The organism is Mesorhizobium sp. ES1-1 (assembly GCF_020164785.1).
Lineage (GTDB): Bacteria > Pseudomonadota > Alphaproteobacteria > Rhizobiales > Rhizobiaceae > Mesorhizobium.
The window spans coordinates 342,548-457,025 of the sequence record NZ_JAIUGX010000004.1 but is presented as its reverse complement, the minus strand read 5'-3'; the positions used below and the strand labels follow the sequence as shown (position 1 = coordinate 457,025).

Below are 114,478 nucleotides of genomic sequence, written 5' to 3'. Positions count from 1 at the left end.
AAGCTCGAGGCCATCCTGCCGCTGGTCAAGAAGTACAACGTGCCCGTCGTCGCCATCTCCAATGACGAGACCGGCATTTCGATGGATCCGGACGTGCGCTTCGCCGTCGCCAAGAAGATCGTCGAGCGCTGCGCCGATTTCGGCATTCCGGCGCATGATGTCGTCGTCGACCCTCTGGTGATGCCGATCGGCGCGCTGGGCGATGCCGGCCGCCAGGTGTTCGCGCTGTTGCGCCGCCTGCGCGAAGAGCTCAAGGTCAACACCACCTGCGGCCTCTCCAACATCTCCTTCGGCCTGCCGCACCGCCATGGCATCAACGCCGCCTTCATCCCCATGGTGATCGGCGCCGGCATGACCTCGGCGATCATGAACCCGGTGCGTCCGCAGGAAATGGAAGCCGTGCGCGGCGCCAATGTGCTGAACGGCACGGACGAGAACTGCACCAACTGGATCCGAACCTACAAGGACTACAAGCCGGCCGAAGGCGGCCAGGCGGTTGCCGCGCCGACTCAGGTCAACGCGCCGGGCGACGGCGCTGCCGGTGGACGCCGCCGTGGCGGCCGAGAAGCCCGCATGAGCCGGGGATAAGCGCGCAATCGTGAATTCACCCGCCAACATCACCGATCCGCTCGTTCTGTTCATGCCCTCGGGCAAGCGCGGGCGGTTTCCCGTCGGCACGCCGGTGCTCGATGCCGCGCGCCAGCTCGGCGTCTATGTCGAAAGCGTCTGCGGCGGACGCGCCACCTGCGGGCGTTGCCAGATCGAAGTGCAGGAAGGCAATTTCGCCAAGCACAAGATCGTTTCCTCCAACGATCACATCTCGCCGAAGGGCCCGAAGGAAGAGCGCTACGAGCGCGTCCGGGGGCTGCCCGAGCGGCGACGCCTCTCCTGCTCGGCACAGATCCTCGGCGATCTCGTCATCGACGTGCCGCAGGACACGGTCATCAACGCGCAGACCATCCGCAAGGATGCCGATACCAGGGTGATCGCCCGCGATGCGGCCATCCGCATGTGTTATGTCGAGATCGAAGAGCCCGACATGCACAAGCCTCTGGGCGACCTCGATCGCCTCAAGATCGCTTTGATGAAGGACTGGAACCTCAACAGCCTGGACTTCGATTTCTACCTCCTGCCGCAGGTGCAGGGCATCTTGCGCAAGGGCAACTGGACCGCCACCGCCGCCATTCACAAGGATGCCGAGACGGAGACGGCGCGGGTGATCGCGCTGTGGCCGGGCCTCAAGAACGAAGCCTACGGGCTGGCCTGCGATATCGGCTCGACCACCATCGCCATGCATCTGGTGTCACTGCTGTCGGGCCGTGTCGCCGCCTCGTCGGGCACGTCGAACCCGCAGATCCGGTTCGGCGAGGATCTGATGAGCCGCGTCTCCTATGTGATGATGAACCCGGATGGCCGCGAGGGCATGACGGTTGCCGTGCGCGAGGCCATCTCGGGCCTCGTCGATAAGGTCTGCGCCGAAGGCAATGTCCAGCGCAACGACATCCTGGATTCCGTCTTCGTCGGCAATCCGATCATGCACCATCTGTTCCTCGGCATCGACCCGACCGAACTCGGCGGCGCGCCTTTCGCGCTGGCAGTTTCCGGTGCGGTGCATATCAAGGCCTCCGACATCGGCCTCAAGCTCAACCAGGGCGCGCGGCTCTACATGCTGCCCTGCATCGCCGGCCATGTCGGCGCCGATGCGGCGGCCGTAACGCTCTCCGAAGGCCCGCACCGCCAGGACGAGATGATGCTGATCGTCGATGTCGGCACCAATGCCGAGATCGTGCTCGGCAACCGCGCGCGCGTCGTCGCGGCCTCCTCGCCCACCGGGCCGGCCTTCGAGGGCGCCGAGATCTCGGGCGGCCAACGCGCCGCGCCGGGCGCCATCGAGCGCGTGCGCATCGATCCCGACACGCTGGAGCCGAAATACCGCGTCATCGGCTCGGAACTGTGGTCCGACGATCCAGGCTTCCTCGACAGCGTGCAGGCGACCGGCGTCACCGGCATCTGCGGCTCCGGCATCATCGAAGTGGTCGCGGAAATGTATCTCTCCGGCATCATCTCGGAGGACGGCGTCATCGATGGTGGGCTCTCCGCGCGATCGCCGCGCGTCACCGCCAACGGCCGGACCTTCTCCTACGTGCTGAAGGAAGGCTCCGACTCATTGAACGACGATGGGCCGAAGATCACCATCACCCAGACCGATGTGCGCGCCATCCAGCTCGCCAAGGCAGCGCTTTATGCCGGCACCAAGCTGTTGATGGAAAAGCAGCATACCGACCATGTCGACCGCATCCATTTCGCCGGCGCCTTCGGCTCGTTCATTGATCCGAAATACGCCATGGTCCTGGGCCTGATCCCCGATTGCGACCTCGACAAGGTCTCGGCCGTCGGCAACGCCGCCGGTGCCGGTGCCCGCATGGCGCTGCTCAATCGCGGCTATCGCCGGGAGATCGAGGAGACGGTCAGCCAGATCGAGAAGATCGAGACCGCGCTGGAGCCGAAATTCCAGGAGCATTTCGTCTACGCCATGGCGCTGCCCAACAAGGTCGATCCGTTCCCGAAATTGTCGGCTGCGGTGAAGCTGCCGCCGCGCAAGACGGTGAGCGAGGATGGCATCGCCGGTGACGCCACTCCGCGCCGACGCTCGCGCGAAGGCCACGAAGGCCGGCGGCGCGGCCGCGAATAGGGGCCGATCGCCTCAAACTCGTTTGTATGCAAATGTTTCCGGACCGTTTGATCCGGAAACCGAAACGCCGTTTTGGTGAAATCGGCCAGATACATAGCGGGCGCATTCAACCGGCATCGAATGGCAGGCGGGAAACATCTTCCTGCCGCCATAGTCCAAGGGAGACAATGATGTCGATGCTCGAAAGCCTGGGCCGCTATGGCGCGGCCATCAAGAATGCCCATGACCGCAATAAGGCCCGCCGCATTCTGAACAGCCTGCCGCCGGAGATCCAGAAGGATATCGGCTGGCCGGTGTCGCCGCGGGCCAGCGAAAAGGCCGTCCTCTTCGGTACCATCTGGACCGCCGCGCGCGGATGACCTTCGCTGACAAATGCAAGCTACTGGGCACCCGCCGGGGATATCGCACATCCTCGGTGGCTCTTAGCAACCGGCTGCGCGCCGCGCTGCTGCCGCGTCGCTGAAACGCTGGCGAGGCGGAACGGATCACACCACCGTGTGGACGCGCCGTAAATCTTGACATTTTCGGCCACGATACGATCTTCGGGAGAGGGGATTTCTCTTAGTCGGCTGCAGCCGAAGTTCGTGTACCCGCATGCCTAGTTTCAAGAGCCACCTCGTATCCTTCGTCCTCCGGCACAGCCGCAAGAAGGCGTTTTCCAGCCCGGAAAACCTGCAGCGCTGGATCGCAGCCGCGCGCAGGACGGAGGACCACCGCCCGCCAGCCGCGTTGCATCGGCGTTTCCAAATCGAGATACGGCTGGTTGATGGCTTTCCCGTCTATGAAATCGCTCCGACGGCTGGCCAGCGAAAGCGGATTCTCTACCTGCACGGCGGCGCCTATGTCTTTGAAATCACGCCCTATCATTGGCACCTGATCGCCGAGATGGCTGACCGGCTGGGGTACGGCATCACCGTGCCTATCTATCCCATAGCCCCCGAGCACGATTTCCATGCCATGTTCGGCATGGTGGGCGATGTCTATCGCGGAATGCTGGACGAGACGGACGCCGATGACATGATCTTCATGGGCGACTCCGCCGGCGGCAACATGGCCGTGGTGCTGACCATGATGGCCGCGGAAGAAGGCCTGCCCCCGCCGTCGCGTCACGTGCTGATTTCACCGGGACTCGATATGTCGCTCTCCAACCCCAAGCTGTTCGAGGCCGAACGCAACGATCCCTGGCTTGGCATTCCAGGTGGCCTGGAAGCGATCCGGCTCTACAGTGCCGGCATCGACCGCAAGGACTGGCACATCAGCCCACTCTACGGCGATCTTTCGGTGCTGCCGAAGACCCTGCTCTTGACCGGCTCGCGCGACCTCCTGACCCCCGACAATTTGATCTTCGCCGAAAAGGCCCGAGCCGCCGGCGTCGAGATCGACGTCGTACACGAGCAAGGCATGGTCCATGTCTGGCCACTGATAGATATGCCGGAGTCGCGTCGCGCCCGCCAGCACATCGTCGATTTTCTCAAAGGCGATCGCTGGCCGGTCATGCAGGACAACAGAGCAAGTGTTCAATCCGCCTCCACCTTGGCGGCGGAGTAGCGCTTCAGGTTCCGGTCCGACGTTGTCGGGGAATCAGAACTTTCCTGTTTCGCGGAACACTTCGAACGTCGCCCTTATATGATCGGCCACCGCCTTGACCGGAGCGCTGGCATCGGGCGCCACCACCATTGCCAGGCTATAGGTGCCGATGTCGGGCATCCCGTCCTTCGGGCAGAGTTCGACCATCTCGTTGCCGAGGAATGATTTCGGCAGCGGCGCCACGGCGAGATCGGACATGATCGCGGCGCGCTGGCCCGCCGTGTGGGCGCTCATATAGGCGATCCGGTAGTTGCGGCCCTCGCGACCCAGCGCATCGAGTGCGCCGGCCCGCCACGCGCAGCCCTCTTCCCACAAGGACACCGGCAGCGGTTCGCGCAGATGCGCGCAGCCGCCCTTGGCGCCCGCCCAGACGATGGGCTCGGTCAACAGAACCTCGGCACCGATGGCGCTGGTCTTATAGGAATTGGTCAGCAGCGTGATGTCGAGCGCCCGGTCGTCCATGCGCCGACGCAAATTGATGCTCTGGTCGATGGTGACGTCGACGGCAATGGACGGATGCGACTGCGCGAAGCGCTTCAGCACATGCGGCAGCACGCGCTCGCCGTAATCGTCAGGCGAGCCAAGCCGGACAACGCCGACAATGTCGGGAATGATGAACTTCGACACCACCTCGCGGTTGATTGAAAGCAGGCGTCGGGCATAGCCGAGCAGCACCTCGCCGTCGGTGGTCAGCGTCACGGAACGTGCGTCCCGCGCGAACACCGAGCGGCCAAGAATGTCTTCCAACTTCTTGATCTGCATGGAAACAGCGGACGGCGTGCGGAACACGGCATTGGCGGCCGTGGTGAAGCTGCCGGTTTCGGCGATGGCCACGAAAGTCCGCAAGACATCGAGATCGAGCAGCGGCAAGGGATGATTGAGCGGGGCGTTCATGGGAAGCGGCCTTCAATTTTTCTGATACAAAGCATCATTCCATTTCGTTTGATTGAACATCAGATCGGGAGGATAGTCAACATCATCAAGGCAGACCGCGTGGAAGTGACCAGAAAACGACTACGATCCGGACCTGCCCAAGACGTGAACTGAAGCTGAAACATACCCGATGTAACCAGGCAGGGGCCTCGCGTCCCAGCCCCACTCAAAAAGGAGATCGATATGTCCATCCTGTCGTCCATCGGTCGAATTGCGACCGAGTTCAACGCGGCCCGTGCCCGCTACCAGACCGAACGCGCAATCCGTTCCCTGCCCATCGAACTGCAGAAAGATATCGGATGGCCTGAAGCCGCCGATGCCAAGGCCGCCCTTCGCCACGGCGTTGGATCGTGGGCAGGAGCAAAGTAAACCGTGTTGGCACAAGTCTGAAGGCCTGCCGCGCTGACAGCCCGGCAGGCCTTTTCTAATTCATTCGTATTCAAATGAGTTTCTTTAGCCATGTCGGCGGCGCATGGCGCATATGAGAAAGCCGCATGACGTCGCCTCCTCGGCCAACGCCTTGTAAGCGATACAGATTTAGGCGCTCTGCCCATATATGTCGCATCGCATGTCGCTTTTCATATCAAGCGCTTCGTTTTTGTCATTTTGTTTTCCTTTGCGCGGGCCTATATCAGCGCCAGCAAACGAGCTGCCCCACTCCTTCAGCGAAGGCGACCCGTCTGAGCAACCGAATGGAGATGAATCATGAAGCTTTTTGCCCGGCTCTTTGCCCGCCGCGAAATGAACCTCACCACCGCTCTTGAGCGCCAGCGCCTGTCCAACACCATGCCCGGACAGACCGGTGCGATGGCGGCGGCGCGCCTCGGTTTCGTAGCCTGACTCATTTAGGGCAACGTTCCCTGCCCTTCACTGCAACGCCGCCCGGCTTCAGCCGAGGCGGCGTTTTCGTTTGCCTTTGCAGGCCCTGCCTGCCCATTGACCATCCGGCGCCCGGGCCTTGGGCAAGCAGACGAACAATTGCCCATTTGCGACCCATGTCGCAAATTTAATGTTCTCCAAAACTCCGGACCAATTGACACGCATGGTTTTTCCTGATGTCGCTGTGCTATTCGCGACATCCTGTTCGCGCCATGGCTGTGGGAGGTCCCCTTGAACGCCGCAAAGCATCCGATCAAGCGATCGTTTGTATTCTTCCTTATTCCCGACTTTACCATGATCGCCTTCGCGACGGCGCTGGACCCGTTGCGCTCGGCCAATCGCATGCTGGGCTACGAGGCCTATCGCTGGCGCCTCGCCAGTATCGACGGCAAGCCGGTGCGCGCTTCGAACGGGGTCGAATGCGCGGTCAATACCTCGCTGGAAGAAGAGCGCAAGAAGATGGCCGGCCCCGAACGGCCGAATATGGCCATCGTCTGCAGCGGCATCGATGTCGAGCGCTACCATAACAAGTCGGCGTTCGCCTGGCTGCGCGAGGAGTACAATCGCGGCGTCGCGGTCGGCGGCCTATGCACCGGCGCGCATATTCTTGCCGCCGCCGGGCTGCTCTCGAACAAGCGCTGCGCCATACATTGGGAAAACTTGCCCGGCTTTTCCGAGGCGTTCCCGAAGGCCAATGTCTTTGCCGATCTGTTCGAGATCGACCAGAACATCTACACCTGCGCCGGCGGCACCGCCGCGCTCGACATGATGCTGAAGCTGATCGGCGACGATTTCGACGACAATCTCGTCAACCGCGTGTGCGAGCAGGTGCTGACCGACCGCGTGCGCAGCCCAACCGACCGCCAGCGCCTGCCGCTGCGAGCCCGCCTCGGCGTCCAGAACTCGAAGGTGCTGACCATCATCGAATTGATGGAAGCAAACCTCTCCGAGCCGCTTTCGCTGATCGAGATCGCCGATCATGTCGACCTGTCGCGCCGCCAGATCGAGCGCCTGTTCCGCACCGAGATGGGACGCTCCCCTGCCCGCTATTATCTCGAGATTCGGCTCGACCGGGCTCGCCATCTGCTGATCCAGTCCTCGATGCCCGTTGTCGAGGTGGCGGTTGCCTGCGGCTTCGTCTCGGCCTCGCATTTCTCGAAATGCTACCGCGAGCTCTACGCCCGCTCGCCGCAGCAGGAGCGGGTCGACCGCAAGCAGTTGCTGGCGGCCTGATGCCGATCAGGCTTCGGCCGGCTGCCCTTGCGCGGTCCGCATTGCCTCGACGCGGATGTCTTCGGTCAGCCGCGCTTTCAGGCCGGAGAATTCCGGGCTGGTCTTCAGCGTGTAGTGGCGCGGATGCGGTAGATCGATTGCGACGTCCGATTTGACGCGCCCGGGCCGCGCCGACATCACGATCACCCTCGACGCCATGAAGATCGCCTCCTCGATGTCGTGGGTGACGAACAGCACCGTTTTCTTGCGCCGTTCCCAGATGCCCAGCAATAGTTCCTGCATCAGCCCGCGCGTCTGGTTGTCTAGCGCGCCGAAAGGCTCGTCCAGCAACAAGATTTCCGGGTCGTTGGCCAGCGCACGCGCGATCGCAGTGCGCTGCTGCATGCCGCCGGAAAGCTGCTTCGGCCAATGGTTCTCGAACCCTCTGAGCCCGACCAGATCCACGTAGGAAGCCACGATGGCGTCCCGCTCCTTTTGCGCGATGTTGCGTTCGCGCAGGCCGAAGGCAATGTTCTGCCCCACCGTGAGCCAGGGAAACAGCGTATAAGACTGGAAAACCATGCCGCGATCCGGGCCCGGCCGCGTCACCGCCTTGCCGTCGAGCAGCACGCGCCCTTCGCTCGGTGCTTCCAGGCCGGCGACGATGCGCAGGAGGGTCGACTTTCCGCAGCCGGACGGCCCCAATATGGTGATGAAATCATTGGCCGCCACCGCCAGGTCGATCGGCGTCAGCGCCTTGACCGGTTGCCCGCCCCGCACGCCGGCGAACGTGCGCGAGACGCCTTCGATGAGAAGCTTGCTCACGCCAGGCTCCATGGAAAAAGCCAGCGATTGAAGGCCTTGAACGCGAAATCGGACAACAGCCCGATCAATCCGATGACGATGATCCCGAAAATGATCTGACCCGTCGCCAGCCGCGACTGGCTGTTGATGATCATGTAGCCGATGCCGGAGGATGAGCCGATCAGTTCGGCGACGATCACATAGGTCCAGGCCCAGCCCAGCACCAGCCGCAGCGTCTCGGCGATCTCAGGCGCGTTGGCCGGCATGATCACCCGCTTGACGATGCCATTGTTGGTGGAGCCCAGCGTGTAGGCCGCCTCGACGAGGTCACGCCGCGTCGATCCGACCTTTACCGCGATGATCAAGATGATCTGGAACACCGATCCGACGAAGATGACCAGCAGCTTCTCGAGTTCGCCGATGCCGGCCCATAGGATCAGCAGTGGGATGAAGGCCGACGCCGGTAGGTATCGAGCGAAGGAGACGAACGGCTCTAGAAACGCTTCCACGGGCTTCCAGGCACCCATGGCGATGCCGAGCGGCACCGCGACCACGGACGCAAGCACGAAGCCGCCGAAGACCCGCCAGATCGTGATCAGGATGTCGAGCCAGAAACGGTCCTCGACCAGCAGCCGCCAGCCATCCCGCAGCATCGACAGTGGATCGGCAAGGAAGATGCGGTTGACGTGGCCGCCCAGCGTGATCCACGCCCAAAACGCCACGAACAGCACGAAGAAAGAGATGCCGAGCACCGTTCGAATGCCCGGCGAAACCGGATGCAAGGGGCGCATCGTCAAACCAATCCTGTTCAGGCTACCAACCTACCCGCCGAAAAGACGGCGCGCTCTGCGCGCCGCCGCATATGGTCAAGCCGGGACCGTCAGTTCGACACGGCGCTCACATCGGCCAGAGTGGCGACATCGGGTGCTTCCTTGATCAGGCCCATCTGCAGCAGCAGATCTCCGGCCGTCTTGGAGAACTCCTGGAATTCCTTGGTGAAGAATTCCTTATTGTCAGCCTTGTCGGCCCATTTGAGGTATTTCGCCGAATCCTCGAATTCCTTGGCCGACTGTTTCACATCGGCGCCCATGATCTCGTAGGATTTCTGAGGATCCTTCTTGATCAGGTCGAGCGCGTCGAAATAGCTGTCGGCGAGCGCCTTTGCGGCGTCTGGATTGGCCTTGAGGAATTCGGGCGTGCAACCGACCGTGTCGAGCACCATCGGATAGTCCAGCGTTGTCGCCAGGATGTGGCCCTGATCGGCCTTGTCGCGCACGGCCGAGATGAAGGGCTCGTAGGTGACGGCGGCGTCGTTCTGGCCGGCAAGAAATGCCTGCGCTGCCGCATCCGGTTCCAAATTCACCACCGTCATATCCTTCGTCGACATGCCGGCCTTGTTCAGCACCCAGGCCAGCATGAAATAAGGCGAGGTGCCCGGCGCCGAAGACGCAACGTTCTTGCCCTTGAGGTCCGCCACCGTCTTGATGTCGTTTCGCGCCACGATGCCGTCGGCGCCATAGGATTTGTCGAGCTGGAAGATCTGCTTGGTGGTGACGCCGCTGGCGTTCCAGACCAGCCACGTCTCCACCGTCGTGGCGGCACATTGCAGGTCGCCACTGGCGATTGCGAGCGGGCGGCTCGCCTGCGGCACCTTTTTCAGCGTGACGTCGAGCCCATGCTTTTCGAAGAGGCCAGCCTGCTTGGCAAGCGTCAGCGGCGCGAAGCCGGTCCACCCACTGATGCCGATGGTAACCGATGTGGCCGCCATAACCGGGGCAGACAGGCCGACGGAGAGCGCCAGGATCGAGGCGAAGATGGCAATTCTGTTCATATGGAGTTCCCCTTTTGTTTTATCTCCGGGGAATTGTCTCACAGACGCCTATCGGCTTGTCAATCAACAGGATGGTGAGGTGCTTGCCGGCAGGGGCGCCAACTCCTCCCTAACAAATGCGCGCCGGCCAGTTTGCGAATGGTCTTGCTCAGCGGCCGTCGAACATACCGCTGCGGTTGCGCCACATCTTCTCGCCAATCTGACAGTCGCTGGCGGGCGTGTCCCGGGCCAGGGCCAATGGCCGACGGCCCGCCTCTTCCGCCGCCCATTGTGGTGACGCCGGACCGGCCAGTTCCAGCACAAGCTTGCGGCGTATCGCTTCGGGAAACTGCGTCCAGTCATTGACCGGAATCATGAAGGCACCGGGCCCGCCGATGACGCAGTCGCTGTAATAGCGGTCGAGATTGTCGACATCGTAGCCGCCGGAAAAGCCGCCCCGGGTCATCAGCGGCAAACCGTTGATGATGATACCTTGCCTGACCAGCCCATCGCGGGCGACGGTGACCGGCACGCCTTGGTTGTTGGGGCCATCGCCAGAGATATCGATGACCCGCTTCGTTCCCTGGTGCCCGCTTTCGGCGAAGAGATCGCCGCCGAACTCCAGCGCACCGGAGATCGAGGTGCGTCGGGCGCTATTGGGCGGATGCGCAGACATTTGCGCGACCACACGCTCTGCATCGGCACGGCTGGCGACGACAGTCCATGGCACGATCACCCGCTGCCAGCTGCTCCCGGCCCATTCGACATAGGTGACGGCGATCTTGCCATAGGCTCCATCGGCGATGGCCCGCAGCACATTGTCATGAGTCAGCGCCGCCGCGTAGCCCCGCCGCTGGATGTCAAGCTCATCCGCCGACATCGACAGCGAAACATCGACGGCCAGCACCAGCTCTACATCAACCGGTTCATCCGCGCGGGAACCAGGCGCCAGCCAGAACAGCAGCACCAGCGCCGAAAGGAGACGTCTTGCACGGCAGGAAGCAGACATGCCGCAACGCTAAGCGAGAATTGCATTTCGGCAAAGAAAAAAGCCCGTCCAGCCGGGCTTTCAGTGGCGACCCAAGAGCTCAGCCACGCGGCTTCAAATTCTCTGGGTCGTAGAGCGGCTTGTAGCCGACCGCGGCCACCTCGACCGGATAGGTCTCGCCGAAATACTCCAGTTTGAGCTTGCGGCCTTCCTGGGCATAAGAGTGCGGCAGATAGGCAAGCGCGATGTTCTTGCCGATGGTCGGGCCATAGGCCACCGATGTGGTGAACGAGCGGCGGCCGAGTTCGTCGACCAGCGTCTCGCCGGTGGCGGGATCCAGCACGGGCATGATACCGACCGGATAGCGCGCGACACCTTTCGAATCGGTGTTTTCGGTCATCACCAGCGTGCAGAGCATTGCTGGCTGGTGCTCGCGGGCCCGATACTCCAGATGTTTGGCCTTGCCGCAGAAATCGTTTTCCTTGACCTTCGGGCGTGCCAGATCGGCTTCGAGCAGATTGTACTCGGTTAAAAGGTCGGCGTTCTGGAGGCGCAGGCTCTTTTCCATGCGGCGCGTGTTGGCATAGGTCTCGACGCCGAACGGCATCACGCCGGTGGAGCGCAGCGCGTCCCAGACAGCCAGGCCGTCCTCATAGCGCATGTGCAGTTCCCAGCCTTGCTCACCGACATAGGAGATGCGGAAAGCGGTGACGTCCTTGCCGCCGATGCGCACCGGCTTGATCGCCGCGAAGGGGAAGTTCTCAATCGACAGTCCGCCCGGATTCTCGACCACCTTCTGCAGCGTCGCGCGGGCATTCGGGCCCCATATGCCGATGGTGACATATTTCTCGGTCACATCGGTGATGGTGACGTCGAAGCCTTTGTCCTGGGCAGTGCGGCGCATATACTGGAAATCACGCGGACCGGCATCGGCGCCGTCGATCAAACGGCAGCGGTCGGCCATGCGGATGACCGTGAAGTCGGCGCGCACCATGCCCTCCTCATCGAGGAAATGGGTGTAGATGCCCTTGCCGATATTGTTGTCGCCGCCGATCTTGGCCGCGCACAGCCACTCCAGCAACGCGACATGGTCCGGCCCTTCAATGTCGTACATCGAAAAATGCGACAGGTTGACGATGCCGCAATCCTCGCTCATCGCGAGATGCTCGGCATTGGAGACGCGCCAGAAATGGCGGTTGTCCCATTCGTTCTCGCGCACCGGCACCCGGTTGCCGTATTTCTCCAGAAGGTGCTCGTTGGCGGCATAGCCGTGCGCCCGCTCCCAGCCGCCCAGTTCCATGAAATAGCCGCCGAGTTCCTTCTCCCGCTCCCAGAATGGCGAGCGCCTGATGTTGCGGCCCTTGGAGAACGGCTCGCGCGGATGCACCGCCGGATTGTAGACCTTCATCGCCGTTTCGGTGCAGCGATCCCAGATGAATTGCTCCTTGGTCTGGTGCGGATAGAAACGCGCATAGTCGACGGCGTGATGGTCGATCCCCGTGCGGCCGTCGGTCATCCAGTCGGCAATCAGCTTGCCCATGCCCGGGCCGTCCTTGACCCAGATCGCGACGGCGTACCAGAGTCCACGGACCTTCTGACTCTCGCCCATCGACGGGCCGCCATCGGCCGTCACCTGCAGCAGACCGTTGAAGGAATGGCTTTCATTGTAGCCCAGTCCGCCCAGGATCGGCGTCAGCTCCATGGCGCGTTCGAGCGGCGCCAGGATCTGCTCCATATCGAGGTCGCGCTGCGACGGCGACAAGCGCGCCTGGTCCTTCTCCAGTAGGTCGCGCGGGTGGCAGAGACGCGGATTGGTCTCTTCGTAATAGCCCCACTCGATCTGGCCGCCCTCGGCGGTCTTGGGATCGCCGGTATCGCGCATATAGGCCGAATTGCCCTGGTCGCGCAGCAGCGGCCAGCCGATCTCCTTGCCGGTGCCTGCGAACTCATTATAGGGGCCGAAAAAGGTCAGCGGATGGTCGATCGGCATGACCGGCAAATCCTCGCCGACCATCTCGGCGATCAGCCGGCCCCAGATGCCGGCGCAGACGATGACATAGTCCGCCTCGATGGTGCCGCGATCGGTGACAACGGCGCTGATGCGGCCGTCCTTGACGACAAGCGACTTCGCGGGGGTGTTGGCGAAGGATTTAAGCTTTCCCGACGCCTCCGCCTGGTCGACAAGCTTGCCGGCGACCGTCTGCGAGCGCGGAATGACCAGGCCGGCGTCGGGATCCCACAGGCCGCCCTGCACAACCGCCTCTTCGATCAGCGGGAATTTCTCCTTGATCTCGGCCGGTTCGATCAGGCGTGCACGTGTGCCGAACGCCTTGGCAGAGGCGATCTTGCGCTTGATCTCATCCATGCGGCCGTCATCGCCAACGCGGGCGACTTCGAGCCCACCGATGCGGGCGTAGTGGCCCATCTTTTCGTAGAAATCGATCGAGTAGAGCGTCGTCCAGCAGGACAGGAAATCATGACTGGTCGTGTAGCAGAAGTCGGACGCATGCGCGGTCGAACCGATATCGGTCGGGATGCCCGACTTGTCGATGCCGACAATGTCGTCCCAGCCTCGCTCGATCAGATGATGGGCGATCGATGCGCCGACAATCCCGCCAAGGCCGATGATGACGACCTTCGCCTTTTTCGGAAACTCTGCCATGGCCCGCTGCTCCAAATGCTGTGGCGGGCGGCGTCGGCGCCCGCTTGATCGGCGCACAATATGCAGGCGACGGCCACCGCGCCACCGCCTGTTTGCGACACGCCGCAAGTGCCCCGCGACCCGGCATGGATCAGACAAAAGTGCCTGCTCAGGCGAAGGCCCAGATGTCCTCGGCCTGGAAGCCGACTTGGTAGCCGGCGGTCTTCAGCTTGACCACAACCTGGCCGATCTCGGCGGCCGGCAGCGCGCCGACCTCGACCTTGATCATGCCGGGGCGGTAGCGCTTGAGGTCGAGCTGTTCGAAGACGATCCAGTCGGCGCCTTCGCAGTCGACGAGGAAAGCGTCGATGTGGGTGATGCCGTTACGGTCGAGCAGCGTCTGCAACGTTTCCGATTGCACCTCGATATCCCTGAGATGCGGCGCGAACTTGTTGAAGTTGGCGTCGGCCTCGCCCCAGGCATTCTTGCCCGACATCAGATTGGTGTCGGTCACCGACGAACAGCCAATGAACTCGATGGGCAGCGTGCCGGCCTCGAGCGCGGCGGCGTCGAAGGTGTGGACGGTGATCGTGCCCTTGCTCTTCGTCACCGCCACCGGCTCGATAATGAACCGGCCTGTATCGGGGTAATTGGCGCGCAGCCGTTTCTGATTGTAGGGGATCGGCTCGACCAGCATGGCTCGGGCGTGCGGAATCCGATGCAGCCAGGGTGTCACGTCATCGAACAGCGCGCCGTCGCAGGCACCGACATTGACCATCTGGAACGGCCGGCCCGCACCGCCGAATCGCGCCTTCAGTGCCGCCTTGGCCAAGAATTTCGTGCCGCGCAATGAGGGCCCGCGATCGAGCAGGCCGGCCGGAAGGCCGAGGGACAGCGCAACGCGCGCAAGGCTGGATACTGAACTCATGGCTTGTCTCCGGGAATGACGTTCGAGGTGGCGTGATGCCGCTCGCGGCCCATTGCCGACCACAGCGCCATGAAGGGCGCCGCCAGGAGCAGGAAGGGCGGGATCAGGTGGGGGAAGTAGATGCGCGTGTCGTGGATCGGGAAAACGGTGAATTTCGCCAGCGCGCCCAGTACCAGAGCCGCGAACAGGATAGCGGCCCGACGATCGAGCCGGAAGCCGGCTCGGGCGGCCGTGTACCAGCCGGCGAGCGCCAGCACCGACACGCCGACCCAGCTGTTCATGTTGAGGGCGCGCAGCAGTGACGCGGCAAACGCCCTGAGATAGGCCGCGACCGAAAACGGCGGTTCGAACCCATCCATATTGTAATGCTGCTCGATGCTGGAGAACAATAGATGCGGCCACCAGCCGGGATGATGAGCCCAGTGCGAGATGGCGAAATAAGCAATGAAGGACGCGGCAAAGCCGGCCAGCGCACCCCATGCCTTTTGCCGGAACGCGACCAGCAGCACCGCGAAAACAGCCAGGAAGACGATATTGTCGGGGCGCACCATGAAGCCGAGGAAAAGCAGGATCGCCGTTGCAGCCTCGCGGCCGCGGACATAGGCGTAGAGGCCACCCAGCAGTAGCGCCGATCCGAGCAGATCCGGCGTCGAGGCGCGCGCGGCGTCGCCAAAGTCAGCCATGATCATCACGGCGCCGATCACCGGCGCCAAAGCCAGGGCCTGCTCCGAGCGCAGCCACAGCAGCACGACAGCGCCGAACAGCAGCACGGAGAACACCGACACCAGGCGCATCGCCTCGACCGGCGACATCACCGAACTCATCGTCGACAGGATCTCGGCATAGAGAAACTTGATCCGGTACATGCCGAGCAGCGAATGGAAGTCCGCGGCATTCTCCGTCATGTGGCTGCGAAAGCCGCCGCCATCGTCCGTCAGCGCCTTATAATCGCTCGCAGACACGCCGGCCTTGACGGTACTGTAGGCGTAGTCATGCAGCGCCTGCACGTCTGGATAGGTGCCCTCTTCCGATATGGCGAGATAGGGCAGCATGTCCCAGTTGGCATCCGGCATCACCCATGCCGTGAACGCCGTCAACAGGATGTACAGCGCGAAGGACGCCGCCCCGATCGGAGCGGCCAGCCGCGCATAGGTGCCCTCGGCCCACGCCAGGCCGGTCCCCACGAGCCGGTCGAGCGGGTGTTGCGCCGCGGGAGACCTGGTCAGCATCGTTATGTCCAAAGGCCTTCTCTCAACGGACCTGACTTTTGACGAAATCCTTGACGATCGACACGATGCCCCGCGACAGAAGGCTGTCGAAGGCGTCGACGAAGCGGTCGACATGTTCGCGCTGGCAGATCAGCGGCGGTTCGAGCCGGATGACGTTGCGGTTGTATTCGGTGAAGGCGACCAGGACGTCGTAGTCGCGCAGCAGCAGCGCGCCGACGAAACCCGACAGCGAGCCCTTTAGCTTGTCGTCGAGAACGCTGACGATCGGCCGCAGCACCATCGGCAAGGTCTGCGAGAAGTCGTGGAATTCGAGGCCAACCATGAAGCCCTTGCCGCGCACGTCCTTGATGATCTTCGGATATTTCTCCTTGAGCACCTGCAGCCGCTGCAGGAGGTAGTCGCCGGTGACGGCGGCGTTGTCGATCAGCCCCTCGTCATAGAGCACGTTGATGCCCTCGATCGCGGTGACGCAGGCCTCGCCCATGCCGCCGAATGTCGCCATGGCGTGGATCATCGCCGTCTTCGGCGTTCCATAGGCCTTCATGTAGATTTCGCGGCGCGCAATCATAGCACCGACCGCCGCCTTGCCAGCGCCCAGCGACTTGGCCAGCGCCGTCACATCGGGCACGACGCCGTAATGCTCGAAGGCATAGAAGCGGCCCGAACGGCCATAGCCGCACTGGACCTCGTCGGCCACCCACAGCACGCCATATTGGTCGCACAAGGCTCGCAGCTTCTGCCAGTATTCGGCCGGCGCCTGGATGATGCCGCCACCACCCTGGATCGTTTCGAGCACAATCACACCGACTTCCGGATCGGAGCGGAACAGGCGCTCGACCGCATCGATGTCGGCGAAGGGAATGCGGACGGTGTTCTCGGCCATCTTGAAGTCGGCGCGGTAGAGCTGGCCGTCGGTGATGCCGAGCACGCCCTTCGTCTTGCCGTGGAAAGAATTCTCGGCATAGACGATTTTGGGCCGTTTCGCGCCGGCGGCGCGTTCGGCGAGTTTCACCGCGGCTTCCATCGCTTCCGAGCCGGACGAGCCCAGGAACACCATGTCGAGATCGCCGGGCGAGCACTTGGCGATGTTGTGCGCAAGCGCTGCCGCGTACTGCGACATGAAGGCGATGGCGATTTCCTGGCGCTTCTCGTCCTCGAATTTCTTCCGGGCTTCGAGAATTCGGGGGTGGTTGTGCCCGAAGGCCAGGGATCCGAAGCCGCCGAAGAAATCGAGGATCTTGCGGCCGTTCTGGTCGATGTAGAACATGCCCTCGGCGCGCTCGATCTTGATCTTGTGAAAGCCGAGTAGCTTCATGAAATGCAACTGGCCGGGGTTGAGATGCGCCTTGAACAGATCGGTCATGCGCGCGACATCCATCGACTTCGCCTGCTCGACGCTGATCAGGTCGGGCTTGGCGATGGTTGCCGGCGACCGCGCCGGCGCGCTGACCACGGCGCGCGCATTCGTCTGTTCGGGCTTGGTCATGACGGTCATCTCAATCTCCTGTCTGCGCGCATGGCCAGGGCCACGCGCAACGAAAGCCGTTTGGCGAGCCTCTTATTCGGCCGGCACATGTGCGGTGGCGGCGATCTGCCCCGTCTTCTTGGCGCGGTACTCGGTGTAGGCGGCGATCAGCATGTCCTCGTCGCGATAGTGCGGCACCCAGCCGAGCTGGCGTCCGGCCTTGGACACGTCGAGCACGCATTCCTCGTCGGCGATCAGATATTGCTCGGGATCCATGATCGGCATGTTCATGAGGTCGAGCAGGTCGAGCGTGCGCTTCACCGCCCAGCCCGGCGTTGGCACCAGGATCGATCTGGACCCGGCATGCCTGATCAGATCGCCGAGCAATTTCTTCACCGGCGGCGGGTTGAGCGAACCGAGATTATAGGCCTCGTTGGGCACGCCGGCCTTCCAGGCGGCGCGGGCAGCTTCCGCACAATCGAAAACGGAAATGAACTGATAGGGATTGCGGCCCGAGCCGATCATCGGCACCGGCAGATTCCAGTCGATGAGCTTGAACAGCTTTTCGAGAATACCGAGCCTCCCAGGCCCAATGATCAGGCGCGGGCGGAACAGCGAAATGGATATGCCGCGCTTGCGCCACTCGGCGGCCAGTTCCTCGGTCTTCTGTTTCGACCAGCCATATTCGCCGAGCGGCGCAACCGGGTGATCCTCCGTCATGGGCCGGGTGACCGTGTGGCCATAGATCATGTCGGTCGTATAGTGGACAAGCTTGGCGACGCCCGCTTTGTCCATGGCCTGCATGATGTGCTCGGTTCCGTGGAAATTGACCGGGAAGAAGAAGTCGTGCCGCTTGGCACGCACCTGGATCGGCGACAGCATCTTGGCCGACAGATTGTAGACCATGTCGTCGGCCTTGAGCCTCACCGCGGCAACGGACGCCGGGTCGGTGACATCGCACTTGATGAAGCCGACGCTGCGATAATGCGGCAGATTACTCTTGACGATGTCGGCGACCAAGACCTCTTCGCCATCGGCCACAAGCTTCGGGGCAAGGTGGCGCCCGACGAAACCGTCGCCACCGAAAATCACATGTCTCATCGAACGGTCTCGCTGTGAATCTTGTCGGACGAAAGGGATGCCGTTTCCACCCTATGCCCACGCCCGCTCTGCGCGATTAGGATCGTGCCGACGCAGATGAAGGCGATGCCGGCGATGCGCCAGCCATTGAGGTCCTCGTGAAAGACGAGGTAGGCCACGATGGCTACGGCGACGTAGGCGAGGCTGAGGAACGGATAGGCAAAGGAAAGCTCGACCTTGGACAGCACATAAAGGTGCGACGCCATCGAGATGACGAAGGTGCACAGGCCGAGGAACACCCAGGGACTGAAGACGATTTGCAGCAGTTTGACGACCGGATTGACGCCGTCGAATGAAATCGGCCCGAGCGACATCATTCCTTGCTTCAGCATAAGCTGCGCTGCGGCGTTGGTCATGACCGTAAAGAGAATGAAGACGATATATTTCATATGTTCCCAGCCAGCCCGGCACGCCTTGTACTACAAACCCGCAAACATTTCGTGAAGTCACAAATATGTTCTGGGTGAACCGCATGTTTACGATTCGCTAACCAAGAATTACTCAACTTCTATCTATTCGGCCGCCTCCGCCGAACCACGCTCCGTGTTCAGCGTCATGGCGGTCCGCGCCCAGAAGCTCGACATGAAGGCAGGATCGCGTAGCGCCTCGAGCCGAGCCCATTCGGGAAAGGACGAGGCGAAGATGTCTGCGCTCATGCGGGCGTCCTTGTAGGGATTAACCGCGCCCCCCGCGTCGACCGTGATGCGATCGAGTTCGCGCAGCAGTGCCAGCGTCGCCGGCCCGCGATTGGGGAAGTCCAATGTCAGCGTGTAGCCCGGACGCGGAAACGACAGCAGCGCCGGTGAGCGGATCGAGCCGAAACGCTTGAGCACAGTGAGGAATGATCCCTGTCCGACCCGCCTCGCGGCCGACAGCAAGGCCGGCACGGCTGTGCGCGCCATCTGCTCCGGCACCACGCTCTGGTGCTGGAAAAGCCCTTTGGGGCCGTAAAGCCTATTCCAGTCGCGAACGCCGTCGAGGGGAAAGAAGAAGCCCTGATAACCAACTTGGCCTGGCCCCGTCGATCGTCCCTTTTTCCACCGGTAGGCAGCGTTGAAGGCCGTTAGGAACGGCCAATTGAGGACGTTGAAGGCCGGCTGGAACGGGACCGAGAGGGAGCCTCCGGCACGTGAGGCCGCATGTGATCCATGTTCGGCATGATTGCCGGTAAAGAGCAGACCACGACCACTATTGCGCCCGGCGGCAAGCTGGTCGATCCAGGCGACAGCGTACTCATTAGCCTGATCGGCCGCCTCGGCCAGGCCGAAGAATTCGCCGAGGTCGCGAAACGGCGTCACCCTCTCGACGATATCGAGTGAATGCACCCGCATCAGCCGGATCGAGGCCGACAGGATCAGGCCTGTCAAACCCATGCCACCGATCGTCGCCGCGAACAGGCTAGGATTGTCCGTGGCTGAGCAGCGCCAGGTCCTGCCGTCGGACCGCAACAGCGTGAAGCTCTCCACATGACAGCCGAAACTGCCGCGCCGATGATGGTTCTTGCCATGTACGTCGTTGGCGATGGCGCCGCCGAGGGTGACGAACTGCGTGCCCGGGACGACCGCCGGGAAAAAGCCATGCGGCGCCGCATGTGCGATGATCTCGGACAACAGCACGCCGGCGTCCGCCTCCAGCACGCCCGTTTCGGCTTTGAAGGAACGGATATTGTTGAGCGGCCGCATGTCGATGACCGTGCCGGCCTCGTTCTGGCAGGAATCGCCATAGGAGCGGCCATTGCCGTAGGCAAGCAGCGATGCCGGCCTGGCCTGGCCTCGCCTTAGCAGTGCGATGCCGTCCTCGACCCCAATCGCGCGTGGCGCCGGCGGCGTGGCACGGCCAAAGCTTTGGAACTGTTCGGGGGCCATGCCTACCAGCCTCCGGCTACCAGCAGCACCGCGCCGATCAGCACCACGATTTGGCTGCGCCAGTCGCGGATGATGAAGACGACCGGATCATCATGCATTTCGTCGCGCCGCGCCAGGATCCATACTCGCATGGTGAGGTAGAGCACGATCGGCGCCAGCGGCCAGATGAGCCAGGGATGAGGATAGAGCTCGCGCACCGCGACACTGTCCATGTAAAGAGCCAGGACCAGCGCCGACGAGAAGGCCGAAGCCATGCCGGCCTGGGCGACGATCTCCTGGTCCTCGGTGCGATAGCCCCGCCCTGCGATGCGCTCGCCGGGCGGAATCGCCGTGGTGCGCAGTTCGACGAAGCGCTTCACCAACGCCAGCGACAGGAAGAAGAAGATCGAGAAGGCGAGCAGCCAGAACGATACGTCGACGCCGGTCGCGGCCGCTCCGGCCACGACGCGGATCGTGTAAAGGCCGGCGAGGGTCAGAACGTCGACCAGCAGCATGCGCTTGAACGACAATGAATAGGCCGTGGTCAGCACTATGTAGCCAGCGAGCACGCCAAGGAATTCGAACGACAGAAACAGGCTAGTGCCGATGCCGATCGCCAGCAGCACCAAGATCGCGCCAAGACCGAAAGGGATCGACAGCGCCCCGCTGGCAAACGGCCTGTTGCGCTTGGTGACATGCTTCCGGTCGAGCGCGAGATCGAAGAAATCGTTGAGAATATAGATGGCCGACGCCACAGCGCTGAACGCGATGACCGCCAGCAGGCATTGCCAGATCATGTCGGTATTGAAATATTCGTGCGACAGTACCATCGGCACCGCGATCAGCGAGTTCTTCAGCCATTGGTGGACGCGCAGCATCTTGACCAGCGTTCGGAATGTCGGCCTCGGAGCCAGCATCGTTTCCGCGCCATGCGCCGCCTGCCAGCGCGCGGCATGGCGGTCGGGTGCGACGACGATGGCGTTGCGGGCGGCATCGAAGACTTGGAGGTCATGGCGGCTGTTGCCGGCGTAGTCGAAGCCGCCGTCGCCATAGGCCGCGATCAGCGACGCGCGTTTTTTGCCCGAGGTCAGATTGTCGAGGCCGTCGGTCGCCAGGACGCGGTCGAAAACGCCGAGATGGCTGGCGATGGCATCCGCGAATTTGCGCGGCGTACCCGTTGCCAGCACGATCTTGCGGCCATCGGCATGTTCGGCGTGGATGCGTTGCAGCAACGCTTCGCGATAGGGCAGCGACGCGGGATCGATGTCTATGCGTTGGGCGATCGCCTGCTTTAGGCGGGCCGGCCCGCCGGCCGCCCACAAGGGCACGAGAAAGATATAAAGCGGGTTCTTCTTGAGAAGGATGAACAGACCCTCCCACAACAGGTCGGTCGCAATCAGCGTGCCGTCGAGGTCGACTGCAAGCGGTATTGTGTTCCTGTCCGACCGCGCGTCCATCCGTCCTGACCTGCCAGCCTGCTCCGGGCAGGCCGGAGTTCATCGCGCCGCTTTTCGGCGTCGTGGAGCGGGTATAGAGGGCAACAGGATAGCGAAGGTTAAAACGGCTGGCGCAGGGGCTATTCGGAGAGCTGTATTTCCCTCATTGTCGTTAAGCAAGAGTCACCCGGAACGATAAAAGGCCGAGCAAAGCGCCCGGCCTTTTCTGTCATGCCGTCCAAGATTACTTGATGCGGGCCACGCCGCCCGAGATCTCGATCGTTTCCGAACCGGTCAGGGCTTCCAGGTCGCCATTCGGCAAGGTGACGAAACACCCGCTGGAGCAGAACTCGACGGTTTCGCCTGCCGCCAGCGCGAGGTCCGTCTTGCTGCCGCCTTCGGTCACGACCAGCGTACGGGTCTCGGCGTCCTTGTTGACCGCGCTGGCCGCATCGGCCGAGCCGGCGGCGAGAGCCAGGGCGACGGCAGCGACAAGAGACTTCCACATGGTGCGATATCGGTGTTCCCACCGCCTCTGTTGCATTTCACAAGGCATTCTCGCCTTTGCATGGAAGCTTATATGAGTTGGAAGCTGAACCGCAACTGAATGCCGCATTCATGCCGCAATGCTTTGACGTCTTCGAGTCCGCGCCCGATCGAGAGCCTCCGCAGCAAAACCAAAGCCTAGCTAGTCGGGGTCGGGCTTGCGCGCCTTGCGCCCTGGTCTTGCAAGCCGTTTTGCCTCGGCGCCGGCCGCCAGCCTGGCTTGCTCCTGCTCGGCGAAGGCGGCCTCGATCTTGTCGTCATCGGTGGGCCAGGCTTTGGGCTTGCTCATCTCGACTACGGCGCGCGGCGTCGAGGGTATCTCGATGTGCTCGTCGGCGAACCGCTCGAGCACCGCGAACCGGATGTCGTTCTGCACGATGTTGCCGTTCATCACATCGGCCAGGAACACCCGGATCTCGAATTCGAGCGCGGCGGCGCCGAAATTGGAGAATAGGACAAACGGTTCGGGATTCTTCAGCGTCAGCGGGTGCGAGCGTGCAATGTCGAGCAGGACGGCATGGACCTGCTTGACGTCGCTGCCATAGGCGACGCCGACCCTGATGTCGATGCGACCGAGCTTGTTGCGGTGCGTCCAGTTGCCGACCGCATTGTTGATCAGGTTCGAATTGGGCAGGATCACCGACTGGCGCTGGAAGGTCTCGATCTCGGTGGCGCGCACGCTGATCTTCTTGACCGTACCGCTGACATCGCCGGCGACGATCCAGTCGCCGACCTTGAACGGCCTCTCGGCCAGCAGGATCAGACCGGAGACGAAATTCGACACCACGTTCTGCAGGCCAAAACCGATGCCGAGCGAAAGGGCGCCGGCCACCAGCGCCAGGCTGGAAAGGTCGATACCGGCGGCTGAAATGCCGACCAGCGCCGCCAGTGCGACCCCGGCATAGCCGACCGCCAGCCGGATCGAGTTGCGCACTCCGGTATCGACCTTGCCGCGCGCCATCACCGATCCGTCGAGCCAGCCCTGGAACCAGCGTGTCAGGAAATAGCCGATGACGAAGATGACGATGCCGGAGAGGATCCCGGTGACCGAGATCGTCACCGAACCGATATTGATTCCGGTTGCGAGCTTGTAGCCCCAGGCCTGGATATCGCCCGGCTGAAACCCCCACATCAACAGGATCAGGGGCAGGAAGACCAGCACGATCAAGAGGTTGATGCCGATGCTGACGACGAGGCCGAACTGGTCGAGCGCCGTGTCCTCGTAGCTCGAATTGGCCGACAGCCAGCGCCCGATCGAGGTGTTGGCGAAAGCCCCCTCCTCGCCGATCGCCCGCGCCGACAGGAAACCGATATAGGCGGTGACGAGTGCAGTGCCGGTGACGACGACCTGCAAGGACACGAAAAGGGCCAGGCCGATATAACCGAGCAAGGCGGCGACGATGGTGAACAAGCCGAGAGCCAGTGACAAATAGCGCAACCAAGCCGGCCAGGGCCGCCAGCTGCCGTCGCTCGACTTGAACGGCCGCAGCATCGACATCAGGATCAGGATGATCCCGACAACAATGGTGGCGACGAAGCTGCGGGCGATGGTCAGGGAAAGCGGCGAGCCCATCTTGTCGTTGACCACCGACAGGAAGGTGTTGAAGCTGATAACGACGGCCATGGCAGTGGCCAGGCGCACCAGCCAGCGTGCCGGCCCGGTTTCGACCGGGATCAGGCGCCAGTTCGGCAACCGAGGCGAAAGAGCCGCGTTGGTCAGGCGGTTGACGCAGAACACCACCCCGATGACCGTCGCCAAGGCGTTGAGAAACAAGCCGATGTCGCCCCTCAACACGTTGTAATAGTTGAAGAAGAAAATGGTCGAGCCGAGAAAGGCGCCGACCGCCACTGTCGGCAGCAAAGTCGACCAGAAGGCCACCGATAGGCGGCTGAGATAGGACGGATCTTCGATGGCCGGATTGGCCTCGAAGACGCGCCCGAACAACCGCCTGCCGCCCACCAGCAGAACCAGGGCCAGCCCAAGCGCCACGAAAGTCGCTGCGACGATGGCCTGGAACTTGAACCTGAACGCGAAGCTCAGCCATGACGACACGGCCTTGTAGAAATTGCCGAACTCTTCGGTGGCATCCGAAAAGACTTGCGGGCTCAGCGCATCCGACAGCACGTATCGCTTGGTCAGGAGATTGCGAAACAGCTCGCTGCGCATGTTGCCGATCTTGTCGAGGAGACCGCTGATGCGGATCGACAGGGTCTGCGCAATCGAGATGACAACGTTGATCTCCGCCTTTTCGGACACCAGCGCCTGGCGCTCGCCGCTGACTATGTCGGGCTCCGGCGGCTGTCCGGCGGCGGGCGCCGGGCCGAGCTGATCCAGCCTGGTGTTGATCTCACCGAGACGCGTGCGGAAGGCGAGCGCGCTGTTCAACGACTGCCGCGACAGTTCCTCGAGTTGAAGACGGATCTCGACAAGGCTGGCGTCGTCCTCGCCGTCCTCGTCGATCTTCTTTTCGAAATTGTCGGTCTTGGCCGTCAGATCCTGCAGGATTTTCTGCTGGTCGGCGATAAGACCCGCGGGCGCTTGACCCAGCCCCTGCGCCGACGCGTCGAGCGACAGCGGCGCCAACACGACGAGCGTCAAAAGCAGAATGAGACGTAGCAATCTCGACAGCATGATGTGTGGGCGACTCATCGACGGCAGGGCAATCTGAAACCTTTTCCCTGATAAAGACGGCCATATGATGGGGCAAGCGGCGCATCGGGCCCGCGGTTCCCGATCTCTGGCTCGCCATCGTCGCCCCATGGCTGGCCCAGTCACAGGTCACCGGTTCACGGGTCGGCCAGTCGAAAAGCCATGGCGCAATACTGGCCTTGCGGACGCCGCCTGCTCTATAGTCTGCCGCATCGCCCGAACCGGATGACAATGATGGCAGAGTATTCGGCCCTTTCGCTGCTTGCGAACGCGCTCAAGGGAAACAAGGACTGGAAACCAGCCTGGCGCAAGCCGGATCCGAAGGCGTCCTATGACGTCATCATCATCGGCGGCGGAGGGCACGGGCTGTCTACAGCTTATTATCTTGCCAAGGAACACGGCATCACCAATGTCGCCGTGCTCGAAAAGGGCTGGCTGGGCTCCGGCAATGTCGGCCGCAACACCACGGCCGTGCGCTCGAACTACCTGTTGCCTGCCAACACCCGCTTCTACGAACATTCGATGAAGCTCTGGGAGAACCTGTCGCACGATCTCAATTACAACGTCATGTTCTCGCAGCGTGGCTGCCTAAACCTGGCCCACACCCCCGCGCAATTCGATGATTATGCAAGGCGCGGCAACGCAATGCGCCATCTCGGCGTCGATGCCGAACTGATGACCACGGCGCAGATCAAGCGCCTGATCCCGGCGCTGGACGTTTCCGACAGCGCGCGTTTTCCGGTGGTCGGTGGCCTCATGCAACGGCGCGCCGGGACCGCCCGCCACGATGCCGTCGCGTGGGGCTACGCGCGCGGTGCCGACCGTCGCGGTGTCGACATCATCGAGAATTGCGAGGTCACCGGCTTCCTACGCGATGGCGACCGCATCACCGGCGTCACGACCTCGCGCGGCGACATCCGCGCCAAGAAGGTCGCCGTCTCGGTAGCCGGCAGCACCGGACGCGTCATGCGGCTGGCCGGCATCGAGACCATGCCGATCGAGAGCCATGTGCTGCAGGCCTTCGTCACCGAATCGCTGAAGCCCTTCATCGATACCGTCGTGACCTTCGGCATGGGCCATTTCTACCTGTCCCAGTCGGACAAGGGTGGCCTGGTCTATGGCGGAGACATCGACGGCTACAACAGCTACGCCCAGCGCGGCAACCTACCCGTCGTCGACGAGGTGATGAGCGAGATGCTGGCACTCTTCCCGGGCCTGGCCCGCGTGCGCATGCTGCGCTCATGGGGCGGTGTCTGCGACATGTCGATGGACGGATCGCCGATCATCACCACCGGCCCGCTGCCCGGAATGTATCTGAACTGCGGCTGGTGCTATGGCGGCTTCAAGGCCACGCCGGCCTCCGGCTGGTGCTTTGCCTGGACCATCGCCAAGGACGAGCCGCACGACCTCAACGCCTCCTTCACGCTGGACCGCTTCCACCGGGGCCTGGTCATCGACGACAAGGGCCAGGGTGCCACCCCCCGGCTTCACTGAGCAAGGCGACATTAGGAACATTCCGTGCTGATCACCTGCCCCTATTGCGGCCCGCGCGACGTCATCGAGTTCACCTATCAGGGTGACGGCAACCGGGCGCGTCCCGAACCGGCTTCGCAGAATTTCGAAGCCTGGAATGCCTATGTCTATGACAGGCTGAACCCGGCCGGCGACCACAATGAGATATGGCAGCATTCCGGCGGATGCCGGGCGCATCTGCGGGTCGTGCGCAATACCCTGACGCACGAGATCTCGAGCGTCACCTTTGTGCGCGGCCATCACGGCTCGGCTTCGCGGCCTGAGGCGGAGGACAGATCATGAGCCCGCGCCGCACCGACACCGGCGGGCGCATCGACCGGCTGAAGACCATTCGCTTCACCTTCGACGGCACGGCCTATACGGGCCATGCCGGCGACACTCTGGCCTCGGCGCTGCTGGCCAAGGGCGTCATCCTTCTCGGCCGTTCGTTCAAGTACCACCGCCCGCGCGGTCTTCTGACCGCCGGCGTCGAGGAACCGAACGCCCTGGTGACCGTGCTGAAAGGCGAGGTTCGCGAGCCCAACATTCCGGCGACGATGGTCGAGATCCATGACGGGCTGGTGGCCGTCAGTCAGAACCGGTTTCCCTCGCTGGCCTTTGACATCAACGCCGTCAACCAGCTTGGCGGCAAGCTCCTGTCGGCGGGCTTCTACTATAAGACATTCATGGGGCCTGTGGTCGGTCCGCTCAAAGGCACGCGTTTCTGGATGTTCTGCGAGCATTTCATCCGCCGCGCCGCCGGCCTCGGCAGCGCCGGATCGGCGAAGGACACCGCACGCTACGAACGCATGAACGCCTTCTGCGACGTGCTGGTGGTGGGTTCCGGCCCCGCCGGCCTCATGGCTGCCAAGGCGGCGTCCGATCAGGGTGCCCGCGTGATCCTGGCCGACCTCGAACCCCGCCTCGGCGGCTCAGCCAACTGGACCGGTGAGACCATCGACGGCGCGCCGGCCGCCGATTGGGCGCGCCGCACCGTGGCCCAGCTCGAGGGCCGGGACAATGTCAGGCTTCTGCCGCGCACCACGGTCTGGGGCTATTACGATGGCAACACGCTGGCCGCCCTGGAACGGGTCAGCGACCACAAGGACCAGCCCGGCAAGGGCGAGCCCCGCCATCGCCACTGGGCGATCCGCGCCAAATCCGTTGTGCTGGCCACCGGCGCCTTCGAACGGCCCCTCGTCTTCCCCGGCAATGACAGGCCGGGCGTGATGTTGGCGCATGCCGCCGAGCGTTTCGCCAATGAGTTCGGCGTCTTGCCAGGCCAGCGGATCGCGCTGTTCACCAACAATGACAGCGCCTATCGCGCTGCCGTTGCGCTGAAAAAAGCCGGCGCCGCCATCGCGGCCATCGTCGACGTGCGACCCGAGCCCTCGGCCGACATGCGCGAGCTGGCCACCGAAGCCGGGGCCGAGCTCCTTGCCGCTCATGCCGTGATCGCCACGGAAGGCGGCAGGGCGCTGTCCGGCCTCAAGCTGCAGCGCTTCGACATGAGCAATGGCGCCCTCAACGGTGAAGCGCGCAGCATGCACGCCGATTGCCTGCTGATGTCAGGCGGCTGGTCGCCAACCATCCATCTGGCCAGCCAGGCCGGCGCCAGGGCGGAATGGGATGCCGCCAGACAAGCATTCCTGCCGCCGAAGCCGGCCCAGGACGGACCGGTGCAGCGCTGGATCGGCGCCGGCGCCTTTACCGGCAGCTTTTCGACGGCTGCGGCAATGGCCGAAGGTCGCGCAGCCGGCATTTCCGCGGCCGGGGCGACAAACACGCCGGCGGCATTGCCGGTGGTCGACGCCGTGCCGGGCGATCCCGATCCGGCGCCGGTCTTCGAGATCAGGGCCAGCGGCAAGAGCTTTGTCGATTTCCAGCATGACGTGACGGCGGAGGACGTTAGACTGGCCCATCGCGAGGGTTTTGTCTCAGTCGAGCATCTGAAGCGCTACACCACGCTCGGCATGGCGACCGACCAAGGCAAGAGTTCCAACATTCCCGGCCTCGCCATCATGGCCGAAGCGTTGGGCAAACCCATCCCCGAGGTTGGCACGACGCGCTTCAGACCCCCCTTTGCGCCGGTGTCGATCGGCTCACTGGCGGCGGAGCGCTTCGGCGACCTGCGGCCCGAACGGCTGACGCCTATGCATGACTGGCACCTCGCCAATGGCGCGACAATGTATTCGGCCGGCCTGTGGTACCGGCCGATGATCTACGCGCTTGCGGGCGAGACGGTCGAGCAGGCCTATGTCCGCGAGGCCAGGGCGACACGTGAAAGCGCCGGCATCGTCGATGTCTCGACGCTGGGCAAGATCGCCGTGCAAGGCCCGGATGCGGCCGAGTTCCTCGACCGCGTCTACACCAACATGTTCTCGACGCTGGCCGTCGGCAAGGCGCGCTACGGACTGATGCTGCGCGAGGACGGCCTCGCATTCGACGACGGCACTACCTGGCGTCTTGGCGAACAGGATTTCTTGATGACCACCACCACCGCGAATGCCGGCAAGGTGATGCAGCATCTGGAATATTTCCTCGACGTGATCTGGCCGGACCTCAAGGTCCATGTCACCTCGGTGACCGATGAGTGGGCGGGCGCCGCCATCGGCGGACCAAAGGCGCGGCAGATCCTCGCGACCTGCGTCACCGGCACCGCCGTCGGCAACGCCACCTTGCCGTTCATGGGCATCGTGCGCGGCCGCATAGCGGATGTTCCGGTGATGATTTGCCGACTGTCCTTCTCCGGCGAGATGGCGTTCGAGGTCTATTGTGGCGCCGGTCATAGCACGCATGTCTGGGAAGCTCTGCTCGACGCCGGCAAACCGTTCGGCCTGGTCACCTACGGGCTCGAGGCGCTGGGCACGATGCGCATCGAGAAAGGCCATGTGACAGGCGCCGAGATCGACGGCCGCACGACGGCGCGCGACTTGCATCTCGACTGGATGCTGTCGAAGAAGAAGCCCTTCATCGGCTCGGCAATGATGGATCGCGAAGGGCTGATCGCGTCCGAACGGCTGGAACTGGTCGGCCTGATCGCGCTCGACAATAGGCCGCTCAATGGCGGCGCGCATATTGTCGAGGAGGTGGACGAGGCCAATCCGCATGATTCGATCGGTCACATCACCGCCTGCTGCTATTCGCCGGCGCTGGGCAAGTATATTGCGCTGGCGCTGGTCAAGGGCGGCAAGGCGCGTCGGGGCACGCGCGCCCACGTCTCCGATCCCCTGCGCGGCCGGTTCGGACCGGTCGAAATCGTCTCCAACCACTTCTACGATCCGGACGGGAACCGCATGCATGGTTGAGCGCCAATCCCCGCTTGAGCCCGATTTTCATGTCGGCTCGCATGGCAATTTCGAGCACGGCGTCGAAGTCATCCTGACCGAAACGCGACCTGACTCGATCGTGCAGCTCGCTGCCTGGCCGGGCGAGGAGAAGATGTTGATAGCCGCCATCCGCACGGTCACTGGGCTTGCACTGCCCGACGGCGCCGGCGCCGGCGTGAGCGATGGCGTGAAATCGGCGTTCGGCTTCGCTCCGGGAAAGTTCATCGTCGCCGGCGAGGCGGAAGGCCTGGCGGATGCGTTTGCCAAGGTCGTAACCCCCGTCATCGGCACCGTCACGGACATTTCCCATGGCCGAACCGCCATCCGCATCGCCGGCCCGAAGGCCGAATGGGTGCTGTCGAAGTTCTTTGCCATCGACTTCGCGCTAACCGCCTTCGCGGTCGGCGCCGGCCGGTCGACCGTCCATCACGACATTTTCGCCCAGATCCAGCGTACCGGTACCGATCAGTTCGACATCTATGTCTTTCGCTCCTTTGCCCGTTCGGTCTGGAAGGCGCTCTGCCGTGCCAGCGAGGAGGTCGGCTACGACGTACAGTGAAGACCGCAACTGGCATCAACGCCGGCCGGCTCTGCCGCTAGAGAATTCCGCCCCGCGCGCCCATCATGGCTCGATGGGTCGCCCAAATGGCTCAAGGGTTGGAACCCCATCTCAGACTGGCGCATTCGTTTGGTTCGAACAGCTTCATGACCGCAGAACTATCCGCCGGCGCTACGGATCGCGCCGATGTGCCCGCCCGCGCCTTGCTCCTGCTGCCGCTGACGGTCGCATGCGGCGTGTTCATGACCAGCCTGGACCAGAACGTGGTGGTGACCGCGCTGCCTGGTATCGGCGAAAGCCTCGCTCGGCCACCAAGCCAACTGGGCCTGCTGATCACCGTCTATGTCGCCAGCCTGATCATCTCGATGCCGCTTGGCGGCTGGGCCGCCGACCGTTTCGGCCTGCGCAATGTCTACTGCTTCGCCTTGCTGGTATTTGCGGCGTCGTCGGCGCTGTGCGGGCTGTCGAACGACATCTGGACGCTGGTCGGCGCCCGCGCGCTGCAAGGCTTTGGCGGCGCCTTGATGGGCACGCTTGGCCAGGTCGTCATCCTGTCGACCTTCCCGCGCAGCCGTACGCTTAAGATCAACATGTACATTTCGCTGGCCGGCCAGTCCGGACCGCTTGTCGGGCCTCTCGTCGGCGGCGCGCTCACCACCTACATTTCCTGGCGCTGGATCTTCTTCATCAACGTGCCGTTCGCGCTGGCAGCCGCTGTCCTTGCCGCTTCGCTGTTTCCGACGGTCACCAAACCGGTGCGGACGCCATTCGATTTTCCGGGCTTTCTGCTGGTCGGCAGCGGCATGGTGCTGTTGGTCTTCGGCATGGACTCGCTTGCTGCCAGAGATGCATCCGGCAGCGTGATCGCAGCCGAGCTCGCGCTGGCGATCGTCATCCTGACGGCCGCCTCCGTCTACTGCCTGCGCGCCCGAAACCCATTGCTAGACCTGAAGCTCCTGCGCATCCGCACATTCCGCATCTCCTTCCTCACCGGCGGCGGGCTCGACACGATCGGTTTGAGCTCTGTCGTCTTCCTGCTGCCGCTGATGTTCCAGCTCGGTTTCGGCATGAGCGCGGTGCAGGCGGGATCTTTGACCTTTGTGGCGGCAATCGGATCGCTGATCATGCGTGTCTTCATGCCGCGCCTGCTCAACCGCTTCGGCTTTCGCCGTGTGCTCGTCGTCAACACGCCGATCGTTGCGGCAGTGGTCGCCGGCTTCGCCCTGATAGAGGCCACGACGCCGGTCTGGATCGTGCTTGCCTATATCTTCGCCTTTGGCGTCCTGCGCTCGGCGCAGTGGGCGTCGACCGGCAACCTCGCCTATTCCGACATAGCCCCCGACCAGCTCGCCCGCTTCAGCGCGCTCTACTATATCCTATGGCAGCTGGCGGTGGCGATCAGCGTTGGCCTGGCGGCGGCGCTGCTGTCTTTCCTGGCCGGCGGAGGGCCTGCCGTGACCAATGATTTCCGCATCCTGTTCCTGATCGAAGGGGTAATTACGCTGTGCGCGCTGCTCGCCTATCTCAAGCTGACGCCGCAGGACGGCGCCCATGTCAGCGGCCATGGCGCGCAGATGAATATGGATTAGCCGGCAGTTGCCGGCATGCCGCGTTTCTATTCGCGGAACGTCACCCACTCTTCCAATGGCACGCGGTCGGTGCGGAAGGCGTTCTCGGGCTTAGAGGTGTCTTCGTGGCCGAGCGCCATGCCGCACACCACGATTTCCTCGTCTGGAATGTTGAGCACAGGCCTGATCTGCCGATGATAGGGGGCGAAGGCTGCCTGCGGGCAAGTGTGGAGGCCCCGCCCTCGCGCCGCCACCATGATGTTTTGCAGGAACATGCCATAGTCGATCCAGGAACCCTGGTTGAGCCGGCGGTCGATTGTGAAGATCATGCCGATTGGGGCGTCGAAGAAGACGAAGTTGCGGTCGTGCTGAGCCCTCATCTTGTCGACCTCCCGACGGCCGATGCCGAGCGCGCCATAGAGGCCGAACCCATTGGCGCGGCGACGGGTCAGATAGGGTTCGAAGAACTGGGTGGGATAATACTTGTACTCGTCCCAATCGGCCTTCTCGGCGCGAATGCCCGAGTTGAGAATGGCATCGCTTATCCGCTGCTTGGTCTCGCCCTTGGTGACATAGACATTCCAAGGCTGCATGTTGGTGCCGGAGGGAGCCCGCGCCGCAACCGCCAGGATCGCGCGGATCGTGTCGTCGTCGACCATGTCTGGCAGGAATGCCCGTACCGAGCGGCGGGACACGATTGCCTCGTCGACAATCTCGGCATCGCCCGCCATCCGGGTGTTGTTGTCCAGCATGGGTCGTCCCTTGACCGCTCTTCTTGATCGGACGTCCCCAATCGCCCTTCGCGCCCGAGCCTTTGCATGAAGCACCAAAATCGTGCAAGCAAATCTTCCGGAGCGGTGAAAATCCGCTTGATTTTTTCATGGGTCTGATCTTTCATGAAAATTGATCTATTTTTTTCATGAAGGGCCGCTTTGTCCTCAAGCCTCGCCAAGACGTCGCAAGAGCCTGACGAACGCCTCCTGGCGAGCGATATCAGGGCCTTGCGCAAGGCGCGCGGATTGACGCTGGCCGAGATCGGCTCGAAGCTTGGCCGTTCGGTCGGATGGGTCAGTCAGGTCGAGCGTGGCCTGTCCGTGCCGTCAATAGGTGACATCAGGGCCTTCGCCGAGCTGTTCGGCGTGCCGGTCAGCCTGTTCTTCAGCCATGACGTTCCAGCCGAGATCGAGCGCGGCGTGGTCGTGCGCGTGGGCAGCCGCCGCAGGCTTGGCACAAGCGAGTCCGGCCTGGTGGAGGAGCTTCTGTCGCCCGACCTCGGCGGCAGTTTCGAGATGCTGCGTTCTGTCTTCGCGCCCGGCGCTGCCCTCAGAACCGAGGCTCGCCGGCCGACCGAGGAAGCCGGCTTCGTGGTCTCCGGCGCCTTCGACATCGAGATCGCAGGGGTCTGGCATCGGCTCGGCGAAGGCGACTCTTTCCGGTTCGACGGCAAGCCGTTCCGCTGGCGGAATCCCGGCACTGAGCCGGCTGTTGTCATCTGGGTGGTTTCGCCGCCGGTCTATTGAACGATAAATCATTTCGCTGAACGAAGTCTGGAGAAGAACATGGCCGGTTTGCCGAGCACAGCACGCGTAGTGATCATCGGAGGCGGCGCCGTGGGCACCTCGGCTCTCTATCATCTTGCCAAGGCAGGTTGGACCGACTGCGTGCTTCTCGAAAAGAACGAACTCACCTCCGGCTCCACCTGGCATGCCGCCGGCAATGTGCCGACCTTCTCGTCGTCCTGGTCGCTGATGAACATGCAGCGTTATTCGACAGAGCTCTATCGCGGGTTGGCCGACGCCGTCGGATATCCCATGAATTACCACGTCACCGGTTCACTGCGGCTTGCCCACTCTGTCGAGCGCTTGCAGGAATTCCAGCGCGCCAAGGGCATGGGCCGCTACCAGGGCATGGACATCGACGTGGTGGGCGTCGAGGACATCAAGCGGCGCTATCCCTTCATCGAGACGCATGACCTGAAGGGTGCGCTCTATGACCCAAATGATGGCGACATCGATCCCGCCCAGTTGACCCAGGCTTTGGCCAAGGGCGCCCGCGACCTTGGTGCCAGGATCATCCGATTCTGCCCGGTTACCGGCGCGCGGCGAGAGCACGACGAATGGGTTGTGGAGACGGCGCAGGGTGAAATCCGCTGCGAGGTCGTCGTCAACGCCGCCGGCTACCGCGCCGCCGAAGTGGGCAGGATGTTCGGCCGCGACGTGCCGATGATGGTGATGAGCCACCAGTACATCCTGTTCGAAGAAATCCCCGAACTGGCGGCATGGTCGAAGGAGCAGGGAAGGAAATTGCCGCTGCTGCGCGACGTCGACACCTCCTACTATCTGCGGCAGGAAAAGAACGGCATGAATCTCGGCCCCTACGAGCGCAACTGCCGCGCGCACTGGGCAACGCACAACGATCGGATGCCCGAGGACTTCTCCTTCCAGCTGTTTCCCGACGATCTCGACCGACTCGAAGATTACCTTGCCGATGCCGTCGCCCGCGTGCCGATCCTCGGCACCGCCGGCCTGTCCAAGGTCATCAACGGGCCGATCCCCTATACGCCGGACGGCAATCCGCTGATCGGGCCGATGCCCGGCGTGCCGAATGCCTTCGAAGCCTGTGTCTTCACCTTCGGCATCGCCCAGGGCGGAGGTGCGGGCAAGGTGCTGGCCGAATGGGTGACGCAAGGCCAGACCGAATGGGACATGTGGTCCTGCGACCCGCGCCGCTTCACCAGCTTTGCCTCGGCGCCCGACTATTGCGTCGCCAAGGGCATGGAAATCTATGGCAACGAATATGCCATCCAGTTCCCGCACCACCCCTGGCCGGAAGGTCGCGACAGGAAACTGTCGCCCATCCATGACCGCCTCAAGGCGCTTGGCGGCCGCTTCGACGCTTATAATGGCTGGGAGCGCGCCATCTGGTACGCGCAGCCCGGCGACGACATTTCCGAGGAAGCCACGCTCACCTTCCGCCGCGACGGGCCCTGGCAGCATCGCGTCCGTGAGGAATGCCTGGCCGTGCGCGACGCTGCCGGCATTCTTGACCTGCCGGGCTTCTCGCGCTTCAACCTCGAAGGTCCGGGCGCTGCCGAATGGCTTGGCCTGCAGGTCACCGGACTGGTGCCGAAGCCCGGCCGCATCGGCCTGGTCTACTTCGCCGACGACAAGGGTCGGATCGTCACCGAGATGTCGGTCGTCCGCCATGACGAGCATCTGATGACGCTGATAACCGCGGCGGTGGCGCAATGGCACGATTTCGAATGGCTGGAATCGCACATGCCGAAGGACGCGACCTTCAGGCTGATCGACCGCACGGAAGACTATTCGACCCAGATCCTCGCCGGCCCGAACTCGCGCAGGATCCTCGCCGAGGTTTGCGGAGCCGATCTTGCCCTGCCATGGCTGACGCACCAGGAAACCAGCATCGCCGGCAGCTGGGCAAGGCTGGTGCGTGTGTCCTTCGCCGGCGAACTCGGTTGGGAAATCCACACCAGGGTCGAAGACACATCAACCGTTTTCGACGCCGTCTGGGCGGCCGGCCAAAAGCATGGGTTGAAGCCGTTCGGCATGTACGCGCTCGATTCGCTCAGGCTCGAAAAAGCCTACCGCACCTGGAAAGGCGACCTGTCGACCGACTATTCGCTCCTGCAGGGTGGCCTCGAGCGCTTCGTCAGATGGGACAAGCCCGATTTTCGCGGCAAGGCGGCGCTGCTCAACGAAAAGCAGCAGGGCGTGAAGAAGCGCTTTGTCACGCTGGTCATCGAGAACCCCGGCGACTGCGACGCTCCTTCCGTCTCGACATTGTGGCACGATGGCCAAATCGTCGGCGAAACCACGTCTGGCGGCTGGGGCCATCGCATCGACAAGTCGATCGCGCTCGGCATGCTGCGCGCCGATCTGGCGGAACCCGGTACCATCATAGAGGTCGAAATTTTCGGCGACCGCTTCAAGGCGATCGTGCAGAAGGACGAGCCGCTCTGGGACCCGAAGAACGAGAGGCTGCGCGCATGAAGAAAGTCGTCCTAACCGACGGCGGCATGGGCCAGGAGCTGGTCCGGCGCAGCAAATCCGAGCCAACGCCGCTTTGGTCGGCCAGGGTGCTGATCGATGAGCCCGATCTGGTGCGCGACCTGCACGCCGAATTCATCCGTGCCGGTGCCCGCGTCATCACCATCAACACCTATTCGGCAACGCCGGAGCGTTTGGCCCGCGAGGGTGCCGAAGATCTGTTCAAGCCGCTGCAGCAGCGCGGCATCGAGTTGGCAAGGCAGGCCCGAGACGAGGCTGGCGACACGGCGATCGCCGGCTGCCTGTCGCCCCTGTTCGGCAGCTACGCGCCGGCGTTGACGATTTCCTACCAGGACACGCTGGACATCTACCGTCGGATTGTCGCCGAACAGGCCGATGGGGTCGATCTGTTCCTGTGCGAAACCATGGCGTCGGCCGACGAGGCGCGCGCGGCTGTTACCGCCGCATCAGAAAGCGGAAAACCGGTATGGGTGTCGTGGACGCTCGCCGATCACGGCAAGCCGCGCCTGCGCAGCGGTGAAACGATCGCCACGGCGGCAAGCGCGCTAGACGGCTTGCCGTTAGCGGCGCGGCTGTTGAACTGCTGCCGGCCGGAAGCGATCACGGCGGCCTTGCCTGAACTGATCGAACTCGGCGGCCGGGTCGGCGCATACGCCAACGGCTTCACCTCGACCGAGGCGCTCAAGCACGGCGGCACCGTCGATGTGCTGCACGCCCGTCACGACCTCGGTCCGGATGCCTATGCCGAACAGGCAACTGGCTGGATAGAGGCTGGCGCCGAGATTGTCGGCGGCTGCTGCGAAGTCGGACCGCCCCATATCGCCGCTCTGCGCGACCGGCTCGAACGGGCGGGCTATGAGATTTCGGGAGATATCCATGCCTAGACCATCATCGCGCATTTCCGGCATCGTGCCGTCGGGCAAGGATGGCTGGGAAGTTCACTCCGCCGCCTGGGCCCGCAAGGAAGCCGGTGAGGACATCATCATGCTTTCTGTCGGCGACCATGACTTCGATACGCCGGCGGAAACGATCGGGGCCTGCGTGACCGCGGTTCGCGGCAGCAATCACCACTACACCCCGCTTGCAGGCGTGCCGCGCCTGCGCCAGGCCATGGCGGCGGCGTCGAGCGCCTGCACCGGCGTCGAAACGACGCCAGAGCAGGTGATCGCTACCCCCGGCGGGCAGGCCGCTCTTTACGCCTCGGTGCAGGCTGTTCTCGACCAGGGGGACCACGCCATTGTCGTGGCTCCCTACTACGCCACCTACCCCAATACGTTCAGTGCCGCCGGCGCCAGCTTCACAGTCGTCGAGACGCCGGCCGAGGATGGTTTCCAGCCACGCGCCGACATGATCCGCGCAGCGCTCAGGCCAAACACGCGCGCCATCCTGATCAACACGCCGAACAACCCGACCGGCGCGGTGTATACGCGTGAGCGCTTGGAGCAGGTGGCTGAAATCTGCCGCGAGCATGATCTCTGGATGCTGTCGGACGAGGTCTACTGGACGCTCGGCGGCGGGGAGCACGTCTCGCCGCGATCCTTGCCTGGCATGGCTGAACGCACGCTGGTCATCAATTCCATGTCCAAGAGCCATGGCATGACCGGCTGGCGCATGGGCTGGCTGACAGGCCCCCAGGAGATGATCACGCTGCTGACCAATCTCAATCTGGTGACGACATACGGGCTGCCCGCTTTCATCTCCATCGCCTGTGCCGAGGCGCTCGAGGAGCGGTATGGCGTGAAGGACATCGCCGAGCGCTACGCGGCGCGCCGCACCGTCTTCCTCGATGCAGTACGCGGCATGAACGACGTCACCGTGCGCGGTTCCGAGGGCGGCATGTATGTCATGCTCGACATATCCACCATCGAACCCGACGACGAGAAATTCGCCTGGGCCTTTCTCGACGCGGAGAATGTAGGCGTGATGCCGGGCTCCAGCTTTGGCGAAGCCGCCGCCGGCCATATCCGCGTCAGCCTCTGCCAGCCGGAGCCTGTCCTTCAAGAGGCCGCGCTTCGCTTGCGCCGCTTTACATCCAGCTATCGTCGCGAGGCCGCATGACCAAGACCATACCTACCAAAGCCCGCGCTGTAATCATCGGCGGCGGAGTTTCCGGCTGTTCGGTCGCCTATCATCTGGCAAAGCTCGGCTGGACGGATATCGTTCTTCTCGAACGAAAGCAGCTGACCTCCGGCACGACCTGGCACGCCGCCGGCCTGATCGGCCAGTTGCGTGGCTCGCAGAACATGACTCGCCTGGCCAAGTACTCGGCCGATCTCTACGTCAAGCTGGAAGCCGAGACCGATGTCGGCACCGGCATGCGCCAGGTCGGCTCGATCACCGTGGCCCTGACCGAAGAGCGCAAGCATGAGATCTACAGGCAGGCATCGTTGGCACGCGCCTTCGATGTCGACGTCCGCGAGATCTCCCCCCGCGAGGTCAAGGAGATGTACCCGCATCTCAACGTCTCCGATGTCGTCGGCGCCGTGCACCTCCCCCTCGACGGCCAGTGCGACCCCGCCAACATCGCCATGGCGCTGGCCAAAGGCGCGCGCCAGCGCGGCGCGACCGTCATGGAGAACGTCAAGGTCACCAAGGTTCACACCAGGGCTGGCCGCGTCACTGGCGTGTCCTGGGCGCAGGGCGAGGACCAGGGCACGATCGAGGCCGACATCGTCGTCAATTGCGCCGGCATGTGGGCTCGCGAACTGGGCGCGCAGAACGGCGTGACCATCCCACTTCATGCCTGCGAGCACTTCTATCTCGTCACCGAGCCGATACCCGGCCTCAGCCGCCTGCCGGTACTACGAGTCCCCGACGAGTGCGCCTATTACAAGGAGGACGCCGGCAAGATGATGCTCGGCGCCTTCGAGCCGGTGGCGAAGCCGTGGGGCATGAACGGCATCCGCGAGGATTTCTGCTTCGACCAACTGCCCGAGGATATGGACCATTTCGAACCGATCCTGGAAATGGGGGTCAACCGCATGCCGATGCTGGCGACCGCCGGCATTCACACCTTCTTCAACGGCCCCGAGAGCTTCACACCGGACGACCGCTACTATCTCGGCGAGGCGCCGGAACTGTCGGGCTACTGGATGGCAACGGGCTACAATTCGATCGGCATCGTTTCGTCCGGCGGCGCCGGCATGGCGTTGGCCCAGTGGATCAACGACGGCGAAGCGCCCTTCGACCTCTGGGAAGTCGACATCCGCCGCGCCCAGCCGTTTCAGAAGAACCGACGCTATCTCAAGGAGCGCGTCTCCGAAACGCTCGGCCTGCTCTATGCCGACCATTTCCCTTATCGGCAGATGGCGACCTCCAGAAATGTACGACGTTCGCCGCTGCATGAGCATCTGAAGGCGCGCGGTGCCGTTTTCGGCGAAGTCGCTGGCTGGGAGCGCGCCAACTGGTTTGCCCGCGATGGCCAGGAGCGTGAATACCGATACTCTTGGAAACGGCAGAACTGGTTCGACAATCAGCGCGACGAGCATCTAGCGGTCAGGAATGGGGTCGGTCTGTTCGACATGACCTCCTTCGGCAAGATCCGTGTCGAGGGCCGCGATGCCTGCGCCTTTCTGCAGAAGCTCTGCGCCAACGACATGGACGTCGCACCAGGCAAGATCGTCTACACGCAGATGCTCAACCAGCGTGGCGGCATCGAGAGCGACCTGACAGTGTCGCGGCTGTCGGATACGGCCTACTTCCTCGTCGTGCCCGGCGCCACGCTGCAGCGTGATCTCGCCTGGCTGCGCAAGCACCTGAAGGACGAATTTGTGGTCATCACTGATGTGACGGCCGCCGAAAGCGTGCTCTGCCTGATGGGCCCCGACGCGCGGACGCTGATCCAGAAGGTCAGCCCGAATGATTTCTCCAACGAGGCTCATCCGTTTGGGACGTTCCAGGAGATCGAGATCGGCATGGGCCTGGCCCGCGCCCACCGCGTGACCTATGTCGGCGAACTCGGCTGGGAACTCTATGTCTCGACCGACCAGGCAGCCCATGTCTTCGAAGCAATGGAAGAGGCAGGCGCCGACGTCCGCCTGAAGCTCTGCGGCCTGCATACGCTGGATTCCTGCCGCATCGAAAAAGCGTTTCGTCATTTCGGCCATGACATCACCGACGAGGACAATGTGCTCGAGGCCGGGCTTGGTTTCGCGGTGAAGACCGCCAAGGGCGACTTCATCGGCCGCGATGCGGTGCTGAGAAAGAAAGAAGCCGGATTGAGCCGGCGGCTGGTGCAGTTCCGGCTCAAAGATCCCCAGCCCTTTCTGTTCCACAATGAAGCGATCCTGCGCGACGGCAAGATCGTGGGGCCTATCACGTCAGGCAATTACGGCCACCATCTCGGCGGCGCCATAGGCCTGGGCTATGTGCCATGCCAAGGCGAGAGCGAAGCGGATGTATTGGCTTCATCCTACGAGATCGAGATCGCCGGCGAGCGTTTCACGGCCGAAGCATCGATTAAGCCGATGTACGATCCGAAATCGGAACGGGTGAGGATGTAACGCCTGCCTTCGCTCCGTTCAGGGGCGACCTTGGCCGAAGAGCCGAAGAGGGCGCAACCAGTCGGCGTCAGAACGCGTCCATTCTGCTGGCCATTTTGCACATGAACGCCTTGCGCGATGCATCCGTGGATAGGTTCATCCCATAGTGCGCCAGATAGGTCACCGAAGCACCCGGCCTTACCGTGGCGCGCAGCATTCGCTTGATAAGCCTGCGCGGCGGGTCGCCCATCAGCATCGCGCGGAACCTCCCGCCGCCATAGGTGGTGACCGCCACGACCTTACGGATATTGTAAAGGGACGGCTGCGCCTTGCCGTTGACCAGCTTGAACGACACGCCGGGCAGGAAAACGCGATCGAAGAAGCCTTTCAGGATCGCCGGGAAGCCGTAGTTCCACACTGGGTAGGAAAGCACCAGGGCATCGGCTCGCAGCAGGCGCTCGACGTAGGGCGCCGTCGCGTCGCCCGGGCCGCGCTCATTATGGTACTCCAGTCGCTCCCGGCGCGTCAGCCGTGGATCGAAGTCTTCGGCATAGAGGTCGCAATCATCGACAGTGTGGCCGGCCGCCTGCAGCCGCACGACAATCGTCCGGTGCAGTCCGGCATTGAAGCTGGTCTCGACCGGATGCGCATAGAGGATGAGGATGTTCATCCCACCCGCTGCAGCCCCTTGAACAGGAAAGTCCGTCCCGAACGGTAGTCATAATCCGGATTTTCCCAGGCGATCATCTTGCCGGGGTTGAGCAATCCTTGCGGGTCGGTTTCGCGTTTGAAGGCGAGCTGCACGGCATCCGTCTGCTTCATGCCGCCCTCTTCCAGCGTGTAGCGATGCGGATTGAAGATCGGGCAGCCATTCTCCTCATGGAGGCGGATGATCTCGTCCAGCCTCTCTTCGGTGGTGAATTTCACCAGCGGCAGGCCAAAACAGGTGATGTTGCCGTCTAGCCGCACGAATTCGAGATGCGAGAACACCTCGTCCGGAAACATCGCGTCCATCTTCTCGACCAGCGCCAGCTGGTTGGGGAAGGGATAGAGCGATTGCAGATAGGTGATCGAGGGATCGACGCGCAGCGCCCGCAAGGTCGTGTGGTTCCACGCCAGTTCATAAGCAGGCGGCAGGCCCTTCTTGTCTTCGATTGTCGCGGTGGCGGCATTGAAGATGATCTCGCCGCCGGCTCGGCGGGTGAAGGCAAGGAAAGCATCCAGCCCATGCTGCGCCACCATGACCACGCAGATGCTCTGTCCTTCGCTCAGGAATTTCTGGTGCCGCTTGAAATATAGCTGCGGTATGGGAGCCGCTATCGGCGTGATCAGCTTGGTCAGGATGCCGTCCTGGCAGGCCAGCGCGTTGCCGTAGCGCGCCGCCGGCATGAAACTGTCAAAGCCAACGATGACGTCGACCCACTCATAGGCCGCCGTCAGCGGCATCTCGACTTCCGTGATGATGCCGTTGGTGCCGTAGGCGTGGGTCACCTTATGTAGGTCCTCGCCGGTGAGCTCGAGCACTTTCGGCTCTGCCTCCATGGTCACCACGCGCAGGCGAAGCACATTGCCGAAATCGCGCAATCCGCCGAAATTGATCGAGCCGACTCCACCGGAGCCGCCGGCGATGAAGCCGCCGATCGACGCCGTATTGTAGGTGGAGGGGAACAGCCGCAACTCCTGGCCCGAATGCGCCCGCGTCGCCTTGTCGATGTCGGCAATGACAGCACCCGGCCCGGTCACCACACGGCCCGGCGCGATCGATTTGATCTCGTTCATTTCGGCCAGATTGAGCACGACGCCGCCCGACAGCGGCATGGCCTGGCCGTAATTGCCGGTGCCGCTGCCACGTGGCGTCACCGGCACCCCATGTCGATGGCACGCGGCCAGCACGCGGACTAGTTCGGCATCGTCCTTCGGCGTCACGATCATGTCGCCGGTGACATTGTCGAGCTGCTTTTTCAACACCGGGCTGTACCAGTAGAAATCGCGACTCTTCTGCTGGACGATGGCCGGATTGTCGTCGAGCTTCAGCCCATCGAGATCGCGTTTGAGCGCCGAAACATCCATCATTCCACCATCAGTTCGTCGAGTTCCGCATAGTCCGGCAATTCCCGTTCGATCGCGTGCCCGGCGCGCACGACGATGCGATCCGATTCCGGCCGCGACAGCAATTCCGTCCAGCTCCGGCCTTTGAACACGATGAAATCGGCGTCGCCGCCGGCTGCAAGCGTGCCGAAACCGTCGAGCCTCATCACCTTGGCCGGGGTCGCGGCGACCGCTTTCGGCCAATCGGCCACCGGATGGTCGAAGTGCAGGATGCGCGTCGCCATGCGGTAGACCTCCAGCATATCGAGATCGCCATAGGCATAGAACGGATCGCGCGTGTTGTCCGAGGCAACGGCGACGGGGATGCCCCTCGCCTTCATCTCGTGCAGCAGCGTCACGCCGCGCCAGCGCGGCGTCGTCTGGTCGGAACGCCGATCCTGCAGATAGAGATTGCACATCGGCAGCGAGACGACTGCCAGCCCGGCCTTCGCCACCTTGTCCAGCGTCTCGAGCACATCGAGATCGGGCTGGCGCGCCAGCGAACAGCAATGGCCGACCAGGATATTGCCCTCGAAGCCGCTCCACAGGGCCGCCTCGGCAATCTTCTTCAGCGAGATAGCCGCAATGTCGTCGGTTTCGTCGGCGTGAAAATCGAGGTCGAGCCCGTGCTCGATTGCTTTGGCGAAGACGTGGTCGAGCAATTCTTCCAGGTCCGGCAGCATATAGGTGACCACGCCGAGAACGCCCTTCGCCGCGGCAACCCGCGCTGCCAGAGCGTCGAACCACTTTTTGTCACGCACGCCGTCGATGCCGAGCAGGCACGCGCCCTGCAACTCGATGCGGCCGCGCCACTCGTCGCGCACCGCCTCGAACACCGGCCAGGAAATCTCCTCCTGCGGCGGGACACTGTCGAGATGCGTGCGCAAGGCCCGGGTGCCATGCGCATAGGCCGAGCGCAGTGAAAAATCCATGCGCCGCGCAACGTCCTCGGCATTCCATCGCGCGACGCGGTCGGCGCCGGCGGCATTCAGCGCGCCCATGAAAGTGCCGTCCGGATTAGGCCTTCGCGGCCAGATGTGCCCCTTGTCGATGTGGGTGTGACAGTCAACGAAGCATGGAAGCACGATGCGCCCGCCGAGATCGGTGGCATTTGCATGCGCTGCAGCCCGGTCATGCGGCGTGATGGCCGCGATCCTACCGTCGGTGACGGTGACATCGACCAGCGCAAAGCCATCACTGTCGGATATGGCAGCCAGGCCGGGTGTCACGGACTGATGAACGCGGGCTTTGGCGAGGCGGTAGCTGCGAGCCGTTGGGATCAAGGCTTGCATGCCCTATCGCTCCTGCTTCAGCGCGCTTTCGTGCCAGCGCCGCAAAATGAGATGCGAAATGAGCGACAAGACGAGAAAGATCAGGATTCCGGTCAGCGAGATCAGGAGAAGCGCAGCGAACAGCCTCGGTGCATTGAGCCGGTAGCCCGCCTCGATGATCCGCGAGGCCAGTCCCGACGATTGTCCGGTCGTCCCAGCAACGAACTCGGCCACCACGGCGCCGATAAGCGACAGGCCCCCGGCGATCTTCAAGCCGCCCAGGAAATACGGCATCGCCGCCGGCAGGCGAAGATAGCGCAACTGCTGCCAGCGCGTCGCGCCGTTGAGCTTGAACATGTCGCGCAGATTGCGGTCCACGGAGTTCAGGCCGAGCGTGGTGTTCGAGAGGATCGGGAAGAAGGCGACGATCCAGGCGCAGAGAAGAAGCTTTGCCGTCTGGTTGTTCACATAGATGTTGATCAACGGGAAGATCGCCACGATCGGCGTCACCTGCAGCACGATCGCGAACGGGAAGAACGACATCTCGACCCATTTCGATTGCGCGAACAGCACCGACAGCCCGACGCCGCCGATAACGGCCAGGGCCAGGCCGAGGAACGTGATGCGCAAGGTGACCAGCAGCGACGAAAACAGCAGGCCCGCATCATTGTAGAGCGTCCACAGCACGACACCGGGGCGCGGCAGGATATATTGCGGAATCCCGTTCCAGACGCAGATGCGGTCCCACGACCAGATTGCCAGGATCATGATCGCGAGAGGCAACACCCAGCGCCCGATTTCCTCGAGACGCTGCTGGCGCGCGCGCCGCGCTTCCTCGGGATCGAGTTGGAGGACCCCGTCATCAATGGCCGTCATGATCCCCGCCTGCGGTTGAGTTGATGGCATTGACGAGCACACTTGAAGTCTGCCGGCACAGCGCGGCGTAGTCGGGGGAAGTGCGAAACGCCTCGTCGCGTGGATAGGATGCGCCAATCGCCAACTCGTCGAACACCCTGCCCGGCCGAGCCGCCATAACGACGACGCGGTTGGAGAGGAACACGCTTTCGAAGACGCTGTGGGTGACGAACACGACCGTGAAGCGCTGGTCCTGCCAAAGCTCCAGCAGGTCGTTGTTGAGCTTGAACCGCGTGATCTCGTCCAGCGCGGCGAACGGCTCGTCCATCAGCAGGACGCGCGGTTTGGTCACCAAGGCTCGCGCGATGGAGACACGCATCTTCATGCCGCCCGACAATTCGCGCGGCACGGCGTCCTCGAAGCCGGTCAGGTGCACGCGCGCCAGCATCTCCCTCACCGCCGGCGCAGCCTTGGCCCGCGAAATGCCCTTCAGCCTGAGCGGCAGCCAGACATTGTCGAACACGCTCGCCCAGGGCAGCAATGTCGGCTCCTGGAAGACGAAGCCGATGTTGGAGCGATCGACAATGCCGCCGTCGCGCCAGTCGAGCAGCCCTGAGGTTGGCGTCGATAGACCGGCGATCAGCCGCAGGGCCGTCGACTTGCCGCAACCCGAGGGCCCGAGCAGGCTGACGAAGTCGCCTTCCCGGATCGCCAGGTTGACGTCGCTCAGCGCCGTCACGCCATTGGAGAAGACCTTGCCGACGCCGCGTAGCGCCAGCAACGTGGAAGGTCCGGCCGCCGCGCTGGATCGCGACAGCGTTAGCTCCTCGCCCATCACGCCGGTCCGGCCTATTTCTTCAGCTCGATCCCGACGCCCTTGTTGACGAAGGTAAGCGTGTAGGCCTTCTTGATGTCGATGCCGGCAGGAGCGACCTTGGCCTTGACCATCTTGTCGTAGAAGCTCTGGATGCGCGCGTCGCTCATGGCCCCGATGCCCAGCTTTTCGGTATCGCCGGAATCGGCCAGGCCGAACTTCTTCATCTGCGCGATCGAGAAGGCGATCTGCTCGTCCGTCATGTCAGGATTGTCTTTCTTGATCATGTCGTTGGCCGCTTTGTTGTCGCCGTAGAGATATTTGTACCAGCCCTTGGCCGAGCCATCGACGAAGCACTGGACGACCTCCGGCTTCTTGTCGATCGTGTCCTGCATGACTTCGATCGTCGTCGAATAGGTATCCCAGCCATAGTCCGCAAGCAGGAACTGGTTCGGCACGAAGCCACCTTCCTTCTGCACCGCGAATGGCTCGGAGGTCACATATCCCTGCTGGATCGACTTCTTGTTGGCGAGGAAGGGCGCGGTGTTGTAGGTGTAGGGCGCACGCTTGGAAGCGTCGAAGCCAAGCTCGATCACCATCCACTGGAAGAAGGTCTGCACGCCCTCGTCACCCAGTATATACTGGTCGGCGTTCTTCAGATCCTCCCATTTGTCGAGACCCTCGCCCGGGTGGGACATGATCACCTGCGGATCCTTCTGGAAGTCGGCGGCAACCACGCGCATCGGAATGCCCTGCTGGACCGCGTCGAAGGCCGACAGCAAATTGCCACCCATGTAGAAGTCGATCTTGCCGGCCAGAAGCATCGGCCGGCCGCTGACCTGCGGTCCGCCCTGCAAGATGGTGACGTCGAGTCCACAGGCAGCGTAGGTGCCGTCGGCGACGGATTGGTAGTACCCGCCATGCTCCGGCTCGGCCAGCCAGTTGGTGCCGAACGTGACCTTCTCATTCGCCGCGGCGCTCAAAGTGCTGGCCATCAGCAGGGTCATCGCCGCCGCCGAAAGCTTCTTTTTTCCGTACATCTACACCACCCCCTATTTGCTCCGGCGCGCCACGCGCCGAGCTCGACACCGAAGATTCAAGAAGCAAGACACATGCCACCGGCCGCTCTCGCCGGGACCCGCCCGCCTGCATCACACCATCTGCGAAAGCTGGAAGGGTCGTGCTGCACGGGAGGCATCGTGCCTATTTTTTGAACGCCTGTCCACAATCGCACTCGCCACATGCACTGACGTCTTGAAGCTGGAATGCATCCGGCCCTAGGCTGGCGGCATACAGGAGATTGCCATGTTCAAATTCCTAACCCCGAAGTCGATCAAGCCGCCCTTTGCCCGCTATAGCCATGCGGTCGAGGTACCCGCGGGAAAGCGCCTTGTCCTCTGCTCCGGCCAGGTTGCGATCACGGTGGACGATCAGATACCCGAAGAGGCCGGCGCCCAGGCGGAGCTCTGTTTCCGCAATATCGAAGCGATCCTGGGGGAGGCCGGGCTGGGACTTCGGGATATCGTGCGCATCAACGCCTACGTGACCGACCGCGCCCATCTGAGGCCCTATATGGACGTTCGCGACCGGCTGTTTTCGAGCCCGGCGCCTGCCTCCACCTTGATGATCGTCAGCGGATTTGCCCGAGCCGAATTCAAGGTGGAGGTCGAAGCCATCGCGGCTGGCTGATCGACATCAGGCTCGTCCCGCGCTAGGTCTCACCGATCATCGAAGAGGCATGACATGACCGCTGCAGGAAGACGCGTCCGGTGGGGTGACTACCGGACAACGGAATATGCCTCCATCGATCCGGAGGCTACAATCGCCGTGCTGCCGGTAGCCGCGATCGAGCAGCATGGACCTCATCTGCCTGTCTCGACCGACACCTCGATTATGAACGGCATGCTCGACACTGTGATCGCCCGCCTGCCCGACGATCTCGACATCCGCATCCTGCCGGTCCAGGCGGTCGGCAAGTCCAATGAGCATCTGCACGCGCCCGGCACGCTCACTTTGCCGGCAACGACGCTGGTCGAGGCCTGGACCGAACTCGGCCTGTCGATCGCGCGCGCGGGCGTGCGCAAGCTGGTCGTCGTCAACTCGCATGGCGGCAATGAAGAGATCATGGGTATCATCACGCGCGAGTTGCGGGTGCGCGAAAAGATGCTGGCGGTGAAGACGAGCTGGCAGCGTTTTGGCCGCCCGGCCGGCATGTACACCGAACTCGAGGATCGGCACGGCATTCACGGCGGCGATGTCGAGACGTCGCTGATGCTGCACTTCCGGCCGGAGCTGGTGGACATGGGGAGGGCCGACAATTTCCTCTCCAACGTCGCGATGGCCGAGAAGGAATTCGGATTGCTGCGCCACACGGGCACCCACGCCTTCGCCTGGATCGCGAGCGACCTGAACCCGAATGGCGTGGTTGGCGACGCCAGCATCGCGACGGCCGAAAAGGGCCGCCTGACCGCTGAATATCAGGCTGACGGTTTCATCAGCCTGCTGCGGGATGTGCGGAAGGCCAAGCTGGCCGAATGGCTGAGGTAACTACACATCGATCTTGAGCGCGAACGGCGTGCCTTCGAAGGCATCCGCGCCGCGCCCGATCGATTCGATCGCCTCGATCATGCGGCCATTGCGATCAAGCAAGGCGTCGGCCACCGCGATCAACCGTGGATTGGGCGTCGCCGAGGGTGACAGCGCCCTCAGCGTTCGGGCCAGTTCAACCTCGTCGCGCTTCGGCGCCAATGCCGCAGCGATGATGTAGGCTGAAGCGGTCGAGCGGCTGATGCCGGCGTAGCAGTGCACGACCATCGGCTTTGCCCGGTCCCAGCGGCGCGCGAAATCCAGCAGGTTGCGAACGTGGTCTTCGCCCGGCATGGTCATGCCGTCCTGTGCCGCCGCAATGTCGTGCATCACCAGGTGAAGATGGTTCTCTCTCGCGATCGATGCCGGACGCATCACTTCCGTGCCCGCCGCTAGCAGCGACAGCATTCGGTCGGCCCCGGTTCTGACCACCGTTTCCTCGATCTTCGACAGCGAGCAGACATGGATCATAGTCGTCAGTCCTTCGATCGATTTTCGCGCCGTGACGCCCATCCGGCAAGAGCGGAGCCGAGCCGCCGCCATTCCTCTTCGCTTCCAGGCAGACCGGCGCGCAACACATCCGGCCTATCGGCGAAGTGCCGCAGCACGATGCCGTGCTCGCCGAGCGCGCAAAAAAGGCCGGCGGCGTCGGAAAGCCGCAGGTACCGGTAAAGCGTGGTGCCGCCCGCCACCGGAACGCCGAAGCGTCCGAACAGGCCATCGAGCCGCGCCGATGATTCGGCGAGCGATGTCCGCATCGCGTCCTGCCAGCCAATATCGGCAAGCGCCCGGATGCCGTATTCCAGAGCCGGACCGGCAACGGCCCAAGGCCCGAATTGCCTTTCCAGCAACCCAGCGGTTTGTGGATCTGAAAGCGCGAACCCAAGCCGGAGGCCGGCCAGGCCGAAGAACTTGCCGAAGGAACGCAGCACGACAATGCCACCCTGGCCGACATCACCGGCGAGGCTTTGGTGACGCGGGCCGACATCCATGAATGCTTCGTCGACGACCAGCAATCCGTCTTTGGCGCGCAGCGCAGCAGCCAGAGCCAGCAACCGCTCCCGTTCGACGACGCGCCCATCCGGATTGTTGGGGTTTACGATGATGGCAAGATTGGCGCCGGCCAGAGCCTCGAAATCGCTGACCTCGGCCACGCTGTGCCCGGCTATCGCCGCGGCGCGGGCATGTTCGGCATAGGTCGGCCCCAGCACCAGCGCCCTGCCCGGGGCGATCAGGGAGGCGACGCGCGGCAGCAGGATCTGCGTGCCCGGCGCCGCTGCCACATTGGCCGGCGATGGCGCTCCGTAGGCCTTGGCCGCGACCGCCCTCAGCTCAAGCAGCCGCCCGGCTTCCGGCAACCGCGACAGGGCGGTGGCGGGCAGGTCGAAAAGCGGATAGGAGTGCGGGTTGATACCGGTCGAGAGGTCGACGAAAGGCAACACGGCGTTTGGGAAAAGCAACCTCGCCCGGCCGAGACTTCCACCATGGTCCACCGCTCCATCAAGAAGCTTCATGTCAGTCCTGATCGCTTTCCTGTCATTGGCCGTCGAATTCTTCCTGGGTTATCCGGACTGGCTGTTTCGCGCCATCGGCCACCCGGTGACGTGGATCGGCAGGCTGATATCCTTTCTCGACCTGAAGCTCAATCGCGCCACTGATCCCGACGCCCTGCGTCGCCAACGGGGTGTCCAGGCCTTGCTGGTCATCGTGCTGGTGCCCGGTGTGATCGGCCTCTTCATGCAGATATTCCTTCTCTGGTTCGTTCCCCTGGGGCTGGTCGTCGCCGCCCTCCTGGCGACATCGCTGCTGTCGCAGAAAAGCCTCCACGACCACGTCGAGGCTGTCGCCGACGCGCTCGACAGCGGCGGCCTCGCCATGGGGCGCGTCGCGGTCTCGCGCATCGTCGGCCGCGATCCCGAAACGCTGGACCGAGCCGGCGTTTGCCGTGCGGCCATCGAAAGCCTGGCCGAGAACTTTTCCGACGGCATCGTCGCTCCCGCCTTCTGGACCGGCGTCGGCGGCCTCGCCGGCGGCGCGGCCTATAAGGCGGCTAACACGGCCGATTCGATGATCGGACATCGCACTCCGCGCCACGAGGCTTTCGGCTGGGCGGCGGCGCGTTTCGACGATTGGATCAACCTGCCGGCGTCGCGGCTGAGCGCGCTGCTCATCGTGCTTGCGGCGTTCCTGGTCAAGCGAGCCGACCCAGGCGGTGCCTGGCGCGCCGTGTGGCGCGACGCCAAAAAGCACCGTTCACCCAATGCCGGCTGGCCGGAGGCGGCAATGGCCGGCGCGCTGGGGCTCGCCCTTGCCGGACCGCGCAGCTATGGCGGAATTCTGGTCGACGATGTCTTCATGGGCGAAGGCGGTCGCTGCGAGGCTGACAGCGTCGACATAAGGCGGGCGCTGAAACTCTATCGCGTCGCCGACTGCCTGCTGATTGGTATGTTCGGGTTGATTTCGATGGTCGTCATTTTAGCTTGATCTCAACCCCGGTCAGCTCTCTCCCGGAGGAAAGGAAGGGGGCCGGGCCGCAACAGCTTCGCGCCCTTCCTCTCCCCCGTCGATCGGGGGAGAGGTGGCTCGGCGAAGCCGAGACGGAGTGGGGGTCGACTAGCCCGACAGTCGCGTTTTCGCGCCAGTCGCGTCGCGCTTGCCTGCCTACGGCCTCGTGTTCGATAACCGCCTTCCCCCAATCCGTCGCTGCTTCGCAGCGCCACCTTTCCCCCCTCCGGAGGGAAAGGAAGTGAGCCCTGCCGGGAGCGTGGCGACTGGGCCAAAGGCTTACCCACGACAGCAGGCAAAAGACCTCAGAACTCGATACCCTGCTGAGCTTTCACGCCCGCGGAGAAATGGTGTTTCGTCACCCCCATCTCGGTGACCAGGTCCGCAGCCTCGACCAGCGCCGGCTTGGCATTGCGCCCGGTAACGACGACATGAAGCCCTTCGCGACGGGCTTTCAACGCCCCAACCACCATGTCGAGATCGAGATAATCGTAGCGCAGCGCGATGTTCAATTCGTCGAGCACCAGCAGGCTGATGGATGGATCTGCCATCAATTCGAGCACCTTGGCCCAGGCGGCTTGCGCCGCGGCAATGTCGCGCTTCAGATCCTGCGTCTCCCAGGTGAAGCCTTCGCCCATTGTGTGCCAGACAACGCGATCGCCAAACGCCGCGAACGCATCCTTCTCGCCGGTGTGCCACTTGCCCTTGATGAACTGGACGACCCCGACGCGCCTGCCGTAGCCAAGCATCCGTAGCGCCAGGCCGAAAGCGGCTGTCGTCTTGCCCTTGCCGGGACCGGTATTGACGATCAGGAGCCCTTTCTCGACCGTCTTGCTGGCCACCTCGGCGTCCTGCACCGCCTTGCGTTTGGCCATCTTCGAACGGTGACGCTCCTCGTCCCGATCGTCGATGGCCTTTTCGTCGATGTCGGTCATCTCACTTCACCTTGAGCGGCAGCCCCGCCACCATCAGCAACACGCTATCGGCGACCGCCGCGACCTGCTGGTTGAGCCGGCCTGCGGCATCGCGGAAACGGCGCGCCAGTGCATTGTCCGGCACGATGCCCTGGCCGACTTCATTGGAAACCACGAACCAAGCCCCGCGCGGCCGCGACAGTGCGTCCGCCAACCGGCGGCATTCGAGCTCGAGGTCGTGTTCGGCCAGCATGTGGTTGGTCAGCCACAGCGTCAGGCAGTCGACCAGCACCGGCCGATTGTCCGGCAGAGAACCGAGAGCGCCGAGAAGGTCCAGCGGCGCATCCACGGTCACCCAGCCTTCGCCACGCCGCGACCGGTGCAGCGAGATGCGCTCGCGCATCTCGTCGTCATAGGCCTGCGCCGTGGCGATATAGGTCCATGGCGAAGGCAAGGCCGCCGCCAGGGTTTCGGCGTGCGCGCTCTTGCCGGAGCGCGCGCCACCGATAATGAAGGTCAGCTTGCCCTTATCAGGCAAAGCTGTCGCGCAGGCTGGTAGCGGTACCGGTGAAGCGGCTCCGGACCACACCCACGACCGCACCGAGCACCAGCCAGAACACCAGATTGGTGAGCGTCACCGCCACCACGAACTGATGGTGGAGGCCTTCGGGGATCGGCGTCTCGAAGCTCTCCGGCTGCGGCGCGCCGACAATATGCGGAGCGACGATCAGCAGGACACCGAGGATAGTCATCGGCAACGATTTGCGGAAGGCAATCAGGCCAAGCCCGGCGGCGGTCGCGGCTACCGTCGCCCACCACCAGGTCTGGCGCTGCATGAGATCGGCCGCCGGCATGGCCGGCAGTTCCGGCGGCAGGCCAAGGCCAGGAGCGAGCGTGAATACGGCAAAGCCGGCAAGTCCCCAGAACACGCCCTGGCGCCAGCCGCCAATGCCTCCGGCGAATTCCGAAACAGCGACCAGGATCAGCGCGAAGCCGATTCCGGTGACGATATTGGCAAGCACGCTGAACGCGAACCGCTCGAAACCGTCGGCCGGAGCCCAACCTTCGTCTTCCATCGGGGCGGCCGCTTCGGCAGGCGCCGGTGCGGCGCTGCTCATGGCATTGGTGGTGCTGGCGGCCGGTGCCGCTGCATGATCGTGCTGGTGGCCGCCAGCCTTTTCAAAAACTTCGGCCTGGTAGATCAGAGGGTCGGTGGCAAAGGCCTGCATGCAGGCGAGAACGACGCCAGCCACGAGCCCTGCGATCGCCGCGATGAACACGACGTTGCGAAACAGGTTCATGATGTCAATTCCTCGTCAGTGGCAGGGAAACGCCATTGAGTGGCGATAGTCGTGCGCGGCGTTGTGAACCACCTCGATATGCGAGAAGCCGACAACACCGACAACGAACAGGCCGAGAAATGCAGTGAGCACCAGCTGCATGAAGCGCGACTGCGAGGAGACGGAAGCGCCGAGGGAAACGGAAGCGGTATTCATCTATGTCCTTTCGCCCTCCACCCGAGGGCCTGTCAGTTTGCCGTCGCCGGCAGGTCTCCTGGCTCGCGGATAAGCGCCCTTCCCCACCTTCCCGAAGACTAATCTTCAGTGGCATATGGAGAGGACTACCGCACACAGTTGCGGGGGCAGCCACGGCATTGGACGACAAGTCACCCGTACCGCATTCCCTCTTGGCTCCAAAGCGGAACCGACGACAACCGGACTATAGGGAAAATCGCCGCGCGCGGCAAACCAAATTCCGCCGGCAATCAACGCGAATGCGCCATGCCGCGAGATCGACTGTCCGGGGCACAATTGACAATTCCCTTGACCGGGTGTCGGCTGGCTTCTTTAGAGAAGGTCTGCCATGCAGCCCATTGCCGGCGAGCGCGATCCTTACAATGGCCTGAGGCGGGTCGAACCGACGCTGCCCTCGTCGGCCTATTGGGATGCAGCCGCCTATCAAAGCGATCTCGACGCGATCTGGTACAGGAGTTGGCTGCTCGTCTGTCGCGAGGCCGATCTGGCGCAGCCGCTGTCCTTCCGCACTTTCCGCGTCGGCACGCAGGAAATCATCGTGCTGCGCGACGAGACCGGCGAACTGCGCGCTTTCCACAATACCTGCCGGCATCGGGGCTCGCAGCTCTGCCAGGAAAGCGAGGGCCGGCTGAAGGCGCGGCTCATCACCTGCCCATACCACGCATGGTCCTACTCCCTGCGCGGCGACCTCGTGCGGGTGCCGTCAAAAACGCTGCCCGATGGCTTCGACAAGGCCGATCATCCGCTTTATCGCGTCGCACTCTCGGTTTGGCGGGGCTTCGTCTTCGTCAATCTCGTCGAAGACGCGGCCGGCACGGCGCAATCGTCCTTTGATCCTGCCTCCGCCGACCTTGCCAACTGGCCGCTGGAAGCCCTGGTGACAGGCTATGCGCTGCGCAAGGTCATGAACTGCAATTGGAAAATCTTCTGGGAGAACTTCAACGAGTGCCTGCATTGTCCGGGCGTCCACAAGGACCTGTCGCGGCTGGTGCCGATCTATGGCCGCGGCCTGATGGACCGCCATGACGATCCTGACTGGACCCGCCAAGCCGATAATGATTCGCCGGAATTCTCCGGCGGGCTGCGTATGGGCGCCGAGACATGGTCACGCGACGGGCAGGCGCACGGGCCGGTCTTCGCCGGACTGACACCGGCCGAACGCGCCGCCGGCCAGACCTATGCCACCAGCCTGCCTTCGATGTTCGTCGTCGGCCATGTCGATTATGTCAGAACCGTGCGGCTGATTCCGCTCGGGCCCGAGCAGACCGAACTTGTCGCCGAATGGCTTTTCGCGCCCGAGGCGCTGGCCTCGACCGACATCGAAAACATCGTCGGCTTCGGCCGCCAGGTGCTGGAGGAGGATGCGGCGATCTGCGAGGTCAACCAGAAGGGCCTGCGCTCCAAGCGTCACTCGGCCGGCGTACTGATGCCCGAGGAATACGAATTGCACCGTTTCCATGAGTGGGTCCGCGAACGCCACGCTGCGCTCCCGCCAATGCCCTGAATATCCAAGCTATTTCGGCCGCCGCGAAGCCCCGCTCGGCCGGCTGACCAAGCGTCAAGGGCATTGCACCAGGCACGCGAGAGCCAATTGCGCCTCTAGGTCGGCAATAGGGGACGACGTCTTCTTTTGTCGGGCGCAACCGTGCTAGTCGTCCTGGCAGCTGAATCAGATCGCGAGACCATGAGCATCCATACGCCGACCGCACCTGCCGAGGATTCGCCAAGGCGCATCCTTGCCATCGACATCATGCGCGGCGTCGCGCTCGTCGCCATGGCGAGCTACCATTTCACATGGGACCTGGAGTTCTTCGGCTATGTCGACCCCGGCCTCACCGCCTTCGGCTGGTGGAAGATCTACGCGCGCTGCATCGCTTCCACCTTCCTGTTCCTGGTCGGCGTCAGCCTGTACCTCGCCCATGGCCGTCAAATCCGCTGGAACGGGTTCTGGAAGCGGTTCGCCATGGTCGCCGGCGCAGCGGTCGCCATCTCGGTGGTCACCCGCATCGCCACGCCGGACAGCTTCATCTTCTTCGGCATCCTGCACGAGATCGCGCTCGCCAGCTTGCTAGGCCTCGCCTTCCTGCGGCTGCCGGCATTGCTGACGCTTACCGTCGCCGCGCTTGTCGTCGCCGCGCCCCTCTATCTGCGGTCGGAGGCTTTCGACCATCCCTGGCTGTGGTGGGTCGGCCTGTCGACGATCAATCCCCGGTCCAATGATTTCGTGCCGCTGTTTCCATGGTTCGGCGCGGTGCTTGTCGGCATCGGGTTCACGAAACTCGCCTCCGCGTCTGGGCTAAGGGCGCGCCTGGCCGCGCTCGTGCCTGGCCGTTGGGCCAATCCACTGCTCTTCATCGGCCGGCACAGCCTGGCGTTCTATCTGATCCATCAGCCGCTGCTGATCGGCTGCGTCTGGCTGTTTTCGCAGGTGATGCCGGCCAATATCGAAACTCCGCAAGTCAATTTCCTGAAAACCTGCCAGCGGTCGTGCGAGCAGTCGCGCGACACCGAGTTCTGTTCCAGCTACTGTGTGTGCATGTTGGATACGCTCGAGAGCGAAGCCTCGTTGGATCGCCTCTATAACAACGACCAGACCGCGGAATGGAAGTCGCATGTGTCCGATCTGGCCGGCATATGCACTGCCAAGACAGAAGACAAGCTGATGGAGCAGGGGGTGAGATGACCGAGAACCAGCCGAAGCCGGGGCTCATACCATGGCCGCCGCTGATTTATGTCGCCGCCATCGCCATCAGCATCGTGCTTGGTCTTCTCTATCCGCTGCCATGGATCGGCGATCTCCTGGGCGACATCCTTTTCGCCGCTGGCTGGGTGGCGCTGTTCGGCGTCTTGTCGCTCTGGTTCACCGCCATCCGGACGATGGTTCGGGCCAGGACAACGCTCAATCCCAACGGAATGCCGGATCACCTCGTCACCACAGGTCCCTTCGGTATCACCCGCAATCCGATGTATCTCGCCAATACGCTGCTTCTGATCGGTATTGCCTTCATCTCAGGCACCGCATGGTTCCTGCCACTGGCGTTCATCGCAGCCTTCGCGACGCAGAAAATGGCGATCGAGGGCGAGGAAAAGGTGCTGGCTACGAAGTTCGGCAAGAAATACCGGGATTACGCCAAGCGCGTTCGACGCTGGATCTGAGCGGCTTCAGGTATTGACGCCAAGTTCGACCAGCCGTTCGACGCAGGACTCTTCGGCCTGGTCGAGTTCGGCCAGCGTCTCCTCGAGGTCACGACGCTTCTGCCTGAGATCCTCGCGCTTTTCCTCGATGCGCTTGATCATCAGCTTGAGCTGGCCCACCTCGCCGGGCGGCTCCCGGTACATCTGGATGATTTCACGGATCTCGTTGATCGAGAAGCCGAGCCTTTTTCCCCGCATGATCTGCCGGATGAGGTGGCGGTCGGACGGACGAAACAGCCGCGTGCGGCCGCGCCGCACCGGTTGCACCAGCCCCTCATCCTCATAGAAGCGCAGCGTTCGCGTCGACACGTCGAATTCGCGCGTCAGCTCGGTGATCGAATAATACTCCCGCATCGTCACTCCCACGCGCCGGGATCCGGTACGATCGCCTTGCGCCGCGCCAATCAATCCCCGAACCCACTCCGCTCGTGCCGGAATCGACACGTTTACCCAGCGCGAGCCTCGCACGGCATTTACGTAAAAGTCAATTTAAGGGTCGCGTCAGGATATGCCAAACCACCAGGTGGCGATGCCGAGGAAGGCAAAGAAGCCGACGACGTCGGTGACCGTGGTGACGAAGACAGCCGACGCGACGGCCGGGTCGATCTTGAAACGGTCCAGCAGCAGCGGGATCAATATGCCGGCCAGTGCAGCCGCAAACATGTTGATGATCATCGCCGCCGCGATGATCCCGCCCAGATTGTTGTCGTGGAACCAGATCGCGGCGACGATGCCGATCAGGACGGCGAAGACGATGCCGTTGATGAATCCGACGCCCATCTCGCGGCGAATGATGCGGCCCGCATTGTAGATGTCGAGATCCCTCGTCGCCAGCGCGCGAACGGTCACCGTCATGGTTTGAGAGCCCGCATTGCCGCCCATCCCGGCCACGATGGGCATCAGCACCGCCAGTGCCACGATGTGTTCGATGGTCCGGTCGAACAGACTGATCACCGATGCCGCCAGAAATGCAGTCCCGAGATTGACCAGCAACCACGGTACGCGGGAGCGCGAGGTCGAAACGATACTGTCGGACAGTTCTTCGTCGCCGACGCCGCCCATGCGCAGCAGATCTTCCTCGGCTTCCTGCTGGATGACGTCGACGACGTCGTCGATCGTCAGCACGCCAACCAGCCGCTCGTTTTCGTCGACCACTGCGGCCGACAGAAGGTCGTACTGCTCGAATTCCCTGGCTGCCTCTTCCTGGTCCATCGTGGCCGGGATGGCGTGGCGCGTCTCGTGCATGACCTCTCCGACCTTGACCGCGCGCTTGGCGCGCAGGATCTGGTCGAGGTCGATGGCGCCTAAGAGCTTGAAAGTCGGATCGATGACGAAGATCTGGCTGAACCGCTCGGGCAGGTTCTTGTCCTCGCGCATGTAGTCGATCGTCTGGCCAATGGTCCAGAACGGCGGCACGGCGACGAACTCGGTCTGCATGCGCCGACCGGCGGTCTCTTCGGGGTAATCGAGCGATCGGCGCAGCCTGATCCGTTCGGTGAACGGCAGCTGCGACAGGATTTCGTCCTGGTCTTCCTTTTCAAGGTCTTCAAGAATGTAGACCGCGTCGTCAGAATCGAGTTCCTGCACCGCCTGCGCGATCCGCGCATTGGGCAGGTTGTCGACAATCTCCATGCGGATCTTCTCGTCGACTTCGGTCAGCGCCGAGAAGTCGAAATCCGCGCCCAGCAGTTCGACCAGCCCCCGCCGCTGTTCGGGATGCAGAGCCTCCAGCAGGTCGCCCAGTTCTGATTGATGCAGTCCGTCGACTTCATGCTTGAGCGCGACCGTATCGCGGTCCGCTATCGCCGCACCGATCTGCGCGAGGAAGGAGGAAAGGACAACGCCATCCTCGCCATAGATGTCGGCGTGGTGTTCGTCGGCGGCCCTCGCGCCGGTCGTCCGCTCGTGCTCGCCTTCCACCAGCGCCTCCGCCATCGCAAACCCAAAAGCTGCGTTTGGTCTAAAGCATCGAACCCAAGAGTGGAAAGCGGTTTCGGCAGGAGAATCTCGCGCCGGTGCCGGCGGCGCCGCCCGGATCAAATATCGGTGAGACTTGGGAAGCGCCCCATTGTCCTCACGATCGTCACGAACATCGCAGCCATCAGCGAAGGTTCATGATTATGCGACAATTTGTTTGCCCCTATGTCAGCGATGGCCGGCGCTACACCGCGACGATCTGGGCAAAGAACCGGGATGACGCATCCAGGCGGATGCGCGAAATAGCATGGGGCATCGACAGCGGGCCCTCGGGCCAACCCTCCCCTCTCAGGAGGCAGCCCCAGCCGGTCCAAATCGTTGTCCTGTTGCTGATCGCCGCGGGCATTCTTGCCACGTCGACAAACTTCCTCGACCGAGAACTGCGAAAGATCGAAACGGCCGCCCACAGTAGTGGCCACCATCGTCTGGTTTAGTAAGGTCACTGGCGTAAGTCTGCCACGGTTGGCCTCAGAGTCGGGCCGGCAAACTACGATCAGCCCTAAGGCGCTTTAGTGATGATGGCTACACTGCGCAGACCAGAGGGCGGGCTACGGCAAAAGCGTGGCGCAGAAGGCAAGCGTACCCAAGCGCGCACACCGTGTGTGACAGCCCTCTGATCCATGTGACTGGATGGGACTTCGGGCCAATGAGGATGGGTAATGTCCAATGAACTGAAGATCACAAGGCGGAGGGCGTTGACCGGCATAACCGTCGCTTCGATAGCAGGGTTACCGGTTGAAAGAACCGAAGCCGCGGTTGGTGGCGAGTCGCCTCAAGCAACCAGTGAAGTTTATACTACGACAGAGACCATACCCGGAGTGAGCATCCGGGCCGAAACGAAAGCGTTTAGGACCAATGGGTACTACGAACCAGGTTCGGGTGGTGAGGCGGCGTATCGGCGGGCGCCCTCAGAACCATCGCATCGCGGCAAGGTGCAATCTGGCGATGGGAGCTGGTGGGAGTTGTTCCGACCGCAAGTTGTCACGCCATTCATGTTCGGCGCGAAGGGCGACGGCACAACGGATGATGCCTTAGCGCTCCAGTCGTTTTTCGATTACCTAAGCCTGTATGATACCGGATCTGCCGACACGTCAGGCCAATTCCTTACCTCGGCACCGTTAATGATCGGACCCAGTTCTGGGCTCATGGCTACGGCTATGATTCGTGGCAGGATGCAGATCACTGCTACAGCGCCGCTGGCTGAGATGGTAACCTTCAGGAACACTTCCCGGCTTGTTTGGGATGGTCTGTTGCTTCTCGTCGGCACAGGCGATGTAGCCTTCGAGAGCAGGACATGCGGTCACGGGGTTGTTTTTAAGGGCAACAGTCGCTTCCGGATTGGTGGACTCTCATGCCGGTTCTTCCAAGGATGGGGAGTGTATATTTCCGGCCAAAGACCGAATAACAACAATCGTGGTACTTACGGAGCTATACAAACATACGATTGCGGTTCTGGACACAGATCAGGAAGCCTAACCGCGAACTATTTATCTCGATCCGATGAGGGCCGCTCGGGCTCAGCCGCCCAGCGGACAATACTAACCGTAGATCTTCTTCCGCCGACATGGATTGATCCTTTATTGGGCCATTCACCCACATTTATCACGATTGGCAGCAAGGTTCATTATCTCTACGCAATCGACAGGAATCATAGCACGCTCTCTGTCTTTCCTTGGGTGGACCGCCAACTTTTATCAGGCCGTTTGGTCTACATGTTTGGTGGAGGGGTTATGCCCTTGGGCGGCGACGCCGGCCAATTAACCTTCTGGGGTGTCGATGCAATCCGCTGCGGCATAGCTTATGGAAGCGCCGCGCTTTATGGATCAGATGTAGCCTCTCTACAGGCACAGTCATGCGGGGCAGCTATTGCACTTGGAGCTCATCCAGCTGGTGCATCCTTCGGAGGCGTTTTTACGAAGCCGTATTTCGAAGGGAATGTTTTTGACGTTCTTCGGGTTTCCCGTGCCGCTCCTCCGCTGCTGTCATACCAGTTGGTCGACTTCACTGGGCTTGCATTGTCCAAGTGTCAGGCCGTCGGTGCGCCAAGACTTAAAGGAAACGGTATTTCGGACGTTTACAATGACATGCAAGGGGTCAAGGGCCTGACGGCGTTAGGCGTATTTGAGAAGGGCAGGAACAATTCGTGGGGCACGTCTTCAAAATTGACCTTTGCACTAGATCGGTCCGACAAGGTTCTTCATGTTCGAAGGCCCGACAACAAGCCCATCACAATCAATCTCTCTGCCGATCCCAACCTCAACGCCGCTTACGGTTACGATAGTGGGCGCCTTATTATCTCTGGCGACGGAATGCAGGAACAGCCCCGAGGCACGATCTTGTTCGTGGCTCCGCCTGGCGAAATCATCAACGGAGGAATGACCGACGCGACTGTCTCCTTCAAGGGCTTCTGGGGCCCCGCCGAGTTCACGATATTCCGACTTCCGGAAGGTGATTGGCGCGTAGTACTGGTATCCGGTCGACAAGACCCCGCTCTCGTGAAGTTCATCGCGACTGACGAAGACGCCACTCTTACGCCATGGTCAACGGCACCTCACGTTATCCACAACGCAACATTGACCTCACATCGAGCCCTGATTCTTGAGGTTGCGGATGCGGTCGCAGGGGTGACTCGATATAAAGTCACCCGCAGCGGAGGTGGCGAGTTCAACCTTAGCGTCGGCGGATTAATGAGCCTCGATCACAACAGCTTTTGCAACGTGCTATTCGATGGGTCGAAGTTTGTACTGACGGATTGCGGGAGTCTCTGATAGATGCTTACAAACATCCGCATCTCCGTCAGAATTCTTTCTTGATGCACCCTCCTATCGGAACTTAGGGCGGCGAGTTATCCGATTTGACGTCATTGGGCGATATAAAGCCGAATATGTGTCCAATAAAGCTGACGCGGAGATGGGGAACACAGCGTGAAGTGGTATCTCTACAAAGAACCGATCGTCGCTTTTTTTGGCATATCCAAAGATGCGCTGCATATTCATTTCGGCCTTGTCGCATTTGCCGGGATTGCCTTGCTATGCCGACGGCGGTCTCGTAATCCGCTCCTGATTGCGTGGATCGCAGTATTAGTGCTTGAGGTAGTGAACGAAGCGCTGGATTATCTGGATTGGAACATATTTCGCCCTGATATGGCGTCAGACCTAATAAACACGATGTTGTGGCCGTCTCTCTACTACTTGGGGGCGTGTTTATGCGCCCAATCAAGGCAGATGAAGACCGACTAGCCCGCTCGTGCTTATACCCGTGTCGGCCGCAAGTCCCCAGCCGCCGAAGCACGTCCAGCCTATATGATCTGTTGAGCGCCTACACCTTTCCGATGTCGCAGAGTAAAGGAAGGTTCTGTTCATCCCGTTCTTAAGGTCGGCCTGCCTGTTTTGCTGGCGCTATTCGATTTCGTAGGTGATCCATCGAAAGAACATGCCGATGATCGACGCCGCGGCCCCGATCACAAGGCAAGTGACCAAAATCGGGCTTTCGGATGCGCTTGGCCAACCGACAATCGCCAGAAGCACAACACTCCCGCTGGGTGGCGATTTTGGAAGTGTGGAGAATCCGCCGGCCCTGACAGCACGGCACCATCCTCTATTGTCCGATTCTTACCAAGCCTGATCGGCCCTCACAAAAAGTGTACCGCTTCTTGCACAAGGCGGATTTCCGGCAGCTCGCCTTGGACTGTAGCGCCGAAGCCTGTCCAGCGAAGTTGGTGAGCATGGGACGTGTCCGCGACAACCCAGATCCCGCGTCTAACGACCACCCATACGATCGGGATCAATTCGCCGCAAAACATGGTCTTAGCGTAAAGGCAGCGGAGGTCATCCTGTTGGCGAACGGACCGTCACGCGTGGCATGTGACGCTGCGGCCCGTGCCTTCGCTCAGGCCATTGGCGTGCGGACGAATACGCGCAAGCAAGGGGAGCGCTAGAGCGACCTCCCGGCTTAGACCGTGAGACCTCTCAACCTCATGGGAGATTGAGCCCGGTCCTTTTGTCCAGCATGACGAGGCTTATTGCGGCTGGCACCCTTTAGCTACAAAGGGTCGTTAGACTTAAAGTCGGCAACGCTGGATCTCGCCATCGTCGATGCTGTGGCGGCGCGGGAAGAAACAGGCCCGACGGCCGGAGCCAGCGGCCCGCTATGCCGAGCGACCCAGTGTCAAGGCTAAGTTTCCTGGAGCCCGGAGATGACAATAACCTGCGCCGCGATCGACCCAAGACGATCGCGCTTCAGCAATACCGGCTTTTCGTAAGCTTTCTTCATCGCGTTCTCCCTTGCTTTCCCTCGACGAGAAAGTGCCCTGCGGCCGCAACGGCTGTCAAGGAGTTGAGAACGCCGCCCGCAATACCGGGAGTTTGAACGAGCCCGCTAACAGCAAAGGGCTCGCGTTCTACGATCCTGGGCCGGAGTCCTGTCAGGCGCGGCACTGCTGGCCGGAAGTCAGCAGATATCCCGCCACCAGCGGTATCGGAAGCATCTTGACGGCGCAAATACCCGGACCCATATCGCCGGTCGGGCGTTGGCCAGCTCGGTCCTGCCCACATCGAAACTCAATTGTTCGTTCGATTTGGAGGATCCTATGAACGATCGGATGTTTGACAGTCCTGTCATTGTACGCAGCGGAGGCAGCCTGGGTCAGGAGATCGTCAGCCTGCACGATGCCCTCGAATTTCCGTCCTTGTGGCCGAAAGAAAGGCGCGGGGTAATCTATGAAACCGCCCTTCGCGCCTGCCGTAGAGCTTTCGATGGCGGATACCCGCTGTCGGCCGCACGCGATGCGTTTTGCGGCTTTGCCAAGTCGGCCAGGATTTACGAGGACATGAGCGCTGCCTTGCCTTGGGCGATCCCGGAGAATCGGTCGCGCGGCGGTGGCTTGGTTGCTTAGTGGCGGAGCGAGAGGAGGCTTGCGATGTTATCGAAACCCTTTGAGAGACCGGTTCGTGTCTGGGTTGGGCTGGGTTTCCCACGCCAACTCAACACCGTTGCCGACGCCTATCAGTTTGCCATGGAATGGTGCGGCAACAGCCCGGAACAAAAGGCGGCCGTACGCGCCTGCAAGGCCGCCTTGGCCGGAGATGTCGACGCGGAGACCGCGCGCGGCGTTTTCGTTGCCTTCGCGCGCAAGAAGGACATACTGATGGAAGATGGGATCACGATCCCCTTCCCCGGCAAACCGAAGCCCAGCCACGTCTAAGTCGCAAAAGACGCCCTCACAGAAAGCCCTGCTGGCTTCCCGCCAGCGGGCCCTGTGGGCTGGAGCAAGGATCAGAAGCGCCTAACGCCACGCCCGGCGGGCGTCGCAAAGCCCCGGCCGTTAGCAGCAAATCGACTGCAGGAAAATTTGAATGGTGCGGTCGAGAAGACTCGAACTTCCACGGGTTGCCCCACAGCGACCTCAACGCTGCGCGTCTACCAATTCCGCCACGACCGCACGTGGTAGAGCCGGAACCGACCGGCTCGCGGCGTGTAGCAAATCGTTCCCGGTGAAACAAGTGCGCGCAGAGCAATAATCGCCAGCGATTGGCCTAACGCTCTATGGAAGCGGAACGCGCGGTCCGAACTGGACCTTTCGTTCTGATGTCGCCATATGAATGGCGACGCACACCCCCAGAATTGCGAGGCGGTTTCGGGTGGAAACGCGCAAGCAAAGTGACACGCCATGCCAGACCGCAGCCAGATTGCCACGTCGTTCCTGCCCCTCCCCGGTTCGGCACCGGTGGAATGGCGCATCGAGCCCGGCCTCACCGCCTACCCCGATGCTCTCGCATTCATGGAAGCGCGCGCCCAGGCGATCCGAAGCGGAACCGCCGGCGAAATGGTCTGGCTGGTGGAGCATCCGCCGCTCTATACGGCCGGCACCAGCGCCCGCATCGAGGACCTGATCGACGCGAACCGCTTTCCGGTGTTCGCGGCGGGGCGCGGGGGCGAATATACGTATCATGGGCCGGGCCAGCGGGTCGCCTACGTCATGCTTGACCTGAAGCGGCGCCGCGAGGATGTTCGCGCCTTCGTTGCCGCCCTCGAACAGTGGATCATCGGCACGCTTGCCGCCTTCAACGTTCACGGTGAACGGCGTGAGGACCGCGTCGGCGTCTGGGTGGTGCGGCCGGATCGTCCTTCCCTGCCGGACGGCTCCCCGGCCGAGGACAAGATCGCGGCGATAGGCATCCGGCTGCGGCGATGGGTAAGCTTCCACGGCATCGCCATCAATGTCGAGCCAGATCTCAACCACTTCAGCGGCATCGTTCCGTGCGGCGTGCAAGACCACGGCGTCACCAGCCTTGTCGATCTGGGCCTGCCAGTGGGTATGGCGGACCTTGATCTGGCCCTGAGATCCGCCTTCGAAGATGTCTTCGGCCCCGCCACTGCGTTGCCCATCGAGGCGGCCCGCCAGACGGCCTGAAACCCGCTGGAAAGATCCTAGATCAACCGGGCGGACGCCCACAGCACGCCGTAGCCATGGATGATGAACACGGCCAGCAAAGCCGCGGCCATGGCCAGGCGGTCGACGGTCTGGATCGGCTGCAACTCGTAACGCGGCTTGACCCCGCTGCTCATCGTCAGAAGGCTGAGGATCGAAAAGACCGCTCCGGCGGCAAGCAGGAAGCCGGAGGAAAAGCCTGCCCGCCACCCCACGGCCAGGAAGGCCGAGAGCAGGAAGAACGAAGCTAGCGCCAGGGCGGCCGGCCCCGGGCAGATCTGCCGAAGCACCTGGCCGCCATCGAATTTCCAGACCGGCACAAGGTTGGCGATGTTGAAGAGGGCCGCGCAGCCCGCAAGCGCGGCCAGCAGGGCGGCTGAGGCCTTGTGTCCCTCGGCGCTGGCGAGCACGCTGGCGGCAATGATGATCGGCACCAGGAAGGCGGAAAAGCCCGCACCCATCAGCGCCACGAAGGCCACTTCGAAACGGCTGTTGTAGGGTCGTCCGCCAATGGCGATGCCGCCGAGCAGCGGGATGAAGATCATCCGCGCGCTGCTGTGTCCCATCAGGCGGAACGCAGCCATATGGCCGAGCTCATGCAAGGCAACCACCGACGTCAGGATCGCCGCCAGCGCCAGCCCTCCCAAATGAAGACCGAAAAACGGCCAAAGGATCAGGGCCGACAGAACGGCGAAACCGACCTGACTGAGAGGATGCTCAAACCAACCGCCCTTGCGGTAACGGCCGGTCTCGGCCCAGCGCCGCAGTTTGCCGAGCTCGCGGCGCATGGCGAAATAGCGAAACACCAGAAAGGCCAGGCCGCGATAGCGGTCGGTCTGGCTCAGCGTGACCCGCGTGCCGCCGCCTTCGCTTACCAGTTCAACGGTCTCGCGATAGTCCGTCCAGAACGAAACGTCGAGCGCGGTATCGTCGATGACGCGCATGGAAAAGCTGCTCCCCTCGACGACATCCGAGAGTTGCGATCGGCGTTCGATCGGCTTGCCGTCGCGACCTTCCCAGGACAGCATGATGCGAACCATGCCCTGCTCATCCAGAGCTTCCGCCGACAGGATTTCACCGGACCACCCGGCATCGGCGCCAAGCGGCCACAGAGCCTGCCAAAGGCGCTGACGGTCCGTTGGCACCAGGCGGCTGAGCCTCACCGTGCGCAGCCCCAGCGGAACGCTCATCAGAAGAAAGATCAGTCCGAGATTGCTGCCCACGAGGATGGCCGTGATGATGGGCGACACGCGGCGTTGCTCCTTGTCTTCGGAGCAACCTAATGTCGCTGCGGCAAGAAAAGCTTAACAGCCAGCCAGCCGGCTGGGCTTCGTCACTTCCTAGATACCACGAGGTTTACATCCAGAAGAGCGTTGCGCCCCCTGCTGGAGGGCACGGGGCGGGCCTCCTTGTTACATGGCGCCGATCCATATGGCCATGGACACAAGGAAGGCACTCATGCAAACCAGCGAGACGACATCCTGAACCAGATCGGTCATAACTCTCTCCTGTTTTTGATCCGTTCACATTTTGTTCTAATTTTGTTCGAATGTCAACGATCGTCGTGCGGCTGCGTTACGGATTCCGGGCGATCAAATCGGCAAGGTTAAGAAAGTGTTGCGGAGATCGTGTCTTGGCACCACCCGAGCGGAGCACGCGCGAAAAGCGGATCGCCTCCCAGTTACCAAGCCCGGTCCGAGAGAGGATCAGCCCGAGCCGAGAGGTACGATTTTGCCGTCGGCCAGCGTGACGCGGCGGTCCATGCGCGACGCCAGTTCGTGATTGTGGGTGGCGATCAACGCCGCGAGGCCCGATTGCTTGACCAGTGCACCCAGCGCCTCGAACACATAGGACGCGGTGACCGGATCGAGATTGCCGGTCGGCTCGTCGGCCAGCAGCACCAAAGGCGCATTGGCGACCGCGCGGGCGATGGCGACACGCTGCTGCTCGCCGCCGGAAAGCTCGGCCGGCCTGTGCGACGCCCGCTTGCCGATCTGCATGTAGTCTAGCAGCTGCGCGGCGCGCTCCGACGCTTCCTTGCGCGACAGCCCCTTGATGAGCTGCGGCATCATGATGTTCTCAAGTGCGGAGAATTCCGGCAGCAGATGATGGAACTGGTAGACGAAGCCGACATCGTTGCGGCGAATCGCGGTGCGCTCGTCGTCCGACAGGCGCCCGCAGGCACGGCCGGCCAGGATCACGTCGCCGGCGTCGGGACGCTCCAGCAGGCCCGCTGTGTGCAGCAGCGTCGACTTGCCGGTCCCCGAGGGAGCGACCAGCGCCACCATCTCGCCGCGCTTCAGCGAGAAATCCGCACCGTTGAGAATGGTAAGCTTGCGCGGCCCCTGGACATAGTGCCGCTCGACGCTCTTCAACTCGATAATGACCTCGGCCACTATTCGTACCTCAAGGCTTCGACAGGATCGAGGCGCGCCGCCCGCCATGCCGGAAACACCGTCGCCAGGAAGGATAGCCCGAGCGCCATCAGGATCACATAGGTGGTCTCGCGCGGATCCATCTTCGCCGGCAGCTGGCTGAGGAAATAGAGTTCCGGATTGAACAGCACCTTGCCGGTCATCCAGGAGAAGAACTGGCGGATGGATTCGATGTTGGTGCAGATCAACACGCCGAGCAGGACGCCGGCGAGCGTCCCTGTGACGCCAATCGCCGCCCCCGTCATCAGGAAGATGCGCAGAATGGCGCCCCGCGAGGCGCCCATGGTGCGCAGGATGGCGATGTCGTGGCCCTTGTCCTTCACCAGCATGATCAGGCCCGAAATGATGTTGAGCGCCGCCACCAGCACGATCAGGGTGAGGATCATGAACATGACGTTGCGCTCGACCTGCAGCGCCGAAAAGAAGGTTTCATTGCGCTGGCGCCAGTCGACCATGTCGATGGGCCGCTGCGCCGCCTCCTCCACCTTCGGCTTGAGCGCGTCGACATCGTCGGGATTGTCGACATAGATCTCGATCGTCTGCGCTCGGCCATCCATGTTGAAATAGAGCTGCGCTTCCGAGAACGGCATGTAGACGATGGACGTGTCATATTCCGACATGCCGACTTCGAAGATCGCCGTGATCTTGTAGCCCTTCATCCGCGGTGTCGTGCCGAGTGGCGTGACATCGCCGTCCGGCGAGATCAAGGTGATGGTGTCGCCGAGCGTCAGGCCGAGATTTTCGGCCATGCGCTTGCCGATGGCGACCCCCTCGCCACCGTCGAACTGAGCAAGCGAACCCTGCTTGATGTTGTTGGCGACAATGGAAATCTTGGCGAGATCGTCACCGCGTATGCCGCGCACCAGCGCGCCGGTGCCGCCGCCGACATTGCCCTGCGCCAGCACTTGCCCGTCGATCAGGGGAATGGCGTATTTGACGCCGGCCACGCCGTTGATGCGGCTGGCGACCTGGGCGAAGTCCTCCAGCGGTGAATCCAGCGGCTGCACGATCAAATGGCCGTTGACGCCGAGGATACGCGTCAAGAGCTCAGCCCGGAAGCCGTTCATCACCGCCATGACCACGATCAGCGTGGCGACCCCCAGCATGATGCCGAGGAACGAGATCGAGGCGATGACCGAGATTACTGTTTCCTTGCGTCGAGAGCGCAGATAGCGCCATGCCACCATGCGCTCGAAGACGGAAAAGGCGCCTGCGCCTTCCGACCGTGCCGCCACTGTCGCGCTCATGCGGCGGCACCAAAGCGCTTCTTCGCCTCGGCGATCGCCAGCGTCTCGCGCTCGCCGGTCTTGCGGTTCTTGATCTCGATCTCGCCGGCGGCCACGCCGCGCGGCCCGACGATCACCTGCCAGGGCAAGCCGATCAGGTCGGCGGTGGCGAACTTGCCACCCGGCCGCTGGTCGGTGTCGTCGTAGAGCACATCCTTGCCGGCTGCCGTGAAGGCGGCATACAGCTCGTCGCAAACACGGTCGCACTCGGCGTCGCCGGCCTTCATGCTGATCAAGCCGATGTCGAAAGGCGCCACCGCTTCCGGCCAGATAATGCCGTTGTCGTCATGGCTGGCTTCGATGATCGCCGCCACCAGCCGCGACGGGCCGATGCCGTAGGAGCCGCCGGAGACGAAATGCTCCTTGCCGTCGGGACCGGTCACCTTGGCGCCCATTGGCTTTGAATATTTGTCGCCGAAATGGAAGATGTGGCCGACTTCGATGCCGCGCGCCGAAACCCTATCGGCATCACCGATCTGGTCCCAGGCCGCGTCGTCGTGCATTTCGTCCGTGGCGGCATAGGGCGTCGTCCAGGTCGTCACGATGTCGCCGATCTCGGCGGCGTTGGCGAAGTCGGTATTCTCGCCGGGCACGTCGAGGGAGAGATAGTCGCGATGGCAGAAGACCTGGCTCTCGCCGGTCTCGGCCAGGATGATGAATTCGTGGCTGAGATCGCCGCCGATCGGTCCGGTGTCGGCCCGCATCGGGATCGCCTGCAGACCCATCCGCGTGAAGGTCCGCAGATACGACACGAACATCCTGTTGTAGGCCGCCTTTGCGCCCTCGAAATCGAGGTCGAACGAATAGGCATCCTTCATCAGGAACTCGCGCGAACGCATGACGCCGAAGCGCGGCCGCACCTCGTCCCGGAACTTCCATTGGATGTGGTAGAGATTGAGCGGCAGATCCTTGTAGGACTTGACATAGGCGCGCACGATCTCGGTGACGACCTCCTCGTTCGTCGGACCGTAGAGCATGTCGCGGTCCTGCCGGTCCTTTATGCGCAGCATTTCCTTGCCGTAGTCGTCATAGCGGCCGCTTTCGCGCCACAGATCGGCTGACTGGATCGTTGGCATTAGGATTTCCAGGGCACCGGCACGATCCTGCTCTTCGCGGATGATGCGGCAGACCTTGTCCAGAACCCGCTTGCCCAGCGGCAGCCACGAGAAACTGCCCTGCCCCTGCTGCCGGATCATGCCCGCGCGCAGCATAAGCCGGTGCGAGACGATTTCGGCCTCGCGCGGATTTTCTTTCAGGATAGGCAGGAAATAGCGCGACAAACGCATGGACTGGTCCGTGAGTGAGGAGGGCCGCGCCAGAATCGGCGCGACTTCGGCTTGCTTGACCCGGCTTCATAGCCATTTCATGGCGGAATGGGAACCCGGGCGAAGGCGGCACATCGACGCCTTCCGGGTCACGCCAAGGTCGAGAAGCGACGGGCCAGTGTCATCGGTTCTGACCCTCCAATTCTCCGGGCACGCCGACGCGGCAAGTGCGGCGAGGGCCTGGCCGAAGTTAATGATCGTTTCCCAAGCAAAGCCTGCCGCACTATTGTGCAGTGCAGCACGAGAATGCCTGTTTAGAGGCAAAATTCTTCGTGACATTTTCCATCGCGTTAGGCTAATGTGCCCCGATAACCGAGAGAGCAGAAAAAAATCTGCTCTCCTACGCGGTCAAAGTCTTGGGAGGATGCGATCTAGGCGCGGTTACTCGCTGCCGCCGGAAACCGGAAACAGATCGGACGCGTTTAAATTGCAAGGCCTCGTGCCTTGCATTTTTTTTGTGCAATCACCGGCTTGACGCAACACGCTGCCAAAACGCGTTACCTTGGCTGAGCGAATTTCCGCCCGAAGGCAGAGGCGCTCACCGGCGCCGCGCAGACTCCGAATGAACGAAGAATGCCTCTGCCAGACGCCCTATTTCGGCGAGGCTTGGCCAAATTCCGGCACGATGTGGGGGACGTCGTTGAGGCTATATCCCAACACATGCGTCAGCCAATAGAAAATGCCCATCAGGATTGCGGTGGCGATCGTCGTGCGCAGCACCGCGCGCAGCATATGCGACCCGCGCGGCGCACTCGAGACCGTGCCAAGCGTCACGTCCTGATCCTCGTCTTGCGTCTTGATGCTGAATGGCAGCACGGCAAACAGCACGACCCACCATGTCGCGAAAAACAGCGCCGTAAACGAAACCCAGCTCATGATTGCTCCAGTTCGATCAGCGTGCCGAAGAAATCCTTCGGGTGCAGGAACAGCACCGGCTTGCCATGCGCACCGATCCCCGGATTGCCGTCTCCCAGCACGCGTGCGCCCGCAGCCTCGAGCCGGTCGCGCGCGGCGATAATATTGGCGACCTCGTAGCAAAGATGATGCATGCCGCCCGCCGGGTTCTTCGCCAGGAACGCGGCGATCGGCGAGCCCTTGCCCAGCGGTTCCATAAGCTCGATCTTGGTGTTGCCGACATTGACGAAAACCACGGTCACACCGTGTTCCGGCAGCGCCTGAGGCTCGGTCACTTCGGCGCCGAGCGTGTCGCGGTAGGCGGCAACGGCCGCGTCCAGATCCGGCACCGCAAGCGCGACATGGTTCAATCGTTCGAGCATTGAGCGCTCCGCTTAGGGATCAAGGCAGCAGTGCAGTATAGAAAACAAGTGCAGCGCACGGCTGCTACTCCCTACTCCCTACTCCCTACTCCGTCACCGCGTGACGAACACCGTCACCAGCGGCTTCTTGCCCCAGGCTTCGTTGGCGGCGCCGCGCACGGCACGCCTTACCGCTTCCTGCACCATGTCGAGGTCTCTTCGACGCTGGCGGGGAATTGAGTCCACCGCGCCGATCGCCGCATCGATCATCAAATCCTCCAGCGTTTCGCCGCGAGCATCGGCCTCGGCAACGCCGATGGCAACCAGATCAGGGTCGCCGGCAAGCTCGTATTTGTCGTCGAGCACGACGTTGACCGCGACATGGCCGGCAAAGGACAGCTTGCGCCGGTCGCGGATGCCCATGGCTTGGTCGGTGCCGATCAGCCTGCCATCCTTGTAGATTCGGCCGAACGGCACCTGGCCAATGATGGTTGCAGGCCCGGGAGCGAGCCGCAGCATGTCGCCGTCGCGAACCTGCGCCACCTGGCCGATGCCGGACATCGACATCAATGACCCCTGAGCCACCAGATGCGCCGCCTCGCCATGCACGGGCACGCCGATTTGCGGGCGGACCCATTCGTACATCTTGCGGAGTTCGCTGCGGCGTGGGTGGCCGGAGACATGCACCAGCGCGTCGCCATCCTCGATGATCTTGATGCCGAGATCGATCAGCCGGTTCTTGATCTCGAGGATTGCCTTCTCGTTGCCGGGAATGGTGCGCGAGGAGAACACCACTGTATCGCCGGCCGTCAGCGACACCGATTTCATTTCGTCGCGCGACAGCTTGGCAAGAGCGGCCAGCGGCTCGCCCTGGCTGCCGGTGCAGATGATGACGAGGTTTTCGCGCGGGATGAACCCGAAATCCTCCTCGGCGATGAACTCCGGCAGGCCGTCCATGTAGCCGAGTTCGCCGGCGACATCGATGACGCGCTTCAGCGAACGGCCGAGCACCAGGCATTGCCGCCCGGCGTCGCGCGCTGCCCTGGCAATGGAAACGATACGCCCGACATTGGAGGAAAAAGTGGTGACGGCGACACGCCCCACAGCAGCCTGGATAACGCCCTTGAGGCCTTGGCCAACCGCCACTTCCGATGGTGAATCCCCTTCACGCATCGCATTGGTGGAATCGCAGATAAGCGCCAGCACGCCCTTGTCGCCATAGGCGCGGAAACGCGCCTCGTCGGTCTTGGGTCCGATCGTCGGCTCCGGATCGATCTTCCAGTCGCCCGTGTGGATGACGGTACCCGCTGGCGTGGTGATGGCCAGCGACATCGGCTCGGGAATCGAGTGCGCCACCGGAATGGCCTCGATCTGGAACGGCCCGACCGTGAACGTCTCGCCCGGCCTGTAGATCGTCACCGGTATTTTCGGCGCGCCATGCTCGCCCTGTCGCTTGGCGTCCAGCAATCCGGCGCTGAACGGCGTCATCCAGACCGGCACTTTGAGCTTTGGCCAGGTGTCGAGCAGCGCGCCGTAATGGTCCTCATGCGCATGGGTGATGATGATCCCGCGCAGATTGGCGAGGTTCTCCTCGATGAAGCGTGTGTCGGGCAGCACAAGGTCCACCCCCGGCAGGCTGGCATCCGGAAACGTCACGCCGACATCGATGACGATCCACTCCCGCGCGCTGGCCGGGCCATAGCCGTAGAGGGCGAAGTTCATGCCGATCTCGCCAACGCCGCCGAGCGGCACGAAGACGAGTTCGGCGTTTGCCGCTTGCGCCATGATTTTATCCTTCCTGGCCCCGGGCCAGCCCAAAAAAGCAATTCCGGGAAAACTGTTTAACGATTTCCGTCACGAATTGCGCAAAAACAAAGAGGTAGAGCCGATCCCGAACAGCCCTAGGCCCCGGCCGAGGCGACCGCGCCGAAATGCACGTCACCGGCGGCGATCGTTTGAACCGAACCTCTATCGTCGCGGATCACGAAACGGCAGTCCTCGTCAATGGTTTCGAACACGCCGCGCACCACCTTGCCGTCAATCCTGACCGCAACCTCGCTGCCCAGCCCCGCCGCGCGCGCCAGCCAGCGCCGCCTGACGGCGGCAAGGCCGCGGCCTTCATCCCAAAGGCGGATATTCTCGCTCCAGGCGTCCGATAAGGCCAGGAACAGCGTGTCCGCGTCGCAGCCAGCGCCCAAGGCCCGCAGCGATGTCGCCGGATAGGGCAAATCCTCCGGATATGCCACCACGTTGACCCCAATACCGACAGCCACCGCGAAGCGACCACTGTCGAGGATGGCCGATTCCAGCAGAATGCCGGCGAGCTTGGCGCCCGAAGCCAGCACGTCATTCGGCCATTTCAGTTCGAAACGATTCTGGCCCGCGCTTGCACCGTCGACGCCAATGGCGATGCGCCCCTTCGGCACCACGGCGTCGAGCGCGTCGGCCAGCGCCAAACCGGCCACGAAGCCCATCGTCGCGGCAAGGCGCAGTTCGCCGTTGGTGATGACGAGCAGCGTCGCGGCGAGGTTGCCTTCGGGCGTCGCCCAGACGCGCCCGCGCCGCCCGCGCCCGCTTTCCTGCTTGCTGGAAACGACCCAGAGTTTTCCGGGATCTCCGGCCCTGGCGTGTTCCAGCGCCACCGTGTTGGTGGAGCCGATACTGTCATGCGCCTCGAGCCGGAAGCCTTCCGCAGCCGAGGTTGGAGCCAGCCGAAACGTCATGCCGTCTAGAAGAACGTCTTCGCGGCGGCTTCGGCATAGGTGCCGATCGGCCCGCCGATCAGCACATAGAACAGCACGAAGGCGCCGGAGACGCCGAGCACAAGGCGCAGTTCGCTGCCCATCGGCAGGAAGCCGCCGACGGGCTCGTCGAACCACATGATCTTGATGATGCGAAGGTAGTAATAGGCACCCACCACCGACGACAGTACGCCGATGATTGCCAGTGCGTAGAGATGGGCATTGATGGAAGCGAGGAAGACGTACCATTTCGCCCAGAACCCGGCGAGCGGCGGAATGCCGGCCAGCGAGAACATCAGGATGGTGAGGATCGTCGCCATGACCGGATTGGTCGATGACAGGCCGGCCAGGTCGCTGATCTGCTCGACATGGCCTTCCTTGCGCCGCATGGCGAGGATGAAGGCGAAGGTGCCGAGCGTCATCACCAGATAGATCAGCATGTAGATGGCAACGCCGCGCACGCCTGCCTCGCTGTTGGCCGCGAGGCCGACGAGCGCATAACCCATATGGCCGATTGAGGAATAGGCCATGAGGCGCTTGATGTTGGTCTGGCCGATGGCCGCGAAGGAGCCGAGCACCATCGAGGCGATAGAAATGAAGACGATGATCTGCTGCCAGTCAGACGCGATCGGCTTGAACGCGCCCATGGTCACGCGCACCATCAGCGCCATTGCCGCCATCTTCGGCGCCGCCGCCAGGAATGCCGTCACCGGGGTCGGCGCGCCCTCATAGACGTCGGGCGTCCACATGTGGAAGGGCACCGCCGAGATCTTGAAGGCTATTCCCGCCAATACGAAAACCAGGCCGAAAACCAGTCCAAGCTGGCGCTCGCCGCTGCCGAGCGCGGTCGCGATTTCCTGGAAGCCGGTATTGCCGGTGTAGCCGTAGACCAGGCTGATGCCGTAGAGCAGCATGCCCGACGAGAGCGCACCAAGGACGAAGTATTTCAACCCGGCTTCGGTGGAACGCAGATTGTCGCGGTGGATCGCAGCAAGCACGTAGATGGCCAGCGACTGCAGTTCGAGCCCCAGATAAAGCCCGATCATGCCGTTGGCCGAGATCATAAGCATCATGCCGAGCGTGCACAGAAGCACCAGCACCGGATATTCGAACTTATCGAAATGCTCCGCCTTGGCGAAACGCACGGACATCAGCAGCGTCACCGCCGATCCGATGAGCGCCAGCACCTTCATGAAGCGCGAGAAGGAATCCTGGATAAAGGCATTGCCGAAGGCGCTGCCCTGACCGGAGTAGAGAATCAACCACCCGCCAGCGATCACCAGCACTGCGACCGCCAGGCCGGTGACCAGGGTGCTTGTGTTGGCACGCGAATACGCGCCGACCATCAAAAGCGCGAGGGCTCCGGCGGCAAGGATCAACTCCGGCGTGGAGAGCGAAAGACTGGCGAAAAGGTCCGGCGTCATGGTTCGCAAAACCCCTGGTCAGTTCGCCGCCGCGGTTTGCGCGGCGCCGATGGATGCAGTGACATTGGTGACGAGCGACTTGACCGATTCGGCCGTCGCGTCGAAGACGGGAGCGGGATAGACGCCGAAGAAGATGACCAGCACCACCAGCGGATAGATGATCGCCTTCTCGCGTGTCGACAGGTCGAGCAGGCCCTTGAGGCTATCCTTCGTCAGGGCACCGAAGATCACCCGACGATAGAGCCAGAGCGCATAGGCGGCAGACAGGATAACGCCGGTGGCCGCGAAGAACGCCACCCAGGTGTTGACCCGAAACACGCCGAGCATGGTCAGGAACTCGCCGATGAAACCCGAGGTCCCCGGCAGGCCGACATTGGCCATGGTGAAGATCAGGAACACGGTCGCGTATTTCGGCATGTTGTTGACCAGGCCGCCATAGGCCGCGATCTCACGTGTGTGCATGCGGTCATAGATGACGCCGACACACAGGAACAGCGCGCCCGATACCAGCCCGTGGCTCAGCATCTGGAAGATGGCGCCCTGCACGCCTTCCTGGTTCATGGCGAAGATGCCCATGGTCACGAAGCCCATATGGGCGACCGACGAATAGGCGATCAGCTTCTTCATGTCCTGCTGCATCAGCGCCACCAGCGAGGTGTAGATGATTGCGACGACGGAGAGCGCGAAGACCAATGGCGCGAACATCTCGGACGCCAGCGGGAACATCGGCAGCGAGAAGCGCAGGAAGCCGTAGCCGCCCATCTTCAAGAGAATGCCCGCCAGGATCACCGAGCCGGCCGTAGGCGCCTCGACATGCGCGTCGGGCAGCCAGGTATGGACCGGCCACATCGGCATCTTCACCGCGAAGGAGGCGAAGAAGGCGAGCCACAGCCATGTCTGCATGTTGGCCGGGAAATTATGCGTCAGCAGCGTTGGGATGTCGGTCGTGCCGGACTCGAAGAACATCGCCATGATGGCGAGAAGCATCAGCACCGAACCGGCCAGCGTGTAGAGGAAGAACTTGAATGAGGCGTAGACGCGCCGCTTGCCGCCCCATACGCCGATGATGATGAACATCGGGATCAGGCCGGCTTCGAAGAAGACGTAGAACAGCACGATGTCCAGCGCGCAGAACACGCCGATCATCAGCGTCTCGAGCAGCAGGAAGGCGATCATATAGGCCTTGACGCGCTTCTCGATCGATTCCCACGAGGCCAGGATGCAGAGCGGCATCAGGAATGTCGTCAGGATGACGAAGAGCATCGAGATGCCGTCGACACCCATGTGATAGGAAATGCCGGAGTCGAGCCAGGCGACCTTTTCGACGAACTGGAAGCCGGCCTGCGAATTGTCGAAACCGGTCCAGATGAACAGCGAGACAAGGAAGGTGAACGTCGTCGTCAGCAGCGCGATAGCGCGGATGTTGCGGCGCGCATTGTCGCTGTCATCCCTGATGAACAGGATGAGCAACACACCAACGAGCGGAAGGAAGGTGACCAGCGAGAGAAGATTGGACCAGGCGGTCATCAGAGCATCATCCAGGTGACGAGTGCGGCAACGCCGATCAGCATGGCGAACGCATAATGGTAGAGGTAGCCGGTCTGCAGCTTCATGGCGCGGTCGGTGATATCGACGACGCGCGCCGAAATGCCATCCGGCCCGATCCCATCGATGATGGTGCCGTCGCCGGTCTTCCACAGGAAGGTGCCAAGGCGCTTGGCCGGCCGCACGAACAGGAAGTCATACAGCTCGTCGAAATACCACTTGTTGAGCAGGAAGGCGTAGAGCCCGCGATGCTGGGCGGCGAGGTTGACGGGCATCTCCGGCGAGCGGATGTAGAACTTCCAGGCCAGCGCGAAGCCGATGAGCATGGCGATGAAGGGCGACAGTTCGACCCACAGCGGCAGTTCATGGATCTCGTGCAGGATATGATTGTCCGGCAGCGTGAACAGCGACGCCTTCCAGAAGTCGGCGTAACCTTCGCCGATGAAGAAGCCATGGAAGATGATGCCGGCAAACAGGGCGCCCGCCGCCAGGATGAACAGAGGCACCAGCATCACCGGCGGCGATTCATGGACATGGTGCATCACATCGTGGCTGGCCCGTGGCTTGCCGTGGAAGGTCATGAAGATCAGCCGCCAGGAATAGAAGGAGGTGAAGCAGGCGGCGACGACCAGCAGAACAAAGGCGAGGCCTGCGACCGCATTGTGGCCGGCAAAGGCGGTTTCGATGATGGCGTCCTTGGAGAAGAAGCCGGCAGTGCCGATGACCGTCACCGGTATGCCGACGCCGGTCAGCGCCAGCGTGCCGATCACCATCATCCAGTAGGTGGTCGGGATCAGCTTCCGCAAGCCGCCCATCCTGCGCATGTCCTGCTCGTCGGAAACGGCATGGATGACCGAGCCCGACCCAAGGAACAGCAGCGCCTTGAAGAAGGCATGGGTGAACAGGTGGAAGATGGCCGCACCATAGGCGCCGACGCCGAGCGCCACGAACATGTAGCCCAGCTGCGAGCAGGTCGAATAGGCGATGACGCGCTTGATGTCGTTTTGCACCAGGCCGACGGTCGCCGCGAAGAACGCGGTGAAAGCGCCGATGAATGTGACAACGGTCAGCGCCGAATGCGACAGCTCGAACAGCGGCGAAAGCCGCGCCAGCATGAACACGCCGGCCGTCACCATTGTGGCCGCGTGGATCAGCGCGGACACCGGCGTCGGACCTTCCATTGCGTCCGGCAGCCAGGTGTGCAGCGGCACCTGCGCCGACTTGCCCATGGCGCCCATGAACAGCAGCAGGCAAACGATGGTCATGGCCCCCTGCCGATCCAGCGCATGGCCGAGAAAGGTCAGGACGGCAGCGCCATGCGGCGCGCCTTCAGCGGGGATGAAGGTGGCAGCATTGGCGAAGATTGTGCTGAGATTCACGGACCCAAACAGCACGAACACGCCGAAGATGCCGAGCGCGAAACCGAAATCGCCGACGCGGTTGACGACGAAGGCCTTTATTGCTGCGGCGTTGGCCGACGGCTTCTTGTACCAGAAGCCGATCAGCAGGTAGGACGCAAGGCCAACACCTTCCCAGCCGAAGAACATCTGCACCAGATTGTCCGACGTCACCAGCATCAGCATGGCGAAGGTGAACAGCGACAGATAGGCAAAAAAGCGCGGCCGGTTCGGGTCGTGGTGCATGTAGCCGATCGAATAAATGTGGACCAGTGCCGACACCGTGTTGACCACCACCAGCATCACCACCGTCAGCGTATCGATCCGCAACGCCCACGACGCTTCGACGCCGCCCGACTGGATCCAGCGCATCACCGGCACGGTGAACGCTTGCGCCTCGCCGAAGCCGACGCTGAAGAACGCAACCCATGACAGCACCGCTGATATCACCAGGAACCCGGAGGTGATGTATTCGGACGCCTTGGCGCCCAGCGACGTGCCGAACAGGCCGACGATCAGGAAGCCGAGCAGGGGAAGGAAGACGATGGCCTGATACATGGTGGTTCCGTCAACCCTTCATCATGTTCACGTCTTCGACCGCGATCGAGCCGCGGTTGCGGAAGAAGACGACGAGAATGGCAAGTCCGATGGCAGCCTCTGCCGCTGCGACCGTCAGCACGAACAGTGCGAACACCTGGCCCACCAGATCGCCCAGCGCCGCCGAGAAGGCGACGAAGTTGATGTTGACCGCCAGCAGGATCAGCTCGACCGACATCAGGATGACGATGACGTTCTTGCGATTGAGGAAGATGCCGAACACGCCGAGCGTGAACAGGATCGCCGATACGGTCAGATAATGCGCGATGCCGACAACCATCTCAGAGCCCCTCGCCCGACTTGACCTTGCGGATTTCCATGCCTGTCGCCGGCGTGCGGGCGACCTGGGCCGCGATAGACTGCCGCTTGACGCCTTCCTTGTGGCGCAGCGTCAAAACGATCGCGCCGATCATGGCCACCAGCAGGATGAGGCCCGAAACCTGGAAGTAATAGAGATAGTCCGTGTAGAGTATGTCGCCGAGGGCGGCGGTGTTCGAACGCGCCACGAGATCGGGGATGGGTTTCGACACTGTCGAGGCCAGTTGTGGCGCGAAGGTGTAGCCGCCGAGCACGACGATCAGCTCCGCCGCCAGGATCAGCCCGACAAGCGCGCCGATCGGCGCATATTGCAGGGCGCCGCTCTTCAGTTCGGCAAAGTCGACGTCGAGCATCATGACGACGAACAGGAACAGCACCATGACCGCGCCAACATAGACGACGAGCAGGATCATCGCCAGGAACTCGGCGCCGGTCAGCATGAACAGGCCGGCCGCATTGAAGAAGGTCAGGATGAGGAACAGCACCGAATGCACGGGGTTGCGCGACGAAATGACCATGAACGCCGATGCCACTGCGACAAAGGCGAAGAGGTAGAAAAAGGCCGCCTCTAGTCCACTCAGCATGGGTTCCCCCGGGTTCCTGTTCGAACATGGCGCTGACGCCGCGTCCGATATTTGCGACCGCCTCCGGTCGGCAAGGTGCGTGTTCCTAGCCCATGTTCCGATCGGGTTGAAAGACCTGATCGATAGAAACATGGGCCATTCTGAATTCCGGAAGATGATCTCGTCCGAAAAGCCTGCAACTTTTCGGGATCATCCTCTGGACGAGGCCCCTCGCCCCGTCCTTGCGTCAAATATCAGCGATAGGGCGAGTCCAGCGAGATGTTGCGCGCCAGTTCGCGCTCCCACCGGTCGCCATTCGCCAACAGCCTCTCCTTGTCGTAGTAGAGTTCCTCACGCGTCTCCGTCGCGAACTCGAAATTGGGCCCCTCGACGATGGCGTCGACAGGGCAGGCTTCCTGGCAGAAGCCGCAATAAATGCACTTCACCATGTCGATGTCGTAGCGCACCGTGCGGCGCGTGCCGTCATTGCGGCGCGGCCCCGCCTCGATGGTGATGGCCTGTGCCGGGCAGATCGCCTCGCACAATTTGCAGGCGATACAGCGTTCCTCGCCATTGGGATAGCGCCGCAGGGCGTGCTCGCCCCGGAAGCGCGGGCTGGTCGGCCCCTTCTCGTGCGGATAGTTGATCGTCTCCTTCGGCGCGAAGAACTGGCGCATCGACAGGAAGAAGGCGCTGACGAAATCCTGCAGCAGCAGCGATTTTGCGGCTTGAGCGAGCGCACCCATCAAAGAGCTCCCGATAGTTTCATACCCTGAACCCATCCGACAATCGGCAGAAAGACAAAACCGAACAACGCCACGCCCCTGAGGATACCTCGGCCTGGCGTAGGAAACTCAGGCTTCAGCCAATAGCTGCGAAGCAGAAAGAATTCGACCGTTGCAAACACGAAGCCTACGATCGCCCCACCAATTTCATAGGACATCACGCAAACCCCGTGATCTTGAGGAAGGCCGCGGTGAGGACGACCATGAACAGCGAGATCGGCAAGAACACTTTCCAGCCGAGCCGCATCAGCTGGTCATAGCGGTAGCGCGGCACGAAGGCCTTCACCATGGAGATGCCGAAGAACACGAAGCACACCTTCAGCACGAACCAGATGACGCCCGGCACCCAGGTGAACGGCGCGAAGTTGAACGGGGGCAGCCAGCCGCCGAGGAACAGGATTGTGGCTAGCGCGCACATCAGCACGATGGCGACATATTCGCCGAGGAAGAACAGCAGGAACGGCGTCGACGAATATTCGACCATGTGGCCGGCGACCAGTTCCGATTCGGCTTCCACCAGGTCGAAGGGCGGCCGGTTGGTCTCGGCCAGCGCCGAGATGAAGAAGATGACGAACATGGGGAACAGGGCCAGCCAGTTCCAGTCGAGGAAGGTGTTGGGCAGGCCAAGTCGCGTGCCCAACCCGTCATGCTGCGACAGCACGATGTCGGTCAGGTTGAGCGAGCCGGCGGTGAGCAGCACCGTGACGATGACGAAACCGATCGAGACTTCGTAGGACACCATCTGGGCGGCCGAACGCAACGCGCCGAGAAATGGATATTTGGAGTTGGACGCCCAGCCACCCATGATCACGCCGTAGACCTCCAGCGAGGAGACGGCGAAGACATAGAGGATGCCGATATTCACGTTGGCGACGGCCCAGCCATTGCTGACCGGAATGACCGCCCAGGCCGAGATCGCCAGCACCGCCGATACCAGCGGCGCCAGCAGGAACACACCTTTGTTGGCGCCCGATGGGATCACCGGCTCCTTGAAGACGAACTTCAACAGGTCGGCGAAGGCCTGCAGCGTGCCCCAGGGGCCGACGACGTTGGGGCCGCGGCGCAGTTGCACGGCCGCCCAGATCTTGCGGTCGGCGTAGAGGACGTAGGCGACGAAGATCAGCAGCACGACGATCAGCACGACCGACTTCAGCAGGATGATCAGCGCCGGCAGCACGTAGAAGGAAAAGAAAGTATCCATGCTTATTCCGCCGCCTGCTTGAAGCCGCTCTTGGCCAGTGCCGAACATTCCGCCATCACGGCCGAAGCCCGCGCGATCGGATTGGTCAGGTAGAAATCCGTGACCGGAGATGTAAAGGCGCCCTTGTTCAGCTGCCCGCCAATCAGCGCCAGCTTGGCCACATCCTCGGCGTTGCCGGCTTCGACCTGATCGATGCGAGCCATATGCGGGTAGTCGCCATACAATTTCGCGCGCAGCTGCGCCAGCGAATCGAACGGCAGCTTCTTGCCCAGCACATCGGACAGCGCCCGCAGGATCGCCCAGTCCTCGCGCGCCTCGCCCGGCGCGAAGCCGGCACGGTTGGTCTGCTGCACGCGGCCTTCCGTGTTGACATAGGTGCCCGACTTTTCGGTATAGGCCGCCGCCGGCAGGATGACATTGGCGCGGTGCGCGCCCTGGTCGCCATGTGTACCGATATAGACGACGAAAGCGCCGCCAGTCCTAGCCATGTCGATCTCGTCGGCGCCGAGCAGGAACAGAAGTTCCATCTCGCCCAGCATGCCCGCGACATCCTTGCCGCCCTCGCCCGGCACGAAGCCGAGATCGAGACCGCCGACGCGGCCAGCCGCATTGTGCAGCACCGCAAAGCCGTTCCAATCCGCCCGCGCCGCGTTGACGGCGCCGGCGAGCCGTGCCGCCTGGCCGAGCACCGCCGCGCCGTCGGCACGCGCCAGGGCGCCTTGGCCGACGATGATGAGCGGATGCGTAGCCTTCTTCAGCTTCTGGAAGAACTTCCCATTGCCGTCTGCCAGATCCTTCAGCGAATCCGGCCCCGCGCCCAGCTGCTCGTAATCATAGCGCGTATCGCCGACATCGCCGATCACACCGACGGGCAGATTGCCCAGCCGCCAGCGCTTGCGGATGCGGGCATTGAGCAGTGAGGCTTCATAGCGCGGATTGGCGCCGATGATTAGCACCGCGTCAGCCTGCTCGATGCCTTCGATGGTAGGGTTGAAAATATAGCTGGCCCGGCCAAACGCCGGGTCAAGCGCGGCGCCGTCCTGACGGCAATCCGTGTTCTTCGAGCCGAGCGAGGCCATCAGCTGCTTCAGCGCGTAGATCTCCTCGACAGCGGCGAGATCGCCGGCAATAGCGCCAATTTTCTCGGGCGCCGTCTTCGACACCGCGTCCTTGATCGCAGCGAACGCCTCGGCCCAACTGGCCGCAACGAGCTTGCCGTCCCTGCGCACATAGGGACGGTCGAGGCGCTGCGTGCGCAGGCCGTCCCAGATGAAGCGGGTCTTGTCGGAGATCCATTCCTCGTTCACCGCCTCGTTGACACGCGGCAGGATGCGCATCACTTCACGGCCGCGACTGTCGACGCGGATCGCCGAGCCGACAGCGTCCATCACGTCGATGGATTCGGTCTTGCTCAGTTCCCACGGCCGCGCCTGGAAGGCAAAAGGCTTCGAGGTCAGCGCGCCGACCGGGCACAGGTCGATCACATTGCCCTGCAGTTCCGAAGTCATCGCCTGTTCGAGATAGGTGGTGATCTCCGCATCCTCGCCTCGCCCGATCAGGCCGAGCTCCGAAATGCCGGCGACCTCCGTGGTGAAGCGCACGCAGCGCGTGCAGTGGATGCAGCGGTTCATCACCGTCTTGACCAGCGGGCCGATATACTTGTCCTCGACCGCACGCTTGTTCTCGTGATAGCGCGATGAATCCACGCCGAAGGCCATCGCCTGGTCCTGCAGGTCGCACTCGCCGCCCTGGTCGCAGATCGGGCAATCCAGCGGATGGTTGATCAGCAGGAACTCCATCACGCCTTCCCTGGCCTTCTTGACCATCGGCGTGTTGGTAAAGATTTCCGGCGCTTCGCCATTCGGCCCCGGACGAAGGTCGCGCACATTCATGGCGCAGGACGCCTGCGGCTTGGGCGGTCCGCCCTTAACCTCGATCAGGCACATGCGGCAATTGCCGGCGATCGACAACCGCTCGTGGAAGCAGAAGCGCGGCACTTCCGCGCCCGCGTCCTCTGCTGCCTGCAGCAGCGTGTAGTGGTCGGGTACAGTGATCTCTTTCCCGTCGACCTTGAGCTTTGCCATTCGCCTCGAACCCCTGCGGATTTCCCGCAATCTCAATTTCCGGGCGCGGCACAAGCCGCACCCGGCATTTCATCATTTCGTGGCGGCCAACGCCGCCGCCCGGGCAATCCAATCATCGCGGCCGACCCGGCCGGTGAGCGAAAGATAATCCTCGACCCAGGCGATCTCGTCCGGCGTCCATGCGGCGATCTGCGCATAGGTCCAGATGCCGAGGCCGTTGAGCACCTTCTCGAGCTTCGGGCCGATGCCCGGTATCGCTTTGAGGTCCGACGGCTTCGCCGGGCGATCCATGGCTATCGGCTGCCGCAATTCCCTCGGCGACACCTTGGCCGGCGCGGCCGTCGCCCGCTCTGTCTCCACGGCCTCGCGGGCGACCATGTCCGTCACGTCCTGCGCGAAGGATTGCGCCTCCGCGATAAGTGTCCTGGTTGCCGCACGGGCCTTGGAGGCAGTCTTGGCCGTCTGCGAGACCCGCTGCGCGCGCGCCTCGAAATCGTCGACGATGGGCTGCATCATGCGCTGCGAAGCTTCCGCCGCGCCGCTGAAAGCGCCCATCCACACGCCGAACGCATGGTTGGCGAGGCCGATGCCGAGCGCCGACATTGCCGCCGCACCCGCGACAGGATGCGCGAAAAGGTTGACGGCGCTCGCCATCTCCTTCGGCATCATCCTGATCAGGTCCTGGTTCATCTTCTCGATCTGGTCCAGATTGGCCAACAATGGGTAGGCTTTCGAATAGGGCGACATTGGATCTCCTTAGTCGTTTCTTCGTGTGCCCCAGCCCGGCTTCCTCTTTATGGGCGTTTGCCCGCGTTCAGAATGGTCTCTATTCCGCAGCCACCAGCACGGGCTCGGCCCGGTGCGCGTTGCGCGAAAACTCGTCGATGCGGCGCTCCACCTCGCCGCGGAAATGCCGCATCAGGCCCTGGATTGGCCAAGCCGCCGCATCGCCCAGCGCGCAGATCGTATGGCCCTCGATCTGCTTGGTGACGTCGAGCAGCATGTCGATCTCGCGCTTCTGCGCCTCGCCGCGCACAAGCCGCTCCATCACCCGCCACATCCAGCCGGTGCCTTCGCGGCACGGCGTGCATTGGCCGCAGCTCTCGTGCTTGTAGAAGTAGGACAAGCGCGCGATGGCTTTGACGATATCGGTGGACTTGTCCATGACGATGACGGCCGCGGTGCCGAGGCCGGATTTGAGATCGCGCAGCGCATCGAAATCCATCGGCGCGTCAATGATCTGTTCGGCAGGGACCAGCGGCACCGAAGCGCCGCCCGGGATCACCGCCAGCAGATTGTCCCAACCGCCGCGAATGCCGCCGCAATGCGTCTCGATCAACTCGCGGAACGGGATCGACATGGCTTCTTCGACGGTGCACGGATTGTTGACGTGACCCGAGATGCAGAACAGCTTGGTGCCGACATTGTTGGGCCTGCCGAAGGACGAAAACCAGGCCGCGCCACGACGCAGGATGGTCGGCGCCACCGCGATGGATTCGACATTGTTGACGGTGGTCGGGCAGCCATAGAGGCCGACATTGGCCGGGAATGGCGGCTTCAGCCTGGGCTGACCCTTCTTGCCTTCGAGGCTTTCGAGCAGCGCCGTCTCCTCGCCGCAAATATAGGCGCCGGCGCCATGATGCATGTAGATGTCGAAATCATAGCCAGACGTATTGCCCTTGCCGATCAGCTTCGCCTCATAGGCCTCGTCGATGGCCCGCTGCAACGCCTCGCGCTCGCGGATGAATTCGCCGCGCACATAGATGTAGGCGGCAATGGCGCCCATGGCGAAGCCCGCGATCAGCGCGCCTTCGACCAGCGTGTGCGGGTCGTGCCGCAGGATGTCGCGGTCCTTGCAGGTGCCGGGCTCGGATTCGTCGGCATTGATGACGAGATAGCTCGGCCGCCCGTCGCTCTGCTTTGGCATGAACGACCATTTCAGCCCGGTCGGAAAGCCGGCGCCGCCACGGCCGCGCAGGCCCGATGCCTTCATCTCGTTGACGATCCAGTCGCGCCCCTTGGCGATGATGCCCGGCGTGTTGTCCCAGGCGCCGCGCGACATGGCACCTGCCAGCGACCGGTCGAAGCGGCCGTAGATATTGTTGAAGATGCGGTCTCTGTCCTGAAGCATGTTTCTTCCTCAGACCGGCTTCTTGCCGTTTTTGTCGTCCCCGACGCCGCCGGGCACGACTTCAGCCCTCGTCGTCGGCCCGGTACGCTGCTTGGAGACCACTTCGACTTCGGGAGAGGTCATATTGGCATTGGCTGCCGAATGCCCAGGCGCCGATGCGCTGACCGCCTTCTCATCCGCCGGCGCCACCTTGGCCGCCGAAGGCGACTTCAAGGTTGGGTCGGTTTCAACCGCGGTGGTCCTCGGCTTGCCGGCGTTGGACGGCGCGGCAGCGGCCTCGGTGCCGGCAGAGGCAGCTGGATCCGCCGGCGCAGCGGCCTGGGCAGCCCTGCTGGCAGCAGCGGCTTCCTCGTCGCGCGTAGCCTTGAGGATCGCCTTTTCACTGGTCAGCGTCGTCAAGCCGGTGATCGGCTCCGACGTGGTACGGCCATTCTGCGGCCCCGGATTGACCGACGCGCCCTTGCCGGCATCATAAAGATCGATGATCTCGGCCAGCCGTTCCGGCGTCAGGTCTTCGAACGTGTCCTTGAAGATCATAACCATGGGCGCGTTGACGCAGGCGCCGAGACATTCGACCTCTTCCCACGACAGCGTGCCCGCGTCGTTGGTGTGGAACTGGTCGTGATGGATCTTGGAACGGCAGACGTCCATCAGCGCTTCCGAGCCGCGCAGCATGCAGGGCGTGGTGCCGCAGACCTGGATATGCGCGCGCGTGCCGACCGGATTGAGCTGGTATTGCGTGTAGAAGGTCGCGACCTCGAGCCCGCGGATCCGCGGCATGCCGAGCATGTCGGAGATCGTCTCGATCGCCGCCTTCGTCACCCAACCTTCCTGCTCCTGCGCGATCATCAGAAGCGGGATGATGGCCGACTGTTCCCGGCCCTTCGGGTATTTCTTGATCCATTGCTTCGCCGCCGCCGCATTCGCCCGGTTGAAGGCGAAGGAGGCTGGCTGGACGCTGGCTTCTGCGAGACGGCGGACTGACATTTAACGATCGACCTCACCAAACACGATGTCGAGGGAGCCGAGAACGGCGGTGACGTCGGCCAGCATGTGGCCCCGGCACAGGAAGTCCATGGCTTGCAGATGCGCGAAACCCGGCGCGCGCAGCTTGCAGCGATACGGCTTGTTGGTGCCGTCGGAGACCATGTAGACGCCGAATTCGCCCTTGGGCGCCTCGACGGCAGCATAGACCTCGCCGGCCGGTACGCGGTAACCCTCGGTGTAGAGCTTGAAGTGGTGGATCAGCGCCTCCATCGAGCGCTTCATCGCCGCGCGTTTCGGCGGAACCACCTTGCCGTCCAGGTTGGATACCGGTCCGGTACTATCCTTGCCGAGCAGAAGGTCGACGCACTGGCGCATGATCCGCGCCGACTGCCGCATCTCTTCCATACGCACGAGATAGCGATCGTAGCAGTCGCCGTTCTTGCCGACCGGAATGTCGAAATCCATCTCCGTATAGCATTCATAGGGCTGCGATTTGCGCAGGTCCCACGCGGCCCCCGATCCGCGCACCATGACGCCAGAAAAGCCCCACGCCCAAGCGTCCGCCAGCGATACGATGCCGATATCGACGTTGCGTTGCTTGAAGATGCGGTTACCGGTCAGCAGCCTGTCGAGATCGTCGAGCGACTTGAGGAACGGATCGATCCACTTGCCGATGTCCTCGACCAGTTGGCGAGGCAAATCCTGATGCACGCCACCGGGGCGGAAATAGGCTGCGTGCATGCGCGAGCCGGAGGCGCGCTCGTAGAACACCATCAGCTTTTCGCGTTCGACAAAGCCCCAAAGCGGCGGCGTCAATGCACCGATGTCCAGCGCCTGCGTCGTCACGTTGAGGATGTGCGACATGATGCGGCTGATCTCGCAGTAAAGCACGCGGATCAGTTGGCCGCGCCTTGGCACTTCGATGCCAAGCAGGCGCTCGGTGGCGAGCGCGAAGGCGTGCTCCTGGCTCATCGGCGCGCAATAGTCGAGCCGGTCGAGATAGGGCAACGCCTGCAGATAGGTCTTGTTTTCGATCAGCTTTTCCGTGCCGCGATGCAAGAGCCCGATATGCGGATCGACGCGATCGACGACCTCCCCATCCAGCTCCAGCACAAGCCGCAAGACACCGTGCGCCGCCGGATGCTGCGGGCCGAAATTGATGTTGAAATTGCGGACGGAGGTCTCAGCCATGGATCGCCCTTGGCGAATAGTGAATGGTCAATTGTGAATGGTGAATGGTCATTCGCGCTCTCCCTCGAGCGATCGAACGAACGAAACTAGCCTTTTGCCCAACCGGGTGAAGCCCGGTTCCAGACTTGCGGCCTGCTCCTTGGACAAGAGCCCCACGCGTCCACAGAGCATTGTATGCGTTTCGAGTTCCTTTAATGAGCCCTGCGCAATACGAAGGAATTGAATAAACGGTCGCCTCTGAGCGCGGCCGAATCCTTCCGCAATGTTCGCAGGTACAGAAGCAGCGCATCGCCGCATCTGAGCCGCCATTCCGTACATTTCCTCGCGCGGAAACCCACGCGTTAAAGCGTAAACGGACTCGGCGATATCCATCGCCTCCTGCCAGACGATGAGATCGCGATAATCCCTTATAGCTTCCGGCGTTTTGTCCATTCACCATTCACTATTCACCAATCACTGTTTGGCTTTCTCATCGCCCGGCAGGACATAATCCGTCCCTTCCCAAGGCGAGAGAAAATCGAAATTGCGGAATTCCTGCTTGAGCTCCACCGGCTCGTAGATCACGCGCTTGGCCTCATCATCGTAGCGAAGCTCGACGAAACCGGTCAGCGGGAAATCCTTGCGCAGCGGGTGGCCTTCGAAACCGTAATCGGTCAGCAGACGGCGCAGATCGGGATGGCCCGAGAACAATACGCCGTAGAGATCGTATGTCTCGCGCTCGAACCAGTCGGCGCCGGGAAACACGTCCGTGATCGACGGCACCACGGTCTCCTCGTCGGCCTGAAGCTTGAGCCTGATGCGCGCATTCTGCTTCGGCGACAGGAGGTGGTAGACGACGTCGAAACGCCTAGCCCGCGACGGATAATCGGCTCCGCAGACATCGATGATGGAGATGAACTGGCAGCGCGCATCGTCGCGCAGGAAAGTGACGACCTCGACCAGGTCGCGCGCGTCGACATGCATGGTCAACTCGCCATAGGCGATATCGGCGTCATGGACGCGGCCGATCAGCTTCTCGCCGATATAGGTCGACAGTTCGCTCGGAGATGCGGTCATGGATTTACCGTTCGATCGTGCCGGTGCGGCGGATCTTCTTCTGCAGCAGAAGAATGCCGTAAAGCAGCGCTTCGGCGCTCGGCGGACAGCCGGGAACATAGATGTCGACCGGAACGATACGGTCGCAGCCGCGCACCACCGAATATGAATAATGATAGTAGCCGCCGCCATTGGCGCAGGAGCCCATCGAGATGACGTAGCGCGGCTCCGGCATCTGGTCGTAGACCTTGCGCAGCGCCGGCGCCATCTTGTTGGTCAGCGTGCCGGCGACGATCATGATGTCGGACTGGCGCGGCGAGGCACGCGGCGCCACGCCGAACCGCTCCGAGTCATAGCGCGGCATCGAAGTGTGGATCATCTCGACGGCGCAGCAGGCCAGACCGAAGGTCATGAACATCAGCGAACCGCTGCGCGCCCAGGTGATAAGCGCTTCGGTCGAGGTGACCAGGAAACCCTTGTCGGCCAGTTCGTCGTTGATTTCGAGGAAGAAGGGGTCATCGGCCCCCACCGGCCTGCCGGTGTTGGGATCGATGATGCCCTTCGGCTTCGGCGCGACGAGGGTGCCTGAACTATCGTTCAATCCCATTCCAGCGCTCCTTTTTTCCATTCATAGGCGAAGCCGATGGTCAGCACCGCCAGAAATACCATCATCGACCAGAAACCGAGCATTCCGATCTTCGAGAACGACACCGCCCAGGGAAATAGGAAGGCCACTTCCAGATCGAAGATGATGAATAGGATCGACACCAGGTAGAACCGGATATCGAACTTCATGCGGGCGTCGTCGAACGAGTTGAAGCCACATTCGTAGGCGGAAAGCTTTTCGGGGTCTGGATTGCGGTAGGCCACCAGAAAGGGCGCCACCAGCAGCGCGAGGCCGACAACCAGCGCCACGCCGATGAATAGGACGATGGGCAGGTACGAACTGAGAAGTGCGTTCATGCTCGGCTTTCTGTTGGCGCCAATCCGAATTGATTACAGCACCGGACCCTGATGCGGAAGCGTGACAGTTTAACCGCCGAAGCGTTTTAGGGCCTACGCTGCAACGCGGCGAGGGTTAGCGCAGCGCTTCCAGCGAAGCAAGTCAAACCTTGTTCAAAAACGACGCGCTGGACTGCATGTCGCGGCAAAACTGGTGCGATCGCCTCCTGTTTGATTTCCTTCATTTCGTCCTCCACTTTGTCTGCTGACACGCCACACGGCAGAACCCTGCTATCATGGCGCGGAATCAAACTCGAACCTCGCTCAATCACGCCTAGAGTGACGCCGGAATGAAGGAAAAAATCTCGCTCCCCATGGCCCGGCGCATCGCGCTGGCTGCGCAGGGATTTCTCGATCCCCGTCCCGCCACCGTGCCGGATCGGCGGCATCTGGCCCGTGTGATGTCTCGCACCGGTCTGCTGCAGATAGATTCCGTCAGTGCCGTGGTGCGCGCGCATTATATGCCGCTTTATTCGCGGCTTGGCCCCTACCCGCTCTCGCTGCTCGACAACGCTGCCGTCACCCGCAGGCGCAGCGTCTTCGAATACTGGGCGCACGAGGCGTCGTTCCTGCCGGTCGAGACATACCCGCTGATGCGCTGGCGCATGCAGCGCGCCGAACGCGGCGACGAAATGTATCTAGGCCTTGGCAAATGGGGCCGAGAGCACGCCGCCTATATCGAGGAGATCTATCGCTCGGTTGTCGACCGCGGCCCGATCGCGGCGTCCGCTCTTGAGGGCCAGAAGGGCTCCGGCGGCTGGTGGGGTTGGAGCCATGCCAAGCATGCTTTCGAATGGCTGTTCTGGGCCGGGCGCATCACCACGGCGCACCGTCGCGGCTTCGAGCGTTTCTACGACCTGCCCGAGCGAGTGCTGCCACAGGCGATTCTCGATCTGCCGGTGCCATCGGCCGAGGATGCGCATCGCGAACTGCTGCGCATCTCCGCCCGCGCCCACGGCATCGCCACGTCAGGCGATTTGCGCGACTATTTCCGCCTTTCCCCCGCCGACATGAAAGGCCGGCTCGAGGAACTGGTCGAAACCGGTGATTTGCTACCGGTGCGCGTCGATGGTTGGGACAAGCCGGCCTACCTCCACAAGGACGCCCGGCTGCCGCGAAAGATCGATGCCCGTGCTCTGCTGGCGCCATTCGATCCGGTTGTCTTCGAGCGCTCCCGCACCGAGCGCCTGTTCGATTTCCACTACCGCATCGAAATCTACACCCCGGCCGAGAAGCGGCGTTATGGCTACTATGTGCTTCCGTTCCTGCTCGGTGACCGGATCGTCGCGCGCGTCGATCTTAGGGCCGATCGGCCGGCGAGCGTCCTGCGGGTCCACGCGGCCTATGCCGAGCCAGGCGTGCCGCCGGAGACGGCCGCTCACTTGTTCGAAGAATTGACGCAGATGCAGGGCTGGCTTGGACTGGAACGCATGGAAGTGACGCCGGCGGGCGACCTTGGCCCGGCGTTGGCCGACATCGCTATGTCGTAAGCCCGCGTTGACACCAATGCCTGCAAGAGCCTAAATCCCGGTCCAGACGGTCCCTTGCCCGCAACGGCAGGGGCTAAGAGGGAATGCGGTGCGGGATCTAGGTCCCTAATCCGCGGCTGTCCCCGCAACTGTAAGCGAAGAGCCAAGGCCGAAAGCCACTGGGATGTTCCCGGGAAGGCGGCACCAAGGCGATGACCCGCGAGCCAGGAGACCTGCCGTCTGCGACAAAGAATCCGATAGCCTGGCGGGTTTCCGGGCAAGGAGCCCGGCTTTTGGACCAGAACGGCAGTTTTTCGGCTGGCACAGCGGACAATTCGTCCGGCAACGGTGAGGCTTTGACCGGCGTCACCGTGATCGTCTGCGCCTCCTGCCGGGACGAAGCCGGCTCCGACGGCCATCCGCGCGCCGGTGAACTGCTGGCGGCTGATACGCGCCGCGCTGCATCTGGTGAAAACATCCAGGTCCGCACAGTCGAATGCCTCGGCAACTGCAAGCGCCGGCTCAGCGCCGCCATGCTGCGCGATGGCTGCTGGAGCTATGTGTTCGGAGATCTGACCGCGGCCAGTGGGGATGACCTCGTCGCCGGCGCCAAGCTCTTCGCGACCTCGGCGGATGGGCTGATCCCGTGGCGCGGCCGCCCGGACTCCCTCAAGCGCGGCCTAGTGGCCCGCATACCACCTCTCGACCTGTTGAAGGATTGATCATGAGCGCTTCCGTCTCCCGCGTCCCCTGCACCGTCGTCACCGGCTTCCTCGGCGCCGGCAAGACGACGCTGGTCCGCCATCTCCTGGAAAACGCCGGCGGCAAGCGCATCGCCATCATCGTCAATGAATTCGGCGATATCGGCATCGACGGCGAAATCCTCAAGGGCTGCGGCATCGACACCTGCCCGGAGGAGAACATCGTCGAACTGGCCAATGGCTGCATCTGCTGCACCGTCGCAGACGATTTCGTGCCGGCGTTGGACCAGATCCTGGCGCTGACGCCGAAGGTCGACCACATCCTGATCGAAACCTCCGGCCTCGCCCTGCCGAAGCCTCTGGTCCAGGCTTTCCAATGGCCGAGCGTCAAGAGCCGCGTTACCGTCGATGGGGTGATCGCCGTGGTCGACGGCCCGGCCCTGGCCGAAGGGCGCGTCGCCAACGACATGGACGCCCTGCAGGCGCAGCGCGCTGGGGACGACAGCCTCGACCACGATGATCCGGTCGAGGAAGTGTTCGAGGACCAGATCGCCTGCGCCGACCTGATCATCCTCTCGAAGAGCGATCTGATGGACGGTGCCGGTTCGGCGCGCGCCAACGCTATCATCAACGAACACTCCGCCCGCGCGGTGAAGATCGTGCCGACGTCTCATGGCAAGGTCGATCCCTCCGTGCTTCTCGGCCTCGGGCTCGCCGTCGAGGACGACATCCAGAACCGCAAGTCCCACCACGACGGCGCCTTCGATCACGAGCATGACGACTTCGACACGTTCATCGTCGATATTGGCTCGGTCGCCAACCCGGAAGACCTGGCAGAGCGTGTCGCCACGGCCGCCGAACAGGAAAACGTGCTGCGCGTGAAGGGCTTCGTCGAGGTCGGCGGCAAGCCGATGCGGCTTCTGCTGCAGGCCGTAGGGCCGCGTGTCAATCATTACTACGACCGCGCCTGGACCCCCGAGGACGATCGTCGCTCGCGCCTGGTCGTCATCGGCCTCAAGGGACTGAACCGCCCCGCCATCGAGCGCATACTCGCCGGCTGATATCGGACCCGCCGCGATGCATATCCTCACCACGACGTCCGCCTCGCTCGACGATCTCGCCGAGCCGGTCGATCTGCGGCAGACGCCGGCGGATATCGTGGCCCTGTCCTTCACCGACAGCGATCTCGGCGGACTGGCTTCCGCCTGGAAGGCCGATGAGGGCCAGCTGCCATCGATGCGGCTGGCGGCACTTCGCGACCTGCGTCATCCCATGTCGGTCGACCTGTGGATCGACAGCGTGGCGCGCCATGCCAAGATCATCCTCGTCCGCATCCTCGGCGGCTACGAATGGTGGCGCTACGGCTGCGACCAGCTTGCCTCGACCGCTCGTGCGCGCGGAATCAAACTGGCGCTGCTTCCCGGAGAGTGCCGCGACGAGGATCTCCGGCTGGTCGAGGCCTCGACGCTGCCTCGGGAGGAATTGGACGGCCTGCTCGGCTATTTCCGCGAAGGCGGTCCGGCCAATATGAAGGCGCTGGTGCATCGGCTGGCCGGGCTGGCGGGATCACAGGCTGATGTAATCGAGCCGGTCGCCGTACCAAAAGCCGGTTATTACGAGCCGAACCGCGGTGTTGCGCCCCTCCCCCTCGTGGGAAATACCGGGCCGCTTGTCCCCATTCTGTTCTACCGATCGATGCTGCTCGCGGCCGATGTCGCGCCGATCGATGCGCTCTTTGAGGCGCTGGGGCAGCGCGGCTTGCGGCCCGTTCCCATCTTCGTCGCCAGCCTCAAGGACCGAGCATCTCTGGACTTCGTCGAAACCGCCTTCGCCACACTCAAACCGGCCGCCATCATCGCCGCCACGGCCTTTGCCTCCGGCGCGGAACCCGGCGTGGAAAACCTGTTTGACCGCGCCGGGGTGCCCGTCTTCCAGGTCATCGTCGCCACAACCCGCCGCGACGTCTGGGAAAGCAACCAGCGCGGGTTGGCGCCCGCCGACCTCGCCATGCACGTCGTTCTGCCCGAACTCGACGGCCGTATCCTTGCCGGAGCGATTTCCTTCAAGGGCGAAAGCGAGGCCGACCCGGCGCTCGGCCACCGCGCCTTCGCCAACCGGCCTGAGCCCGACCGCGTCGCGCAGGTGGCCGACCGTATAGCGGCCTTCGTCAGGTTGCAGGAGACCCCCCGGGCGGCCCGCAAGCTGGCCATCCTGATACCCGATTACCCAAGCGCGCCGGGTCGAACCGGATACGCCGTCGGCCTCGATGTGCCGTCCAGCGTGCTGGCCATGCTGCACGACCTGAGGGAACAGGGCTATGCCGTTGAAGGGATTCCGCAATCGCCGCGCGAGCTGCTGCGGATGCTGGAGCGGGGCGGGCATGGACTGGGACTGGACGACTATTTGAAGTTGTCCACCGAGTTGCCGAGTAATGCGATTGCCGCAGTTGAAGCAGCTTGGGGAAAGGCCGAGGACGAAATACGTTTGCGCGAGGCGCCCCCCTCTGTCCTGCCGGACATCTCCCCCTCAAGGGGGGAGATTGGCAGCTGTCTCGCCGACACCTCTCCTGCAACGGTTGAGATTGGCGAAGGCGCGGACAACAGCTCAATCTCCCCCCTTGAGGGGGAGATGTCCGGCAGGACAGAGGGGGGTATACGCGCGCCAACCTCGGCCCACTTCCCATTCCGCGCCGCCACCTTCGGCAACGTCACCGTCGCGCTCGCGCCTGATCGAGGCCGTTCCGCCGACCGCCGCGCCGACTACCATGACCCGACGCTCCCGCCGCGCCACGCCCTCCTCGCTTTCGGGCTCTGGCTGCGCAAATCGCTCGGCGTGCACGCCCTCATCCATATCGGCGCGCACGGCACGTTGGAATGGCTGCCCGGCAAGACCGTCGCGCTTTCCCAAAGCTGCTTTCCCGAGATCGTCGCCGGTCCCCTGCCCGTCATCTATCCCTTCATCGTTTCCAATCCCGGCGAAGCGGCCCAAGCCAAGCGGCGTATCGCCGCCGTCACCCTCGGCCATCTGCCTCCGCCCCTGACCGGCGCCGGACTCGACGATAACCAGCACAAGCTCGAACGGCTGGTCGATGAATATGCCCAGGCCGATGGGCTCGACCGGCGCCGCCGCGACAGGCTGGCGAAGCTGATCGTCGAAACCGCGCAGAACACTGGCCTCGCCTCGGAAGCCGGCGTAGCCAACACGGACGCCCCCGACGAGGCCCTGCGCCGCATCGATGCCTGGCTCTGCGACCTGAAGGATTTCGCCATCAAGGACGGTCTGCATATCTATGGCCGCGCTTCCGAAGACGAGCCCGACGCCATGCGCCGCCAGAGCGCCGATGCAGAGAAGACGGCGCTGCTCGCAGCCCTCGACGGCCGCCACGTCAAGGCCGGCCCGGCCGGCGCGCCGGCGCGTGGCCGCTCCGATGTCCTGCCCACCGGCCGCAATTTGTTCACCTCCGATCCACGCACCATGCCGACGCCGACGGCCTATGAGCTAGGCCGGGCCGCGGCGGAGGAAGTCGTGCGCGGTTACATGCAGTCGCATGGCGACTGGCCGCGCTCGCTTATCATCGACCTCTGGGGCTCGGCGTCGTTGCGCACCGGCGGCGAGGAGATCGCCCAGGGTCTTGCGCTGATGGGCTGCCGGCCGCAATGGGATTCGGCAACCGGCCGCGTCACGGGCATAGAGGTGTTGCCGCCGGCCACGCTCGGCCGGCCGCGCGTCGACGTGACCTGGCGCATATCGGGCCTGTTCCGCGACATGTTCCCGACCCAGATCGCGCTGATCGACGCCGCCGCCGCCGCCGTTTCCGCGCGAGACGAGGACGACTCGGAAAATCCGCTGGCGGCGCAGACCCGCGCCGACGGTGGGATCAGCCCGCGCATTTTCGGCACCTCGCCGGGCACCTATGGCGCAGGCGTCGAGGACCTCTTGTCAAGCGGCGGCTGGGCCGAGCGTGAGGAGATCGGCCGCGCCTATCTCGACGCCACATCGCATGCCTATGGCGGCGCCGGGGGCGAAGGCGTCCCGGCGCCCGGCGCCTTCAAAGGGCGCATCGCCGAGGCAGATCTTCTCGTCCACACCGGCGATGATCCCGGCCGCGACATTCTCGAAGGTTCCGCCGATGTCGCCTTCATCGGCGGTTTCTCGGCAGCCTTGTCGACCCTGGGCAGGAATGCCGACGTCATCGTGCTCGACACCACCGACCCGCTGAAGCCAAAGCCGCGCTCGGTTGGCGAGGCGGTAGCACGCGTCGTGCGCGCCCGCGCCGTCAATCGGCGCTTCATATCGGGCCAAATGCGGCATGGTCCGCGAGGCGCTTCGGAATTCGCCGAGACGGTGGACCGGCTGGTCGGCTTCGCTGAAACGACCAATGCCATCCCCGGCGCGCTGATCGAGGCCGTTCACGACGCCTATGTCGGCGATCCCGACGTTCGCGCGTTCATCCTGCGTGAAAACCCGGCCGCCGCGAAAATCATCGCCGAGCGCTTCCTGTCGGCCCGACGGCGCGGTCTCTGGCATCCCTTGCGCAATTCCATCGACGACGATCTTGCCGCGCTGATTGCCGAAGCCCAGGCGCTCGGGGTTGCGGCATGAACGCCTTCTCGCGTCGCGGCGCCTGCCCTGCCTTGGCAGCCCCCATGCAGACCGGCGACGGCCTGCTGGTGCGGCTCAACCCTGTCGCTGGAGGATTGTCGCCGAAATCACTGATCGGCCTGGCTGAATCGGCCCTCCGGCACGGCAATGGCATCATGGAAGTCACAGCGCGCGGCAGTTTGCAGATACGCGGGCTGACGGCCACGAGCGCCGCGCTGCTGGCAGCGGAGGTCGATGAACTGGGCATCGAGGCGCGGACCGGGGTGCCGGTCGAGACCGGGCCCCTCGCCGGCACCGATCCGCGCGCGATTGCCGATCCGCGGCCACTGGCCGAGCGGATCAGGCTGGCGATCGAGCAAGCCGGGCTGACGCCACGGCTCGGGCCGAAGGTTTCGGTCGTGGTCGATGGCGGCGGGCAACTGACGCTGGACGCGTTGACGGCCGATGTGAGGCTGGCGGCGGTGCGCGAAAGCGCTGGTGTTGTGTGGGCCGTATCTGTCGCTGGTGACGGCCAAACCGCAAGGCTGCTTGCGACGGTCGAGGCCGATGCAGCGCGCGATATTGCCTTGGCCGCTCTGCGAATGGTTGCCGAGAAGGGCCGCGACGCCCATGCAAGGGATTTGTCCGAGAGGCAACTGACATCCTTGGCAAACTGGCACTCCGTCCCACCCCCCTCTGTCCTGCCGGACATCTCCCCCGCAAGGGGGGAGATTATGCCTTCTTCACTGCTTTCGCCAATCGCAGACATCGCACCTGGCACTGAGGCGGCAAAACAGGAGCCAGCAGCCGAACTGCCGATCTCCCCCCTTGCGGGGGAGATGTCCGGCAGGACAGAGGGGGGTGCCTCGCGCCCACCAATCGGTCTTTTCCCCTTAACCGGCCACGTCGTCGCCCAAGGGATCGCCCTTCCCTATGGCAGCCTATCTGGGCGAGATCTTATCGACCTTGCCAGCAAAGCCTCGAACCTCGGCACCACCGAAATCCGGCTGGCCCCAGGTCGGGCGTTGCTTTTCCTCGGGCAGCCGGCAACCGCCAACAGTCAGCTCCAGGAGACTGCCGCGACCCTCGGCTTCATCACCACCGCCGATGATCCGCGCACCCGTATCGCAGCCTGCCCCGGTGCGCCGTCCTGCGCCTCCGGCCGCATCGCCACGCGCGACATCGCCGACGCGATCGCCGCAGAAAACGCTGAGCTGCTCGACTTCACCCTGCACATTTCGGGCTGCGCCAAGGGCTGCGCCCATCCCGGCCCCACTGTGCTGACGATCGTGGGCGGCGAGAACGGGGCCGGACTTGTCGTGAACGCGACGGCGAAGGCCCTTCCTGCCGGCTACAGGCCGGGCTATGACGCCGCGCGCGGCATAAGTCGCGTCGCAGGGATGATCCGCGGCGCACGATATCGAGGCGAAACCGTCGCCGCCTGCCTGACAAGGCTCGGGTCGGCGATGATCGCCGAGGCTTACCGACAGGAATGAGCATGGTTGCCTATGACTACATCCATGACGGCGCGGCGATCTACGAGCGCTCCTTCGCCATCATCCGCTCGGAGGCCGACCTGTCGCGTTTCTCCGAGGCCGAGGCCGACGTCGCGATCCGCATGATCCACGCCTGCGGCCAGGTCGAAGCCGCCAGGCATTTTGTCTTTTCCACCGATTTCGTTGCCGCGGCCCGCACCGCCTTGGCAGCCGGCGCACCGATCTTCTGCGACGCAGAGATGGTCTCGCATGGCGTGACCCGCGCCCGCCTGCCCGCCGGCAATGAGGTGATCTGCACCTTACGCGACCCGCGCACGCACGACATCGCCAGGGAGATCGGCAACACCCGCTCGGCTGCTGCGATCGACCTGTGGGGCGAGCGCATGGCCGGTTCCGTGGTCGCCATCGGCAACGCACCGACCGCACTGTTCTATCTCCTGGAAAAACTCCGCGACGGAGCGCCGAAGCCGGCGGCCATCATCGGCATGCCGGTCGGCTTCGTCGGCGCGGCGGAATCGAAGGATGCGCTGGCGGAAAACTCCTACGGCGTGCCCTATGCCATCGTGCGCGGCCGTCTCGGCGGCAGCGCCATGACCGCCGCAGCGCTCAATTCGCTGGCGAGGCCGGGCCTGTGAACGCTCTCCCCAAAGGCCGTCTCGTCGGCGTCGGCACCGGTCCGGGCGATCCCGAATTGCTGACGCTGAAGGCTGCGCGCGTGCTGGCCGACGCCGATGTCGTCGCCTATTTCGCCAAGCGCGGCAACAACAGCAATGCCCGCGCCATCGTCGCGGCACGCTTCCGGCCCGACATGGTGGAACTGCCGCTGCTCTATCCCGTCACCACCGAAATCGACAAGATCCACGACGACTACCGTTCCCAGATCACCGGCTTCTACGAGGAGTCCGCCATGGCTGTTGCCGGACATCTCGAGGCCGGCCGGATGGTCGCCGTTTTGTCCGAGGGCGACCCGCTTTTCTACGGTTCCTACATGCATCTGCATGTGCGGCTCGCCCATCGCTTCCCGACCGAGGTCATTCCCGGTGTGACCGCCATGTCGGGCTGCTGGTCGCAGACCGGCCTGCCCATCGTCCAGGGCGACGACGTGCTCACGGTGCTGCCGGGCACAATGAGCGAGTTCGAATTGACGCGTCGCCTCGCCGACACCGATGCTGCCGTGATCATGAAGGTTGGCCGCAATTTGGCGAAGATCAGACGGGCACTGGAAGCAACCGGCAAGCTGGCGCGCGCCGTCTATGTCGAGCGCGGCACTATGGCCGCAACCTTATCAATGAAGCTGGCAGACAAGCAGGACGACCGGGCGCCTTACTTCTCCATCGTGCTTGTCGCCGGCTGGTCCGGCCGTCCCGGTGTGGCGGGAGGCGACGCATGAGCGGTCGTGTCACCGTCATCGGCCTTGGGCCCGGCAATGCGGACCAGGTTACTCCCGAAGCCAGCCGCGCCGTCGCCGAAGCGCAATTCTTCTACGGCTACAAGCCCTATCTCGACCGGCTCGACCTGCGCGCCGACCAGACACGCGTCGCCTCCGACAACCGCGAGGAACTCGCCCGCTCCAAGGACGCCCTCATGAATGCAGCCGAGGGCCATGCCGTCGCCGTGGTCTCGGGCGGAGACCCCGGCGTGTTCGCGATGGCGGCCGCGGTCTGCGAGGCGATAGAGTCCGGTCCTGCCGCATGGAGAGCCGTCGATGTCGCTGTCGTGCCTGGGGTTACCGCCATGCTCGCCGTGGCCGCGCGCATCGGGGCGCCGCTCGGCCATGATTTCTGCGCCATCTCGCTGTCCGACAATCTTAAGCCGTGGGAGCTGATCGAACTGCGCCTGCTGGCGGCGGCCGGCGCCGGCTTCGTCATTGCCCTCTACAACCCGATCAGCAAGGCGCGCCCCTGGCAGCTTGGCCGGGCCTTCGAGTGCCTTACCGCCATCCTGCCCGGCACCACGCCAGTGATCTTCGGCCGTGCGGCCGGCCGTCCCGACGAGCGGATCGAGGTGTATCTGCTGGCCGATGTCGATGCGCAAAAGGCCGACATGGCGACCTGCATCATCATCGGCTCGCCGGAAACCCGCATCATCAAGCGCGGCGACAAGCCGACGCTGGTCTACACGCCACGCTCGTCGTCGGGTCAGAGAAAATGATCCACCCCACGCTGCTCGATAAGCGCGACCAGCGCTTCGACGGTTTCAGCCGAGGGCACCTTCGGCAGATCGGGCCGGCGCACCATCACCACCTCGATGCCAAGCGCCCGCGCGGCAGCGATCTTGCCATAGGTCGCCGCGCCACCGCTGTCCTTGGATACGAGAATTTCAATGTGATGTTTCTCGAGCAGCGCGCGTTCCTCCGCCTCGTGAAACGGCCCGCGCGCCAACAGGTACGTCGCGTCGGGAACCGCAAGTTTCGGCTCGACGGGATCGACGCTGCGGATCAAATATTGATGTTGGAGCGCGGCTTCGAAAGCGGCAATTTCTTGACGGCCGAGCGCCAGGAAAACCCGGCGTGGCGCCGTTCCAAGCGCTTGCACGGCAGCGCCGACCGTATCGACCGGCGTCCAGCGGTCGCCTTCGACCCGCTCCCAGCCCGGGCGCCGCAGGGCGACAATCGGCACGCCGGTCTTGCGCGCTGCTTCCGCTGCATTGGCCGAGATCCGCGCGGCATAGGGATGCGTGGCGTCGATCATCAGCTCCTTGCCTGTCTCCGTGAGATAGCAAGCCAACCCTTCGGCGCCGCCAAAGCCGCCGACCCTTGTCGGCACGCCCTGCGCGACCGGGCTTTCGGTACGGCCGGCCAGCGACAGCGTGACGGAAGCGCGCGACGCCAATTTCCCTGCCAGTTGCCGGGCTTCCGTTGTGCCGCCAAGGATCAGAATTTTCTTCATGGGCCCCACGTTGAACAGCGTCGCCGCCGCCCCTCACCCTTACCCTCTCCCCGTGAAGAACGGGGAGAGGGAGGCGTCGGCGTCCGAGCTTCTCCCTTCTACCCGTTACTATACGGGGAGAAGGTGCCGGCAGGCGGATGAGGGGCGGCGCGACATGTCAAAAATCAGGCAGCCAACACCCCAATGGCTCACCATCGTCGGCATCGGCGAGGACGGCTTAGCGGGTCTGGGCGACGAGGCCAAGCAGCGGATTGCGCAAGCCGAATTTATCTTCGGCGGCAAACGGCACCTGGCGCTGATTGCCTCCCTGGCCAAAGGGGAGCCGCGCCCCTGGCCCGTTCCCTTCGATGCCGGCATGGCCGATGTGCTGGCGCTTGCCGGCAGGAACGTCTGCGTGCTTGCCTCTGGCGATCCGTTCTTCCATGGCGTCGGGGCCACCCTCGCCCGCAAGGTCGGGCCGCAGGACATGCATGTCATCCCCGCGCCGTCAGCCGTTTCGCTGGCAGCCGCACGGCTGGGCTGGGCGCTACAGGACATCGAGGCAGTCTCGCTGCATGGCCGGCCGCTGGACCTGATCCGACCACTGCTGCAGCCAAGGGCGCGCCTTCTGGTCCTGACATCGGACGGGCAAGCCCCCGCGGCAATTGCCAGCCTGCTCACCGAACTCGATTTCGGCCCTTCGCGGCTGACCGTTCTGGAGGCGCTCGGCGGTCCAAACGAGAATTTGCGCACGGCCCGCGCCGACGCCTTCGATCTCGAAAACGTCAATCCTCTCAACGTGTTGGCTGTGGAAGTTGAATCTGGTCCCGACGCACGCATCCTTCCCCTAGCGTCGGGTCGGGCCGACCATCTGTTCGATCATGACGGGCAGATCACCAAGCGTGAAATCCGCGCAATCACCCTATCGGCGCTGGCGCCGAGGCGCGGCGAACTGCTTTGGGACATCGGCGCCGGCTCCGGCTCCATCGGCATAGAATGGATGCTCGCCCATCCCTCGATGCGCACCATTGCCATCGAGGCCGACCCGATCCGCGCCGCCCGCGTCGCCCGCAACGCCGCCGCCTGCGGCGTTCCAGGCCTCGTCGTGGTCGAGGGCAGCGCCCCCGGCGCGCTTGCCGGGCTCGAGACACCGGACGCGATCTTCATCGGCGGCGGGGGTAGCGAAGAAGGCGTGTTGAACGAGGCCATCGAGGCGTTGCGAAGCGGCGGCCGGCTGGTTGCGAATGCGGTGACGCTGGAGATGGAGGCCCTGCTGCTCACCCAGCACATGAAGCTCGGCGGCGATCTTGCTCGGCTTGCCATCTCCCGTGCTTCGCCGGTCGGCTCCATGCAGGCCTGGCGGTCCGCCATGCCGGTCACGCAATGGAGTTGGCTGAAGCCATGATCGTCGCCGGCATCGGAAGCAGAAAAGGGGTCAGTGTCGACGAAGTGGTCGCAGCCATCGAGACCTCTATCGAAGCGCACGGCCTGACGATGGCGGCGTTATCGGTGCTGGCGACGAGCGATTTCAAGAAGCATGAAGACGCGATCACCTCCGCTGGACATCGGCTCAAACTTCCGGTCGTCATCGTCGACCCGGCCGCGATCGAGGCTGCCGCATCAGCTACAATCAGCAACTCCAGCATTTCGCAACACCTTGCCGGCACTCCATCGGTTTCCGAAGCCTCGGCCCTCGCCGCTGCCGGAACCGGGGCAAGACTGCTTGGCCCACGCACTGTCCTTGGCCCTGTCACCTGTGCCATCGCTGTCGGCGGAGATGACGCGCCATGACCGTTCATTTCATCGGCGCCGGCCCAGGCGCGGCTGACCTCATCACCTTGCGGGGCGCGCGCCTGCTGGCCAATTGCCCCGTCTGCCTCCATGCCGGGTCCATCGTCGCGCCTGAATTGCTGCAGCACTGCGCGCCGGGAACGAAGCTGATCGACACGGCGCCGATGTCGCTCGACGAGATCGAGGCCGCCTATCTTGAAGCTCACAACGCAGGCCAGGACGTTGCCCGCCTCCATTCCGGCGACCTGTCGGTCTGGAGCGCCGTTGCCGAGCAGATCCGCAGGCTGGAGCGGCACGGCATCCCTTACACACTGACGCCCGGCGTCCCCTCCTTCGCCGCAGCAGCCGCTGCCCTGCGCCGCGAACTGACCATCCCCGAGGTCGCGCAGAGCCTCGTGCTGACGCGCGTTTCCGGCCGTGCTTCGAAGATGCCGCCCAACGAAACGCTTGCCGGTTTCGGTCGCACCGGCGCCACGCTCGCCATCCATCTGGCTATCCACGCCATCGATCGCGTGGTTGCCGACCTGACGCCGCATTGTGGCGGCGATTGCCCGGTGGCGATCGTCTTCCGCGCCTCCTGGCCGGACGAGCGCGTGCTGACGGGCACTCTGGCCACCATCGAGGCGCTGCTCGCCGCCGACCCGATGGAGCGCACGGCGATCATCTTCGTCGGCCGCTCGCTGGCGGCGCGCGATTTCGGCGAGAGTTCATTGTACGACGCCCATTACCAGCGGCGTTTTCGGGGACGGGACGGATTGTGAGCGGCGTTACCGACAAGGACGGCGGGAACGCCACGCTCGTACAGGCGCTCGCCCGGCTGAACTTCAAGCCGCGCCGGCTTGAGCCCGGCCATGTCTGGCTGGCCGGCGCCGGCCCCGGCGACCCCGGCTGCCTGACCGTGGAAGTGCTGGCGGCCTTGGCCGAGGCGGATGCGTTGGTCTATGACGCGCTGGTTTCGCCTGATGTCGTGGCCGTTGCGGGAAATGCCGAGCTCTTCTTTGCCGGCAAGCGCGGCGGAAAGCCCTCGATGAAGCAGGACGACATCACCGCATTGCTGGTTCGACTGGCGCGCGACGGCCGCCGCGTCGTCAGGCTGAAGGGCGGCGACCCCTATATTTTTGGGCGCGGCGGCGAGGAAGCCTTGGCGCTCGTACGCGAAAATATTCCCTTCCGGGTCCTGCCCGGCCTGACCTCCGGTCTCAGCGCGCTTGCCGCCACCGGCATTCCTGCGACCATGCGCGGCATCAACAAGGCGGTAATCCTGACGACCGGACACGCCGCCGGCACCGACGACGACATCGATTGGGCGGCCATCGCGCGCACCGGCCAGCCGGTCATCGTCTATATGGGCATGTCCAATCTGCCCATCATAGCCGCGGCCTTGCTCAATGGCGGGCTGGCGCCATCGACGCCCGCTGCCGTCATCGTTGCCGCTACGACGCCTCAGGAAAGGATCGTCGTGGCTACGCTTGCCACCATCACCGAAGAGGCCGCTGCCGCCGGGCTGGCCTCGCCGGCGCTGATCGTGGTCGGCGGCGTCGTCGCGATGCGGGCGGCCTTGATGGGGCAAGCATGACGGCCCGCGCCATCATCATCGGCGCGCCGCGCTCCGGCTCCGGCAAGACCAGCGTCAGCATCGGCATCCTGCGCGCATTGACCCGGCGAGGCCTGAAAGTGCGTGGTGCCAAATCCGGCCCCGACTATATCGATCCCGGTTTCCATACCGCCGCCACCGGCCTGTCCGGCGTCAACCTAGACAGCTGGGCGATGCCGCCATCGCTGCTCAACGCGCTTGCCGCGCAGGCGGCCGACGACACCGATTTCGTCATCCTCGAAAGCGCCATGGGCCTGTTCGACGGCATCCCGTCCTTGCCAGGCCGCACCGGCTCCGCCGCCGACCTCGCCCGGCTCTACGGCCTGCCGGTGCTGCTTGTGCTGGACGTATCAGGCCAGTCGACCACGGCGGCGGCCGTCGCCAAGGGCTTCGCCACCTACGACCCGGATGTGCGCATGGCCGGTGTCGTGCTCAACCGGCTAGGCAGCGAGCGCCACCGCCGGCTCTCCGCTGATGCCATCGAGGCGATCGGCCTGCCAGTGGTCGGCGCCATACTGCGCGACCCGACGCTGACCCTGCCCGAGCGCCATTTGGGTCTCGTCCAGGCCGGCGAATATGACGACCTGATGGCGCATCTCGATCGGCTGGCCGACATGGCGGAAAAGTCGCTCGACCTCGATGCCATCATGGCGCTGGCGACACCTTTTACGCCGGCGGCGGGCGGCTTCGACGAGGCACTGGCGCCGCCGGGACAACGCATCGCGCTGGCCGAGGACGCCGCCTTCACCTTCCTCTATCCCCATGTCGCCGCTCATTGGCGCCAGGCAGGCGCCGAGATCGTCCCGTTCTCGCCGCTTGCCAACGAAGCGCCCGGTGAGGATTGCGATGTGTGCTGGCTGCCCGGCGGCTATCCCGAGCTTCATGCCGGCCGGCTCGCGGCAGCGGAGGCCTTCAGGGCCGGCATGGCGAGATTTGCCGCGACCAAGCCCATTCACGGCGAGTGCGGCGGGTTCATGGCGCTCGGCCAAGCTCTGGAGGACGCGGCAGGTCAAACCCATGCAATGCTCGGCCTGCTCGGCCATTCCACCAGCTTCGCCAAGCGCAAGATGAATCTCGGCTACCGCGAGGCGCGGCTGCGCGCCGACTGTCCGTTGGGCTCGCAAGGCGCGCTGATCCGTGGCCACGAATTCCATTATGCGCAAATGACGGCGAGCGGAAATGACGAGCCGCTGGCCGACCTCGCCGACGGTCAGGGCAATCCGGTCGGCGCATCTGGGTTCCGGCGCGGCCAGGTCAGCGGCACCTTCTTCCACGCCATTGCGAGGGGCTAGAGCAATGCCGAAGCCTCGCAACCGCATCTGGGAAAGGATCATGCTCAAGCTGCGGAGCGTCAGCCTTTCGCCACGACAGATCGTCGACGACATCGCACTCTGCCTGGTCTTCTTCACCAGGCTGCCTTTGCCGGTCCTCGACTTTCGCGGCCGCCGCCTCGCCGCCGCAATCTGGGCGGCGCCGCTCGCCGGCCTCGTCGTTGGCCTGATCGGCGCCACCGTCTTTGCCACGGCGGAACGACTCGGCCTTGCCATGGGGCCCGCGGCGGCGCTTGCCCTTGTTGCAACGGTGCTTACCACCGGCTGCCTGCACGAGGACGGATTGTCCGACGTTGCCGACGGTTTCGGTGGCGGCAAATCGCGGGGCCGCAAGCTGGAGATCATGCGCGACAGCCGCATAGGCGCCTATGGCGCCATGGCCTTGGCCCTGTCGCTGCTGATCCGCTGGAGCGCACTGTCGCAATTCATCGACCCCACTCAGGCGCTTGTCGCCCTCATTGCCGCGCACGCGGCCTCACGCGGCGTGCTTGGCGCCTTCATGCACAGCCTGCCTCCGGCGCGCGACGACGGCCTTTCAGCCGGCGCCGGCACGGTTGCGTTGGAAGTCGCCATCGTCGGCGCCGTGCTCGGCGCGGCGCCGCTCCTGCTGCTCGGTTTTGGTGGCGCCGTCGCCGCACTCGTCCTGCTCGGCCTGCTGTTTGCAGCCTTCCACGCGCTCTGCCTCAACCAGATCGATGGCCAGACCGGCGACACGATCGGCGCTTTGCAGCAGGTGGGCGAGATATCGGTGCTGCTCGTCGCTTCCGTGGCTCTTTCCTAATCCCTTTGGCCTGATTCTTTTTCGGAGACCTTGCCCCCATGCCCTTTAAATCGCTCGATGAATTGCGTGCCGCGTGCCTCGAACTGCCTGCCGGCAGCGATGTCGCCGCCCTGGCGGTTGCCAACCGGCAGGACACGCTCACCAAGCCGCAGGGTAGTCTTGGCCGGCTGGAGACCATAGCCGCGTGGCTGGCGCGCTGGCAGGGCCGCGACATGCCTAGGCTCGACCGGGTGAAAGTGTTCGTCTTCGCCGGCAATCACGGCGTCACCGCCCAAGGCGTGTCGGCCTTCCCGTCCGAAGTGACGGTGCAGATGGTCGCCAATTTCGCCGGCGGCGGTGCCGCGATCAACCAGCTCGCCCGCATCGCCGGGGCCGAGCTCGATGTCATCCCCCTCGATCTCGACCGTTCCACGGGCGACTTCACCCAAATGCCCGCAATGGACGAGACGGCGTTTCTCGCTGCGGTTTCGGCCGGCTATGACGCCGTGACTGACGATCTCGACCTGATCTGTTTCGGCGAGATGGGCATCGGCAACACCACGCCGGCAGCAGCCATATCGGCCGCCCTGTTCGGCGGCGGCGCGGAGAAATGGACGGGGCGCGGCACCGGTGTCGATGATGCCGGCCTGAAGCGCAAGGTGATCGCCATCGAAGCCGGCCTGAAGCGCCACGCAGGCGCCCTTGCCGACCCGCTGGGCGTTGCCGCGGCGCTCGGCGGCCGCGAGCTCGCGGCCATCTTCGGGGCCACGCTCGCCGCTCGTCATCTCGGCATACCGGTGCTGCTCGACGGCTTCGTCTGCACGGCGGCCGCCGCCCCGCTGGCCAAGCTGCACCCGACCGGCCTCGCCCACACCACCGCAGCCCATGTCTCCGCCGAGTCAGGCCATCGCGGCCTGCTCGAAGCCCTCGGCCTGCCGCCGCTTCTCGATCTCGGCATGCGTCTCGGTGAAGGCTCGGGCGCATGCCTTGCCGTCAACATCGTGCGCTCGGCGCTGGAATGTCATGCGCATATGGCTAGTTTTGCCGAGGCTGGAGTGTCGGAGAAGTAGGTGATTAAGCTTGTAGGGCAGCAATCGTACGGCAGTTTCGGTAGCCTCCGCGCGGCCCGCCGCTTCGCTCGGCCGGGCGACCAATGCGTCCGAAATGGTGACCACAAGCTGCCGTGTTCATGCCTTTGAACGGCAAAGCCCGCGCACCGAAATGCGCGGGCTTTTGAACCAAACGGTTGACCAAGCTTAGGTTGGGCAGCCGTAGCTCGGACAAGGCGCGGCCGTTACGGTCGAAAGCTTTTCGCGCTTGTCTAGAACCGGCTTTACGTAGGTCTTCTTCATTCCGATGTCCCCGTCAAAAATGTGCACGACACTATCCTTGACCGGTACCTGGGCGCTTTGTCAATGGTGAGAAACGCCGACCGCTGGAGAGAGACGGGAAGCGCTACTTGTGCCGACAAACGCGCATAGCCGCGCTTCTCGCCTTCAGGGTCTTTCCACCAAGTCTTCTAGGAATTTGGTGGGTGCGCACAGGATTGAACTGTGGACCCGCTGATTAAGAGTCAGCTGCTCTACCAACTGAGCTACGCACCCACTAGGCCGGCAAAAACCGGCGTTGGCGGGCATATAGCCGCCACCATCGGTCCTGTCCAGCCCTGCCGGAATCATTTCCCGACAAATCGACAAGCCTGCGGGTGATCAGACGAAAAGCTTGCCTTCCGCGACCTTGACCGCATTGCCGCCGATGCGCGCGGAGGCCAGCTTTCCGCCCTGCACGGTCAGTTCCAGGCGGATGCGCGAGGGACGCCCCATCTCCAGCCCCTGCTCGATCCACAGCTGTGAAATACCGTCCGTCGGGGCGTCGAAATGCATGATGGCTCCGGCGAAGGCGGCCGCCGCCGAGCCGGTCGCCGGATCCTCATAGGACGGCGTGCCAGGCACGATCATGCGGACATGGAACGCGCTTTCATGGTTCACAGTCTCTCGGCAATAGACATAGGGGCTGGCAAAGGCCCATTCGCTCTTGCGCGGCGCCAGTTGAGACCACGCCTGGTTGTCGAGCTTAATTCGGCCTGCCGCCTCGAGATTGGCCACGGGGATGGTCACATAGGGCACCCCGGCCGACCAGAAACCTAACTGATGATTCTCGAAGCCGATTTCGTGCGGCGCCAGTCCGAGTGCGGCGCCGATAGCATGGGGATCGGCCTCGAGCTTTAGTGGCTCGGGCAGTCTCGCCAAGTCGAACTCGGCGAAAACACTCCCATCGTGCCGGCTGACGGCGCAACGCACCGGGCCGATATTCTCCTCCAGCACGAAAATGCCGGCGCTGCCCTCCTCCGCGAGTTCGGCCAGCGCGATCGCGGCACCGACCGTCGGATGGCCGGCGAACGGCATTTCATAGTCGGGCGTGAAGATGCGGATCCGGTTCTTATGCCTGGGATCGTCCGGCGGCAGCACGAAGACCGACTCGGACAAATTGAACTCGCGTGCGATGGCCTGCATCGCTGCCGCATCCAGGCCTTCGCAATCCAGCACCACGGCTAGCGGGTTGCCAGCCAGCCGCTCGGTCGTGAACACATCGTAAAGCAAGTAATTGCGGGTCTTCATTCCTGCCTCAATCCCAACATGGGCGAAATTTAATTTGATATTCGAACCATCTAGCCTGATCTGTGCACAGACAGGGACATTGCGCATCATAGGGGTCCGGCGTGGACCAGATTGTCAATCTGCCAAAGACGGAATCGGATTCCGCCATCGAGACAGCGCTCGGCCTCGACATAAAGGGGCGGAGCCGGACGCGCCGTCGCACTTGGTTCTATGCCTTGCTGACCTTGGTCGTGCTTGCCGCGGGCCTGGGCCTCTATCAGTGGTACGCGGGCACCCCCGCCAGGATGGACTACATGACGACGCCGGCCGCCAAGGCCGATCTCACCATTCAAGTGTCGGCGACAGGCACGCTGCAGCCGCTCACCCAGGTCGACATTTCCAGCCAGCTCTCCGGCATGATCGGCTCGGTCGCCGTAGAGGAGAACCAGCAGGTCAAGAAGGGCGACGTGCTGGCAGCCCTCGACACAACCAAGCTGCGTGTCCAGATCGAGCGCGCCGAGGCTTCCGCCAAAGCGGCGGCCGCCAATGTCGAGGATGCAAAAGTCACGCTTGACGAGAACGAAAAGGCGTTGGTGCGTGCAATTGCCTTGACCAAGCGCGGTATGGCCACCGACCAGTCGCTCGAAGCCGCGAACGCGACGCGCGACCGCTCCAGGGCTGCTCTCGATAGTGCCGAGGCCAATCTCGCCATCGCCAACGCTGACCTGAAATCGCAGCAGACCGACCTTGCCAACAGCACCATCTATGCGCCCATCGACGGCATCGTGCTGACGCGCTCGGTCGATCCGGGCCAGACGGTCGCCTCCTCCCTCCAGGCGCCGGTGCTGTTCGTCATTGCCGCCGATCTCAGGAACATGGAACTCGTTGCGGCGGTCGACGAGGCTGATATAGGCGCGGTCAAATCGGGCCAGCATGCCCGCTTTACGGTCGATGCCTTCCCGGATCGGCCCTTCGATGCCGAGATCCGCGACATCTCCTATGCCTCGGTCACTACCGACGGCGTCGTCACCTACAATTCGCGGCTTGAGGTCGACAACAACGAGCTTTTGCTGCGGCCGGGCATGACCGCGACCGTGTCCGTCGTAACACGGCAGGCCAAGGACGTGCTCACCGTGCCGTCCACCGCCTTCCGCTATCGTCCGGCGCAGCAGGCCGCCCGTGGCTGGAGCCTGAGCGATTTGTTCACCGGCCGCATGGGCCGTCCCAACCGCCAACGTCCGGTCGCGCCTCCCGCGGACGGCTTGCGCACATTGTACGTATTGGAGAACGGGCGTCCTAATCCAGTCAACGTCAAGATCGGCTCAACCGACGGCGAACTGACCGAGATCCTCTCGGGTCTTGAAGAAGGCGCGCAAATCATCACTGCGTCGCAACAGCGGAGCTGACGCCGTGGCTGCCGGTGCTGCCCTCATCACCTTCGACAAGGTCTGGAAGAGCTATGGCCAGGGCGAAGCCCGGGTTCATGCGCTGGCTGGGGTCGACCTTGCCATAAGGCGCGGCGAATTCGTCGCCATCATGGGTCCTTCGGGCTCCGGCAAGTCGACGGCGATGAACATCATCGGCTGCCTCGACACGCCGACGGCCGGAACCTATTCCTTCATGGGCATCGATGCCGGAAGGCTCGACCGCAACCGTCGCGCCATGCTGCGCAATCTCTATGTCGGCTTCGTCTTCCAGGGCTACAATCTGCTCGCGCGCACCACGGCGGCGGAAAATGTCGAACTGCCGTTGATCTATCGCGGCGTGGCCGCGCGCGAGCGCCGCGACCTGGCCATGCAGGCGCTGGCGCAGGTCGGGCTTGTAGGACGCGAGCACCACACGCCGGCGGAGCTGTCCGGCGGCCAGCAGCAGCGCGTCGCGATCGCGCGCGCCATAGTGACCAGGCCGACCCTGCTGGTGGCCGACGAGCCGACCGGCAACCTCGACACCGCCCGCACCCACGAGATCATGGAGTTGCTGACCCGACTCAACACCGAGCTCGGCCTGACCATCACCATGGTCACCCATGAAGCCGATGTTGCCGAATATGCCGAGCGGACGATCGGCTTCCTTGACGGGCATGTCGCTTCTGACCGCATGAAGGCGGAGCTGGCATGATCTGGGAAACTGTCCGGCTTTCGCTCCGCTCCATCCGCCGCAACGTTCTGCGCTCTTTCCTGACGCTGCTTGGCATCGTCATCGGCGTTGCCGCGGTCATCGCCATGCTCACCATCGGCTCCGGCACCACGGAGAAGGTCAAGGCCGACATCGCCAAGCTAGGAAGCAATCTGCTAGTCGTCCGCTCGGGCCGCCCGGCCGGGCCCGGTGGCCCAGGCGGGCTCGACCAGGTGGTGCGCCCGCTGGCCGAAAAGGACCTGACGGCCCTGGTTGCGCATCTCACCGGTGCACGCGCCATCTCGCCGGCCTCGCAGAAGCAGGTGCGTGTCATCTTCGGCACGGAAAGCCTGACATCGGGCGTCACCGGCACCGACAGCGCCTATCTCGATGCCCGCGACTGGAAGCTTGTTTCAGGCCGGCCGTTCAGTGATTCCGAGACCCGCTCCGGCACCGGCGTGTGCCTGATCGGCGAGACGGTGCGCCAGCAATTCTTCGGCGCCGGCGATCCCGAGGGCGAGATCATCCGCGTCAACCGCACCTCCTGCAAGGTCATCGGCCTGCTCGAGCCCAAGGGCTACACCGGCTTCGGCCAGGACCAGGACAATGTCGTGCTGATGCCGCTGCACGCCTATCAGCGTCGCATCGCCGGAAACCGCGACATCGACAACATCTACATCGCCGCCGACGACCGCACGCCGACCAGCGAGCTGCAGCCGCGCGTCGAGGACATATTGCGCGACATCAGACGCATCACGCCCGACCGCGAGAGCGATTTCGCGATTCGAGACATGACCCAGATCGCCGACGCCATGGCCAGCGCCACCGCCACCATGACCGGCATGCTCGGCGCCGTCGCCGGCGTCAGCCTGCTGGTCGGCGGCATCGGCATCATGAACATCATGCTGGTCTCGGTTACCGAGCGCACCCGCGAGATCGGCATCAGGCTGGCCATCGGCGCGCACGAGAAACACATCCTCATCCAGTTCCTGGTCGAGGCGACGGTATTGTCGCTGCTCGGCGGCATCATCGGTATCCTGATCGGGCTGGCCCTGGCCGGCCTTGCTTCGCTGACCTTGAGCATCCCCTTCGCGCCGAGCCTGGCGGTTATCCTGCTCGCCGTCGGTTTTTCCGCCCTGATCGGCATGGTGTTCGGCTTCTTCCCGGCGTTGCGCGGCGCCAGGCTCAACCCGATCGACGCGCTCAGGCACGAGTAAGCGCCCCTCCACCAGGCGTCCGGCCGCTTCTGCACAGCTTTGTGCTTCGGCGTGCAGGTTTGACCCATCGACTCTGAAGCCGTCTGGAATACTCAAACTTCGCCCCGAGCGATTCGGTAGCCGTCACGCTAGCTGGGAATCCTCACATGGACAAAGCGACGACCATCATTGGCATAGACTGTAGCCCACGCGCCTCCAGCAATTCAGGGCGGATGCTGGCCGAGGTTCTTTGCTCGCTCGAGAGTGATCCTCGCGTGAAGGTCATGGAACAGGTCCGGCTGGCAGATGAGCGCATCGACTGTCTCGGATGCGAGCAGTGTTATCAAACCTTCGGATACCACTGCGACGGGATCGATCGTGTCCTGTCACTCATCATGGAGTCGGACGTAATTCTGATGGCTACCCCCACCTGCTTCGGAATGCCGTCAGCACTGGGAGTCGTCCTGCTCGACAGATCGGATCCCCTGTGGCGCGACGGACAGCAGCTCAAAGGAAAACTCGGAGCGGTGATCGTCAACGGCGCCACGGATCCCGCTGAGGATCCAAGCGTGGGCGTATGCGCGGGCAACGTAATGAAATTTTTCGACCAGCACGAGATGACCTGCGCCCAGCCAGCCAATCTGGGGGGAACGCTTGCATATCCGGGGCAACGGTTTCCAAGCCCGCTCCCCGAGGGAACGACGGGCGTTCTCAAGCAACTGGCTGACGATATCCGGCAGTGGATCGCAGACAGGTGACACTGGCGCATCTCTTGCGGCCTGACATGCTGAGACACGATGGCCCTAACTGACTCTGGCCGAGGAAGTACAGATGAACAAGAAAGCGCGACTGATCTTGGTGATGGTGATCATAGAAGCCGTCCTTGCGGGCATCTGGTGGTATCTCGCCCGCTTCGGCATGGCCAATCCCGACCGCGTCACTTCGGATTTTCAAACGGTTGTCGGTCAGACGATGGGGATGGCCATGGGCGGATTGCTGGGGCTTGGCCTTGTCTTGTTCTTCGTCGCCGCCCGCAACGACGGCAAGGCAGCGCGGAACAAGGCGCGCCCCTAATCCTTGCCGGCGAAATGCCACTCGATCAGCGGCTTCATGTGCGGCATCAGCCCATCTGGCAGATCGTTGGCGTCGCGGATGATCACCGGCTGCTCGATCTCGGGCTCCGCCTCGGTCGCGACGAAGGCGCGGATGCGCTCGGCGACCAAACCAGCCGGCGCCGTCACGTGATAGCGGCGGAAGATCACCGTGCCACTGTTCGCCGACAAGGCGTGATAGCGGTCCCCGCGCCTGGCGGTCGATAGATCAAGGCCGGTCTCCTCGCGCACCTCGCGGAGCATGTTGAAGTCGACATCGACCAGCCCGTCGCGGAAATCGACCGGCTCGAACGAGCCGGCGGCGAAATAGACGCGCCCGGCATTGACGGTATGCGGGCCCATGCGGATCGCCACCAGCGCATTGTCGCCGGCAACCAGCATAGCATGCGCGAAGGCATGCTCGGCGCCGGAACTTTCGCGCCGCGCGCGCCAGAGCATGAAGGTAGAGTAGCTGACGGCATGGCAGCGGCCGACGAGGCGATTGTCGCGCCAGGCGAGCTGCGACAGCAGCACCATGGTGCCGTCGAACAACGCGGGATTGGCCGAGGTCTCGCGTTGCCAATTCTCGGCGATCGCCTTAGCATTATCCAGCGCGAAGGGATGCGGGGCCGGGTCGAGCCGGACGTCGACGGCGTCGACCGGCAGGATGATATTGCGCGGCAGGTCGAAATCCATGGTGATCATGCCAAGTCGAGGGTGATGGCCACCGGGCAGTGGTCGGATGCTTTCGGCCGGTCCCAGCCGGCTCGCGGAAAGCGCTCCACCTCCTGTCCCGGCGGAAATATGGTGCGCCAGGGCTGGCCGTTGCGGACGATGTCGGGTATGGCCGTGGCGTTCTTGGCCGCCAGCCCCTTCGACAGCAGGATATAGTCGAGCTGGCACAGATGCCGCTCTCGCGGTCCCCGCGTGTGATACAGAGTCCAGCGGTTCATCTGCGGCCGTCGCTCGACCACGTTTTCGCAGAACCCGCCCTCAGTCAGCACATCGATACAGGACAGGGTCTCGTCGGCGACCTCGAAGCGATAGCCGTCGAACTCATCGCCCGCGATCTTCACACGTTGCCGGTAATCGTTCATGTCGCCGCAGATCGCCCAATCCTTGTCGGCGGCCTGATTGCCGAAACGCTCCTCG

At 63.2% G+C, this 114,478-nt stretch carries 106 protein-coding genes, 2 tRNA genes, 1 pseudogene and 2 riboswitches (2 of these 111 cut by a window edge); of the genes and pseudogenes, 48 read left to right on the top strand and 61 right to left on the bottom strand.

What is annotated here, in order from left to right; translation table 11 throughout:
* The 4 genes from LB513_RS09945 to LB513_RS09930 all read left to right on the top strand — a co-directional run.
* Positions 1-588: the 3' portion of a methyltetrahydrofolate cobalamin methyltransferase gene (locus tag LB513_RS09945; protein ID WP_224663297.1), read on the top strand. 384 nt of this gene lie to the left of the window's left edge; only the last 588 of its 972 coding nucleotides appear in the window; its start codon lies off the left edge, out of view; it ends in the stop codon at positions 586-588.
* Between the two features lie 10 nt (positions 589-598).
* Positions 599-2,692, top strand: coding sequence for an ASKHA domain-containing protein (locus LB513_RS09940; protein WP_224663296.1), 2,094 nt, complete (start codon positions 599-601; stop codon positions 2,690-2,692).
* Positions 2,693-2,862: 170 nt separating this feature from the next.
* Positions 2,863-3,051, top strand: coding sequence for a hypothetical protein (locus LB513_RS09935; RefSeq protein WP_224663295.1), 189 nt, complete (start codon positions 2,863-2,865; stop codon positions 3,049-3,051).
* 235 nt (positions 3,052-3,286) lie between these two features.
* Entirely contained in the window at positions 3,287-4,240 is a 954-nt protein-coding gene (locus LB513_RS09930) for an alpha/beta hydrolase (RefSeq protein WP_224663294.1), read from the top strand.
* 33 nt (positions 4,241-4,273) lie between these two features.
* On the opposite strand, the gene LB513_RS09925 is transcribed toward LB513_RS09930, so the two are convergent.
* Positions 4,274-5,173, bottom strand: coding sequence for a LysR substrate-binding domain-containing protein (locus LB513_RS09925; RefSeq protein WP_224663293.1), 900 nt, complete (start codon positions 5,171-5,173; stop codon positions 4,274-4,276).
* A gap of 222 nt (positions 5,174-5,395) precedes the next feature.
* Here LB513_RS09925 and LB513_RS09920 point away from each other — a divergent pair, with 222 nt between their 5' ends.
* The 3 genes from LB513_RS09920 to LB513_RS09915 all read left to right on the top strand — a co-directional run bounded on the left by LB513_RS09920 (position 5,396) and on the right by LB513_RS09915 (position 7,324).
* Positions 5,396-5,581, top strand: coding sequence for a hypothetical protein (locus LB513_RS09920; RefSeq protein WP_224663292.1), 186 nt, complete (start codon positions 5,396-5,398; stop codon positions 5,579-5,581).
* A gap of 336 nt (positions 5,582-5,917) precedes the next feature.
* A complete protein-coding gene (locus LB513_RS25175) occupies positions 5,918-6,052 on the top strand; it encodes a hypothetical protein (protein ID WP_263482030.1) in 135 nt (44 codons plus the stop codon).
* A gap of 333 nt (positions 6,053-6,385) precedes the next feature.
* The gene (locus tag LB513_RS09915) at positions 6,386-7,324 is read left to right on the top strand and encodes a GlxA family transcriptional regulator (RefSeq protein ID WP_411962695.1); all 939 of its coding nucleotides are present in this window, start codon (positions 6,386-6,388) and stop codon (positions 7,322-7,324) included.
* A 6-nt stretch (positions 7,325-7,330) separates the two neighbouring features.
* Here LB513_RS09915 and LB513_RS09910 read toward each other — a convergent pair whose 3' ends face one another.
* The 14 genes from LB513_RS09910 to LB513_RS09845 all read right to left on the bottom strand — a co-directional run bounded on the left by LB513_RS09910 (position 7,331) and on the right by LB513_RS09845 (position 24,766).
* Positions 7,331-8,128, bottom strand: a complete 798-nt coding sequence (locus LB513_RS09910) for an ABC transporter ATP-binding protein (RefSeq protein ID WP_224663290.1) — start codon at positions 8,126-8,128, stop codon at positions 7,331-7,333.
* Positions 8,125-8,898 (bottom strand): ABC transporter permease, encoded by a 774-nt coding sequence (locus LB513_RS09905; RefSeq protein WP_224663289.1) that lies wholly within the window; start codon positions 8,896-8,898, stop codon positions 8,125-8,127. The genes LB513_RS09910 and LB513_RS09905 overlap by 4 nt, the downstream gene beginning before the upstream one ends.
* A gap of 89 nt (positions 8,899-8,987) precedes the next feature.
* Positions 8,988-9,938 carry an ABC transporter substrate-binding protein gene (locus tag LB513_RS09900; protein ID WP_224663288.1) on the bottom strand — a complete coding sequence of 317 codons (951 nt, stop codon included), beginning with the start codon at positions 9,936-9,938 and terminating at the stop codon, positions 8,988-8,990.
* A 148-nt stretch (positions 9,939-10,086) separates the two neighbouring features.
* On the bottom strand, positions 10,087-10,926 hold the full coding sequence (locus LB513_RS09895) for a DUF1194 domain-containing protein (protein ID WP_224663287.1): 840 nt from the start codon (positions 10,924-10,926) through the stop codon (positions 10,087-10,089).
* 79 nt (positions 10,927-11,005) lie between these two features.
* Positions 11,006-13,567, bottom strand: a complete 2,562-nt coding sequence (locus LB513_RS09890) for an FAD-dependent oxidoreductase (protein ID WP_224663286.1) — start codon at positions 13,565-13,567, stop codon at positions 11,006-11,008.
* 148 nt (positions 13,568-13,715) lie between these two features.
* Complete coding sequence (locus LB513_RS09885) at positions 13,716-14,474, bottom strand: FkbM family methyltransferase (RefSeq protein WP_224663285.1); 759 nt, start codon at positions 14,472-14,474, stop codon at positions 13,716-13,718.
* Positions 14,471-15,703, bottom strand: coding sequence for a hypothetical protein (locus LB513_RS09880; RefSeq protein ID WP_224663284.1), 1,233 nt, complete (start codon positions 15,701-15,703; stop codon positions 14,471-14,473). The genes LB513_RS09885 and LB513_RS09880 overlap by 4 nt, the downstream gene beginning before the upstream one ends.
* A 22-nt stretch (positions 15,704-15,725) precedes the next feature.
* On the bottom strand, positions 15,726-17,198 hold the full coding sequence (locus LB513_RS09875) for an aspartate aminotransferase family protein (RefSeq protein ID WP_224663283.1): 1,473 nt from the start codon (positions 17,196-17,198) through the stop codon (positions 15,726-15,728).
* A gap of 63 nt (positions 17,199-17,261) precedes the next feature.
* Positions 17,262-18,269: an NAD-dependent epimerase/dehydratase family protein gene (locus tag LB513_RS09870; protein ID WP_224663282.1), complete on the bottom strand. Its 1,008-nt coding sequence runs from the start codon at positions 18,267-18,269 to the stop codon at positions 17,262-17,264.
* Entirely contained in the window at positions 18,266-18,697 is a 432-nt protein-coding gene (locus tag LB513_RS09865; RefSeq protein WP_224663281.1) for an EamA family transporter, read from the bottom strand. Before LB513_RS09865 ends, LB513_RS09870 begins: the two co-directional genes overlap by 4 nt.
* Before the next feature lie 123 nt (positions 18,698-18,820).
* A complete protein-coding gene (locus LB513_RS09860; protein WP_224663280.1) occupies positions 18,821-20,173 on the bottom strand; it encodes an FAD-dependent oxidoreductase in 1,353 nt (450 codons plus the stop codon).
* A gap of 2 nt (positions 20,174-20,175) precedes the next feature.
* Positions 20,176-21,609 (bottom strand): UbiA family prenyltransferase, encoded by a 1,434-nt coding sequence (locus LB513_RS09855; RefSeq protein ID WP_224663279.1) that lies wholly within the window; start codon positions 21,607-21,609, stop codon positions 20,176-20,178.
* A 223-nt stretch (positions 21,610-21,832) separates the two neighbouring features.
* Positions 21,833-22,096: a hypothetical protein gene (locus LB513_RS09850; RefSeq protein ID WP_224663278.1), complete on the bottom strand. Its 264-nt coding sequence runs from the start codon at positions 22,094-22,096 to the stop codon at positions 21,833-21,835.
* 180 nt (positions 22,097-22,276) lie between these two features.
* On the bottom strand, positions 22,277-24,766 hold the full coding sequence (locus tag LB513_RS09845; protein WP_224663277.1) for a mechanosensitive ion channel family protein: 2,490 nt from the start codon (positions 24,764-24,766) through the stop codon (positions 22,277-22,279).
* Between the two features lie 252 nt (positions 24,767-25,018).
* On the opposite strand from LB513_RS09845, the gene LB513_RS09840 reads away from it, so the two are divergent.
* The 5 genes from LB513_RS09840 (at position 25,019) to LB513_RS09820 (ending at position 31,773) form a co-directional block, all read left to right on the top strand.
* Positions 25,019-26,278, top strand: coding sequence for a sarcosine oxidase subunit beta (locus LB513_RS09840; RefSeq protein WP_224663276.1), 1,260 nt, complete (start codon positions 25,019-25,021; stop codon positions 26,276-26,278).
* A gap of 24 nt (positions 26,279-26,302) precedes the next feature.
* The gene (locus tag LB513_RS09835; RefSeq protein WP_224663275.1) at positions 26,303-26,599 is read left to right on the top strand and encodes a sarcosine oxidase subunit delta; all 297 of its coding nucleotides are present in this window, start codon (positions 26,303-26,305) and stop codon (positions 26,597-26,599) included.
* The gene (locus LB513_RS09830; RefSeq protein ID WP_224663274.1) at positions 26,596-29,604 is read left to right on the top strand and encodes a sarcosine oxidase subunit alpha; all 3,009 of its coding nucleotides are present in this window, start codon (positions 26,596-26,598) and stop codon (positions 29,602-29,604) included. Before LB513_RS09835 ends, LB513_RS09830 begins: the two co-directional genes overlap by 4 nt.
* On the top strand, positions 29,597-30,184 hold the full coding sequence (gene soxG / locus LB513_RS09825; RefSeq protein WP_224663273.1) for a sarcosine oxidase subunit gamma family protein: 588 nt from the start codon (positions 29,597-29,599) through the stop codon (positions 30,182-30,184). Before LB513_RS09830 ends, soxG begins: the two co-directional genes overlap by 8 nt.
* 146 nt (positions 30,185-30,330) lie before the next feature.
* Entirely contained in the window at positions 30,331-31,773 is a 1,443-nt protein-coding gene (locus tag LB513_RS09820; RefSeq protein WP_224663272.1) for an MFS transporter, read from the top strand.
* Between the two features lie 26 nt (positions 31,774-31,799).
* On the opposite strand, the gene LB513_RS09815 is transcribed toward LB513_RS09820, so the two are convergent.
* Entirely contained in the window at positions 31,800-32,504 is a 705-nt protein-coding gene (locus tag LB513_RS09815) for a nitroreductase (RefSeq protein ID WP_224663271.1), read from the bottom strand.
* Between the two features lie 180 nt (positions 32,505-32,684).
* On the opposite strand from LB513_RS09815, the gene LB513_RS09810 reads away from it, so the two are divergent.
* Genes LB513_RS09810 through LB513_RS09790 form a run of 5 tightly spaced genes read left to right on the top strand, consistent with a single transcriptional unit; the run spans position 32,685 to position 40,285 of the window.
* Positions 32,685-33,272 carry a helix-turn-helix domain-containing protein gene (locus tag LB513_RS09810; protein WP_224663270.1) on the top strand — a complete coding sequence of 196 codons (588 nt, stop codon included), beginning with the start codon at positions 32,685-32,687 and terminating at the stop codon, positions 33,270-33,272.
* Between the two features lie 39 nt (positions 33,273-33,311).
* A complete protein-coding gene (locus LB513_RS09805) occupies positions 33,312-35,765 on the top strand; it encodes an FAD-dependent oxidoreductase (protein ID WP_224663269.1) in 2,454 nt (817 codons plus the stop codon).
* Positions 35,762-36,667, top strand: coding sequence for a homocysteine S-methyltransferase family protein (locus LB513_RS09800; RefSeq protein ID WP_224663268.1), 906 nt, complete (start codon positions 35,762-35,764; stop codon positions 36,665-36,667). Before LB513_RS09805 ends, LB513_RS09800 begins: the two co-directional genes overlap by 4 nt.
* Positions 36,660-37,841 (top strand): pyridoxal phosphate-dependent aminotransferase, encoded by a 1,182-nt coding sequence (locus tag LB513_RS09795; protein ID WP_224663267.1) that lies wholly within the window; start codon positions 36,660-36,662, stop codon positions 37,839-37,841. The genes LB513_RS09800 and LB513_RS09795 overlap by 8 nt, the downstream gene beginning before the upstream one ends.
* Complete coding sequence (locus tag LB513_RS09790) at positions 37,838-40,285, top strand: FAD-dependent oxidoreductase (protein WP_224663266.1); 2,448 nt, start codon at positions 37,838-37,840, stop codon at positions 40,283-40,285. Before LB513_RS09795 ends, LB513_RS09790 begins: the two co-directional genes overlap by 4 nt.
* 67 nt (positions 40,286-40,352) lie before the next feature.
* On the opposite strand, the gene LB513_RS09785 is transcribed toward LB513_RS09790, so the two are convergent.
* Genes LB513_RS09785 through LB513_RS09760 form a run of 6 tightly spaced genes read right to left on the bottom strand, consistent with a single transcriptional unit; the run spans position 40,353 to position 46,332 of the window.
* Complete coding sequence (locus tag LB513_RS09785) at positions 40,353-40,934, bottom strand: NAD(P)H-dependent oxidoreductase (RefSeq protein ID WP_224663265.1); 582 nt, start codon at positions 40,932-40,934, stop codon at positions 40,353-40,355.
* The gene (locus LB513_RS09780) at positions 40,931-42,334 is read right to left on the bottom strand and encodes an FAD-binding oxidoreductase (protein WP_224663358.1); all 1,404 of its coding nucleotides are present in this window, start codon (positions 42,332-42,334) and stop codon (positions 40,931-40,933) included. The genes LB513_RS09785 and LB513_RS09780 overlap by 4 nt, the downstream gene beginning before the upstream one ends.
* The gene (locus LB513_RS09775) at positions 42,334-43,635 is read right to left on the bottom strand and encodes a cytosine deaminase (protein WP_224663357.1); all 1,302 of its coding nucleotides are present in this window, start codon (positions 43,633-43,635) and stop codon (positions 42,334-42,336) included. Before LB513_RS09775 ends, LB513_RS09780 begins: the two co-directional genes overlap by 1 nt.
* Before the next feature lie 12 nt (positions 43,636-43,647).
* Positions 43,648-44,499: an ABC transporter permease gene (locus tag LB513_RS09770; RefSeq protein WP_224663264.1), complete on the bottom strand. Its 852-nt coding sequence runs from the start codon at positions 44,497-44,499 to the stop codon at positions 43,648-43,650.
* Positions 44,486-45,313, bottom strand: coding sequence for an ABC transporter ATP-binding protein (locus tag LB513_RS09765; RefSeq protein WP_224663263.1), 828 nt, complete (start codon positions 45,311-45,313; stop codon positions 44,486-44,488). Before LB513_RS09765 ends, LB513_RS09770 begins: the two co-directional genes overlap by 14 nt.
* Positions 45,314-45,327: 14 nt before the next feature.
* Positions 45,328-46,332 (bottom strand): ABC transporter substrate-binding protein, encoded by a 1,005-nt coding sequence (locus LB513_RS09760; RefSeq protein WP_224663262.1) that lies wholly within the window; start codon positions 46,330-46,332, stop codon positions 45,328-45,330.
* Positions 46,333-46,597: 265 nt separating this feature from the next.
* On the opposite strand from LB513_RS09760, the gene LB513_RS09755 reads away from it, so the two are divergent.
* Positions 46,598-46,981, top strand: coding sequence for a RidA family protein (locus LB513_RS09755; RefSeq protein WP_224663261.1), 384 nt, complete (start codon positions 46,598-46,600; stop codon positions 46,979-46,981).
* A gap of 54 nt (positions 46,982-47,035) precedes the next feature.
* Positions 47,036-47,839, top strand: a complete 804-nt coding sequence (locus tag LB513_RS09750) for a creatininase family protein (RefSeq protein ID WP_224663260.1) — start codon at positions 47,036-47,038, stop codon at positions 47,837-47,839.
* Here the strand turns inward: LB513_RS09750 and LB513_RS09745 are convergent, their stop codons facing one another.
* The gene (locus LB513_RS09745) at positions 47,840-48,349 is read right to left on the bottom strand and encodes a tyrosine phosphatase family protein (protein ID WP_224663259.1); all 510 of its coding nucleotides are present in this window, start codon (positions 48,347-48,349) and stop codon (positions 47,840-47,842) included.
* Positions 48,350-48,354: 5 nt separating this feature from the next.
* Complete coding sequence (cobD, locus tag LB513_RS09740) at positions 48,355-49,392, bottom strand: threonine-phosphate decarboxylase CobD (RefSeq protein WP_224663258.1); 1,038 nt, start codon at positions 49,390-49,392, stop codon at positions 48,355-48,357.
* Here cobD and cbiB point away from each other — a divergent pair.
* Positions 49,391-50,362, top strand: coding sequence for an adenosylcobinamide-phosphate synthase CbiB (gene cbiB / locus LB513_RS09735; RefSeq protein WP_224663257.1), 972 nt, complete (start codon positions 49,391-49,393; stop codon positions 50,360-50,362). The two genes, cobD and cbiB, sit on opposite strands and share 2 nt — an antisense overlap.
* 326 nt (positions 50,363-50,688) lie before the next feature.
* Here cbiB and cobO read toward each other — a convergent pair whose 3' ends face one another.
* From cobO to LB513_RS09715, 4 genes are read right to left on the bottom strand one after another with little or no spacing between them, the layout of a single operon-like run.
* A complete protein-coding gene (cobO, locus tag LB513_RS09730; RefSeq protein WP_224663256.1) occupies positions 50,689-51,318 on the bottom strand; it encodes a cob(I)yrinic acid a,c-diamide adenosyltransferase in 630 nt (209 codons plus the stop codon).
* Position 51,319: 1 nt separating this feature from the next.
* Positions 51,320-51,835, bottom strand: a complete 516-nt coding sequence (cobU, locus tag LB513_RS09725; protein ID WP_224663255.1) for a bifunctional adenosylcobinamide kinase/adenosylcobinamide-phosphate guanylyltransferase — start codon at positions 51,833-51,835, stop codon at positions 51,320-51,322.
* The gene (locus tag LB513_RS09720; RefSeq protein WP_224663254.1) at positions 51,828-52,598 is read right to left on the bottom strand and encodes a CbtA family protein; all 771 of its coding nucleotides are present in this window, start codon (positions 52,596-52,598) and stop codon (positions 51,828-51,830) included. The genes cobU and LB513_RS09720 overlap by 8 nt, the downstream gene beginning before the upstream one ends.
* Before the next feature lie 15 nt (positions 52,599-52,613).
* The gene (locus LB513_RS09715) at positions 52,614-52,793 is read right to left on the bottom strand and encodes a CbtB domain-containing protein (RefSeq protein ID WP_224663253.1); all 180 of its coding nucleotides are present in this window, start codon (positions 52,791-52,793) and stop codon (positions 52,614-52,616) included.
* A 30-nt stretch (positions 52,794-52,823) separates the two neighbouring features.
* Positions 52,824-53,021: riboswitch (cobalamin riboswitch) on the bottom strand.
* A gap of 139 nt (positions 53,022-53,160) precedes the next feature.
* On the opposite strand from LB513_RS09715, the gene LB513_RS09710 reads away from it, so the two are divergent.
* The 3 genes from LB513_RS09710 (at position 53,161) to LB513_RS09700 (ending at position 55,988) form a co-directional block, all read left to right on the top strand.
* Positions 53,161-54,336: an aromatic ring-hydroxylating oxygenase subunit alpha gene (locus LB513_RS09710; RefSeq protein WP_224663252.1), complete on the top strand. Its 1,176-nt coding sequence runs from the start codon at positions 53,161-53,163 to the stop codon at positions 54,334-54,336.
* A gap of 180 nt (positions 54,337-54,516) precedes the next feature.
* Positions 54,517-55,515, top strand: coding sequence for a heparan-alpha-glucosaminide N-acetyltransferase (locus LB513_RS09705; protein WP_224663251.1), 999 nt, complete (start codon positions 54,517-54,519; stop codon positions 55,513-55,515).
* On the top strand, positions 55,512-55,988 hold the full coding sequence (locus tag LB513_RS09700; RefSeq protein ID WP_224663250.1) for a methyltransferase family protein: 477 nt from the start codon (positions 55,512-55,514) through the stop codon (positions 55,986-55,988). Before LB513_RS09705 ends, LB513_RS09700 begins: the two co-directional genes overlap by 4 nt.
* Before the next feature lie 6 nt (positions 55,989-55,994).
* On the opposite strand, the gene LB513_RS09695 is transcribed toward LB513_RS09700, so the two are convergent.
* Complete coding sequence (locus tag LB513_RS09695; RefSeq protein ID WP_224663249.1) at positions 55,995-56,381, bottom strand: MerR family transcriptional regulator; 387 nt, start codon at positions 56,379-56,381, stop codon at positions 55,995-55,997.
* 147 nt (positions 56,382-56,528) lie between these two features.
* Entirely contained in the window at positions 56,529-57,962 is a 1,434-nt protein-coding gene (gene mgtE, locus LB513_RS09690) for a magnesium transporter (protein WP_224663248.1), read from the bottom strand.
* Between the two features lie 701 nt (positions 57,963-58,663).
* On the opposite strand from mgtE, the gene LB513_RS09685 reads away from it, so the two are divergent.
* From LB513_RS09685 to LB513_RS09670, 4 genes are all read left to right on the top strand, one after another.
* Positions 58,664-60,772 carry a hypothetical protein gene (locus tag LB513_RS09685; RefSeq protein WP_224663247.1) on the top strand — a complete coding sequence of 703 codons (2,109 nt, stop codon included), beginning with the start codon at positions 58,664-58,666 and terminating at the stop codon, positions 60,770-60,772.
* A gap of 156 nt (positions 60,773-60,928) precedes the next feature.
* Positions 60,929-61,243, top strand: a complete 315-nt coding sequence (locus LB513_RS09680) for a hypothetical protein (protein WP_224663246.1) — start codon at positions 60,929-60,931, stop codon at positions 61,241-61,243.
* A gap of 1,349 nt (positions 61,244-62,592) precedes the next feature.
* Positions 62,593-62,898, top strand: coding sequence for a DUF982 domain-containing protein (locus LB513_RS09675; protein WP_224663245.1), 306 nt, complete (start codon positions 62,593-62,595; stop codon positions 62,896-62,898).
* A 24-nt stretch (positions 62,899-62,922) separates the two neighbouring features.
* Entirely contained in the window at positions 62,923-63,207 is a 285-nt protein-coding gene (locus tag LB513_RS09670) for a DUF982 domain-containing protein (RefSeq protein ID WP_224663244.1), read from the top strand.
* 152 nt (positions 63,208-63,359) lie between these two features.
* Here LB513_RS09670 and LB513_RS09665 read toward each other — a convergent pair.
* Positions 63,360-63,444 (bottom strand) — tRNA-Leu (locus LB513_RS09665).
* Positions 63,445-63,672: 228 nt separating this feature from the next.
* Between LB513_RS09665 and lipB the strand changes: the two genes are divergently transcribed.
* Positions 63,673-64,416 carry a lipoyl(octanoyl) transferase LipB gene (gene lipB / locus LB513_RS09660; protein ID WP_224663243.1) on the top strand — a complete coding sequence of 248 codons (744 nt, stop codon included), beginning with the start codon at positions 63,673-63,675 and terminating at the stop codon, positions 64,414-64,416.
* Between the two features lie 17 nt (positions 64,417-64,433).
* Here the strand turns inward: lipB and LB513_RS09655 are convergent, their stop codons facing one another.
* From LB513_RS09655 to LB513_RS09535, 25 genes and pseudogenes are all read right to left on the bottom strand, one after another.
* Complete coding sequence (locus LB513_RS09655) at positions 64,434-65,684, bottom strand: site-2 protease family protein (RefSeq protein WP_224663242.1); 1,251 nt, start codon at positions 65,682-65,684, stop codon at positions 64,434-64,436.
* A 456-nt stretch (positions 65,685-66,140) separates the two neighbouring features.
* Positions 66,141-66,833 carry an ABC transporter ATP-binding protein gene (locus LB513_RS09650; protein WP_224663356.1) on the bottom strand — a complete coding sequence of 231 codons (693 nt, stop codon included), beginning with the start codon at positions 66,831-66,833 and terminating at the stop codon, positions 66,141-66,143.
* Positions 66,830-68,116: a lipoprotein-releasing ABC transporter permease subunit gene (locus LB513_RS09645; RefSeq protein WP_224663241.1), complete on the bottom strand. Its 1,287-nt coding sequence runs from the start codon at positions 68,114-68,116 to the stop codon at positions 66,830-66,832. The genes LB513_RS09650 and LB513_RS09645 overlap by 4 nt, the downstream gene beginning before the upstream one ends.
* Positions 68,113-69,441, bottom strand: coding sequence for a proline--tRNA ligase (gene proS / locus LB513_RS09640; RefSeq protein WP_224663240.1), 1,329 nt, complete (start codon positions 69,439-69,441; stop codon positions 68,113-68,115). Before proS ends, LB513_RS09645 begins: the two co-directional genes overlap by 4 nt.
* Before the next feature lie 630 nt (positions 69,442-70,071).
* Positions 70,072-70,356, bottom strand: coding sequence for a DUF1467 family protein (locus LB513_RS09635; RefSeq protein ID WP_224663239.1), 285 nt, complete (start codon positions 70,354-70,356; stop codon positions 70,072-70,074).
* Positions 70,353-70,757, bottom strand: a complete 405-nt coding sequence (gene mce / locus LB513_RS09630; RefSeq protein WP_224663238.1) for a methylmalonyl-CoA epimerase — start codon at positions 70,755-70,757, stop codon at positions 70,353-70,355. Before mce ends, LB513_RS09635 begins: the two co-directional genes overlap by 4 nt.
* A gap of 93 nt (positions 70,758-70,850) precedes the next feature.
* Positions 70,851-72,521, bottom strand: a complete 1,671-nt coding sequence (locus tag LB513_RS09625) for a ribonuclease J (protein WP_224663237.1) — start codon at positions 72,519-72,521, stop codon at positions 70,851-70,853.
* 116 nt (positions 72,522-72,637) lie between these two features.
* Positions 72,638-73,459 carry a biotin--[acetyl-CoA-carboxylase] ligase gene (locus tag LB513_RS09620; RefSeq protein ID WP_224663236.1) on the bottom strand — a complete coding sequence of 274 codons (822 nt, stop codon included), beginning with the start codon at positions 73,457-73,459 and terminating at the stop codon, positions 72,638-72,640.
* A 5-nt stretch (positions 73,460-73,464) separates the two neighbouring features.
* Complete coding sequence (gene nuoN, locus LB513_RS09615) at positions 73,465-74,901, bottom strand: NADH-quinone oxidoreductase subunit NuoN (RefSeq protein ID WP_224663235.1); 1,437 nt, start codon at positions 74,899-74,901, stop codon at positions 73,465-73,467.
* 18 nt (positions 74,902-74,919) lie between these two features.
* Positions 74,920-76,428: an NADH-quinone oxidoreductase subunit M gene (locus LB513_RS09610; protein ID WP_224663234.1), complete on the bottom strand. Its 1,509-nt coding sequence runs from the start codon at positions 76,426-76,428 to the stop codon at positions 74,920-74,922.
* On the bottom strand, positions 76,428-78,401 hold the full coding sequence (gene nuoL / locus LB513_RS09605; protein WP_224663233.1) for an NADH-quinone oxidoreductase subunit L: 1,974 nt from the start codon (positions 78,399-78,401) through the stop codon (positions 76,428-76,430). The genes LB513_RS09610 and nuoL overlap by 1 nt, the downstream gene beginning before the upstream one ends.
* 10 nt (positions 78,402-78,411) lie before the next feature.
* Positions 78,412-78,720, bottom strand: a complete 309-nt coding sequence (gene nuoK / locus LB513_RS09600; RefSeq protein WP_019858930.1) for an NADH-quinone oxidoreductase subunit NuoK — start codon at positions 78,718-78,720, stop codon at positions 78,412-78,414.
* 1 nt (position 78,721) lies between these two features.
* A complete protein-coding gene (locus tag LB513_RS09595; RefSeq protein ID WP_224663232.1) occupies positions 78,722-79,342 on the bottom strand; it encodes an NADH-quinone oxidoreductase subunit J in 621 nt (206 codons plus the stop codon).
* Between the two features lie 233 nt (positions 79,343-79,575).
* Positions 79,576-80,067, bottom strand: coding sequence for an NADH-quinone oxidoreductase subunit NuoI (gene nuoI / locus LB513_RS09590; protein WP_224663231.1), 492 nt, complete (start codon positions 80,065-80,067; stop codon positions 79,576-79,578).
* Positions 80,067-80,264 carry a hypothetical protein gene (locus tag LB513_RS09585; RefSeq protein ID WP_224663230.1) on the bottom strand — a complete coding sequence of 66 codons (198 nt, stop codon included), beginning with the start codon at positions 80,262-80,264 and terminating at the stop codon, positions 80,067-80,069. The genes nuoI and LB513_RS09585 overlap by 1 nt, the downstream gene beginning before the upstream one ends.
* A complete protein-coding gene (nuoH, locus tag LB513_RS09580; RefSeq protein ID WP_224663229.1) occupies positions 80,264-81,307 on the bottom strand; it encodes an NADH-quinone oxidoreductase subunit NuoH in 1,044 nt (347 codons plus the stop codon). Before nuoH ends, LB513_RS09585 begins: the two co-directional genes overlap by 1 nt.
* A 2-nt stretch (positions 81,308-81,309) precedes the next feature.
* Positions 81,310-83,391 (bottom strand): NADH-quinone oxidoreductase subunit NuoG, encoded by a 2,082-nt coding sequence (nuoG, locus tag LB513_RS09575; protein WP_224663228.1) that lies wholly within the window; start codon positions 83,389-83,391, stop codon positions 81,310-81,312.
* A 72-nt stretch (positions 83,392-83,463) separates the two neighbouring features.
* Complete coding sequence (locus tag LB513_RS09570; RefSeq protein ID WP_224663227.1) at positions 83,464-84,138, bottom strand: NADH-ubiquinone dehydrogenase; 675 nt, start codon at positions 84,136-84,138, stop codon at positions 83,464-83,466.
* Positions 84,139-84,217: 79 nt separating this feature from the next.
* Complete coding sequence (gene nuoF / locus LB513_RS09565) at positions 84,218-85,522, bottom strand: NADH-quinone oxidoreductase subunit NuoF (protein WP_224663226.1); 1,305 nt, start codon at positions 85,520-85,522, stop codon at positions 84,218-84,220.
* A gap of 60 nt (positions 85,523-85,582) precedes the next feature.
* Positions 85,583-86,509, bottom strand: a pseudogene (gene nuoE, locus LB513_RS09560) (NADH-quinone oxidoreductase subunit NuoE); the annotation flags it as partial.
* A complete protein-coding gene (locus LB513_RS09555) occupies positions 86,510-87,700 on the bottom strand; it encodes an NADH-quinone oxidoreductase subunit D (protein ID WP_224663225.1) in 1,191 nt (396 codons plus the stop codon).
* A gap of 48 nt (positions 87,701-87,748) precedes the next feature.
* Entirely contained in the window at positions 87,749-88,132 is a 384-nt protein-coding gene (locus tag LB513_RS09550) for a four helix bundle protein (protein WP_224663224.1), read from the bottom strand.
* Between the two features lie 21 nt (positions 88,133-88,153).
* Positions 88,154-88,756: an NADH-quinone oxidoreductase subunit C gene (locus LB513_RS09545; RefSeq protein WP_224663223.1), complete on the bottom strand. Its 603-nt coding sequence runs from the start codon at positions 88,754-88,756 to the stop codon at positions 88,154-88,156.
* Positions 88,757-88,760: 4 nt separating this feature from the next.
* Positions 88,761-89,342 carry a NuoB/complex I 20 kDa subunit family protein gene (locus LB513_RS09540; protein ID WP_224663222.1) on the bottom strand — a complete coding sequence of 194 codons (582 nt, stop codon included), beginning with the start codon at positions 89,340-89,342 and terminating at the stop codon, positions 88,761-88,763.
* A complete protein-coding gene (locus tag LB513_RS09535; protein WP_006335683.1) occupies positions 89,333-89,698 on the bottom strand; it encodes an NADH-quinone oxidoreductase subunit A in 366 nt (121 codons plus the stop codon). The genes LB513_RS09540 and LB513_RS09535 overlap by 10 nt, the downstream gene beginning before the upstream one ends.
* A 329-nt stretch (positions 89,699-90,027) precedes the next feature.
* On the opposite strand from LB513_RS09535, the gene LB513_RS09530 reads away from it, so the two are divergent.
* The 8 genes from LB513_RS09530 to LB513_RS09495 all read left to right on the top strand — a co-directional run bounded on the left by LB513_RS09530 (position 90,028) and on the right by LB513_RS09495 (position 100,135).
* Entirely contained in the window at positions 90,028-91,227 is a 1,200-nt protein-coding gene (locus LB513_RS09530; RefSeq protein WP_224663221.1) for a winged helix-turn-helix domain-containing protein, read from the top strand.
* 30 nt (positions 91,228-91,257) lie between these two features.
* Positions 91,258-91,462, top strand: a riboswitch (cobalamin riboswitch).
* 37 nt (positions 91,463-91,499) lie between these two features.
* Entirely contained in the window at positions 91,500-91,928 is a 429-nt protein-coding gene (locus LB513_RS09525; protein ID WP_224663220.1) for a DUF1636 family protein, read from the top strand.
* 2 nt (positions 91,929-91,930) lie between these two features.
* Positions 91,931-92,968 carry a cobalamin biosynthesis protein CobW gene (gene cobW, locus LB513_RS09520; protein WP_224663219.1) on the top strand — a complete coding sequence of 346 codons (1,038 nt, stop codon included), beginning with the start codon at positions 91,931-91,933 and terminating at the stop codon, positions 92,966-92,968.
* A 16-nt stretch (positions 92,969-92,984) separates the two neighbouring features.
* Entirely contained in the window at positions 92,985-96,509 is a 3,525-nt protein-coding gene (locus LB513_RS09515; protein ID WP_224663218.1) for a cobaltochelatase subunit CobN, read from the top strand.
* A complete protein-coding gene (gene cobG, locus LB513_RS09510; protein WP_224663217.1) occupies positions 96,506-97,984 on the top strand; it encodes a precorrin-3B synthase in 1,479 nt (492 codons plus the stop codon). The genes LB513_RS09515 and cobG overlap by 4 nt, the downstream gene beginning before the upstream one ends.
* A 2-nt stretch (positions 97,985-97,986) precedes the next feature.
* Positions 97,987-98,619: a precorrin-8X methylmutase gene (locus LB513_RS09505; protein ID WP_224663216.1), complete on the top strand. Its 633-nt coding sequence runs from the start codon at positions 97,987-97,989 to the stop codon at positions 98,617-98,619.
* Positions 98,616-99,374, top strand: coding sequence for a precorrin-2 C(20)-methyltransferase (locus LB513_RS09500; RefSeq protein ID WP_224663215.1), 759 nt, complete (start codon positions 98,616-98,618; stop codon positions 99,372-99,374). Before LB513_RS09505 ends, LB513_RS09500 begins: the two co-directional genes overlap by 4 nt.
* A complete protein-coding gene (locus LB513_RS09495) occupies positions 99,371-100,135 on the top strand; it encodes a precorrin-3B C(17)-methyltransferase (RefSeq protein ID WP_224663214.1) in 765 nt (254 codons plus the stop codon). Before LB513_RS09500 ends, LB513_RS09495 begins: the two co-directional genes overlap by 4 nt.
* On the opposite strand, the gene LB513_RS09490 is transcribed toward LB513_RS09495, so the two are convergent.
* Entirely contained in the window at positions 100,123-100,872 is a 750-nt protein-coding gene (locus LB513_RS09490) for a cobalt-precorrin-6A reductase (protein ID WP_224663213.1), read from the bottom strand. The genes LB513_RS09495 and LB513_RS09490 overlap by 13 nt on opposite strands.
* Before the next feature lie 154 nt (positions 100,873-101,026).
* On the opposite strand from LB513_RS09490, the gene cbiE reads away from it, so the two are divergent.
* Genes cbiE through cobT form a run of 7 tightly spaced genes read left to right on the top strand, consistent with a single transcriptional unit; the run spans position 101,027 to position 107,397 of the window.
* Entirely contained in the window at positions 101,027-102,256 is a 1,230-nt protein-coding gene (gene cbiE, locus LB513_RS09485; protein WP_224663212.1) for a precorrin-6y C5,15-methyltransferase (decarboxylating) subunit CbiE, read from the top strand.
* On the top strand, positions 102,253-102,642 hold the full coding sequence (locus LB513_RS09480; RefSeq protein WP_224663355.1) for a cobalamin biosynthesis protein: 390 nt from the start codon (positions 102,253-102,255) through the stop codon (positions 102,640-102,642). The genes cbiE and LB513_RS09480 overlap by 4 nt, the downstream gene beginning before the upstream one ends.
* Positions 102,639-103,403 (top strand): precorrin-4 C(11)-methyltransferase, encoded by a 765-nt coding sequence (cobM, locus tag LB513_RS09475; protein WP_224663211.1) that lies wholly within the window; start codon positions 102,639-102,641, stop codon positions 103,401-103,403. Before LB513_RS09480 ends, cobM begins: the two co-directional genes overlap by 4 nt.
* A complete protein-coding gene (cobA, locus tag LB513_RS09470; RefSeq protein WP_224663210.1) occupies positions 103,400-104,218 on the top strand; it encodes a uroporphyrinogen-III C-methyltransferase in 819 nt (272 codons plus the stop codon). The genes cobM and cobA overlap by 4 nt, the downstream gene beginning before the upstream one ends.
* Positions 104,215-105,528: a cobyrinate a,c-diamide synthase gene (locus tag LB513_RS09465; RefSeq protein WP_224663209.1), complete on the top strand. Its 1,314-nt coding sequence runs from the start codon at positions 104,215-104,217 to the stop codon at positions 105,526-105,528. Before cobA ends, LB513_RS09465 begins: the two co-directional genes overlap by 4 nt.
* A 40-nt stretch (positions 105,529-105,568) precedes the next feature.
* A complete protein-coding gene (gene cobS / locus LB513_RS09460; RefSeq protein WP_224663208.1) occupies positions 105,569-106,348 on the top strand; it encodes an adenosylcobinamide-GDP ribazoletransferase in 780 nt (259 codons plus the stop codon).
* Positions 106,349-106,386: 38 nt separating this feature from the next.
* The gene (cobT, locus tag LB513_RS09455) at positions 106,387-107,397 is read left to right on the top strand and encodes a nicotinate-nucleotide--dimethylbenzimidazole phosphoribosyltransferase (RefSeq protein WP_224663207.1); all 1,011 of its coding nucleotides are present in this window, start codon (positions 106,387-106,389) and stop codon (positions 107,395-107,397) included.
* A 458-nt stretch (positions 107,398-107,855) separates the two neighbouring features.
* On the opposite strand, the gene LB513_RS09450 is transcribed toward cobT, so the two are convergent.
* Together LB513_RS09450 and LB513_RS09445 are read right to left on the bottom strand one after the other, a co-directional pair.
* A tRNA-Lys gene (locus LB513_RS09450) sits at positions 107,856-107,931 on the bottom strand.
* A gap of 105 nt (positions 107,932-108,036) precedes the next feature.
* On the bottom strand, positions 108,037-108,945 hold the full coding sequence (locus LB513_RS09445; RefSeq protein ID WP_224663206.1) for a PhzF family phenazine biosynthesis protein: 909 nt from the start codon (positions 108,943-108,945) through the stop codon (positions 108,037-108,039).
* A gap of 101 nt (positions 108,946-109,046) precedes the next feature.
* Between LB513_RS09445 and LB513_RS09440 the strand changes: the two genes are divergently transcribed.
* From LB513_RS09440 to LB513_RS09420, 5 genes are all read left to right on the top strand, one after another.
* Entirely contained in the window at positions 109,047-110,330 is a 1,284-nt protein-coding gene (locus LB513_RS09440; protein WP_224663205.1) for an efflux RND transporter periplasmic adaptor subunit, read from the top strand.
* Between the two features lie 4 nt (positions 110,331-110,334).
* Positions 110,335-111,042: an ABC transporter ATP-binding protein gene (locus LB513_RS09435; protein WP_224663204.1), complete on the top strand. Its 708-nt coding sequence runs from the start codon at positions 110,335-110,337 to the stop codon at positions 111,040-111,042.
* Positions 111,039-112,256 (top strand): ABC transporter permease, encoded by a 1,218-nt coding sequence (locus LB513_RS09430; protein ID WP_224663203.1) that lies wholly within the window; start codon positions 111,039-111,041, stop codon positions 112,254-112,256. The genes LB513_RS09435 and LB513_RS09430 overlap by 4 nt, the downstream gene beginning before the upstream one ends.
* A 146-nt stretch (positions 112,257-112,402) precedes the next feature.
* Positions 112,403-112,993 carry a flavodoxin family protein gene (locus LB513_RS09425; RefSeq protein WP_224663202.1) on the top strand — a complete coding sequence of 197 codons (591 nt, stop codon included), beginning with the start codon at positions 112,403-112,405 and terminating at the stop codon, positions 112,991-112,993.
* Positions 112,994-113,066: 73 nt separating this feature from the next.
* Entirely contained in the window at positions 113,067-113,309 is a 243-nt protein-coding gene (locus LB513_RS09420) for a hypothetical protein (protein ID WP_224663201.1), read from the top strand.
* On the opposite strand, the gene LB513_RS09415 is transcribed toward LB513_RS09420, so the two are convergent.
* Both LB513_RS09415 and LB513_RS09410 read right to left on the bottom strand, forming a co-directional pair.
* Entirely contained in the window at positions 113,306-114,022 is a 717-nt protein-coding gene (locus LB513_RS09415) for a hypothetical protein (protein ID WP_224663354.1), read from the bottom strand. The genes LB513_RS09420 and LB513_RS09415 overlap by 4 nt on opposite strands.
* Positions 114,023-114,027: 5 nt before the next feature.
* On the bottom strand, positions 114,028-114,478 hold the 3' end of the coding sequence (locus LB513_RS09410; RefSeq protein ID WP_224663353.1) for an endonuclease/exonuclease/phosphatase family protein. Its footprint extends 659 nt past the window's final position; the window shows 451 of its 1,110 coding nt (coding positions 660-1,110); its start codon lies off the right edge, out of view; the stop codon is at positions 114,028-114,030.

Excerpts from the sequence above, each read along its gene's own strand:
- LB513_RS09935 (WP_224663295.1), top strand. The coding sequence starts at position 2,863 with ATGTCGATGCTCGAAAGCCTGGGCCGCTATGGCGCGGCCATCAAGAAT.
- LB513_RS09930 (WP_224663294.1), top strand. The coding sequence starts at position 3,287 with ATGCCTAGTTTCAAGAGCCACCTCGTATCCTTCGTCCTCCGGCACAGC.
- LB513_RS09925 (WP_224663293.1), bottom strand. The coding sequence starts at position 5,173 with ATGAACGCCCCGCTCAATCATCCCTTGCCGCTGCTCGATCTCGATGTC.
- LB513_RS09920 (WP_224663292.1), top strand. The coding sequence starts at position 5,396 with ATGTCCATCCTGTCGTCCATCGGTCGAATTGCGACCGAGTTCAACGCG.
- LB513_RS25175 (WP_263482030.1), top strand. The coding sequence starts at position 5,918 with ATGAAGCTTTTTGCCCGGCTCTTTGCCCGCCGCGAAATGAACCTCACC.
- LB513_RS09915 (WP_411962695.1), top strand. The coding sequence starts at position 6,386 with ATGATCGCCTTCGCGACGGCGCTGGACCCGTTGCGCTCGGCCAATCGC.
- LB513_RS09905 (WP_224663289.1), bottom strand. The coding sequence starts at position 8,898 with ATGCGCCCCTTGCATCCGGTTTCGCCGGGCATTCGAACGGTGCTCGGC.
- LB513_RS09900 (WP_224663288.1), bottom strand. The coding sequence starts at position 9,938 with ATGAACAGAATTGCCATCTTCGCCTCGATCCTGGCGCTCTCCGTCGGC.
- LB513_RS09895 (WP_224663287.1), bottom strand. The coding sequence starts at position 10,926 with ATGTCTGCTTCCTGCCGTGCAAGACGTCTCCTTTCGGCGCTGGTGCTG.
- LB513_RS09890 (WP_224663286.1), bottom strand. The coding sequence starts at position 13,567 with ATGGCAGAGTTTCCGAAAAAGGCGAAGGTCGTCATCATCGGCCTTGGC.
- LB513_RS09885 (WP_224663285.1), bottom strand. The coding sequence starts at position 14,474 with ATGAGTTCAGTATCCAGCCTTGCGCGCGTTGCGCTGTCCCTCGGCCTT.
- LB513_RS09880 (WP_224663284.1), bottom strand. The coding sequence starts at position 15,703 with ATGCTGACCAGGTCTCCCGCGGCGCAACACCCGCTCGACCGGCTCGTG.
- LB513_RS09875 (WP_224663283.1), bottom strand. The coding sequence starts at position 17,198 with ATGACCGTCATGACCAAGCCCGAACAGACGAATGCGCGCGCCGTGGTC.
- LB513_RS09870 (WP_224663282.1), bottom strand. The coding sequence starts at position 18,269 with ATGAGACATGTGATTTTCGGTGGCGACGGTTTCGTCGGGCGCCACCTT.
- LB513_RS09865 (WP_224663281.1), bottom strand. The coding sequence starts at position 18,697 with ATGAAATATATCGTCTTCATTCTCTTTACGGTCATGACCAACGCCGCA.
- LB513_RS09860 (WP_224663280.1), bottom strand. The coding sequence starts at position 20,173 with ATGGCCCCCGAACAGTTCCAAAGCTTTGGCCGTGCCACGCCGCCGGCG.
- LB513_RS09855 (WP_224663279.1), bottom strand. The coding sequence starts at position 21,609 with ATGGACGCGCGGTCGGACAGGAACACAATACCGCTTGCAGTCGACCTC.
- LB513_RS09850 (WP_224663278.1), bottom strand. The coding sequence starts at position 22,096 with ATGTGGAAGTCTCTTGTCGCTGCCGTCGCCCTGGCTCTCGCCGCCGGC.
- LB513_RS09845 (WP_224663277.1), bottom strand. The coding sequence starts at position 24,766 with ATGCTGTCGAGATTGCTACGTCTCATTCTGCTTTTGACGCTCGTCGTG.
- LB513_RS09840 (WP_224663276.1), top strand. The coding sequence starts at position 25,019 with ATGGCAGAGTATTCGGCCCTTTCGCTGCTTGCGAACGCGCTCAAGGGA.
- LB513_RS09830 (WP_224663274.1), top strand. The coding sequence starts at position 26,596 with ATGAGCCCGCGCCGCACCGACACCGGCGGGCGCATCGACCGGCTGAAG.
- soxG (WP_224663273.1), top strand. The coding sequence starts at position 29,597 with ATGGTTGAGCGCCAATCCCCGCTTGAGCCCGATTTTCATGTCGGCTCG.
- LB513_RS09820 (WP_224663272.1), top strand. The coding sequence starts at position 30,331 with ATGACCGCAGAACTATCCGCCGGCGCTACGGATCGCGCCGATGTGCCC.
- LB513_RS09815 (WP_224663271.1), bottom strand. The coding sequence starts at position 32,504 with ATGCTGGACAACAACACCCGGATGGCGGGCGATGCCGAGATTGTCGAC.
- LB513_RS09805 (WP_224663269.1), top strand. The coding sequence starts at position 33,312 with ATGGCCGGTTTGCCGAGCACAGCACGCGTAGTGATCATCGGAGGCGGC.
- LB513_RS09800 (WP_224663268.1), top strand. The coding sequence starts at position 35,762 with ATGAAGAAAGTCGTCCTAACCGACGGCGGCATGGGCCAGGAGCTGGTC.
- LB513_RS09795 (WP_224663267.1), top strand. The coding sequence starts at position 36,660 with ATGCCTAGACCATCATCGCGCATTTCCGGCATCGTGCCGTCGGGCAAG.
- LB513_RS09790 (WP_224663266.1), top strand. The coding sequence starts at position 37,838 with ATGACCAAGACCATACCTACCAAAGCCCGCGCTGTAATCATCGGCGGC.
- LB513_RS09785 (WP_224663265.1), bottom strand. The coding sequence starts at position 40,934 with ATGAACATCCTCATCCTCTATGCGCATCCGGTCGAGACCAGCTTCAAT.
- LB513_RS09780 (WP_224663358.1), bottom strand. The coding sequence starts at position 42,334 with ATGGATGTTTCGGCGCTCAAACGCGATCTCGATGGGCTGAAGCTCGAC.
- LB513_RS09770 (WP_224663264.1), bottom strand. The coding sequence starts at position 44,499 with ATGACGGCCATTGATGACGGGGTCCTCCAACTCGATCCCGAGGAAGCG.
- LB513_RS09765 (WP_224663263.1), bottom strand. The coding sequence starts at position 45,313 with ATGGGCGAGGAGCTAACGCTGTCGCGATCCAGCGCGGCGGCCGGACCT.
- LB513_RS09760 (WP_224663262.1), bottom strand. The coding sequence starts at position 46,332 with ATGTACGGAAAAAAGAAGCTTTCGGCGGCGGCGATGACCCTGCTGATG.
- LB513_RS09755 (WP_224663261.1), top strand. The coding sequence starts at position 46,598 with ATGTTCAAATTCCTAACCCCGAAGTCGATCAAGCCGCCCTTTGCCCGC.
- LB513_RS09750 (WP_224663260.1), top strand. The coding sequence starts at position 47,036 with ATGACCGCTGCAGGAAGACGCGTCCGGTGGGGTGACTACCGGACAACG.
- LB513_RS09745 (WP_224663259.1), bottom strand. The coding sequence starts at position 48,349 with ATGATCCATGTCTGCTCGCTGTCGAAGATCGAGGAAACGGTGGTCAGA.
- cbiB (WP_224663257.1), top strand. The coding sequence starts at position 49,391 with ATGTCAGTCCTGATCGCTTTCCTGTCATTGGCCGTCGAATTCTTCCTG.
- cobD (WP_224663258.1), bottom strand. The coding sequence starts at position 49,392 with ATGAAGCTTCTTGATGGAGCGGTGGACCATGGTGGAAGTCTCGGCCGG.
- cobO (WP_224663256.1), bottom strand. The coding sequence starts at position 51,318 with ATGACCGACATCGACGAAAAGGCCATCGACGATCGGGACGAGGAGCGT.
- LB513_RS09720 (WP_224663254.1), bottom strand. The coding sequence starts at position 52,598 with ATGAACCTGTTTCGCAACGTCGTGTTCATCGCGGCGATCGCAGGGCTC.
- LB513_RS09715 (WP_224663253.1), bottom strand. The coding sequence starts at position 52,793 with ATGAATACCGCTTCCGTTTCCCTCGGCGCTTCCGTCTCCTCGCAGTCG.
- LB513_RS09710 (WP_224663252.1), top strand. The coding sequence starts at position 53,161 with ATGCAGCCCATTGCCGGCGAGCGCGATCCTTACAATGGCCTGAGGCGG.
- LB513_RS09705 (WP_224663251.1), top strand. The coding sequence starts at position 54,517 with ATGAGCATCCATACGCCGACCGCACCTGCCGAGGATTCGCCAAGGCGC.
- LB513_RS09700 (WP_224663250.1), top strand. The coding sequence starts at position 55,512 with ATGACCGAGAACCAGCCGAAGCCGGGGCTCATACCATGGCCGCCGCTG.
- LB513_RS09695 (WP_224663249.1), bottom strand. The coding sequence starts at position 56,381 with ATGCGGGAGTATTATTCGATCACCGAGCTGACGCGCGAATTCGACGTG.
- mgtE (WP_224663248.1), bottom strand. The coding sequence starts at position 57,962 with ATGGCGGAGGCGCTGGTGGAAGGCGAGCACGAGCGGACGACCGGCGCG.
- LB513_RS09685 (WP_224663247.1), top strand. The coding sequence starts at position 58,664 with ATGTCCAATGAACTGAAGATCACAAGGCGGAGGGCGTTGACCGGCATA.
- LB513_RS09675 (WP_224663245.1), top strand. The coding sequence starts at position 62,593 with ATGAACGATCGGATGTTTGACAGTCCTGTCATTGTACGCAGCGGAGGC.
- LB513_RS09670 (WP_224663244.1), top strand. The coding sequence starts at position 62,923 with ATGTTATCGAAACCCTTTGAGAGACCGGTTCGTGTCTGGGTTGGGCTG.
- lipB (WP_224663243.1), top strand. The coding sequence starts at position 63,673 with ATGCCAGACCGCAGCCAGATTGCCACGTCGTTCCTGCCCCTCCCCGGT.
- LB513_RS09645 (WP_224663241.1), bottom strand. The coding sequence starts at position 68,116 with ATGAGCGCGACAGTGGCGGCACGGTCGGAAGGCGCAGGCGCCTTTTCC.
- proS (WP_224663240.1), bottom strand. The coding sequence starts at position 69,441 with ATGCGTTTGTCGCGCTATTTCCTGCCTATCCTGAAAGAAAATCCGCGC.
- LB513_RS09635 (WP_224663239.1), bottom strand. The coding sequence starts at position 70,356 with ATGAGCTGGGTTTCGTTTACGGCGCTGTTTTTCGCGACATGGTGGGTC.
- mce (WP_224663238.1), bottom strand. The coding sequence starts at position 70,757 with ATGCTCGAACGATTGAACCATGTCGCGCTTGCGGTGCCGGATCTGGAC.
- LB513_RS09625 (WP_224663237.1), bottom strand. The coding sequence starts at position 72,521 with ATGGCGCAAGCGGCAAACGCCGAACTCGTCTTCGTGCCGCTCGGCGGC.
- LB513_RS09620 (WP_224663236.1), bottom strand. The coding sequence starts at position 73,459 with ATGACGTTTCGGCTGGCTCCAACCTCGGCTGCGGAAGGCTTCCGGCTC.
- nuoN (WP_224663235.1), bottom strand. The coding sequence starts at position 74,901 with ATGACGCCGGACCTTTTCGCCAGTCTTTCGCTCTCCACGCCGGAGTTG.
- LB513_RS09610 (WP_224663234.1), bottom strand. The coding sequence starts at position 76,428 with ATGACCGCCTGGTCCAATCTTCTCTCGCTGGTCACCTTCCTTCCGCTC.
- nuoL (WP_224663233.1), bottom strand. The coding sequence starts at position 78,401 with ATGTATCAGGCCATCGTCTTCCTTCCCCTGCTCGGCTTCCTGATCGTC.
- nuoK (WP_019858930.1), bottom strand. The coding sequence starts at position 78,720 with ATGGTTGTCGGCATCGCGCATTATCTGACCGTATCGGCGATCCTGTTC.
- LB513_RS09595 (WP_224663232.1), bottom strand. The coding sequence starts at position 79,342 with ATGCTGAGTGGACTAGAGGCGGCCTTTTTCTACCTCTTCGCCTTTGTC.
- nuoI (WP_224663231.1), bottom strand. The coding sequence starts at position 80,067 with ATGGGTGCGCTCGCTCAAGCCGCAAAATCGCTGCTGCTGCAGGATTTC.
- LB513_RS09585 (WP_224663230.1), bottom strand. The coding sequence starts at position 80,264 with ATGTCCTATGAAATTGGTGGGGCGATCGTAGGCTTCGTGTTTGCAACG.
- nuoH (WP_224663229.1), bottom strand. The coding sequence starts at position 81,307 with ATGGATACTTTCTTTTCCTTCTACGTGCTGCCGGCGCTGATCATCCTG.
- nuoG (WP_224663228.1), bottom strand. The coding sequence starts at position 83,391 with ATGGCAAAGCTCAAGGTCGACGGGAAAGAGATCACTGTACCCGACCAC.
- LB513_RS09570 (WP_224663227.1), bottom strand. The coding sequence starts at position 84,138 with ATGTCGCCCTATTCGAAAGCCTACCCATTGTTGGCCAATCTGGACCAG.
- nuoF (WP_224663226.1), bottom strand. The coding sequence starts at position 85,522 with ATGCTTCAGGACAGAGACCGCATCTTCAACAATATCTACGGCCGCTTC.
- LB513_RS09555 (WP_224663225.1), bottom strand. The coding sequence starts at position 87,700 with ATGGCTGAGACCTCCGTCCGCAATTTCAACATCAATTTCGGCCCGCAG.
- LB513_RS09550 (WP_224663224.1), bottom strand. The coding sequence starts at position 88,132 with ATGGACAAAACGCCGGAAGCTATAAGGGATTATCGCGATCTCATCGTC.
- LB513_RS09545 (WP_224663223.1), bottom strand. The coding sequence starts at position 88,756 with ATGACCGCATCTCCGAGCGAACTGTCGACCTATATCGGCGAGAAGCTG.
- LB513_RS09540 (WP_224663222.1), bottom strand. The coding sequence starts at position 89,342 with ATGGGATTGAACGATAGTTCAGGCACCCTCGTCGCGCCGAAGCCGAAG.
- LB513_RS09535 (WP_006335683.1), bottom strand. The coding sequence starts at position 89,698 with ATGAACGCACTTCTCAGTTCGTACCTGCCCATCGTCCTATTCATCGGC.
- LB513_RS09530 (WP_224663221.1), top strand. The coding sequence starts at position 90,028 with ATGAAGGAAAAAATCTCGCTCCCCATGGCCCGGCGCATCGCGCTGGCT.
- cobW (WP_224663219.1), top strand. The coding sequence starts at position 91,931 with ATGAGCGCTTCCGTCTCCCGCGTCCCCTGCACCGTCGTCACCGGCTTC.
- LB513_RS09515 (WP_224663218.1), top strand. The coding sequence starts at position 92,985 with ATGCATATCCTCACCACGACGTCCGCCTCGCTCGACGATCTCGCCGAG.
- cobG (WP_224663217.1), top strand. The coding sequence starts at position 96,506 with ATGAACGCCTTCTCGCGTCGCGGCGCCTGCCCTGCCTTGGCAGCCCCC.
- LB513_RS09505 (WP_224663216.1), top strand. The coding sequence starts at position 97,987 with ATGGTTGCCTATGACTACATCCATGACGGCGCGGCGATCTACGAGCGC.
- LB513_RS09495 (WP_224663214.1), top strand. The coding sequence starts at position 99,371 with ATGAGCGGTCGTGTCACCGTCATCGGCCTTGGGCCCGGCAATGCGGAC.
- LB513_RS09490 (WP_224663213.1), bottom strand. The coding sequence starts at position 100,872 with ATGAAGAAAATTCTGATCCTTGGCGGCACAACGGAAGCCCGGCAACTG.
- cbiE (WP_224663212.1), top strand. The coding sequence starts at position 101,027 with ATGTCAAAAATCAGGCAGCCAACACCCCAATGGCTCACCATCGTCGGC.
- LB513_RS09480 (WP_224663355.1), top strand. The coding sequence starts at position 102,253 with ATGATCGTCGCCGGCATCGGAAGCAGAAAAGGGGTCAGTGTCGACGAA.
- cobM (WP_224663211.1), top strand. The coding sequence starts at position 102,639 with ATGACCGTTCATTTCATCGGCGCCGGCCCAGGCGCGGCTGACCTCATC.
- LB513_RS09465 (WP_224663209.1), top strand. The coding sequence starts at position 104,215 with ATGACGGCCCGCGCCATCATCATCGGCGCGCCGCGCTCCGGCTCCGGC.
- cobS (WP_224663208.1), top strand. The coding sequence starts at position 105,569 with ATGCTCAAGCTGCGGAGCGTCAGCCTTTCGCCACGACAGATCGTCGAC.
- cobT (WP_224663207.1), top strand. The coding sequence starts at position 106,387 with ATGCCCTTTAAATCGCTCGATGAATTGCGTGCCGCGTGCCTCGAACTG.
- LB513_RS09445 (WP_224663206.1), bottom strand. The coding sequence starts at position 108,945 with ATGAAGACCCGCAATTACTTGCTTTACGATGTGTTCACGACCGAGCGG.
- LB513_RS09430 (WP_224663203.1), top strand. The coding sequence starts at position 111,039 with ATGATCTGGGAAACTGTCCGGCTTTCGCTCCGCTCCATCCGCCGCAAC.
- LB513_RS09425 (WP_224663202.1), top strand. The coding sequence starts at position 112,403 with ATGGACAAAGCGACGACCATCATTGGCATAGACTGTAGCCCACGCGCC.
- LB513_RS09420 (WP_224663201.1), top strand. The coding sequence starts at position 113,067 with ATGAACAAGAAAGCGCGACTGATCTTGGTGATGGTGATCATAGAAGCC.
- LB513_RS09415 (WP_224663354.1), bottom strand. The coding sequence starts at position 114,022 with ATGGATTTCGACCTGCCGCGCAATATCATCCTGCCGGTCGACGCCGTC.